Here is an 88,694-nt window from a genome sequence, read left to right as displayed (position 1 = left end):
CCGGAAGCTCCCCCTTCGACATGCTCAGGGCAAGAGCTTCCTGAGACCGACACAACCTCCGCACATTCTCAATCAACCCCGACTCGCTCGTTCAATCTTTCTTGATTGTCGGGAAGCTAGAGCTTCCTGAACAGGTTACCCAAGCTGGAGCTTGGGTAACAGCATATTTTAGTTTTTGCGACTACGACTGGCCCCTGCTCGGACACTTGGCTTCGGCAAGCTGAAGCATCTTGCTAATCAGGAATGGTTAAGAGTTGGTTGGAAAGTCACATTCCGACTTTCGATAGAGGCTATGCTGCCGTTTTGAGTTAATTGATGAAAAAATGAATTGAGGATTTTTCAACAAAGAGTCGGCATCTTTTCCAAGGTTTTCGGTACGGTTGAGGTTTAAATTGACGGTTGAGGTCACTGTCGATGAAGACTGTTAGCCCGAAATGGATTGTGAAAATGAAGACCATTGAAGCCCGTGAAGGAGGAGTCACGGGCTTTTTTGTGTGCGTTAGTTTTAAGGCATTGGCAAAGCACTTCTGGCTTACCGTCGCATCATGGGTTAAAATTCTCGTTTTTTAAAATAGCTATTATAAAAACAGGGAAATTAGTGAATGTTGATTTGCTTTGAACCCCGGCTAAGAGTAGCTGATCAGCGAGAGAAACTTTTTCTCTATTTCATTGACCTAGGATAGGGTGCTTGCCGTTAGAAAGCCAAACTGAACAAGTCTTGATTTTAAAACAGACTGGCGCTGATGTCGTTACTAAAAATTTATCAATTGCATACAAGAGTTTCTAACTACCACCGGGAGGCTGCTCCGTGAAGAAAACCAAGCAACTATTCGCAAGCCTGTTCTTGATGTCCTTGGGACTAGGGACTGCGCAGGCCGAATATACTCTGAATCTGAGGCATGGCGTAACCCAGATCAGTCAAGAAGTCTACGATTTGCATATGTTGATTTTATGGATATGCGTGTTTATCGGTATTGCTGTGTTCGGCACAATGTTTTACTCGATTTATCACCATCGCAAATCGAAAGGGCATGTCGCATCTCAATTTCATGAGAGCACCAAAGTCGAAATTATCTGGACGATTATTCCGACTTTGATTCTGGTCGGTATGGCGATTCCGGCCACAAAAACGATGCTCGATTTGGACGATGTTCAAGATGCGGATATGTCGATCAAAGTCACCGGCTGGCAATGGAAATGGGAATATGAATACCTGGATAACGGCATTCACTTTTTCAGCAGCCTGGACGAAGCCAGTAATAGGGCTCGCCAACTCGGTTCCGGTATCGATCCAAGATCGGTGCCTCATTACTTGCTTAATGTCGATCATCCGTTGGTTGTTCCTACCAACACCAAAATCCGCTTTTTATTTACCGCGGCCGATGTACTGCATTCCTGGTGGGTACCTGATCTAGGTTGGAAAAAAGATACGGTTCCCGGCTTTATAAATGAAGCCTGGACTTATGTCGAAAAACCCGGAACCTACCGCGGACAATGCGCCGAACTTTGCGGAAAGGATCATGGTTTCATGCCGATCGTCGTGATCGCAATGGAGCAAGACGACTACGATGCATGGGTTGAATCTCAGAAGGCAGGGGCCGAAGTCGAAAAACAACAGGCGGATAAGGAATGGACCACAGACGAGTTGATGGCCAAGGGCGAAACCGTTTATGTCAATAACTGCGCTTCCTGTCATATGGCCGACGGCGCAGGCATGGAAGGCACATTCCCGGCTTTGACTGGCAGCTCTGTCGTCACGGGCGATATCGATGCTCAAATCGAGTTAATGTATAACGGAAAAGGAATGATGCCTGCATTCGGACAAATGCTGAGCGAAACCGAATTTGCCGCAGTCGTCACCTATACCCGCAATGCATTAGGTAACTCGGTGGGCGATTCGGTTCAACCCGCTGCGATTAAGTCATTGAAATCATCCGTACCGACGGATGAAGAGGAAGATGAGGATGAGGATGATGATGAAGAGTAATGTTTAACTTTATTCAAATTCTAATCTTTTTAAAATTTATAGAGGTAACAATATGTCTGCGGTAGTAGCTGAACATGATGATCATCACGATCATCACGACCATGGTCCGGAAAAGGGGCTGTTAAGATGGATCATTACCACCAATCATAAGGATATCGGTACACTGTATTTGCTGTTTTCGTTAGCAATGTTTTTTCTAGGCGGCGCGATGGCTTTGGTTATCCGCGCGGAGTTGTTCGAACCGGGCTTGCAATTCGTTGAGCCTCAGTTCTTCAATTCAATGACGACAATGCATGCGTTGATCATGGTATTCGGCGCGGTTATGCCGGCATTTGTTGGATTAGCCAACTGGATGATTCCATTAATGATCGGTGCGCCTGATATGGCGTTGCCGCGTATGAACAACATGAGTTTCTGGCTGTTAGTTGCCGGTGCGTTGTTATTGGCAAGTACCTTGTTCATGGAAGGTGGTGCTCCGGCTTCCGGCTGGACGCTCTATCCGCCATTGGTGCTGCAAACCGGCGCTGCTTTGCCGTTCGCGATCTTCTCAGTTCATTTGCTCGGTATTTCATCGATAATGGGTGCGATTAACATCATTGCGACGATCTTCAACATGCGCGCACCTGGCATGACGTTGATGAAAATGCCGTTGTTCGTCTGGACTTGGTTGATCACTGCGTTTTTATTGATCGCGATCATGCCGGTTTTTGCCGGTGCGGTAACTATGTTATTGACCGACCGCTTCTTCGATACTAGTTTCTTCGATGCAGCCGGCGGCGGCGATCCTGTCCTTTATCAGCACATTTTTTGGTTCTTCGGTCATCCTGAAGTTTATGTGATGATTCTGCCGACTTTCGGCGTGGCTTCGACGATCATTCCGGTCTTCGCACGTAAACCGTTGTTCGGTTACAGCTCGATGGTCTATGCGACCGCTTCGATCGCGTTTTTGTCGTTCATCGTTTGGGCTCACCACATGTTCACGGTCGGCATGCCGGTAGCCGGAGAGCTCTACTTCATGTATGCGACGATGCTGATTGCGATTCCAACCGGCGTCAAGGTTTTCAACTGGACCGCGACCATGTGGAAAGGCTCGATGACCTTCGAAACGCCGATGTTGTTTTCGATCGCGTTCGTCGTGCTGTTCACGATGGGCGGTTTCACCGGATTGATGATGTCGGTCGCGCCTTCGGATTTCCAATATCACGACACCTATTTCATTGTCGCGCATTTTCATTACACGCTGGTACCTGCGTCTATCTTCATTTTGATGGCGGCGGGTTATTTCTGGCTGCCGAAATGGACCGGCAATATGTATGACGAAAAATTGGGACAACTGCATTTCTGGTTGTCGGCGATTTCGGTCAACGTATTGTTCTTCCCTCAGCATTTCTTAGGCTTGGCAGGCATGCCGCGTCGTATCCCTGACTATGCCGTGCAATTCGCCGATTGGAACATGGTATCGAGTATCGGTGCATTCGTATTCGGCTTTAGCCAGTTATTGTTCCTGTATATCGTGATCAAAACGATCAGAGGCGGAACCGGCGAAGAAGTGACCGGCGAAGTCTGGGAAGATGCGTCTAAACACAGCTTGGAATGGACTTTACCTTCCCCGCTTCCTTACCATACGTTCACGACGCCGCCGAAAGAAATTCCAACCGAACATTTCTAATCGGACAGCGCTGTAATCGTTTTTGTACAAGGATTGACTTTTCTCAGAAACTTTACCCGTCTGACGGCGGGTAAAGTGGTGATGTTATGAATACGAAAACAAAGAATATTTTCACAGCTGTGGTGCTGGTCGCTGTCGCGATTGCGATATACGTATTTGCGGTTTTAAGAGCTATTTCGCAATGAATGATGATACAAAGCAAAAAAACAGAAAGCTGGTCCGCAATTTAGTATTGATTGCGGTGGGCATGTTCGGTTTCGGATATGTGCTTGTACCGATTTACGATGTATTTTGTGACATAACGGGGCTGAACGGCAAAACGGCCTCGGTTGCGGTCGCAGAAACGGCACGCGACGTCGATGAAAGCCGTGAAGTAACCGTTGAGTTTGTCACTTCGTTGAACCAAGCCGCGCCGATGACGTTTCGTGCCGAGACATACAAAATGAAGGTGCATCCCGGACAATACTATACGGTCAATTTTTATGCCGAAAACCTCACCGATAAGCTGATGATTGCCCGGGCGATCCCTAGTATTGCGCCGGGTCAGGCTGCGGAATTTTTCACCAAGACGCAATGTTTTTGTTTTGACGAACAAAGTTTCGAAGCGCATGAAGCTAAAACGATGCCGGTTCGTTTCGTGGTAGATCCGAAACTGCCTGAAAAGTACAAAACAATTACGCTTGCATACACATTTTTCGATAACACTGAATTAACAGCAAAAAAGCAAAAATAGGGGAAGGTTATGTCTACAAACGCTTATTACATTCCTCATAAGGCGACCTGGCCGATTATCGGTACGGTTGGTCTTATGATGACTCTGGCAGGATTTGCCAATGTGTTAAACGGCTCCTCGATCGGCCCGGCGATGATGATTATGGGCTTCGTCGTATTTATTATCATGCTTGCCGGCTGGTTTACGCTTCAGTCCGTGGAAAGCGAATCGGGAATGTACAGTACTCAAGTCGGTATTTCCTATCGCATGGGGATGATGTGGTTCATTTTTTCGGAAGTCATGTTCTTTGCGGTATTCTTCGGTACCTTATGGTATACGCGAAATCTTTCAGTACCTTGGCTTGGCGGTTTCGGCGACGGTCCCGGGCGTGCGACTCATGAAACCTTGTGGCCGGCATTCGAAGCCATGTGGCCGACTAACGGACCGGGTGAAATCGGCGGCGAATACGAACCGATGGGGGCTTGGGGCTTACCGTTTTTAAACACATTAATTCTGTTGACCAGTGGTGTCACATGTACTTGGGCGCATCATGGTTTGTTGGCAAAAAACCGCGATCAGCTCATTAAAGGCTTAATCGCGACGGTTGCGTTAGGTTTTCTGTTCGTCGGCTTTCAAGCGATAGAATATCACGAAGCTTATACCGAAATGGGCTTGACCTTAGGTTCAGGAATTTACGGATCGACATTCTTTATGTTAACAGGCTTCCATGGTTTCCACGTTTGTGTCGGTGCGATTATTCTTTCTGTGGTATTGTTCCGCACCTGGAAAGGGCATTTTAAACCGGAGAATCATTTCGCATTCGAAGCGGCCGCCTGGTATTGGCATTTTGTCGATGTCGTTTGGTTAGGGTTATTTATCTTCGTTTACATGATGTAAGTCGATAACAGGGCATCAAATTAAAGCGCTGTCTGCCAGGTAGCGCTTTTTTTTTGTCGTTCGATTTAAGAAAGGTGAAAGGGGCAAGATGAAAGGGGCAAGATGAAAGGGGCAAGATGAAAGAGGATCTGTGCGGGACGGGTTAAATAACCCGTCCCGCAGAAGTGGCTACGACTGGCCACTGCTCGGACAGTTGACTTCGGCAAGCTGAAGCATCTTGCTAATCAGGTAACTTAATGGCAGTGACGTTGGAGCGTGGGAACGGGGTATGAATAATTACTTTCTAAATGGTTTTATTTCGTTCGAAACGCTCAGGACGGGCTTGCAAACCCCGTCCTGCTTGAGAGAGGGGTTTATCGGCTTTGTTCCGCTTGAGGCGGTTTTTTTGCATGAATGACCGAGCCGATGCCGTGAGGTTTCAATAAGCCGAAGGCCATCGCCAGGAATAATAAAACGAATAACACGATTGACAATGAAATTCGGACTGTTAATGCTTTGACGGCTTTATCCGACCGGTCTTCCGGTTTGCGGACAACGATATGATAAAGCGCGGAGCCCAGGCTGATAAGGATTGCAGCAAACGCAATAATGAAGATAGTTTTAATTAGCATAAAAAAGTCTAAAAGCGATCGATGATAATCGGGTATTCTCAACGATTAATCGACGCTTGCCAATAGGACAACCCAAAAACCATGACGATTAAAATCGGTCTTTGTAAGCTTAGACTCACATTAATTCCATCAATCGCCTATGTGTTGTTGATGGTACTACTGATTTCGCTAGGAAATTGGCAATTATCCAGATCTTCGGAAAAAGCCGCCTATCTGGCCGAACAGGAGAAACAAAGCCAATTACCGCCGTTGTCGTTAACATCGGAGTTGCCGGCCGATGCCGCGAGTATTCGTTATCGAGCTGTCGAATTAACCGGGCGTTACGATACCAAGCGTCAGTTTTTGCTGGATAATCAAATTAGACACGGAAAGGCCGGTTATTTCGTGATGACGCCGCTGTTGCCGAAAAACTCCAATACGGCAGTCTTGGTTAATCGAGGTTGGATTGAGGCGGGGACTGATCGACAAACGTTGCCTGATATTACCTTGCAAAAAAGTAATGTTACCGTCAAAGGACGAATCAATACTTTTCCTGATGTCGGTTATCATCTGGAAGGCTCGGAAATTCCGACCGATACTTGGCCGTCTCTCGTGCAACTGATCGACAGCAACGTTGTTGCTGAGAAACTGGGTTATCCGTTGGCCGATTATCAAATTGAACTACACCAAGCCGGAGGTGAAGGTTATTTGCGGGAATGGCGTATCGCGACTGTCATACCTCCTGAAAAGCATGTGGCTTATGCGGTGCAATGGTATGGCTTGGCTTTAACTTTAACGGCTTTATTTATATGGTACGCGTGCAAAACAAAACATGAATAATCAACAGAAAAAAAATCGCAACCTAATTCTGATTATTTTCGGAATGTCGATCATCCCATTTCTTTTTGCGTGGTATTTAAAAGAACATCCCAATCTACTTAAAGGTGCGACCAATCATGGCGAATTGATTATTCCGCCGTTATTGACCGAGCGGCCCGATCTAATTGGTATCGATTCGTTCTCGGCTGAAAATATCGACGAATTAAAAGGCCGCTGGGTTTTAATCAATGTGGTGCCTGATGCGGATTGCGATCAAACCTGCCTTGATGCCGTTTATAAGTCCAAACAACTCTTATTGATGATGGGCAAAGAGTTAACCCGTATTCGTCGAACTGTGATGTTGCTGAATCCCGATGCCGAACGGTATATGAACACATGGTGGCAAGACGACGATCGACTGCTAAAGACTCGCCCTAGTGCGGATTTGTTGAAGCAACTGTCAAAGCTCAACGGACCCGGGATCGTGAACGGTATGCTGTTGATCATGGATCCATTGGGCAATATCATGATGCGTTATCAGCCCGGATTTGACCCTTATGATGTTAAGAGCGATCTCAGAAAATTGCTGAGTGTTTCGCAAATCGGATAAATCATGTTTCGTAAATCGGATAGACCATGTTTAGAAAAATAACTTTTGTTTCCGCCTTTTTGGCTTTACTGCTTATCGTAGCCGGTTCCGTCGTCAAGTTGACCGGAGCGGATTTGGCATGCCCGGACTGGCCTGAATGTTACGGTCAATGGTTTATCGCCGATAATGCCGAGTTTAAAACTTCGGCCGAACAGCTTTATCCGGGAAAAGCTGTCGATGTAAGTAAAGCTTGGCAAGAAATGGCGCGACGCTATGTATTCGGCTTATCGATGTTGACCGTCTTGCTGTTGGCATTGATCGCATGGCGCCAGCAATTTCACCGGTCCGTGGCGACAACTGGAGCGGTGGCGTTACTTATCCTGGCGGCTGCGCAAGTTTGCACGGCCGTTAAAGCGGTCGAATTGAATGCGATGCCGATTATAGTTACTGCTCAGGCATTGCTTGGATTTATCCAGTTTTGGCTATTGAGTTGGCTATTTGTACGATTAAATCCTGCCTTAAATAAGCTAAATCGAATAAGCGGTCCCATCTGGCTTGCCGGGTTCGCCGGCTTGTTGGTGTTGGTGCAAACCCTATCCGGTTTATGGGTTAGCGCCAATCATGCGGGACAAGTCTGCAGCGGTTTTCCGCAGTGTAACGGGCAATGGTGGCCGGAAGCCGATTACCGTGCCGCGTTGAATATATTCAATGGTCTGGTTACCGGTTATCAAGGGATTTTATCCTACGATGCACAGGTGGCGGCCCATTGGTTGCATAGAGTCTTTGCCCTGCCGATTTTTGTTGTCTTAACTTGGCTGGTGCTGCGAGCTACCTCGGCTAATTGCGCCAAACCGGTCAGAAAAGCCGGCATGATGCTGAGTATTTTATTATTCGTGCAAATCGGCTTTAGCGTAATTGCCGCCAAATACGGACTATCGGCATGGTCGGCCATTGTGCATAATTTTGTTTCGGCAATATTGATGCTGCCGTTGCTCGCGATCGCCGTTTATAGCCGTTACGGATATGCGGGCGAAGTGTTGGCCGGCGAAACGGTCGAGCGTCCTGTCGCCGAGTTTGAAGCTGCCGAAGCAGTAATCGAAGTCGGCTATGTCGAGCCGGAACCGGAATCGCTGACGCGCCGTCTCAAGTCGCAGCTGCAAAAAACCCGGTCCGGCCTTAGCGGATTGATGGCAACGATTCCTATTGGTCAAAAAGCCATCGACGACGATTTACTGGAGGAAATCGAAGCCAGATTATTGATGGCCGATATCGGTATCGAAGCAACGACAGCAATCATTCGGCGACTGACCGATAGTCTCGAACGGCATCAATTAAACGACGGGGAAGCATTGGAAAATGCGCTAAAACAAGAATTATTGGCTATTCTTAAACCTTGTGATGATCCCTTACAGATTCCCAAACAAGATAAACCGTTCGTGATTTTGGTAGTCGGCGTCAACGGTGCCGGCAAAACTACGACGATCGGTAAAATGGCCAAGCGCTTTCAATCTCAAGGCCATAGCGTGATGCTGGCAGCGGGCGACACCTTCAGGGCGGCGGCAGTCGAACAGTTGCAAACCTGGGGCGAGCGTAACAACATTCATGTCGTCGCGCAGCACACAGGCGCCGACTCGGCCTCGGTGATTTATGACGGTGTTCAATCGGCACAGGCCAAAGGTGTCGACGTGTTGATTGCCGATACCGCAGGACGTTTACACACCAAATCCAATCTGATGGACGAACTGAAAAAGGTTAAGCGCATTATCGGAAAGCTCGATGAAACCGCGCCGCACGAGGTTTTGTTGGTTTTAGACGCGGGAACCGGTCAGAACGCGTTGTCTCAGGCGAAACAATTTAACGAAACTGTGGCATTGACCGGTATCGCATTAACCAAGTTGGACGGCACAGCGAAGGGCGGGGTTATTTTTGCATTAGCCAAGCAATTCAGCGTGCCGATTCGTTTTATCGGTATCGGTGAAGGAATCGACGATTTGCAAGATTTCGATGCGAAACAGTTTGTCGACGCCTTATTTGTTAAAGATCAATAGGTTTATGCTCAAATTCGATCATGTCAGTAAACGTTATCCCGATGCCGGCGATGCATTGCTGGATGTCACATTTCATCTACAGCGCGGCGAATTCGCTTTTTTGACCGGCCATTCCGGAGCCGGTAAAAGCACTTTGTTGAAATTGATCGCGGTCATGGAAAGATGTTCGCGCGGTCAAGTTTTGTTGGACGGGCAAAATCTGAACAAGGCGTCCGATCGACAAATACCCTATATACGAAGGAAGCTGGGCTTAATATTTCAGGATTATAAATTGCTGCAAGATAGAACCGTTTTCGACAATGTCGCATTGCCGTTGGTGGTGGCGGGTTACAGTCATTTTGATATCGGTCGGCGCGTTCGAGCAGCGCTCGATAAGGTCGGCTTGCTGGGTAAGGAAAAAAAACTTCCGCAGACTTTGTCCGGCGGCGAACAGCAGCGCGTCGGCATTGCCCGCGCCGTTATAAACAAACCGCCGTTGATTCTCGCCGACGAGCCGACCGGTAACTTGGATCCGGAATTGTCGTCCGAGATTATGAAATTATTTGAGGATTTTCAACAAGTCGGCGTAACGGTGTTGATTGCCACACATGATATCGCTTTGGTTGAGCGAATGGGACATCGTGTATTGCAATTGGATCATGGCCGCTTGGTCGCAAGTTAACAGATGAAAAAGCCGAATATCAACCACAGAAGACCGCAACCCCGACAGAAAAAGGAAGTCCGACGAAAAGTTGTTTCCGGTAGGCTAAGCGCTATGCTACAGACTTACCTGGATATTCATGCGCAAGCCTTGTTTTCCAGTTTAGGTCGTTTGGCGCGCGCACCTGTGACATCGCTGATGACCGTCAGCGTATTATCCATTGCAATTTCGTTGGCCGCAGGATTCTATCTGTTGGTCGCCAATATTCAACAATTAACCGGCGGACTCGAAGATAGCAATCAAATTTCGTTGTTTTTAAAAGATCACGTCACCGATGATGCCGGCGTAAATTTAGCCGAGAAAATTAAAAAATTCGATCATATACAGGAAGTCAAGGTTATTACGAAAACCCAAGGGCTCGCTGAATTTCGTGAATATAGCGGTTTCGGCGATGCACTGAAGGCGTTGGATAAAAACCCCTTGCCGACAGTCATTCAGGTTATGCCGGAACATAGCCTCGAAGAAGGACCGCAACTTGACGAATTGTTTACAAAATTAACGGATTTACAAGAAGTCGATTTTGCACAATTGGATATGCAATGGATCAAACGCTTGTATTCGATCATGGAACTGGCGGATCGTGGTGTTACGCTGCTCAGTTTTATATTGGCCCTAGCCGTATTATTCATTACCGGCAATACGATAAGACTGGAATTACACAACCGGCGTGATGAAGTCATCATCGCTAAACTGGTGGGCGCGACCCATCGTTTTATTCAAAGGCCGTTTTTGTATACCGGTTTTTGGTTGGGTTTTTGTTCGGGCATTTTGGCTTGGATTACTGTGACGGTCATGCTGTTTATTCTGCAGCAACCGATCGATCGATTGTCCGGTCTTTATGACGGCGTATTTTCGATGCGTTATTTGAGTTTCGGCGAAATGATGTCATTAATTGCGATTTCTTCACTGCTTGGAGTAGTTGCTGCCTGGGCGGTGCTTTGCTATCAATTAAGACTGACCAAGCCCGAATAAACCGAAAGTCAGTTTAAGTCCTTGACTCCAATAAGGTATTTATAGCGATATCCCCAGTGAATCAGAATCGCCCCGAGCCCTATCGATTATGAATTCACTCACAAAATAATGCGGAACTTATAAAAATTTTAGCACTCATACCACGAGAGTGCTAAAATCGGGCAAATTTAAAAATAAGGGGAAATCATGAGTAACGCATTAGCCTTTGCCTTACCAACTAATCTTTCCGTAGGAACATTCGACGCTTATTTGAATGCGGTCGCGCAAATGCCGACTTTGTCTCACGAACATGAGCGCAAACTAGCGCTTCGCTATCGCGATGAAGGCGACTTGGAAGCAGCGAAGGAGCTAGTTATGTCGAATCTTCGTTTTGTTGTTCATGTCGCGCGTGGATACAGCGGTTACGGACTGCCATTGCCCGACATCATTCAAGAAGGCAACGTCGGCCTCATGAAAGCCGTCAAACGCTTCGATCCCGATGTCGGGGTTCGCTTAGTGACCTTTGCCGTGCATTGGATCAGAGCGGAAATACATGAATACGTCATCAAAAACTGGCGTATCGTCAAAATCGCTACAACCAAAGCTCAGCGTAAACTGTTTTTTAATTTACGCAAATCGAAAAACAACCTAGGCTGGTTGTCGCACGACGAGGCGAAAGCTGTCGCCAACGATTTAGGCGTTGATCTCAAAACCGTTTATGAAATGGAAAAACGTATGGACGGTTCGGATATGGCTTTCGACATGCCGCATGACGAGCCTTCCGACGAAAGCACTTACGCCTCGCCAGTCAGTTACTTAGAACAACATAACTCGGACCCTGCGGATTTGCTGGAAAACGAGCAATGGCAAGGTTATGAAGAAAACATGCTAAGCGAAGCAATGGCGGAGCTTGATGAGCGTAGTCTCGATATTCTCAATAGCCGCTGGCTAAGCGAAGAAAAAGCGACTTTGCATGATTTGGCCGAACGCTACAATGTTTCAGCCGAGCGCATCCGGCAGTTGGAAAAAAACGCCATGAACAAGCTGAAAGCCGCATTCGTGCTGGAAGCATAATAAGTCGAACACTTCACGCGGGGCGGGTTATTTAAGCCGCCCCGAACGTTCTCCGGTTCCCATAGTCCTCCGTGAGAATCCATAAGAGTTAAGAAATAATCACTTCCTAGTAACCGGAAAGTATATCAATCCGAAATCCGCGCAATCTCCCCATAACGAAAACAATCGACAGTATGATCGTTGATCATGCCGACCGCCTGCATGAACGCATAACAAATCGTCGAACCGACGAATTTAAAACCTCGTCTTTTCAATTCTTTACTGAGCCGATCCGATAAAGGCGTATTCGCCGGCAACTCGGCGTGCGTCCGCCACGCGTTCTGGACTGGCTGGCCGTCGACAAAATCCCATAGAAACGCATCGAAACTCCCGGCTTCTTCTATGACGTTCAAAAAAGCGCGTGCATTGGTCACAGCGGCATTCACTTTGAGCCGGTTGCGAATGATGCCCGGATTCTCCAGCAACTCCGCGATTTTTGCGTCATCATAGCCGGCCACCGATACCGGATCGAAATTGTCGAACGCTGCCCTGAAATTGTCCCGCTTTTTCAAAATCGTCGACCAACTCAAGCCCGCCTGAGCGCCCTCCAAAACCAAAAACTCGAACAACAGGCGGTCGTCATGCACCGGCACACCCCACTCGCGATCGTGATAGTCCTCTTCAAGCGGGCTGGACAAAGCCCATCGGCATTTTTTGTTCATGTCAATTGAAAGATATGATTAGGAACGAGCATGAAATAACTTCGACAACTTCTGGGAAGGGGTTCGGTGGCTCGATTGACAGGCGTCGGCGGCAGGGCAGATTTTTGCTCCTGCAAAATCTGCATTCATGCCATCCATGGCAATCAGATTCCGCCGTCGAGCCTACATGGATGTATTCACCCAGCACCTAAATTCCATAGTCCATTGACTATGTTTAACTATCTTGGATAATTTAGGTGTTGGGTTCACGGCGTCCTGTCAAGCGAGTCACCGAATCGCCGCAAAGCCTACTGACTGTAGCAGTTATTTTGTGCATATTACTTAGATTTCTAGGAAGGATACCGTGCGTTAAAAAAAGATAAAGTCCTTGATCTCATCGCGATTCAAAAGCACGATTTGCTGCTCCATCGCTTCCCGATGCAGATCGTCCTTGCCGATTCGCATACTCAAAAGAAAATACGACAACAAGGCAGCCCGAATTTGAGTGACGCATTTACCGTCGACCATTCCGAAATCGCGCTCGATCACGCTTTTTTGCGCTTCGTTCAATCCCGGATGCGGACCGATTTCGATAGTCAACCACTTGTTCCACAAGGTGTCGGTAAAAGGCGCCTCGTCAGCCTTACCCAAAATAGAGACGCTATGAATACGTGCAAGAACGAAATCGCGGTAGTCGTTGTGAGTTACGCTGAAAGATCGAACGTGCCAACGCAAACCGTCGAACACCAAAGTATGAGGGTTGATTTGCAAAGTCTTAGGCTCAGGACTAGACAACGATTGATACGAAATCTCCAGCCCGAATTTAAAACGCACCGCCTGCACAACGCCGCGCAAAACTCGCGTATCGATTTGCCGTACCAAAGGATTGACGATTTCAACGGTTGGAAGGTTACCGACTAATGCGATCAAGGTTTCGTAACCGTTTTGTTGCTGTAATTTTAAAACCTGTAACAGCTCGCCGGTCGTTCCATCCATGAAGCCCGGTTTAAACGAATCGTCGACCACATACCGTTTCAAATGCTTATCGTAACGAATATTTCCCGGACACAGCGATTGATAAAGCGTCAAATCCTTCGAAGCCTGTACCCGACTGATGCCGAAATAATTAATCAACGTACCGGTCGAAATTTCGCCGCTCCAAAACACCGTCGCTTCCAGCAAAGTTAATCGATGACGCTGTTCCCATTTTAAATTCGGTTGCAAGAGACTACTCATGGTGTTAGAGTTATGAAAATAAAATTTATATATTTCTTAATTGAATGGTCAAGAATTCTATCAGTAGCTTAGCAGTAAACAAACTTTAGAGAGGAGAAGAGATAAAAAATTTCTTTTCGAATACAAGTAATGGTTATTAACAATGATACTCGATAGGCGATCGCATGTTTATAGATACGAATTTGATTGGCATAGCAGGTACTTAACAATGGAACAACTCACCGATCTTAAAGCGATATTACATTCCAAACGCGCCAACATCTACTATCTGGAAAAATGCCGGGTGATGCAAAAGGATGGTCGCGTACTCTATCTGACAGAAGCCAAGGAAGAAAAACAGTACTGGAATATACCGATTGCCAATACCACGGTGATTCTGCTCGGTACCGGTACCTCGATCACGCAAGCGGCAGCCAGAATGTTGGCATCGGCCGGCGTGTTAATCGGATTTTGCGGAGGCGGAGGTACGCCGTTGTTGATGGGCAACGAAATCGAATGGCTAACGCCGCAAAGCGAATACCGACCCACGGAATATATCCAAGGTTGGTTGTCGTTTTGGTTCGATGCACAAAAAAGGTTACAAGTCGCAAAGCAGTTTCAACACGGACGCATCGACTATTTAAGCCGCATCTGGGCCAATGATAAGGATCTCAAAACCGAAGGGTTTGACAGCAACGACGAAGACATAGCAGGCGCGTTAGCCAATTGCGCCGCGAAAATCGACAATGCCAAAAACGTCACCGAATTATTGGTAGGTGAGGCGCAACTGACCAAAAGCCTGTATAAAGCCGCCGTCAAACGAACTAAGCACAGTGATTTTAGCCGTAATGCCGAAAGTGTCGATGACGCCAATATTTTTCTCAATCACGGCAACTATCTGGCCTACGGCTTGGGTGCCACGACGCTGTGGGTACTCGGCATCCCGCACGGTTTCGCGGTCATGCACGGTAAAACGAGACGCGGGGCATTGGTATTTGATGTCGCCGACCTAGTCAAAGATACGTTGATATTGCCGTGGGCCTTCATCTGCGCCAAGGAAAAAACGACCGAACAGGAATTCCGTCAACAAATTCTGCAAAAATTTACCGAACATAAAGCGCTGGAATTTATGTTTGACACTGTTAAGGATATCGCCTTGCAGGGAGATAAGGCATGAGTTTAGCGGGTCGAATCATTCCTACGCGTCCGCGTGAAAACGCTCATAGCTTAAAATCACTCAACCCAATTTTCAAGCCGCAAGCCATCAATACGTCTAAAATTCCTTGTGTTATTAGTGACCAATGTCAAATCCAAAGCAACTGCGTGAGCGGCAATCCAAAGGTCATTGCCCCCAATCAGACAACCTTTTTTTTCCAAGTCACTGCGAATAGAGGCATAAACCTCCGCAACCTCAACCAGCATAGGTTGCACCGGCAAACGAGCAGCCAGCAGTTGGACATTCATGATGGCCGCTTCTTTTTCTCGGCTTTTCAATGCCCCCGAAAACAATTCACCATAGGTAATCATCGAAATCACAACTTCACCATGCCGCAATTGCCTAAACCTTTCTGCAATGCAAGCCGGACGGCGTTTTTTAAGATAAATACAAATATCCGTATCCAGCATGTACAGAGCTTGCATCAGTCAAAATCCCGATGCTGCGGCGGAGGGTCAATCCGTTCTTCCGCCATAAAATCATCTGAGAAGCTGGCGAAAATGTCCATCACATCCGCAAGATTATCCGGTTTTTTGCGTAACACCACCTCATCGCCGCGTCGAAAAATCTCCACCTCATCCGCATCAAACTGGAACTCTTTGGGAATTCGCACCGCTTGCGAATTACCGCTTTTAAAAACGCGCGTTGTCGTCATAAAACACCTCGTGTATATATCGTATGTGTTTACATTAGCACTAATCCAGAATGAGAACAATAAACTGGAGTTCCTAACATGATGGTCACCTTCGTGTCCGAATGCGAGAAAAAAGCGCTAAACCGCACCCGCCGCGTCCTCGACGCCTTCGCCAACCGCATTGGCAGCCGCACCTGGCAAACCGTGATCACTGAGGAAGGCTTACAAGCGGTAAAAAAGCTGCTGAGAAAAACCGCGACCAAGAACACCGCCGTGAGTTGTCATTGGATACGGAGTCGAAGCCGGAGCGAGTTGGTTTGGGTCGTGGGGAATCGGAGCAAGTTTAATCGGGAGGGGGTTGTGCCGGTGAATTATACCGAAACGGAAATTACTCAATTTGCCGATAACAGCCAGTGGAAAACTATCGAGATTATAAAATACGCCGCCACTATTGCCGGTTTGTTCCACGACTATGGCAAGGCCAATCAATTATTTCAGGATAAGATTGATCCAAATAAGAAAACATCTGTATTCGAACCCTACCGACATGAGTGGGTGTCGCTTCGTTTGTTCCAAGCATTTATTGGCGACAAGAGTGATATTCAGTGGCTTGATGCTTTAACCCAAATAGATCAAGATGGATTTTCTAATTGTTTCAGAGATGGCTTGGATGGGCATGTTACTGAAAATCATCCGATAACTGACCTACCGCCATTTGCAAGATTGGTTGCTTGGCTAATTCTAACGCATCATAGATTACCGATTTGTCCAGCATGGAAAGGTGTTTCTGTACCTCCTATGGAGTCTGTTGATCAATGGATCAACACCAATTTTGAAGCGATATGGAATTCCCCTAATTGTAAAGACAAAGACCAAGCTGAGCGGATAGAAGCTAATTGGCATTTTGAGAAAGGATTGCCCGTTCAAAGTATGCAATGGCGTTCTAAAGCCTGCCTGATTGCTTCGGAAACCATAACCAAATTATCAAGAGTACTTAGTGACGAATGCAATTGGTTGGATGAGCAGCTTTTCAGTTCTCATCTTGCCCGGTTGTGTCTGATGTTGTCAGATCATTACTATTCGTCACAAAACGCGACACCAGAATGGCAAAATCCACACTATCAAGCGTTTGCCAATACCGATAAAAAAACCAAACAGTTTAAACAGCAGTTGGATGAGCATCTCATTGGGGTGGCGCATCATGCGCAAAAAATTGTTCGATCATTACCTCGATTTAATGCAACGCTCAGACAACTTGAAAAAAACGCTTTTCTTGAAGCAAATGTCCGTAAAGCGTTCAAAGAGGAGTTCGGCTGGCAAGACCAGGCAAAGAAACTGGCGCAGGATTTAAGCAAAGAGAGTGTCAATCACGGCTTTTTCGGCATTAACATGGCGTCGACTGGCAAAGGAAAAACATTGGCCAATGCAAAAATCATGTATGCGCTTGGTAGCGAAACGGGGCGAATTCGCTTCAATGTGGCACTGGGTCTACGCACCTTAACACTGCAAACCGGAAAAGAGTTCCGGGAAATGCTAGAGCTGACCGATGAAGAATTGGCCATTATGGTTGGTGGCATAGCCGCTAAAGAATTGTTTGAAAATGAACAAAGTAAATCAAGTGGTGAACAAAAGCAAAGTGGCATAAATGAGTCCAGTCAATATGAGGGTTCTGGCAGCGAATCGGAAGAAGCGCTGGATGCCGATCTCTTTGTTGATTATACCGGCGATATCTACGATCACAGTCTGAGCAGCTGGACGAAAAAAAACGACAAACTGGAAAAACTGATTCAAGCGCCGGTGCTGGTTAGCACTATTGACCACTTGATACCGGCGACCGAAGGCACGAAAGGTGGCAAGCAGATCGGCCCTATGTTGCGCTTATTAAGTTCAGACCTGGTATTGGATGAGCCGGATGATTTTGGTTTGAATGACCTGCCGGCATTATGCAGGCTGGTGAATTGGGCAGGCATTTTGGGCAGTCGCGTCTTGCTTTCCACCGCAACTATGCCGCCGGCGTTGGTTTACGCGCTCTATCAGTCCTACTACTCAGGGTGGAAGCAATATGCCCAGGCAAATATCGAAAATTGGGATGCACATATTAACTGTGCCTGGTTCGATGAATTCAATACGCCGCAGGCCGAACCAGTTAAGGAATTTGACGCATTTAAAGCGTTGCATAAAAAATTCATCAAAGACCGAATCAAAAAGCTGAAGGAAAACACCTTGCCTCAACGTAAAGGTCGCATTATCTCTATCAGTGATTCTTGTACAGACAGCATTGGTCGGTTGGCTGACACTGTTCAACAAAATATACTCAATCTGCATAAACACCATAATCAAAGTAAAGACGGACAAACTATCTCCATTGGATTGGTGCGTATGGCGAATATTGATCCTTTGGTAGCCGTTGCTAAGGCCTTATTGAAACGAGAGGTAACCCAAGCCAATACCTGCATACACTATTGCGTCTATCACAGTCACTATCCAATCGGCATACGCTCATATCTGGAAGCCCGCCTGGACAAAGTGCTGAAGCGGAAAAAGCCGGAAGAGATTTGGTGGCATGATTCGGTAAAACAGGCGCTTGATAAACATCCGCAACAACATCATGTCTTCGTAGTCCTGGCCTCGCCGGTTGCGGAGGTTGGCCGGGATCATGATTACGACTGGGCGATTGTGGAACCCAGTTCCATGCGTTCCATCATTCAATTAGCCGGTCGAGTTCTTAGACACCGCGATCATGTTCCAGAAACGGCCAATATTCTATTGTTAAACGAAAACTACAGAGCCTTGGTTTATAAATCGGTTTGTTTTGAAAAGCCGGGGTTTGAATCAGCGGAACGGCAACTGGCAGAAAAAGATTTAAATAGCCTTTTAGATACTGACCAATATCAGACTATCAATGCCGTACCGAGGATAACCTTACCTTCAGAATATCGAAAAAAGGGTAATAGCTATTTAAACCTGGTTGAACTGGAACATAAAGCCCTTGCCGCCCAATTATTTGGAGATAGAACAGGGGCAAAAATTTGGTGGAGAAACAATCCCCACTGGTGCGGTGAAATTCAACGGCAGCAACGCTTCCGTGCATCGCCACAGGATGAAGCTTATTACCTATGGCTGGAAGACAGTTATTCCGAGCCAAGATGGAAATGGAAAAACGAGCATGTTTATCCTGCGAAATTTGCCGATCATGGTTCTATTGTCATTTCAAGCGGCAAAGACCTGGAAATAGGCGAAAGGAATAATGTCTGGTTTAACCTCGATCCACTAACAATTTATTCCGAACTCGCCAATGATTTTGCCATTGAATTAGTGGAAGTGAGCCGACGATTTGGCGAAGTTCGTCTGATCGATTACGAAAGCAACAGACAGCAAGAATACCTCTACCATCCTAATTTGGGACTGTATAAAGAAATAGGAAATAGCAATGACTAATGATGCTAACAAGCTTAGTACTTGGGAAGAAGTGATTAAAGAATATATTGATGGATTAGATGAACATAGCAAAAAGGAAGAATACTTAAACGAATTAATTTCAAAGTTCTATTTTGAAAAATGCATACAGGCGGAAACTGCTGATGATGTAGATAGAAAAATTTTAGAAAATGATTTAAAAAAAATCAGAACGACTCCGGTCACGCAAAAAAACAAGCCTAAATTAGAGAAGTATTATGATTCTTTTATTCAACGGGGCTGGCTTGAGAGTCATGACCAGGAATTGAAGAAGTTAAAAGGAAAAAACTGTTTTTATAACATCTGGATTTGTAGAGCATTGATGCTAGGGAATGGTGTTCAGCCAGCCACTCATGTTGCCAAGCTGACCCATTCAAGCAGTGGTGGATCTTCAATGTTAGATGACAACCATGCAATAGATCATAGTTACGTCACTACAAGTTCCCTTACGAATAAAAATTACGACGGTGCGTATCCTGATGCCAAGTTTTCTAAAATTGTTAAATTTTTGATGCTGAAAAATGGCAACATGCTCAGTGAAGAAATTAAACGTGGAAATCTCCAGCCGTTGAGCAAATTTGCGGATAAAGAAGGAGAGCTTGATCGATGGATGAATGGCTTTCAAAGAAATTTAGCACCATCTCTTAAAAGCGATTGTTTAGCTAAGCAAATTTATTTTCCAGTTGAAAATGACTATCATCTTTTAACAGTCATGAAATCATCTTCTCTCGCACATTCCTTATTTCTTAAAAACTTTGAAAAGTCCGCTAAAAAGCAACAAGAAAAATTAAAAAAAAGCAAAAGCCAACAACGCTATCATCAACAACCCTATCTGCGTTCAATAAATGTTGCCAAAATTTCTACTACTTTGAGTCAACCACAAAACGTTTCTGTGTTAAACGGAGCGCGAGGTGGCAGGTTATATTTATTTTCCAGTCAACCTCCCACTTGGCAAAGCCAACTAAAGCCGCCTGCCAATCACTCATCACTGTTCTACGCTATCTTCTTAAATACAAATACGCGTATATCGATTGATTATTTGCGTGATTTTTTATTACGTTATCAAAATATAGATCTAAGTATTCGAGATCCTAAACGCCGCAAATGGATAGATAAATGGGTGAATGACATCATTGATGAGGTTTTATCGTACGCGGCTGATATTCAGAATCAGCAAGCTAGTTGGACGGCTGGAGACGGTATAAAACTTAAACCCGCTCATCAATATTTTCTTGATCCTTATCGGGATGATGATGCATTCCAGAAGGCAAGAAAAGCCAATGATTGGCAAGCGGAAATTTGTAATGATTTTGCCCGTTGGTTGAATTATAAGCTGATCGGCAAAGACAAGAAATTTACACCACAAAAAGCACATTCTCGTATCTGGGCGGAACTATTAGCACAACCACTCAGAGAAAATAACCAAATGATTGAAGCCGATATGCCAATCAGGGAGGAGGCGTGAGTCAGTATATTCTTATTAATCGCATTCAAGTACAAAACGCCAATGCAATTGCTGGCTTTACTTGGGGCTTTCCGGCTGTAACCCATTTTTTGGGTTTTACTCATAACTTGCTGCGCAAGCTTCATGAAACCGAAAATTTAAACGATATTGGTTTAAATGGATGCGCTGTCGTATCGCATAAACAACAAGTGCATACCTACAAGCCTTATGACTACCAATTTACCCAGAGCAGGAATCCCCCTTTTTTGAAGTCACACGATAAAGCTGCTAATCCGCCCGTTATCGAAGAAGGCAAAATGAACATGACAGTCTCTTTGCTGATTGGGTGCGAGGGTAATATCGGCAACCGCCAGGATGCCTTTATCGAATGGCTGGAAAATGCTTGTATGCGTCAACGTTTGGCTGGCGGAACGATCTTAAAAATTGGCCGTATCGAGATATTCGATACGCAGAATAAAGCGACATTACGAACCATAAAACGCAGATTATTGCCGGGCTTTCTGCTGACAGATCGTTCGGAATATCTTGAAAACCACCATCAAACACTGCAACAAAATAATCCTGAAACGGAATTGATCGATGCCTGGTTCGATTTTATCGCCGTCAAACAACAAGCCCGTCCCAAATCTAATCTGATTACTGAACATTTGGCTAATTTGGTTAAAACGGAGCCGGAAAGCGAAGACTATCGGCAACTGATCGATTCTTGGACTAACCATCGTCAAAGACCTTATCAAGAATCTGAATTGCCGGAGTGCTTGAAAAGCTATTTTGCTCAGCTTCAACCGACTAAATCCAACAAAAAGCTCTTAAGTCAATGGCAAGATTATTGTACTCCGACAGAAAAAACCGAGGCTGACTGGGAGTATATTGCCAAACCGGAGGCGGGATATCTGGTGCCCATCATGACGGGTTATAAAGCTATTTCTGAAGTATATGACAATGAAGAGGTCGCCAATACCCGCGATCATGAAACGCCGGTGTGTTTCGTCGAATCGGTGCACAGCGTAGGCGAATGGTTGAGTGTACATCGTTTGCAAACAGCCGAAGAACTACAAAAATCTTTATGGCATTACCATCACGAAAAACACTGGTATTTGTGCAAGCAATATCAGACCGGACAAGAGAATAATGTAACAGACGAAACATCTTATTCAGAAAATCCTGAAGATGATCTTAGCTAATTATCTAATCGATAATTCATTTTGAAACCAAGGAGTTAAAAGTGACTGAAATTAAATTACCCAGCCTATTGTCGTTTGAACGAAAATTGGAGCCCTCAGATGCGTTAATGTTTGCAGGTTGCTGGAACGAGCCCATCGAAAATGATGAACCAAAACAAGGTAAAAAAGATCATTGGCAACCGATCCGAATTACGAAACGGCTGAATCGTTCTACACAGAGTGCGCACGGTACAAAACCTGATGACATGTCCAAACCGAACCCCGTGGCTTCGGATAATGACGATGCCAACTTACCTCATGATAAGGATACGTTGAAAGTCAGCTTTACCCTGCGTATTGTTGGTAATATCGGAAAACCCTATGCCTGCAATGATCCAGCCTTTGAAAAGCTGATCTTAGAAAAAGTAAAGGCCTTTCGAGAAGCAAGCAATGACTTTTCGGCGCTGGCATTCCGCTATGCCTACAATATCGCCAATGGACGTTTCTTGTGGCGGAACAGGGTCTGTGCCGAGCAAATCATTGTTAACGCCAGTTTCAAAGGGCTGGAGAAACCTATAACCTTTAACGCTTATGATTATTCATTAAACGATTTCGACAAAAACAAAGATTGCGAAAAGCTGCAAACACTCTCGAATAAGATCAAGGAAGGGTTTGGGAATAACGGTAACTTTGTGCTGCTAGAAATAGATGCCTATGTAAAACTCGGTAACGGACAGCATGTATTTCCTTCCCAGGAAATGAACATGGGAGAAAAGAAAAAAGTTTTATTTCAACTTGAAGATACTGCCGCCATTCATAACGTAAAAATCGGCAATGCTTTGCGCACGGTCGATGACTGGTACGAAAATGCCGAATTTCCTATCGCGGCAGAGCCTTTTGGGGCTGTCACTCAAAGAGGAGAGGCACATAGAAAAAGCAAAATTGATTTATATACCTTAATGCTGGATTGGTTAAATAAAGACTCAATTGAAGAAAATCAAAAAAATTATGTGGTTGCCAATCTTATACGTGGAGGAGTCTTCAGCAGAGAAAGTGAAAAGGGCTCGTGATGAAATACTATCTCGACATAACTTTAATACCCAATGATGAAGTCCCGCTTTACTTCATCTGGGAAAAGCTCTATCAACAACTTCATTTGGCTCTGGTGGAACGATTGGAAGACGGCAAATCCAAAGTTGGAGTTTCTTTTCCAAAATATAATCAGGAAGGCCGGAGCTTGTGCAACAAACTCCGTTTGTTGGCTTTTGATAAGTCCGACTTGGAAACTTTGAATCTGGATAAGTATTTCGATCGACTGAGCGACTATGCTCATCGAACCAGCATCAAAGAAGTGCCTGCCGATAAAATCACCGGCTACGCCTTTTTCAAACGAGAACAAGTCAAAAGTAATCACGAACGCTTAGCGAGACGAAGGGCTAACAAAATGGACATTTCCGGTGAGCAGGCTCTGGCTTTTTTTGCTGAAAAAGAGGAGCGCAGAAGCCAATTGCCTTTCATCTTCCTCAATAGTCAAACCAACGGCAATCGTTATCCATTATTTATCGCTATGGAAGAAACTGACGAAGCCCCCAGCTCGGTCGCATTCAGTTCTTACGGTTTGAGCAGTAATTGTCCCGTACCGCTTTTTTGAGGAATTAACGCGTAAACTATTTGGGTCAATTGTAGCAAATAGCTACAATTGACCTGTTTAATTTACTTAATGAGGTGAATAATGGCTAAAGCAGCATCGCCGATTCGTTTGCAAAAGGAATTGATGAGCGCGGCGGAATTAACAGGAAAACGTTTTCATCGGAGCACCGCCGAACAAATCGAATATTGGGCGGAAATGGGGCGCACTGTTTCGGCGTTGTTGGACCCGGACGATTTGGCGGCCATCGCGGCAGGCGTGGCAAAACTCGAATTGGTACCAATATACGGTAAACCGGTCGATCCGGCTTCGGTCTTTCAAACGCTAGAGGATGAGCGCGCGGCGGGAAGCTTGGCTCAGCGCGTTACATCCAGTCCGGTAAGCTATCAAGCGTCCATCGAATACCCCGGCTGTTTGGAACAAATCGACCGCAAGGGTCAAGTCAGGATCGGCCAGTTTATTGACGGCGAATTTGTCGAAATTACTGAACCCCTGTCTGAATGATCAAGAAACAGCTTTGGTTGCTCGCGGGCGGCAATGGTGCCGGAAAGAGCACGTTTTATCAAACTCAGCTAACAAAGCACGGCATTCCATTCGTTAATGCCGATATTTTGGCTAAACACCTCTATCCCCTTGCACCGGAAGCGCACAGCTATGACGCGGCGATGATTGCCGCGCAACTGCGCTCGCAATTATTGTCGGAAGGACGCAGTTTTTGTTTTGAAACCGTATTCTCACACCCCTCGAAGATCGATTTTGTTGCCCAAGCAAAAACATTGGGCTATGAAATTATTTTGGTCTTTATTCATTTGGGCAGCGTATCGCTGAATCAAGCGCGAATTTCTCAGCGGGTTAGCGAAGGCGGGCATTCCGTTCCCGACGAAAAAGTACGAAGCCGATTGCCAAGGTTGTTAAAGCTTATCAAGCAAACCTTACCGCTATGCGATCAAGTCTATCTGTTAGATAATTCTCGTGCGGACAATCCGTTTAAACAAGTTGCGATGATTCGCAAAGGGAAAACCGAGTTGATGCAGGACACGATTCCGGAATGGGCGAGGGAGTTGTTGGCTGATTATTTGCTTGATACTGAAAATTAAACGATTAGACCCAAAAAAATTAGGCTCTTTAACAATATAGAAAAATCAAATAGTTATAAAACAACGAAAAATAATGGTTAAAACGGTTATATGCGAATAAGTAACTGTTGCCATTATTTTTTTGCGCTTTATACTACAGTTCACTGCCGCACAGGCAGCTTAGAAGTGATATCCGTTTCGCGTTTCGGATTTGTAAATGTTCACTGCCGCACAGGCAGCTTAGAAGTCAAGCGCTTTACGAGCTGATGGGCTCAGACCGTTCACTGCCGCACAGGCAGCTTAGAAGACGAAGGCGACGCGCTGATCAATCTGGTACATGTTCACTGCCGCACAGGCAGCTTAGAAGTGCATTACAAAAACCTGGAATGCGTATCGCGTGTTCACTGCCGCACAGGCAGCTTAGAAGCGAGCAAAAGCAACTGCCGGACATGCTGAAATGTTCACTGCCGCACAGGCAGCTTAGAAGCATTAGCTGCGCGTTGTCGTCGATCATAACGAGTTCACTGCCGCACAGGCAGCTTAGAAGTATTGGCTACGCCAAAAGCACCGGCGCATCAAGTTCACTGCCGCACAGGCAGCTTAGAAGTAAGGAGTCAATGATTGAACGTATCAACAAGTGTTCACTGCCGCACAGGCAGCTTAGAAGGATGCTCATGTTGTTTGAGCCCTGCGCTCGCGGTTCACTGCCGCACAGGCAGCTTAGAAGGTTCGATTGAAGAAGGTTTGATGATTCAGGCGGTTCACTGCCGCACAGGCAGCTTAGAAGGCAACGACCCGGCCTTGTTGCGTGAAACCAACGTTCACTGCCGCACAGGCAGCTTAGAAGTCAAGCAAGCGAACATCAATCCGAACCCGAAAGTTCACTGCCGCACAGGCAGCTTAGAAGGCCGGTGCCTTCAGAAAAGGCGGAGTCTTGATGTTCACTGCCGCACAGGCAGCTTAGAAGTTACTCGAAAGTAATGATATTAAATCAGTGCTGTTCACTGCCGCACAGGCAGCTTAGAAGACCAGAAAAAACTAACAACAGAACAGTTGAACGTTCACTGCCGCACAGGCAGCTTAGAAGAACGATAAAAAAGAGCAGGCAATGGTTAAAATGTTCACTGCCGCACAGGCAGCTTAGAAGTGCTTGTCGGTCTGAAAGGCATGCTCGATCAGGTTCACTGCCGCACAGGCAGCTTAGAAGCGAAATTTATACGTTGTATCAATCGCATACTAGTTCACTGCCGCACAGGCAGCTTAGAAGTGACATCGTGTTTGTAACGCAAAATCTGGGTGGTTCACTGCCGCACAGGCAGCTTAGAAGATTCCAATTGTTTACGACCAACAGAAGTTAATGTTCACTGCCGCACAGGCAGCTTAGAAGAGCGACCGACCGGAATGGCCGCTTTGGTGAAAGTTCACTGCCGCACAGGCAGCTTAGAAGGGTTTCGGTATCAACAGACATAATCGATGTGAGTTCACTGCCGCACAGGCAGCTTAGAAGAGGAGCATTTAGACCGCCTGGAGGGTCAGAACGTTCACTGCCGCACAGGCAGCTTAGAAGTATCGGAAAACATATTATCGCGTCTTTACAGCGTTCACTGCCGCACAGGCAGCTTAGAAGAACAGGCTCAACACGATCACGCAACGAGTTAAGTTCACTGCCGCACAGGCAGCTTAGAAGAACAGGCTCAACACGATCACGCAACGAGTTAAGTTCACTGCCGCACAGGCAGCTTAGAAGGACTACAGCACAGCTAAAAGTTGTCACGTGGCGTTCACTGCCGCACAGGCAGCTTAGAAGCGGAATAAACGTGGCTCGATCGATGCCGCAATGTTCACTGCCGCACAGGCAGCTTAGAAGGCCGCGATCAAACAGCGCGATGAACAAGCGACGTTCACTGCCGCACAGGCAGCTTAGAAGAGCGGCACCAGCACCGGCAGCACCGGCAGCACGTTCACTGCCGCACAGGCAGCTTAGAAGGGATGCCAGCGCATCATTGCAAAAGACGACGTGTTCACTGCCGCACAGGCAGCTTAGAAGGTCAGCGCACCTTCGGCCACTTCCCATACCGCGTTCACTGCCGCACAGGCAGCTTAGAAGCTCACCGATAGACGATCTATCGCCGGAACAGCGTTCACTGCCGCACAGGCAGCTTAGAAGTTGCCGAAAGGGCAGCGCTATTTGGGTGTGCAGTTCACTGCCGCACAGGCAGCTTAGAAGATTATCGGTTGTTCAACATCACGCCAACTGTGGTTCACTGCCGCACAGGCAGCTTAGAAGATCAGATGATGTAGCTCATTGTTCTGATGGTTGTTCACTGCCGCACAGGCAGCTTAGAAGATCGCCTGTACTCATCCGCGGATACATCTCACCGTTCACTGCCGCACAGGCAGCTTAGAAGTTGACGCAAAGCGCTTTCGATATTAAGTTCATGTTCACTGCCGCACAGGCAGCTTAGAAGAGAGTAAGAACATGGAGCCGGATCATTAAACGGTTCACTGCCGCACAGGCAGCTTAGAAGTCAAATTGCGGTCAACTGACGGAAAGCTATATGTTCACTGCCGCACAGGCAGCTTAGAAGCGATCACCCGATCGATCATTCGCTGATACCTAGGTTCACTGCCGCACAGGCAGCTTAGAAGGCTGCGTAGCGCTGCCGGCGATCCGGGCGGCTGTTCACTGCCGCACAGGCAGCTTAGAAGGTTTGGATTTTACGACTCAAAAGTGAATAATTGTTCACTGCCGCACAGGCAGCTTAGAAGTGATAGTCATTTGTTTCATCAACTTGTACAGAGTTCACTGCCGCACAGGCAGCTTAGAAGAAGTTAATGATGTTCGTTCGTTAATCGCGTCCGTTCACTGCCGCACAGGCAGCTTAGAAGGTCTGGTCGTGTCCTGTTTGCGCTGCGAAAATGTTCACTGCCGCACAGGCAGCTTAGAAGGTTGTTATTTAAGAGGTTTTGAAAATGAAAAAGTTCACTGCCGCACAGGCAGCTTAGAAGGTTCGATCTTTTACGCGATGCGCATGATGGCGGTTCACTGCCGCACAGGCAGCTTAGAAGGGGCGAGATGCCACAGGAAAGGTGCGTGACACGTTCACTGCCGCACAGGCAGCTTAGAAGAAACGCAGAGAAACCATACTAACCGTAATTTCGTTCACTGCCGCACAGGCAGCTTAGAAGGCCAGTGTCCCGGTATCGGTTTGTCGTCGTGCGTTCACTGCCGCACAGGCAGCTTAGAAGTTAGCAATTGGTTTGAATACGATCGTTAATTCGTTCACTGCCGCACAGGCAGCTTAGAAGACAAACGATTTAAGCACGGCACTGATTACGGCGTTCACTGCCGCACAGGCAGCTTAGAAGGCGTAGACTTCCTCCAAATTAAGAGGCCCGCAGTTCACTGCCGCACAGGCAGCTTAGAAGAAACCCGACGAGGAAATCGCATGGCTTCATCTGTTCACTGCCGCACAGGCAGCTTAGAAGAAGCACTGGGATGAGCGGTTTTCGACGATCGAGTTCACTGCCGCACAGGCAGCTTAGAAGTGAATGTGTAGCATCAATCTAGGGATGGCGGTGTTCACTGCCGCACAGGCAGCTTAGAAGAACGGCTGCGGGTACGGTGAATGACGGCACAGGTTCACTGCCGCACAGGCAGCTTAGAAGGATGCGACTAGGCGCGACACATGACACTACCCGTTCACTGCCGCACAGGCAGCTTAGAAGCAGAGCAGGATTTTCGGCACCCCGTGCGAAAGGTTCACTGCCGCACAGGCAGCTTAGAAGAAATTACAAATTGAGCAAATACCTCAGCCGCAGTTCACTGCCGCACAGGCAGCTTAGAAGGATAATGAACGGCGTTTTATCAAGCGTCGGCAGTTCACTGCCGCACAGGCAGCTTAGAAGAATGGAAATAGTCGCCGGCCATAAAGTGCCGTGTTCACTGCCGCACAGGCAGCTTAGAAGACCATCAACACTAATCAATGGCTGTCCTGACCGTTCACTGCCGCACAGGCAGCTTAGAAGCTTAGGCGGTTTTCGCTTGTGATGCTGTTCCCGTTCACTGCCGCACAGGCAGCTTAGAAGAAAGGCGTTGTCCAATGCAAGTCACAATACGTGTTCACTGCCGCACAGGCAGCTTAGAAGTAACCGCTTGATCGATGTAGTTCCATTCTTCCGTTCACTGCCGCACAGGCAGCTTAGAAGTCGATGCGCAACAACTGATATCAGAAATTCCCGTTAACTGCCGCACAGGCAGCTTAGAAGATACTTGTCGTCGAACGGCATGCCATATCTGAGTTCACTGCCGCACAGGCAGCTTAGAAGTCCCGACGAAAAAGTACGAAGCCGATTGCCAAGTTCACTGCCGCACAGGCAGCTTAGAAGCACGGGATACGAACTGAAGTGGTTAATCAACGGTTCACTGCCGCACAGGCAGCTTAGAAGTCCCACTTAAACTCGACATCATACTTGACTTCGTTCACTGCCGCACAGGCAGCTTAGAAGATGACCGCTCCGGAGCGCTTCATGTCGAATTCGTTCACTGCCGCACAGGCAGCTTAGAAGGGCAATATGTGCAGCCAATAGATATTTGCATCGTTCACTGCCGCACAGGCAGCTTAGAAGGGTATTAAAAGCCGCGGCGGTAATACCGACAGGTTCACTGCCGCACAGGCAGCTTAGAAGATTTGTTCTTGCGAATAATATTGTTTAATACCGTTCACTGCCGCACAGGCAGCTTAGAAGAATTGCTAACCGTGGCCTCGGTTATGGCCGTAGTTCACTGCCGCACAGGCAGCTTAGAAGACGCGGTAAAAGTGCTTGAAAGGATGAAGAAAGTTCACTGCCGCACAGGCAGCTTAGAAGTGCAATTCTTTCAGCTCTTCTTCTGCTTCATAGTTCACTGCCGCACAGGCAGCTTAGAAGTTCTCGCATTGGGGTTGGCTCAGTGGGTTAATGTTCACTGCCGCACAGGCAGCTTAGAAGGACCAGCGGATTTATACAACAACTTGGCATCGGTTCACTGCCGCACAGGCAGCTTAGAAGAACTCGAAGAGCTGGCTTTATAACCACGCGGTGTTCACTGCCGCACAGGCAGCTTAGAAGCGACGCGGCATATTATTGCGGCATGGGACAAAGTTCACTGCCGCACAGGCAGCTTAGAAGCGGGAAATGGAATCGGTTGTCGATCACGGCGGGTTCACTGCCGCACAGGCAGCTTAGAAGGATTACGGTTTAGACTCGAATCGGGTAAAAGTGTTCACTGCCGCACAGGCAGCTTAGAAGGCGCCCATCATCGATAAGCGGATATCGTCCGCGTTCACTGCCGCACAGGCAGCTTAGAAGACGCCAAGCGGGATGATGCCGCAAAATCTTCGGTTCACTGCCGCACAGGCAGCTTAGAAGCGCCGCGCGGTCAGCCTCCGGCACCGCACAATGTTCACTGCCGCACAGGCAGCTTAGAAGTGAAGGTTCCGGCAATATCGAATCCGGCTATTGTTCACTGCCGCACAGGCAGCTTAGAAGTAAGTTTGGAGCGTATTCGGCATTGCTTTCATGTTCACTGCCGCACAGGCAGCTTAGAAGCGTCGAGAAATATAATCATGCAGCCCTGGGACGGTTCACTGCCGCACAGGCAGCTTAGAAGTGGCGTCGACACGTCGAGTATCCATTTCAATGGTTCACTGCCGCACAGGCAGCTTAGAAGATTGCAATAGCTGCCAGGATAAGTTCATGTCCGTTCACTGCCGCACAGGCAGCTTAGAAGATCGCGAGTATCGGCTCGGAGTTTCCGTTGAGGTTCACTGCCGCACAGGCAGCTTAGAAGTTTCATAACATGGACTAAACAGATTTTTCCCGGTTCACTGCCGCACAGGCAGCTTAGAAGGTAAAGGTAGCATCGGCGTCGGCAAGGGAGCCGTTCACTGCCGCACAGGCAGCTTAGAAGGGACGATTTTTACCGCATCGCTACGGAATATGGTTCACTGCCGCACAGGCAGCTTAGAAGTCCGCGCCATCGCCGCGCGGCCGCCAATTGATGTTCACTGCCGCACAGGCAGCTTAGAAGTATCACGCGGCGATCGGCGAATTGCTGCGATTGTTCACTGCCGCACAGGCAGCTTAGAAGCCTTGATCGAGGTCAGCCACTGCCCAGGCACCGTTCACTGCCGCACAGGCAGCTTAGAAGAGTTCTATATCTTGGTTTATGCTTTTGAGCGCGTTCACTGCCGCACAGGCAGCTTAGAAGGTTTAAATTTTCGCCGTTCCGTAAAATTCAGGGTTCACTGCCGCACAGGCAGCTTAGAAGGTTTGTCGCGGGAGCGGTAGACCGCATAGAGCGTTCACTGCCGCACAGGCAGCTTAGAAGGATGCCGGCGTGCCGGATAGCACGAAGTTCAGGTTCACTGCCGCACAGGCAGCTTAGAAGAATACCGGCGTTCCTTGGCGGTCAAACCATTTGTTCACTGCCGCACAGGCAGCTTAGAAGGATTCGGCATTGACGACGCTATTCAGCGCCGGGTTCACTGCCGCACAGGCAGCTTAGAAGTGGGCGTTGACGCGCAAACAGAACCCGCGCGAGTTCACTGCCGCACAGGCAGCTTAGAAGGTCTAGGCAGTTTGCGTGGTAGATGATTAGGGGTTCACTGCCGCACAGGCAGCTTAGAAGAGTAGTCCCACGGGCATTGCAATCGGTTGCGCGTTCACTGCCGCACAGGCAGCTTAGAAGGCTGGCTGGCAACGCATCTTGATAACAAAATGGTTCACTGCCGCACAGGCAGCTTAGAAGCTATGGACTGAAATGGATAATGTGTAGAACAAGTTCACTGCCGCACAGGCAGCTTAGAAGCGCATCCTATCCGCCTTTTCCCGAAGTCTCTTGTTCACTGCCGCACAGGCAGCTTAGAAGATTGCCGCGAGATGTTCCGGTAGTTCGTCAATGTTCACTGCCGCACAGGCAGCTTAGAAGATACGGCATTGTAGGCCGGTTTCTCACTCCACGTTCACTGCCGCACAGGCAGCTTAGAAGTCGGCGGTTTCGCTGCTGAGTCGTTTTTTCGGGTTCACTGCCGCACAGGCAGCTTAGAAGTTCACACGTTCTCGCCTGTCATCGTTCGCGAAGTTCACTGCCGCACAGGCAGCTTAGAAGCCGCCCCCCCGCTTTTAATCTTTTTCGATATGTTCACTGCCGCACAGGCAGCTTAGAAACGGCCGACGATGCCATTGCGCCTCAACCGGTTGTTCACTGCCGCACAGGCAGCTTAGAAACAGGGTTCTGCGTAAACTTTCCCTGGTGTGAAGTTCACTGCCGCACAGGCAGCTTAGAAAAACCCCTATTAATTGATTAGAATCATTTATGAGTTCACTGCCGCACAGGCAGCTTAGAAAACCCGAAAGCCTGGCGGTTTTTTTATGCCTACGTTCACTGCCGCACAGGCAGCTTAGAAAAAGCGGAGGGCGATCAACGCCCGCCGGCGTCCGTTCACTGCCGCACAGGCAGCTTAGAAATTGAGTTTGCAGTATTTGAGACAATCGATAAAGTTCACTGCCGCACAGGCAGCTTAGAAATAGCCCAATTGCTGTCGAGCGCCTGGCGATAGGTTCACTGCCGCACAGGCAGCTTAGAAATCAAAGTTTCTAATATCATCAGGCGTTGTTTCGTTCACTGCCGCACAGGCAGCTTAGAAATTTGAGCGCCCGATACATCATGCTTTTGGTAAGTTCACTGCCGCACAGGCAGCTTAGAAAGGGTTGGTGGATTTAGTCTCATTTCCTGAGCTGTTCACTGCCGCACAGGCAGCTTAGAAACTCGCGGAGTGCCTGTTACATATTGCATCATACGTTCACTGCCGCACAGGCAGCTTAGAAATAGCAAATAGATTTCACGATGCAGTGTCGCATGTTCACTGCCGCACAGGCAGCTTAGAAAAAACAAAAAACCGTTTTGCATATAGGCAAGCTGTTCACTGCCGCACAGGCAGCTTAGAAAAGATATCGTGTTTGGCGGTGAATTCCTCCGCCGTTCACTGCCGCACAGGCAGCTTAGAAATGGATCGTTTGCCGGAGTGAAGGGAATGTGTGGTTCACTGCCGCACAGGCAGCTTAGAAAGCCGCTTGGCCTCGTTGGGCCGCTGAATCATCGTTCACTGCCGCACAGGCAGCTTAGAAAGAACCGCAAAGCCGATCGGCGGACATGGCAAGGTTCACTGCCGCACAGGCAGCTTAGAAATATGGCGAGCCAATACCTCTGCCCTGGCGTTTGTTCACTGCCGCACAGGCAGCTTAGAAACTGGGGCTTGACGGCACGGACATTCGAACCAAGTTCACTGCCGCACAGGCAGCTTAGAAATACCGGCCAAAGACAAGGCCAACCGCAGAAGAGTTCACTGCCGCACAGGCAGCTTAGAAAATCATCCGTGCGGTTTTAATGCGGCCGGTGATGTTCACTGCCGCACAGGCAGCTTAGAAAAAGCGCCTGTGCGATAAACATGGCAACGATGCGTTCACTGCCGCACAGGCAGCTTAGAAATTGCCCAATGGCTCACGATGTAACTTTTTAGGGTTCACTGCCGCACAGGCAGCTTAGAAATATGGCCGCTAAACAACTGCTCGACTATTACGGTTCACTGCCGCACAGGCAGCTTAGAAACAAGAGATGTGTTTGAAAAAGCTTATCGTAAAGTTCACTGCCGCACAGGCAGCTTAGAAAAAAAAGGTGTATCAATCGAAATCTCGGTAAACGTTCACTGCCGCACAGGCAGCTTAGAAAGGAAAGCATGCCGACGATCAATCCGCCTGCGTGTTCACTGCCGCACAGGCAGCTTAGAAATGGACGAGCGCCCCGATGCCGCCGCGCAAACCGTTCACTGCCGCACAGGCAGCTTAGAAAAGAGATTCAAAACCCTGGCGGTCAATAATTTGGTTCACTGCCGCACAGGCAGCTTAGAAAAACTGGGTGTAGACATGACGATTTTCCTGATTGTTCACTGCCGCACAGGCAGCTTAGAAAGAAACAGATGAAAAACGGGCGTTTTTGTTCAGGTTCACTGCCGCACAGGCAGCTTAGAAAAAAAGGATGTCCCCTGCGCGATATCGCCGAACGTTCACTGCCGCACAGGCAGCTTAGAAAAGCAATTACACGACCCCGATTTGCTGAAAGTTGTTCACTGCCGCACAGGCAGCTTAGAAAGTTTTTATAAACGAGTCTGGAATGTACTAGTTGTTCACTGCCGCACAGGCAGCTTAGAAAAAAGACAAAGTCATCGAAATCAAAGAAAAAGCGTTCACTGCCGCACAGGCAGCTTAGAAATGTCGGGTCGTCAATGCCCAACGATTTCCGCGGTTCACTGCCGCACAGGCAGCTTAGAAATGGCGGTTTTATGTTCAACGCGGCGCAGGTCAGTTCACTGCCGCACAGGCAGCTTAGAAAAATCGACAAACGCACCGCAGGCTACATTAAAGGTTCACTGCCGCACAGGCAGCTTAGAAAGCCTCTTTTGTTTCTGAGTTCAGCAGTCAATTGTTCACTGCCGCACAGGCAGCTTAGAAAGGGACTACCATTCGCGTCGGTACCGAGTCGAAGTTCACTGCCGCACAGGCAGCTTAGAAAGAAGCGCTGGACTCTATTAATACTGAAGAAGTGTTCACTGCCGCACAGGCAGCTTAGAAACGCCGCGTCCGGGCTTAGGCTCGATCAGGTGCGTTCACTGCCGCACAGGCAGCTTAGAAAGAGAGCGTAACATGGCCGCCCGCGCGCTCAGCGTTCACTGCCGCACAGGCAGCTTAGAAAGGCAGCGGCAATGTTGCCGTGATCGAGCTTGAGTTCACTGCCGCACAGGCAGCTTAGAAAAGATACTCCCGGTAATCACTCATAACTTACCTGTTCACTGCCGCACAGGCAGCTTAGAAAGTGAGTTGGGGTAATGTTTCGGCATTGCCCTTGTTCACTGCCGCACAGGCAGCTTAGAAAGATGGCGATTCGAATACCGGCAAAATTTCTGTGTTCACTGCCGCACAGGCAGCTTAGAAAATCCCGGCTTTTTCTACGCGGGAACACTCGATGTTCACTGCCGCACAGGCAGCTTAGAAAAATGCGATCGACGGCAATCAACGTCGACCCGGGTTCACTGCCGCACAGGCAGCTTAGAAAATCCCGGCTTTTTCTACGCGGGAACACTCGATGTTCACTGCCGCACAGGCAGCTTAGAAAATTTTACCGACCGTTTCGATACTGATATTTCCGTTCACTGCCGCACAGGCAGCTTAGAAAGTTGTTGGCGGAATTATTCAGGATGGGTCATTGTTCACTGCCGCACAGGCAGCTTAGAAAGTCGAACTGAGGATGCTCGTTGATGATCCGCGGTTCACTGCCGCACAGGCAGCTTAGAAAAACTGCTTACGTCCTACAGAAGTAACCTTAATGTTCACTGCCGCACAGGCAGCTTAGAAAGATTTAATTAATCTTTGGTATAGTCACCACGGGTTCACTGCCGCACAGGCAGCTTAGAAATGAACGAGAAGTATCAAATCCCAGTGTTGCTTCGTTCACTGCCGCACAGGCAGCTTAGAAAGAATGGTTCTCGTGGAAAGCGAATAATCAAGCGTTCACTGCCGCACAGGCAGCTTAGAAATGAACGAGAAGTATCAAATCCCAGTGTTGCTTGTTCACTGCCGCACAGGCAGCTTAGAAAATTCATGTACTTTTGACTCGGAATAATCGAAAGTTCACTGCCGCACAGGCAGCTTAGAAAATCCGGCACATTATAATTAATTTCAACCGGATAGTTCACTGCCGCACAGGCAGCTTAGAAATTCTTCTGTATTTGATCAGTATAAGTCATCTGGTTCACTGCCGCACAGGCAGCTTAGAAAAGGTTCAATGCTTGTGGTTGATGAGTGCCAGCGTTCACTGCCGCACAGGCAGCTTAGAAAGGGACTTTCGGTGCTTTGCAAGCGTGTGAAATGTTCACTGCCGCACAGGCAGCTTAGAAAATCAGGACAAACATGAGGCGGCTGGGGACAAAGTTCACTGCCGCACAGGCAGCTTAGAAAAGATTGGTTTGCCAATTCCTGCCACTTGTATTGTTCACTGCCGCACAGGCAGCTTAGAAAAGGAAATCGGCGAAATAGTCAAAAAATCACAGTTCACTGCCGCACAGGCAGCTTAGAAATGGAACACTAGAACCATCGGGGCAAACATGAGGCGTTCACTGCCGCACAGGCAGCTTAGAAAACCGACGATTGATACTGGTGTGTGGCAGTAACGTTCACTGCCGCACAGGCAGCTTAGAAAGATGGCGTGGATAATTTCCAGGGCGTAAGCGTGTTCACTGCCGCACAGGCAGCTTAGAAATTTCTGATATGCGCGTTGATTCTCTCGCCCAAGTTCACTGCCGCACAGGCAGCTTAGAAAACACGAGTCGTATAAGCCCCAAGAAATATAGAGTTCACTGCCGCACAGGCAGCTTAGAAACAGTATTTCGTCGATCTTATAAACTGGGCGTTGTTCACTGCCGCACAGGCAGCTTAGAAAGATCACAAAAATACCCGCCCCGACGATTAGGAGTTCACTGCCGCACAGGCAGCTTAGAAATCTAATAAATATTTAATATGTGTTTCGATATTGTTCACTGCCGCACAGGCAGCTTAGAAAACTCAATTAAGTCGTGATAAACAAAAGCCACCGTTCACTGCCGCACAGGCAGCTTAGAAAACGGGTTCAAATTGTATTGCTGGGCGATAATCGTTCACTGCCGCACAGGCAGCTTAGAAAAACAACCGGGACAATGCCGCCCTTATCAGGATGTTCACTGCCGCACAGGCAGCTTAGAAAAGAGCCGCCGGGGTCGGGGGCTGGTGGCTCGGGTTCACTGCCGCACAGGCAGCTTAGAAATTAAAAAATTTCGATTCGGTATTGTATAAGTGGTTCACTGCCGCACAGGCAGCTTAGAAAGCAAGTCTGCAAACCGCCAAAATGCGCCGTTTGTTCACTGCCGCACAGGCAGCTTAGAAAACGAACGCTACGAAAGCGGCGATTGATGCGGGGTTCACTGCCGCACAGGCAGCTTAGAAAGGCCTGGCCCGGTGTTTAAATTTTATCCCGAAGTTCACTGCCGCACAGGCAGCTTAGAAAAGGCGTCGGGGTAAAGCTTTGAAGCGGTATTCGTTCACTGCCGCACAGGCAGCTTAGAAATGCCCCATTACACGACACCCAAAGCGGCGAGAGTTCACTGCCGCACAGGCAGCTTAGAAATCCAGTAATGAATTGTGGGCCGCCTTACTCGGGTTCACTGCCGCACAGGCAGCTTAGAAAGCGAACCATTTGTTTAATGTCAAACGGTCAATGTTCACTGCCGCACAGGCAGCTTAGAAAAGTTCCGCCGGGGTCGGGAGCGGTTGGCTCGGGTTCACTGCCGCACAGGCAGCTTAGAAAAGTCGTGAGGCTCAAGCCACATTGAAGAATAAGTTCACTGCCGCACAGGCAGCTTAGAAATTACCCTTGTCTTAGTATTACTTTTTCTTTTTGTTCACTGCCGCACAGGCAGCTTAGAAAGCCAAAGCATTGAATAATCGGAACATCGAGAGGTTCACTGCCGCACAGGCAGCTTAGAAAGTGCGTAACTTCTAACGCGCGGATTGTTCCAAGTTCACTGCCGCACAGGCAGCTTAGAAAAGCCAGGAACCACGCGGCCTAGAGGGGTGTTCGTTCACTGCCGCACAGGCAGCTTAGAAATCCACGACTCGCACGGATGCCGTGCCGCAATGGTTCACTGCCGCACAGGCAGCTTAGAAATTCAATACCAACGTGCTTTTTATCCCACAAATGTTCACTGCCGCACAGGCAGCTTAGAAATCCTGATCTTATTATCGAAATTGCCGCTCTACGTTCACTGCCGCACAGGCAGCTTAGAAAATCCACTTTGACCTCGTTAGGCTCGCCGTTGTGTTCACTGCCGCACAGGCAGCTTAGAAAAGTACGTTGTCAGCGGCACAGATTCGGTCAGGGTTCACTGCCGCACAGGCAGCTTAGAAACGGCCGCGCCTTTCAGTGTGACCGGAATCGTCGTTCACTGCCGCACAGGCAGCTTAGAAAGATTGGTTGAGCCGTTCCGAGCTGGCCGGTCTGTTCACTGCCGCACAGGCAGCTTAGAAAGATTGGTTGAGCCGTTCCGAGCTGGCCGGTCTGTTCACTGCCGCACAGGCAGCTTAGAAAGCATGGAAGTGCCGGAGGCGGTGCTTCAAGACGTTCACTGCCGCACAGGCAGCTTAGAAATTTCAGGGCTTTTTTTGAGAAAAAAGTTTACAGTTCACTGCTGCACAGGCAGCTTAGAAATTTGAATGCTGTCGCTTTCAAAACCTGGATCAGTTCACTGCCGCACAGGCAGCTTAGAAAATAGGCCGTATTCTTCAAAAGCATTGCTTATTGTTCACTGCCGCACAGGCAGCTTAGAAAGACCGGAAAAATGCCGCTTTGGTGAAATTGCAGTTCACTGCCGCACAGGCAGCTTAGAAATAGTTGGGAATTAGGCGAGATTAAAGGAGTGCGTTCACTGCCGCACAGGCAGCTTAGAAAAGCCCGGCCGGCGCGCTGACGCCGGTAAATGTGTTCACTGCCGCACAGGCAGCTTAGAAAACGCCGTCATCGATCGGCGGGTCGGATTGCATGTTCACTGCCGCACAGGCAGCTTAGAAAACGAAATAGAGCGTCGGCTTCTTACGGCGTAAGTTCACTGCCGCACAGGCAGCTTAGAAATAAGCGAACGCCAACAGCGGCGGCGCAGTTCGGTTCACTGCCGCACAGGCAGCTTAGAAAGAGCAAACATGGAATCCGACAACGGGATGTACGTTCACTGCCGCACAGGCAGCTTAGAAAGACCGACTTGATTGCCTGAAGATCGCCTACGCGTTCACTGCCGCACAGGCAGCTTAGAAAGTTTTTTTGTCCCAGTAGAGCCCTGGGAATCGTTCACTGCCGCACAGGCAGCTTAGAAATAAAGATTTAGTAGATAGTTATTTAAGAAATAGTTCACTGCCGCACAGGCAGCTTAAAAACTTGGATATAGCTGAAGAAGCGGGCATCTATCGTTCACTGCCGCACAGACAACTTAGAAATGCAATCAAAAAAAGAGCGGCAAAGTCCATACCAGTTCACTCCCCTACGCAGCCAAGTAAATGCTCTTCAATGAATTGTCGAAAGTAGTCGATTCCACATAAAAAATGGAAGAAAATAGTGCGAATCTAGTTGAAATAAAATGATTATTTGAATCCTTTGGTAGAATACGCGCCGATCGTCTTTGCGCCGTAATTGTTTTTGAGTTTGATAGGCTGTTTGCGTTTTAAAACAGGTTCATTTAAAGCGTTCTGTGTAATGATTGAGTTATTTCGCTGGGTGCTTAATTCGGCAATTTTGTAGATATACTTTGTAAGCTTTCAGCCCCACGGCCATTCTCGGTCCCATGCTCTGCGCTCATCGTTATACATAAGTCTTGAATTACACTTTTGCAATCTTAACCAATGAGGCCTCGATACCATTGATTGTCGCTTAACACACTAGGCTTCGAAATCGCGATCTGGGGATCGCTCCCACAGAGCATCCGACCCTTTGTGGGAGCGACGCCTTCGTCGCGATTTTCGAAGTCATTGACTTTCAATATCCATTGATTTTTCAAACAGTACCGTTCCCAGGTATTCGATAAACTCTGTTCAGCACCTTTACCGGTACTTGTGTATAACGGCGAGCTCCGGAGCGTAGGAACGATAGCCGGTAGTAATAGCGACTACGCGATACGCCGGTTAACGCGCACTGACAACTCAATGAGGGTTCCGGGACCGGTTCCAGCCACTGGCGCCGTTCGCTTACAGGGACAGCCCGGACTTTTTTTAAGCCAGTCCAACTCGACTTTAAACCGCCCGGTTTGGCTATACAGCGCTTCCTGGTCGGCTTCATGTTGCCGGTTCTTTTGGCCTCGTTTAACGGTAAAGCACTCGACCAGCCCGGCTTGCGCTTCTTTTTTCCAGTTCGACACCTGTTTCGGTGTGGACCTGGTGCGCGCCGGCGATCTCATTGATGGTCTTATCGCCTTTTAAGGCTTCTAGCGCCACTTTTTGGCTTTAAATTCGGCACTGTGTTTCTTTCTCTGCATGGTTTTCCTCTACACTTTTCGGGTTTATACATGCAGGTTACTACCTTAATTAGTTGTTCAGTTTTTGGGGGCCATTATAATGTTGGACACTGACTACAACGGCATGAGCTTTTGTGCGCGTCAGGTGTTTTTTCCGAAAACTTCTGCGTGGGACAATCTGCAAAAATCCCTGAAAGGTCGGTATAACGATTCGGTATGGGAGCATTTGGCCGGGGTGGAAAGCGAACCCTTCGTATTGGGTCCGCATAAACGCATTGCCGTGAAAGTAATCGATGAACGCGGCAACGAGTTGATGGTCATCAGGGATGTGGCATGATAAGAAACCTAATTAACATTATGCGAGGTGAGCGATGAGCATTTCAGTATCAATAGATTTTACCCAACTTAAAAATGCCATTGAGCAGTGCGATGTCAGCGAAAAAATGGAGCTATTTCGGCTGTTGGAAAATGAAACTTTTCCTAACCGTTTTAAGCAGTTTTTAGCGCGGGTCAAAACCGATGAATTAACCTTGGATGAGATAACTGCCGAAGTGGAAGCCGTTAGACAAGCAAATTTCGATGCGCGTAATAATTGATACCAATTTGTGGATCAGCTTTTTAATTGGCAAATCACTGGCTGGTCTGACGGATGCACTCATTTCCAACAGTATCACGATATTGTTTAGCGAGCAGCTGTTTGCTGAACTAATTGGGGTATTGCGCCGGCCTAAATTCAAAAAGTATTTCTCGGACGCTGCCATCGAAGAACTGATTGCCTTGCTTTATGATCGCGTGGAGTGGGTTGAAATCAGTAGACGTTTTGACGATTGCCGGGATAAGAAAGATAATTTTCTGCTGGATTTGGCGGTTTCAGGCCGTGCCGATTATTTAGTGACCGGGGACGAGGATTTGCTTATTCTTAATCCGTTTCATGGCACCCAAATCATCGCTTATCGCCCCTTTCAAGAAGCTGTTTTAGCCTCGTCGCATTGATATATTAATGACCATGACCAACGAAGTCCAAAGCCCGATCATCAATTCGCCATTTACCGAACCTAAGCAGCATTGGTTTATTGAGCATGGCAAATAGCCTTCAAAAGCCCAGGGCCGCCGACCTGCTAGTTATTATGATCGCGTGCCGGAAAGTTCAGGTCGGGGTAAAAAAACAAGAAACAGATGAGCCTACAGGGCGACTTGGCTGTAGGCGAGCAGGAAGATTTATCCATTGTGAATTGGTTGCGCAAGCGTATAACGGAATGGCGTAGCGGAGCCATAACCGGCATTCCGTATGATGGTGCATCGGCAGTGACCAAAGAGTTATTGGCGTTTTATCTGTTATGCCTGCAAAATGGCGACAGGAACCGGGAAAACGACTGTCATGGGGATGTTTCTGCATGGTTGATTTTGAACCGAGTGGCATCACCGACGGATGACCGGTTCTCCTACCGAAAAAACGGTGTGCCATCGACTTATATTTCGGATTTTATAGTTGAGTTGGATATTGGCCTAACCTTGATTATTGAAACTAAAGGCCAATACAATGACAACGCTGATATTAAGGCCAAGGTCGCTGAGCGTTGGGTTGATGCAGTCAATCAATCCGGTAATTTTGGGCTTTGGCAATATGCTGTGGTGAAAGATCCAGCCGAATTGCCCGCAATCTTGAATGATGTTTGTGTTTCTAAATGGGATACGCCCAATTTAGAGTTTGGAAATTAGGGTTTTAACGCCAAAATCATTTCTGTAAATGACCCCGGCAATATAGACGGGTAGGATAGACAATATTGGTTCGCGAATCTAGTTGAAATAAAATGATTTTTTTGAATCCTTTGATAGAATACGCGCCGATCCTCTTTGCGCCGTTATCGTTTTGAGTTAGATAGGCCGTTTGCGTTTTAATACAGATTTATTTAAAGCGTTCGGTGTAATGATTGAGTTATTTCGCCGGGTGCTTAATTCGGCAATTTTGTAGATATACTTTTGCTGTTGAGATAGTGAATTTGATGAATACGCGCGTATTATTCGCTTTGTTGGTTGTGGGGTTCTTGGGCAGTGCTCATGCTGTAACTTATTCTTGGCCGGAAGATCCTAACGATAATGTGGTTACCGAGCATGCCGACGATTTTCCTTTTACTCGCGCTAACCAGGATGAGACTTTATTAGATATAGCGCGGCGCTTTTCGTTGGGTCAGGTGGAAATTGTGCGCCTAAATCAAGATGTGGATCGTTGGTCGGTCAAACAAGATGAGGTTGTGCGTTTGCCTAATCGTCGTGTGCTACCCGATACGCCGCATGAAGGTATTGTACTGAATATTGCCGAATATCGCATGTATTATTATCCGCCGGCTCAAGCAGGTATGCCGCGTACGGTAATGTCGTTTGCGCATGGCGTCGGGCGTCAGGATTGGCAGACGCCGTTGGGTTTAACCAAAGTCGTCAAAAAAGTTAAAGATCCGTCTTGGTATCCTCCGGAGTCGATTCGCCGGGAACATGCGGCGATGGGCGATCCGCTGCCGACCGTGGTGCCTCCGGGGCCGCATAATCCTTTGGGTGCTTATGCCTTGCATTTGGCTTTAAAGGGGGAGTATCGGATTCACGGTACCGATATCGATAAGATTTACGGTATCGGCATGCAAATTACTCATGGTTGTGTTCGCATGTATCCCGAAGATATCGAACAGTTATATCATTCGGTTTCAGTCGGTACGCCCGTTCGAATCGTGCAACAACAGATTAAAACGGGTTGGCTCGATAATCATCTTTATATTGAGGCGCATCCGGATTTAGAGGGTGTTGAAACGACTTTCGAACAGCGCCTCGATACAGCAATGCAGCTCATTGCCAAAGCGAATAATGGGGTGATTCCTGAGTTGAATGAAACGGTTTTGATAAAAGCGCTTACCGATCTCGATGGCGATCCTGTGCCGATTTTTGAACGTTTGCCGGATATGCCTGATTTTGAGGAGGAAATCGGTTTACGAGAAGCGGCGGTCGAATCAACTTATCGCTTGCAGTGATTTTTTGTTTTAGGTCTACAATACATGCCGTTTGTCTTTTTAGGGTTATAGATCTTGTTTAACATCTTCTTTTAAGTTGGGCCAATGACAGAAAGCAAAAACCCATATCATGAAGATGTTAACGATCGGGACCAATAAACATAAAACCCAAGCTTTGTGTAGTCCGGCTTTGTCCATGATTTTCGTGCCTAGCCACATAACCAAGAGCACCATTAGCGTGATTAGAAAAACTTCCATCATGAGCTCCTATCATTTGTTTTTTGATTAGGCCATGGCAATAAGGCTAATTGTAAAAAAATCAGCAGTAAGCCGAATCCCGGTAAAAAAACCAGTAATGCCCAGGCAGGATGAAAGCCGGCTTTTCGGTAAATCAACATCACGGGAATGACAATCATTAGCGCGACAATAATGATGCGACCCATTTCAGGAAATACGTACATAAGCGTCTCCTTTTCGATATATCCGCGATAGTACACCGACTTTTCGGTTAATGAAAGCCACTCGATTTACCCGATTGTAAGAATTCTTCACCAAACCTGTGAAAGTGTTGTAGAACCTTAATGCTTCGACTTGGCTCAGCACGAACGGTCTACAATACACTCCAACTGTTCTTTTTCGGATAATGAAAGTGCTCTGGGTGTTTAGCATTACGCCGAATGGTGTACAGTAAGGCAAAGCAGGCGTACATGTAGCCCGGATTGCGCTACGCTCCATCCGGGCTACGCTGTTTAGGATCGCCGGAGGTTGGTAGTGCAAGTGGTCGGATACATCACAGGGAAAAGTGCGATATCGAAGGCAATGGATCTGATGATAATGGTGAGTTTTAATAAAACCACAAACGTTTAACAACGGCAGCCCTTGGAGCTGCTAACAACCGTCAAGCCCTCCGCTTTGCGGGAGCGATATGACTTGTTTTAAATACAGGGCTGAACAATTACCATGGCGGCGTTTGCGTTAAGTATCGGCAGTCGTCGGGAGTCTTTTGAGAGCATTTATATATAAATCAGCCTCTATCGCGCGGACTCTTTGACCGAGCGATTCGACCGTGTCGCCGGATAGCACAGGGACTTCTTTTTGTAGAAGCAACGGCCCTTCGTCATAGGCGTCGGTGACGAAATGTACTGTGGCGCCTGAGACGGTTTCACCCGCTTCGAGAACGGCGGCGTGCACAAAATCGCCATACATGCCACGGCCTCCGAATTTCGGCAGGAGAGACGGGTGAATGTTTAGTATTTTACCGGAATAGGCCGATAACGTTTGCGGCCCGATTTTTTTCATGTAGCCGGATAATACGATCAATTCGGTGCCGGCGGACTGTAAGGCTTTTTTGATGGCTTGGTCTTCGTTGTCGGAGTGCGTTTTACTGCTGATATGGAAAACTTCGATGCCGTGAGTCAAGCACCAGTCATAAATTGCCGAATCTTTGTTGTTCGTGATTAATATGCCTATTTCAAACCCGGGCAATCCCCCGTGTTCGATCGTTTCGATGATTTTCCGTGCGGAACTGCCGCCGTGTGAAGCTAAAAAGCTTATTTTCATAGATATGATGATTTAACTAATGATTCGTAGGGCACGCACCAAAAAGGTGGCGCTTGGAATCCGCGTATCCTTAAAATAGGGAAGTTATTTACGGCCAAATCCTAAGCCCTCTGAGTGATTTTCAAGGGACATGCGTGATTGGATTCCGGTCGGCGGACCCAATCACGACTTCTTTTTAGGTATCAACGTTTTTTGCCGAGATACAGGTCTGTGATCGTGCCGGCGACGACTTCGGATGCAAAAGCAAACGTTTCCGATAAAGTCGGGTGCGGGTGAATCGTTAATGCGACGTCTTCGGCTTCGGCCCCCATTTCCAACGCCAATACGGCTTCGGCAATCAAATCGCCGGCATGCGGACCGACGATGCCGGCACCGAGGATGCGTCCGGTTTCCTTGTCGCAAATGACTTTGGTCATGCCTTCGCTGCGGCCCATGCTCAACGAGCGTCCGCTCGCGGCCCATGGGAATACGCCTTTGTCGATCTCGATGCCTTGTTCCTTCGCTTGATTTTCGGTCAGTCCCATCCAGGCGATTTCAGGGTCGGTATAGGCAACCGATGGAATCGTCAGTGCATCGAATGCGGCTTTGTGACCGGCGATGACTTCGGCGGCAATTTTACCTTCATAAGCGGCTTTATGCGCCAGCATCGGATTGCCGACGATGTCGCCGATCGCGAAGATGTGCGGAATGTTCGTACGCTGTTGTTTGTCGACTTCGATAAAGCCTTGTTCGGTGACTTGAATGCCGGCATTCTCCGCGCCGATTTTGTTGCCATTGGGACGGCGACCCACGGCAACCAATACCGCATCGAAAACGGCGGATTCGGGAGCTTTATCGCCTTCGAACGAGACCTTGAGGCCTTCTTCGAGAGCTTCGATCTCGGTCACGCGGGTTTCTGTCCAGATGGCCTCATATTGCTTTTTAATGCGGTTGTGTAATGGCCGAACCAGGTCTTTGTCGCAACCGGGAATAATCTGATCCATTAATTCGACCACGCTGATTTTGGAGCCCAGGGCATGATAGACCGTTGCCATTTCCAGACCGATGATGCCGCCCCCGACTATCAGCAGTTTTTTCGGAATTTCGCGTAATTGGAGCGCTCCGGTCGAATCCCACAGGCGCGGGTCGTCATTCGGGAAAACCGGGATTTTCGTCGGCTCGGACCCGGCCGCGATAATGGCTTGATCGAAGCTAATCAATTGGGTGCCGTTATCATTATCGACTTGCAATTGATTGGCCGATACGAACGATCCGTTTCCTTGTATACGCGTGATTTTGCGTTGTTTTACCAGGCCGTCCAACCCTTTGTTCAGGCCTCCGGTAACGCTTTCTTTCCAGCTCCTGATTTTATCCAGGTCAAATTTCGGTGCGCCGAAATCGACGCCATGGCTTGCGAACTCCTGCGCTTCATGAACGATTTGGGCCATGTGCAGCAGCGCTTTGGAAGGAATGCAGCCGACATTTAGGCATACGCCGCCCAATACCGGGTAGCGTTCGACGATGACGACTTGTTTGCCCAGGTCGGCCGCACGGAATGCGGCTGTATAACCGCCTGGGCCACCGCCGAGGACCAGGACTTCGGCATGGAGATTGGATTCGTTTGCAGCAGCATTTGCAGTCATGAGTATTCCTTATCAAGTATGCGTTTTGACGCCGAGCATCATTTCGCCAATCGGTATGTATTCGGCGAACGTTGCTCGACGTTTGAGTCTAGGCGCTTTTTTAAAGTATCAACCGTCGGATATCGGTCAAAAAATCTGTTAGTTTGACCATAAAACGCGCCGCTTCGGCACCATCGATGACTCGATGGTCATAGGTCATGTCTAGCGGTAACATCAAACGCGGTTGGAATTCCTTGCCGTCCCATACCGGCTGCATTTTGGCGCGCGTGACACCGAGTATCGCGACTTCCGGCGCGTTAACGATCGGTGTGAATGCGGTGCCCCCAATGCCGCCGAGACTGGAGATCGTCATCGAACCGCCTTGCATTTCGTTCGGCATTAGTTTGCCGGCACGAGCTTTATCGCTCAATGTTGCCAGTTCCCCCGATAATTCATAAATGCTTTTTTGGTCGACGTCGCGTAGTACCGGTACGACAAGGCCGTTAGGCGTGTCGACGGCGATGCCGATGTGGCAGTATTTTTTCAGGATCAGGCTTGCACCGTCCGGCGATAACGAAGCATTAAAATTCGGAAACTGCTTCAACGCGTTTGCCAATGCCTTGATGATGAAGATCAAGCCGGTGACCTTACCGTTTTGACTGTTTTCGGCATTGATCTGTTTGCGAAAGGCTTCCAATTCTGTGATATCGGCTTCGTCATGATGGGTCACCATTGGCAGATTCAGCCAAACCCGGGTCATGTTTTGTCCGGTCAGACGTTTGATTTTACTCAATGGTAAGACTTCGGTTTCGCCGAATTGCGAGAAATCCACGGCAGGGATCGCCGGGATGCCTGCTCCGGAAGATTTGACGCCTTCGCTGAGTGTTTGCTTGACATAGGCTATGACGTCTTCTTTTAGAATTCGTCCCTTTCGGCCGCTGCCTTGTCTAATAAGACTCAGGTCGACGCCCAATTCACGGGCGAATAATCGAATGGCCGGCGTTGCATGCGGAAGGTGTTGGCCGCTAAGTTCGGTATCGATCGTGGCGGCCGGCGTCGGAGCAGGGAAGGCGGCTGGTGCCGAAGCGGCACTTGCCGCCGGTTTTTCCTCGATCGGCTTGTCTTGCTTGTCTGTGGCTTCGGTTGCCGGTTTCGGTTCTGAAACCGGAGCTTCTTTGGGTTCGGTGGACTCGCTAGCTTCAACGGTCGCGATGGTAATCCCTTGGGATACTTTGTCGCCGACTTTAATTTTGAGTTCCCGAACCGTGCCGGCAATCGTCGATGGCATATCCATTGTAGCTTTGTCGCTTTCCAAGACGACTAATGGCTGTTCGATTTCTATCGTATCGCCGGGTTGAACAAGGATTTCGACCACGTCGACTTCGCTGGAGCCGCCGAGGTCGGGTACTTTAATCTCAATCAATTCACTCATGTGCCAATTCCTTTAATTAAAGCCGCCACGGGGCAACGGTTTCCGGGTTAATGCCGTATTTGGCAATGGCCGTTTCGACTTTTGCGGGTTCGAATTCGCCGATATCCGCAAGGCTTTTCAGTGCCGCGATAGCGATATGATAACGGTTGACTTCGAAGAATCGGCGCAAGGCTTCGCGAGTATCCGAACGACCAAAACCGTCGGTGCCCAAGACGGTATAAGGCGCCGATAGGTAAGGACGAATTTGTTCGGCATAGAGGCGAACGTAGTCGGTTGCGGCGATGATAGGCCCTTTGGCATTTTCAAGGCATTCGGTGACATGAGGCTTTTTAGGAGTTTCGGTCGGATGCAGCCGATTCCATCGCTCGCAACTGTGTCCGTCGCGTGCCAATTCGGTAAAGCTTGTGCAGCTCCAGAGATCGGCTGTTACGTTCCAGTCGTTTTGCAAAAGTTCGGCTGCGGCGATGGCTTCACGGAAAATCGTGCCGGAACCCAGCAATTGCACGCGTGTTTTAGCGCGGCCGTCGCCTTTCTTGAACGAGTACATACCTTTAAGGATCGACTCCTCGATACCTTTCGGCATTGCCGGATGTTCGTAATTCTCGTTCATTACGGTGATGTAATAGAAAATGTCTTCTTGATCGACGTACATTCGACGCAAACCGTCTTGAATGATCACCGCGAGCTCGTACGAAAAGGTCGGGTCGTAGGAAATGCAGTTCGGGACGGTTCCGGCAAAAATATGGCTGTGTCCGTCTTCGTGCTGTAAGCCCTCGCCGTTGAGCGTCGTTCTTCCGGCCGTTCCGCCAAGCAAGAATCCGCGTGTGCGTTGGTCAGCAGCCGCCCAAATCAAATCGGCGACGCGTTGGAAGCCGAACATCGAGTAGAAGATGAAAAACGGAATCATCGGCACGTTATGGGTCGAATAGGATGTGCCGGCCGCTATCCAATCGCACATGCCGCCCGCTTCGTTGATGCCTTCCTGCAAGACTTGGCCGTTTTTGTCTTCTTTGTAAAACATTAATTGGTCCGCATCCTGCGGTGTATAGAGCTGTCCGACTTGCGACCAAATGCCTAATTGGCGGAACATGCCTTCCATGCCGAAAGTACGCGACTCGTCCGGCACGATCGGTACGATGCGTTTACCGATGTTTTTGTCCTTGACCAAAATATTCAGCATTTTGACGAAAGCCATCGTCGTCGAAATTTCGCGTCCTTCGCCGGTTGCTTGCAATAGGGATTTGAAGTCCGATAGAACGGGAACATTCAAAGCGTAGGATTTCGCTCTTCTGTTCGGTAGATAACCGCCCAATTCGGCTCGGCGCTCTTTCATGTAGGCCAGTTCTTTCGAGTCCTCGGGGAACTTCAGATAAGGCATTTCGTGTAACTGCTCGTTGGTTACCGGCAGTTCGTAACGGTCTCTGAATCGTGTCAGAGAGGTGACGCTCATTTTCTTTTGTTGGTGCGAGATATTCTGGCCTTCGCCCGACTCGCCCATCGAATAGCCTTTGATCGTTTTGGCCAGAACCACGGTCGGTTGCCCTTTGTGGTTGACTGCGGCATGGAAGGCTGCATAAATTTTTGCAGGGTCGTGGCCGCCTCTATTGAGTAACCAAATGTCCAAATCGGACAAATCGGCAACCATCGCTTTCAATTCCGGCGTGTTGAAGAAATGCTCTCGGACATAAGCGCCGTCTTTGGCTTTGAACGTTTGATAGTCGCCGTCCACGCATTCCGTCATGCGTTTGACGAGTAGGCCTTGATGGTCTCTGGCCAACAGTTTATCCCAATGGCGGCCCCAAACCAGTTTAATGACATTCCAGCCGGCGCCTCGGAAGGTGCCTTCCAATTCTTGTATGATTTTGCCGTTGCCGCGAACCGGTCCGTCCAATCGTTGTAGGTTGCAATTGACCACAAAAATCAGGTTGTCCAGTTTTTCGCGGCCTGCCATGCCGATTTCGCCGAGCGATTCCGGTTCGTCGGTCTCGCCGTCGCCAAGGAAACACCAGACTTTACGATTGGAGGTGTCGGCTAAGCTTCGATCTTGCAAATAGCGCATGAAGCGGGCTTGATAGATGGCCATAATGGGACCAAGGCCCATTGATACGGTCGGGAATTGCCAGAATTGAGGCATCAGCCATGGGTGCGGATAAGATGAAAGTCCGTTACCGTCGACTTCTTGGCGAAAATTGTCCATCTGTTCTTCGGTCAGTCGGCCGAGTAAAAAGGCCCGGGCATAATCGCCAGGTGCCGAATGGCCTTGCACGAACAATAGGTCGCCGTCGTGTTGCTCTGACGTAGCGCGCCAGAAATGATTTTGACCGACATCGTAGAGCGTGGCCGCCGAAGCGAAACTAGCGATATGGCCGCCGACATTGGTGTCTCTGTTGGCGCGAAGCACCATCATCATGGCGTTCCAACGGACATAGGACCGTATTTTTTGCTCGATAGTGGTGTTGCCGGGGAATTGAATTTGCTGATCGACGGGTATCGTATTGATGTAGTCGGTGGTCGCGCTAAACGGTATGTCGGAACCCGATTGTCTGGCTACGGCGACCAGTTTTTCAATGAGAAACTGAGCACGGGTTTCGCCCTCGATTTCCATCACTGCTTTCAGTGCATCGATCCATTCCTGGGTTTCGGTAGGATCGACATCTTCCTGTTCGACAACCGCAGGACTTTTATTGTTTTTCATTTATAACTCCACTAATCAGGTAGGTTTTTCTACCTGAGAATCGCTGTTAGTTTGTTGATCATTTGTCGTTAGTAACGATTAGAACGCGAATTTTATAACGGTCAAGGGTCGCTTGTCTTGTTATTCGCATGTTTGTCTAAGTTGTTAGGGATCGACCGGTGATGTTTTTGGTATTCATTATACCGATTGCTAACAAAATTTCGGCACCGTTGTGCATCTAAACTTTGGCTTATCCTGGGGTATATACAGATTTTAGATGGTTTCGTTGAGTTCGAAGCATAAAAAGGTGCGCGATGCGCACCTTCTTGGGCGGTAAATGTCAACGTAGTTGTCGCATAAGTTAAAAAGAACGGACGTGTCGGTATTTTTCACCGCATTATCGGTCTGTTTCTCAGGGTTAAAACAAAATCCCGCCAGCCAATCTCAGCTTCGGGTGTTATGACACCAGCGCTCCGGTTTTTTGAGTCTTAGCGGCGGAGGATGTGGCAGAGAAACGGAAGCCCGTCGCATTGTTTGAGCGCAGGTAGAGTTGTGGTAACGCAGCCATTAACTAAATCCGCGAATTATTACAATGGCGATCGTGCCGTTAAATGATTAGCAAGTTTCTTCAGCTAAAGCCCAAAGATCAGCATATCTCTAGCCGGACGGGGTTCGCAAGCCATGCTCGTCAAGCTAAAACGGCCAACCCACATCACGCTCTTTCCCAAGCTCCAGTTCTCATCGTTATACATAAGTCAGAAATTACCGTTTTGCAATCTTAGCTAATGAGGCCTCGATACAATTTATTGTCAGTTAACACTCTCGGATCTCCCTCATCTAACGCTAGGTGACCCTCGTAGGGTACGCTGTGCGTACCATGGTAACCCCGCGATGTTCATGTGCCAACCGAGCCGCCAGGGCACGGCTTTGGTACGCGCAGCGTACCCTACAATTTATGTATCACGATGAGAGCTGGAGCTTGGGTAACAGCATAACTTGCTTTAAATGCAGGAGTCTGAATAGCTACTTCCATGATGGGTTTCGTTCCTCTCTACCCATCCTACATTAACGCGCGCTGATTGAAACAACATCGCGCTGTGTGTGACCTTTGTATAGTTGGCGCGGACGCCCGATTTTTTGTTCGTCGTCGGAAATCATTTCATCCCAGTGAGCAATCCAGCCGATTGAGCGCGCCATCGCGAAAATGGCCGTGAACATTACTGTCGGGATGCCCAGTGCTCTCATTACGATGCCGGAATAAAAATCGACATTCGGATAGAGTTTTTTCTCGATGAAGTATTCGTCTTCCAAAGCGATACGTTCCAGTTCCAATGCCAACTTGAATAATGGATCGTCATGGAGTCCGAGTTCGTTAAGCACTTCATGGCAGGTTTCGCGCATGAGCTTGGCGCGCGGGTCGTAGTTTTTATAAACCCGATGCCCGAAGCCCATTAATCTAAACGGATCGTTTTTATCTTTGGCTTTGTCGATGAATTCGCCGATTCTCGAAACATCGCCGATTTCGAGCAGCATTCTGAGTACCGCCTCGTTAGCGCCTCCGTGAGCGGCTCCCCACAGACAAGCAATGCCGGAGGTGATGCACGCATAAGGATTGGCGCCGGAAGAGCCGGCTAGTCTGACCGTGGAGGTTGATGCATTTTGTTCATGATCGGCGTGCAGAATCAAAATTCTGTCCATTGCTCTGACTAAAACGGGGTTTTGTACATAGTCTTCGCAAGGTGTCGCATGCATCATATACATGAAGTTTTCGACATAACCCAGTTTGTTTTGCGGGTACATGAACGGCATGCCGCTACTATATTTGTGGCTCATCGCAACGATCGTCGGCATTTTGGCGATGAGGCGGATGGCGGACAAGTTTCGGTCTATCGGACATCGAATGTCCAGTTCATGGTGATAAAACGCGGATAGCGCGCCGACAACGGCCACAATGGTCGCCATCGGATGGGCGTCGCGGCGGAATCCCTTATAAAAGTCGGTCAGTTGATCATGTACCATTGTGTGATAAGTGATGTCATTGACAAACTCTTGCATTTGCCGTCCATTCGGCAATTCATCATGCAATAATAAGTAGCAAACCTCCATGAAATCGCATTTTTCGGCGAGTTGTTCGATAGGGTAGCCTCGATAAAGAAGAATTCCCTTGTCGCCGTCGATGAATGTGATTTTAGAGCTGCAACTAGCGGTGGATGTGAAGCCCGGGTCGTATGTGAATACGCCGGTATCTCGGTAGAGCGTTCGGATATCGATCACGTCGGGACCGATAGTACCTTGTAGAACAGGTAGTTCGCATGAAATCCGATCGTCCTCATTTCGTATCGTTACTTGGTTGTGGTTTGTCATGGTATTACCTTTCTGTTAAGTATTCGTGATATCACGGCCTGTTAAATTTATAGCCATTAACGCGCGGGAGTGCAGTTGTCAACAATTATAATGCAATGGCACAAACGTAAGACCCTACGTATTTCTTTATTAATGTCGGAAATCAAAATACCGATTATAAAGAAAGTTTCCATAAACTATTTCGTGGTTGTGCAATCGTAGCTATTCAGTCCCCCGGCAATTAGCGTTCCAACGCTCTGCGTCACTGCCATTAAGTTAAGGATTTTTCCGTTCGCCCTGAGCCTGTCGAAGGGTGAATGGAAAAATCCTGGGTCGATAAGTTAAGCCGTCCATGGTTCGACAGGCTCACCACGAACGGCTTAACTTAATGGCAGTGACGCTCTGCGTGGGAACGCCTGAGTACCGCTCCAGCGGTACGAGACGCTAGAGCGTCTCGGTCTTCATTCCCACGCCGGAGCGTGGGAACGATAGGGGGTGTGAATAATTACGTGCAATCAGTTATCGTATTCCGCCAAGCTGCATGTTCAAAAAATAAATAGGCCTTGCAGTGCATTATTTTTTTACGGCATTCTCGATTGCGGTTTTAGCTAATTCGGTAATTCTGGGCCAGTCTTTGGCTGCGACGGCATCATCCGGTGCTAACCAGGATCCGCCAACACAGGCAACATTCGGTAAGCTTAGAAACTCATTATAGTTACTCGCCGATATTCCTCCGGTTGGGCAGAATGTTACTGAAGGAATGGGGCCGGCAATGCCTTTCAACATGCTGACGCCTCCTGCGGCGGCGGCAGGGAAGAATTTAAAGTGATCCAGGCCGTATTCCATGCCTAGCATTAGTTCGGAAATGGTCGATATGCCGGGAATCAATGCGATTCCGCTTTGTGTGGTGGCTTTCAGCAATGTCGGTGTGAGCCCTGGGCTGATCGCAAATACCGCGCCGGCATCTTCGGCTGCCCGCAATTGTTCCGGATTTGTCACTGTGCCTACGCCAACGATGGCATCCTTGACTTGTTCGCTGATGAGCCTGATGGCATCGAGCGCAATCGGTGTGCGTAACGTGATTTCAAGAACATTGATGCCGCCCTCGGTCAATGCTTTCGCCAGAGGCACGGCGTCCTCGAGATTTTTGATGACCATGACGGGCATGACGGGACCCGCATTCAGCACTGCGGAGGGTTGAAGTTTCCAATTGTTCTGTGTCATTTAAATTGAGTTTCCGATAAATTTATTGTGTGTTGTCAATCGATTGACAAAGCGGTTAGTCGTTGAGAAACACGTTGGTTGCCCCGGTTTCTGCCGAAGAGGCATTCAAGCGGAAGCCTGCAAACAATTCACGGCCCATGCCGTGATGGTGGTCTTTGGCGTGGTTTGCCGCCGGGCGGCGCGCATTGAACTCGGCATTGTCGACCAATACATTGATTTCGCCGGTTTGTGCATTTAAACGAATCATATCACCATTACGAACTTTTGCTAGCGGGCCGCCGTCCTCGCATTCCGGACACATATGAATCGCCGAGGGAACTTTGCCTGAGGCACCGGACATGCGTCCGTCTGTCACCAGAGCTACTTTGAACCCTTTGTCTTGTAATAAACCCAGTGGCGGAGTCAGTTTATGCAGTTCCGGCATGCCGTTGGATTTCGGTCCTTGGAATCGTATGACCGCAATAAAATCCTTTTCCAGTTCGCCGCGCTTGAAGGCATCCATTAGGTCATCTTGATCATCGAAGACAATGGCCGGTGCTTCGACGATTTGATGTTCTTCTTTCACTGCGGAAACTTTTGAAATGCCGCGTCCTAGATTACCGTGCATGACATGTAAGCCACCGCTCTTGGCAAAAGGTTTTTCCACGGTAGACAATACTTCGGGATCAAGGGAGGCAGCCGGGGAAGGCTCCCAAGTTAATTGGCCGTCGATGAGTTTGGGCTCCTGAGTATAATGTTGCATACCCCGTTCGTCGGCGACAGTGATGATGTCTTCGTGCAACAAGCCGTTGCGTAATAGCTCGCCGATCAACACACCCATACCGCCGGCTGCTTGGAAATGATTCACATCGGCAGGGCCGTTCGGATAGATTTTGGCGATTAACGGCACTACTTTCGATAGATTATCGAAATCGTCCCAATTGATCACGATGCCCGCCGAGCGTGCGATGGCTACTAAATGCATCGTGTGGTTAGTAGAACCGCCGGTGGCGAGCAGGCCGACGATGGCATTGACGATGGCTTTTTCGTCGATGACATGGCCGATGGGGCGGAAATCGTTGCCCAGTGCCGTGAATTTCAGTGCCTGCTTAGTAGCCGCTTTAGTCAGTTCGTCACGTAGCGGCGTGTAAGGATTAATGAATGAACTTCCGGGAAGATGCAGGCCCATGATTTCAACCATCATTTGGTTGCTGTTCGCGGTACCGTAAAAAGTGCAAGTGCCGGGGCCGTGGTAGGCTTTCGATTCGGATTCAAGCAGTTCCTTGCGCCCGATTTTGCCTTCGGCGTATTTTTGGCGGGTGCGTGCTTTTTCTTTGTTGGTAATGCCGCTGGTCATCGGGCCGGCCGGCACGAATACGGCAGGCAGATGACCGAAGCTCAATGCGCCTATTAATAAGCCGGGTACGATTTTATCGCAAACGCCCAAATATAGGGCGGCGTCGAACATGTTGTGGCTTAAGCTAATTGCGGTCGACATCGCTATGACGTCACGGCTGAACAATGAAAGCTCCATGCCGGGTTGGCCTTGCGTGACGCCGTCGCACATTGCAGGAACGCCTCCGGCAAATTGCGCGACGCCGCCGGCTTCTTTCGCTGCATCTTTGATTAGAGTAGGAAAATCTTTATAAGGCTCGTGGGCCGATAGCATGTCGTTATATGCGGATACGATTGCGATATTGGCTTTTTGGTCGCCGGCTAGGTCTGCTTTTTCCGTAGCGGCACAAGCGGCGAAGCCATGCGCGAGATTGCCGCAGCCAAGCACCGAGCGATGAGGGCCTTTTTTGACCGCCGAATCAATTCTAGCTAAATATAAGGCGCGGCTTTCACGGCTGCGTTCGATAATCTCTTCGGTAACTGAATTAAGAATAGGATGCATTTTATCTTCCTGCTGTTGGAGGTCGCGTATGAATCGCCAATTATCTCAACGATGATAAAGTGTCTTTATCACTTCGCTCGAAAGGTGACTGCCGTTAAGTTATCGTGTCTTGGGAATGGCGTCGGTTCGGCCTGGGAGGTATCGGTAACTTTGCCGGATAAGACTAAGTCGCGTTGTTTTAAAGTTTTTTGCGATTGCATAGGCGATAAGGTAAAAGTGTTATTTAGCAGAAGGCGATTGAGTTATTGTTCTATCACTTTAAGCAAATATTGGGCCGGTAGAATTATTTTGTAAGCCTTTGTTTTTCATGTGTTCTTGTTTTGCGCTCGCTTGTGTCCAAATCATTGGGAGGGCGAATTTAGGCTGCAATTATACATCTAAACCGGTGCTTGCACCAAAATAGCCAAAAATCGTCCAGTCGTGCGTATCGGATGGTGTAGGTAGGGAACCAGGAATTGGGTTAGCATCAATGACAGATTTTAAACTTTATCGATGTCGGGTACAATTGCCGGCCTTTGTTGATCCGGTATCGGAAATGGTGCTTAGAGGAAATCATAAATGACTGTTTTAGTTGGAATCATTATGGGGTCGACTTCCGATTGGGAGACGATGCAATTTGCGGCCGAGAAGCTGGAGCAATTCGGTATTGCTCATGAAGTTGAAGTCGTCTCCGCGCATCGAACGCCGGATAAATTATTTGCTTATGCCGATGCTGCGGAAAGCAGAGGTTTAGAAGTGATCATTGCCGGCGCCGGCGGGGCAGCTCATTTGCCGGGCATGGTCGCGGCAAAGACGGCGGTTCCAGTATTGGGCGTGCCGATTCAATCCAAAGCGCTCAACGGCATGGATTCTTTATTGTCGATTGTGCAAATGCCGGCCGGTATTCCGGTCGGAACATTGGCGATCGGTAAGGCGGGAGCGATCAATGCGGCGTTGCTGGCGGCGGCAATAGTCGGTAATAAATATCCCGAATACCGGGAAGCTGTGCACCATTTTAGGCAGAAACAGACTGATGCAGTGCTGGCAAATGCCAATCCAAGGAGTGTCGAATAATGATGATTGGTATCTTGGGTGGTGGACAGTTGGCAAGAATGCTGGCTTTGGCGGGAAAACCCTTAGGCTTGCAATTCATGTTTTTGGATCCGGCGGACGAGGCTTGTGCAGGCGAATTAGGCGAGCATTTGCAAGGTGACTATACGGATCGCACTCTATTGACGCAAATGGCCGAACGTTGCGATGTAGTGACTTACGAATTCGAAAACGTTCCGGTCGATATTATCGATTTTATTGCTGAAAAAACGCCTGTTTACCCATCGGCTAAGGCCTTGGCGGTAGGCCAGGACCGCTTGACCGAAAAGAATTTTTTTCGAGAGCTGGGTATTGCGGCCGCACCTTATTATGCTGTCGATAGTTTTGAGCGCTTGCAAGAAGTTATGCCGGAAATTGGTTGGCCGGCGATTTTGAAGACTCGAAGATTTGGCTATGACGGGAAAGGTCAAGCCATTTCCCGTTCCTCGGCCGATTTACAGGAAGCTTGGCGGGAACTGGAAGGTTCGCCGGTCATTGTCGAAGGTTTCGTGCCGTTTCGCCGAGAGGTTTCTATCATCGCCGCGCGCAATGTTTCAGGAGCTATCGTTTATTATCCATTATCGGAAAATCAGCATCGAGGCGGTATTCTTCGTTTGGCCAAGAGTTGCGATAACGATCCGTTGCAATCCCAAGCGGAGTCGATGATAGCAAGATTGTTGGAAGCCTTGAATTATGTTGGCGTACTGGCGCTAGAATTGTTCGATCTCGACGGGCATCTAGTCGCTAACGAATTTGCACCGCGCGTACATAATTCGGGTCATTGGACGATCGAAGGCTCCGAAACCAGCCAATTTGAAAATCATTTGAGAGCGATACTCGATCAGCCCTTGGGAAGCACCAAGACACGCGGTTTTGCCGCAATGCAAAATTTTATCGGCGGCGTGCCGAATCTGAAAGAGGTGTTGGCCTTGTCTGAAGTTCACATGCATTTGTATAACAAGACGCCAAGAAAAGGCCGTAAAGTCGCTCATGCCACAATCAGATCGGATACTCCGGAAGCTTTATCCGGGCGGATAGCGGCGTTGGCAAAGCTGGCCGAGCAGACCGACGATTCTTGAATGCAGGCTTCCGGTATCCGTTTCTGGACCCCGTCCTTATTTATAGGATAGACTGACCGGATTATTTTTTCAGATCTTGATTATGACTTACTGTATCGCCGCTTCACTCAATGAAGGTCTCGTTTTGGTGTCCGATTCAAGGACCAATGCCGGGATCGATAATGTCAGCACTTATGGGAAAATGCATGCGTTCGATACGAATGCCGATCGCAAAATCGTTTTGTTGAGCGCGGGCAATTTAGCCACGACGCAAGCTGTTTTAGAACAGTTGAAGCGCGATAAGCTCAAGGATGCGAAGCTTAATATCAATTCGGTGGACTATTTGTCGGATGCGGCCAATTACCTCGGTCAAGTCAGTCTCGATAAACAAAAACAGCATCTCGATACCGAAGGGCAATCGGCGTTCAATCCGTCCGCAACGTTTATCATTGCCGGTCAAATCGGTCATGAGCCGCCAGGGGCTTATATGGTCTATGCCGAGGGCAACAGTATCACGACTTCTCCGCATACTCCATTCCTGCAAATCGGCGAAATTAAATACGGTAAGCCGGTGTTGGATCGTTTTTTGAAGCTCGAGACACCATTGGACGAAGCCGCGCGCTGCTGCTTGGTTTCGATGGATTCGACGATACGCAGTAATGCTAGTGTCGGACCCCCGGTCGAAATGTTGATTTATCGTAAGGATAGTTTCCGTCTGGATGAGTATTATTGTTTCGAGGCTGAAAACCCTTATATGGTTAATCTAAGAAAAAGCTGGGAAAGCACGTTGCGTGATGCCTTTGCGAAGTTGCCGCCCTTAATGCCGCAGTACGCTAAGCCATTGGAGCCCGATCTTTAAGTCGTAATTATTCATGCCTCTATCGTTCTCATCCTCCAGAGCTCGCCGTTATACACAAGTAACGTCATGCGTATTGGTAAACGCTTATCGTAATTTCGGTGAGCTCTGTTGTTTAATAAGCTACAGAACAGTGCACATACGGGCTTCGATAAAAAACCATGGTTATCAGCATTAATGGCTCCGATAGTCGCGACGAAGGCGTCGCTCCCACAGAGAGCGGCAGACGCTATGTGGGAGCGATCCCCTGATCGTCCCTCACCTAACGCTAGGTGATGGAAAGTCGAGAGTGTTAAGTGACAATAAATGGTATCGAGGTCTCATTGACTAAGTTTGCAAAAGGGTAATTTTTGACTTATACCTTTCGTATTTCAAATTTCGGCGATGCATCCATGGCACTGGATTCCGTCAATTCCTGGCGGAATTGCGGGTTTTTCTGCGGGAAAGGTTGTTTAACCAGTCCCTAACGTTTTTATTCTTAGACTGTTTTTCGATCAAAAAAGAGTAGTGCCAGGTTGCAAACCGTTTTGCCACGGGCGCTTATCGCCACCGTCGTCCTAAGGGTCTTGCTACTGCCGCTTCCCACCAATTTAATTCGCGTACGATCGAATTTTGACAGTTTTCATAACCGCTGTATTCGATGCCTTTAAATATCTCTTTTTGTAACCAAGCATAGGCTTCCGGTGATTCGCTTTTCAATCGCTGCGGAATCAAAATATACTGACTAAGTAGTTCTGCAAGTTTTTCATTGATTTTGCCGTTATAACGGCCGTCATTGACTTCCCATAGAAATTCAAAGGCGTCGAACCAGCGCGATGGCCATAACGCCAAATCAGCATCCTTGATCATATGCATATAGACGATATCGGTCGAGAGTTTGCGATACCAAAAGAAAAAATATAGCGATTCATGTCCGTCCCAAAAATGAAAGTTGTCGATCACATGAGCCAGTTCATGCACGATCAGCGGAATTCTGAAATCTACTAGATATTTCAGCCCGATATCCTTATAAAACTGACCCTCTTTGGCTTTATCGAAATTCTTGATCGTGAAAACAATGCGATTAGTGCCGCTGTACACCTGAGCGACGACTTGGTTAATAAAACCGACGCCTGGAATGATAGTTAGGGGGTGTGTGTCGTCGGCCCAAACTTGGCTTTCGGTGTCGTCCGGAAATGCATCAAGGATCAATCGCTGCGTTTTTTCCGGGATTTTAGCGTTAATGAATACGTTATCGAGATCCCTGATCGGCTTAGCTTTGACGATAAAGTCGCGCATGAACGGCGGAATCTTTCTTAGGCCTTTTTCAAATGCATATAAATGATCGGCTTCAAAACGCGGCAGGCGGTAATGGTTGCTATGCTTGATCGCGGTTTTGGTGTCGTAAAACAGCGCTAAAACGCGAAGCGCATTTTCTTTATCATCCCAATAACCTTCGAGAATACATAACTCGTCCTGGTTTTGATTGCGGCAATGTTTCTTGATTTGCTTTAGGTCGTCGAGGTGATCGGGGTGGGTGTGGCGGGTTAGGAAAGCGACTGCGGCTTGCCGGAGTCCTGGATTATTGTTTTCGTAATGATGAATGATTTCATTAAGTCGCTCGATAGGTAAATAGCCGGATTCGCTTGTGGTGCATAATAATTCGGAGTCTTGGGAAAGCGTGAAGAAGCGGTTTTGGAAAAGGCCGCTAAAAAATTGCTCTTGCGCCGATGCCTGTAGGTGCATGGCGGTCAGCAGAATGAGCCCCATAATTCTTAAATTCGGCAGTTTAATCATGAGGCACTTGAGGTCTTTCAATCGCTTGTCCTAAAGTTTTGAATAACTTTTTAGGGGAAAAAAATGATTTGCATACGCAGAACAAGCCATTGGATTAACTTTTTATTCTTCATGGTTGTTATGGTGAAATGCCTTTTCAAGGTTGATGTTTCAGAGCTCGTAATAGCAATGCTTTGATAAAATCATGGAGAGGTTTGTTCCTTAATCTTAATCAAAATATTCACGCGTCGATTCTTTTCCCTGCCTTCAGGTGTATCGTTGTCGGCAATCGGTTGCGTGTCTGCGTAAGTCACTGCGCGCATTCGAGTGCTCTCAAGGCCTTGTGTTGTCAAGTAGTGCAAAACACTTGTGGCTCTAGCGGCACCTAATTCCCAGTTTGACGGAAATTGAACGGTTTTGATCGGACGATTATCGGTATGACCTTCAATGAAAATCAATCCGACAGCCTGTTGTAACAGAGGTACTAGATCGTCTAGTAAATGTTTGCCCGGGTCGGTCAAGTTGGCTTGCGACGACTCGAATAAAATGTTGTCTTGGATTTCCAGTTGTGCATAATCCTCCGTTACCTTGATCGCTACCGACTTATCCAATCCCATTTGTTCGAGTTTTTCCGATAATTTTGATTCTAGTGTTTCCTGTGGCGTTGTTTCCGGACCGGGTATTAAAAAAGTTTCTTCCAGTTCAATATCGGGCGTTATTTTGTCGCTAACAATCGGTTCCTCAGGTTTTTCAATTGGGGGTATGGGAGGCCCTATAAATGGTGCGGCAGTCGGCTCGGGCTTCGTTTCGATAGCCGGAGGCGGTTTTTTGATAATCCGTTCGGCTTTGGGTAAGGCCGGTTTTGTTTTTTTAACCGGTTGCGGAGTGGCAATCAATGCCTTGGGTTCTGTTTCGACAGAAAAATCGCTAAGCGCTATGAGCGTAATGATGAACATTAGAATCAATACGAATACGTCGAGATAGCTGATGAGCCAGTTTTGATTTCCCGGCTTATGGCTGTCTTCCATCAATTCCTCAAATGTTTGCGAAGACTGCAGTTTGAAAAAAGGGTCTTTATTCATCGATTTTCAGTTCATTATCATAATGAGCAATAAATGATTTGAGCGTTTCCCTTACAAAAGAAGGGCTGCGATTGTCGGCGATTAAAGTGATGCCCTCCATGACCATGCTCATAATCATGACGCGATGTTCGGTGCGTCTTTCTAGTTTGATTGCGATCGGGGTAAAAACCAGATTGGCTAGTATCAAACCGTAAAATGTCGTGATTAGAGAAACCCCCATGTTGAAGGTAATAGCGCCAATATCCCTCATGTCGATGATTTGCAGCATATTAATCAAGCCGATCAACGTGCCCAGCATGCCGAAGGCCGGTGCAAAGGTTGCCATGCTGTGAAAAATATTGGCTTCCGCTTTTTCCTTGGCTTTCAGTCGAGCGATTCGCCATTTCAATAACGACAAAATATCATCGACAGGCGTTTGATCGACAACCAATTGAAAGCCGGTTTTCAGATAAGGGTTATTGATCGTATCGATAATGTTTTCAATGGCCGTGAAGTTTCGAGTGAACCACATTTTCGAAACATTAATGATCTCATCGGCTTCATGTTGAGGGTTTAGGCTTTCGTAAAGAAAAATCAGTTTGACCGATTTTAATCCATTAATGATATCTCTTAAGGGGTAGCTCAACAGTACCGAAGCAATCGTGCCGACAACGACAATAAAGAGTCCAGTCCAATTCATGAATGATTTGGAATCATTGGCAGCATAAAGACCGATAAATAAGCACAACACTATGCCGCATAAAAAGCCTAGAGCAGTCGAGTAATTTAATTTCTTTTTAGTATTCTGAAAAGTGTGGTTTAGCAAGTTGCTTTTTTTCATCGGCTTATTTTAGGCAATGCTATGCAAATGGTTTAAGGAAAAAAGGGACTTTGCGGAATGTTGAATTAAACATTCGAAGCTATTTAACGTCTCTGGTCGGTTTGGCTTCAGTATTGATTATAAATCAACGCCCTCCATAAGTTAGGGAAGTTATTTGCGAACAAGTGCTTATGCTGAATAATGACAAACATTCGCTCATTGTAACTATTCAGTCCCCTGGCAATAATCGTTCCCACGCTCTGCGCTCATCGTTATACATAAGTCAAAAATTACCCTTTTGCCATCTTAACCAATGAGACCTCGATACCATTTATTGTCACTTAACATTAGCGGATCACCTAACGCTAGACGAACCGCGTAGGGTACGCTGTGCGTACCATGGTAACCCCGCGATATTCATGTGCCAACCGAACCGCCAGGGCACGGCTTTGGTACGCGCAGCGTACCCTACAATTTATGTATAACGATGAGCGCTCGGCGTGGGAATGCTTGAGTACCGCTCATTAGGTTATGAAATTTTGGCAGCGCTTGGTTAGGAAATATTCCTTTAGATAGGGAGGTGAATTATCTAAGCAATCAGTAAAGACAATTGTCATGTGAATTGAAATATAATATCGATTTTGGCACACTAGAGTAAAAAATAAATCGGGTAATTATTTTTTACATGTCTATCGAACGAGCCAAGGTAAAATCAGGGGTTCGATCCTATTGATTTTATATTGCTTTTAACGTAAGTATTCAGCCCCCCTGAATTTCCCTTTTTCAAAGAGGGGAGCAAAGTTCTAGTTTTTTTTAATGCAGGGGCTGAATAATTACCTTTTAACGAATTATTAATATGATAAAAGTTTTGCTTGTTGATGATCATGAAATTGTTCGTTCCGGTGTTGAAGCGCTTTTAAATAAAGCCGGTGATATTCAGGTTGTGGCGGTGGCAAAAACCGGTGAGGAGAGCGTCGAGGCGGTGACAGAGTTGCACCCCGATGTGGTGGTCATGGATATCAGCATGCCGGGCATTGGCGGCGTTGAAGCTTGTCGGCGAATTCTGCAAGATAATCCGGATATGAAGATTATTGTGCTGTCTGTTTGTAACGACGGGCCGATACCTCTGCAGCTTTTGAAAATGGGGGTGTTAGGCTTTATTTCCAAAAGTTCGCCGGTCGATGAAATGGTCGCCGCGATTCGAAAAATTATGGCCGGGCAGCGCTATTTGTGCGCGGAGGTAGCCAACAATTTAGCATTCATGAAGTTGCCCGGTAATGATTCTCCTTTCTCAAAGCTTTCCCAAAGGGAGTCGGAAGTGGTTTCGTTAATCCTACAAGGCAAAACGATAAAAGAAATGTCGGGTATGCTGACGCTTAGCGATAAAACGATTAACACTTATCGATATCGGCTTTACGATAAATTAAAAGTGAAGAACGATGTCGAATTAACGCGGCTTGCCATCAAATTCGATTATATCGATTCCGCATCGATTTAAGCGATACGGAATCATGGGGTAAGAGGAAGGTTATTTATAAAATTTCCCTGGCTTTGGCAAAGGCATTTCTAAAGTCTAAAAATAAAGGTTTATCGGTAGTCAGCATTGATGCTAACAACAGGTGTTGTAACTGATATTTAACATTACCGACTGCTAGTGCGCCGACGCCGCTTGCGTTAGGTGCGTACTCCATGGGTTTGCCAAAATCATTTAGTTTTATGCCTTCGATACCGGTCGGTGGGACTGCATTGACATCGCCGGCTACCTTGAGTGCTTTGGCGTGGCTCAGTATTTTCCTGCTGATGACTTGTATGCCGGCTTTCGCGGTACAGAAAATGATGTCGGCATCGGCGATTAGTTCCACTTTCTGTTCATACGAAGAAGCGCAGGCGCCTTTTAGGTTGGATTTGAAGCGTCTGTTATATTCTTTAGCTAAATCATTGGCGGTTTCGGCTGAAAGATGATCGACCAATACTGTATCCGCGCCTTCTAGCGAAGCTATGACCCCGGTGGCAATGCCGACCGGTCCGGTACCGCCGAACACCAATGCTTTGGCGTCTTTCAAGTCAAGGTTATGCTTGGTCTTCAGTTCTTTTTCAACGCAACCCACTAGTGCCGCAGCGGTTGTGAATGCACCGCTGGGATCGGCGAATACTGAAATTTCAAAAGGCGGAACCATCGCTTGTTCTGCGGCGCTCAGCATGTCTATTGCCAGACCGATATCCCGTCCTCCGATAAATAGACCGGTGCGCTTCACACCGTTTGGCCCCCTGGAAAAAATGGCATCTTGCGTCAATCCGTGAACGCCGTCCAGTTTGACATTGCTGTAAGGTATTAAAACATCGAATCCCGCGTCCAAAGCCATATTGACATCGAAAGGGCTATTATTGGGCATCGGGTCCAGCATATGCAGGATGCTGCGCTTCTCCATAGGATTTCCTCTTTATTTAAAATCGTTAGGCTTTGGTTTTGATGAAGTCCCGAGCAACTTCGAATGCATGGGTAAAATGCAAGTAGACAGGTTTTTCGGCATCAAGCATGATCTTCAGCAGTTTGTTTTGCGCTTGGTATTTGACATTGCCGATAGCCAATGCGCCAATGCCGACTGCGCCGCTTTTCGATCCGGGCAGAGGCGTGCCGTTATGGAAGGCGTCGAGTCCGGCGATTCCTGATGGCGGAACGGCGTTGACATCGGCCGCGACTTTTAATTGCGGTGCCGAAGCGATTAGCTCGGCGCTTAAGAGTTCGATTCCGGCGGCTCCGGTAGCGAAGACTATATCGGCGGTTTTCATAAATTCGGCTTTGTCCGCATCCGCGCCGGCCATGATTTGGATAGCGCCTTCACCGAATTCGTTGCTGCAAAGATCGGCAATACGCTGGGCTTTTTCGAGTTGGCGTCCGACGATTCTTACGTTTGCACCGGCCTGAGCGGCTATAACCGCTGCTGCTTGACCTACCGGCCCGGTACCTCCCAAGGCGAGCACGTTTTTGCCTTCAAGAGTGGTGTTGAAATTTTTTTGCAACTCGTTTTCAACCGCTGCGACCATGCCGGCTGCCGTCGTAAATGCACCGCTCGGGTCGGCGAAAACGGAGACTTCAAAAGGCGGGACCATCGAGTTTTTGGCGGTTTTAAGCATATCGAGCGCTTGTTTGGTATCCCTGCCGCCGATAAAAATGCCGGTTTTTTTCAAGCTTTTAGGGCTGCGTGAAAAAATAGCATCTTGCACTAGGCCGCGTACTTCGCTGGGTTCTACATTGATGTAAGGTATTGCCGAAACCCAGCCCGCGTCGAGCGCCATATTGACGTCGAACGGACTTAGGTTTTTAGCGGTTGTGAGCATATGTAAAATAAATGGTTTTTCCACGGGTTCCCCCCTCCTTAAAATTTAGCATGTCAGTATAAAAGAAAATAAAGTATTTTAAAAATGGCTAGCGCTATTTGTGAGCGGTGAATGGCGAGCGGGTATTTAGACTTGGTGTGCTTTTGTTCATTTATGGTTTGCCATGATCGGGGTAAAAATGGCGGTGCCCCTTAAGGGTGCAGCCGGTATAATTGGCCTTAAATCGAAAATCAATTTGATGAACCATGATGCACATTGATAAAGCTCAACAGCGGCGAAAGGCTTATGATGCCCGGAACGCTCAGCGCGATAAGGATGCGGTTAGCCGGGAGATAGTCGATAAATTCCTAGGGCATGCCGCTTATCAGCAGGCCAAGACGGTTATGTTTTATCTACATTGCCGCTCCGAAGTTAGGACTCGCGATAAGGTTCGCGAACAGTTATCGGGCGATAAGCAGGTGATTGTTCCTTATTGCACCAAGGACGCCGATGGTCAAAACCGATTGGGTCTTTGGAAGCTCGAGGGCTTGCAAGAATTGCAGCCTGGAACGTGGGGCATACTCGAGCCGCCGAAGGAGCGGTGGGGCGAGTCCGGGAAGGAAATAGCGCCCGAAGCTTTGGACTTAGTCATGGTTCCGGGTGTTGCTTTCGATAGAAGCGGAGGGCGCTTAGGTAATGGCGCCGGTTATTACGATCGTCTGTTGAAAAGTGTCGGAAAAGATACGGTGCTAATCGGGGTCTGTTTCGAAACGCAGATAATGCCTGAAATTGTTATGGAGGCGCATGATATTTATATGGATTATGTAATAACAGAAACTGCAATCTATAAGGGTAGGGGAAGATTTTGACGATGTCATGGACGCAATTAAAGGAACAGCTAGCAGAAACGCCTGCCTTTGTTTACGACCTTGATGCGATTGAATCAACATTGCAGACCTTGAGCAATCTTCGCGATCGTTCGGGATGTAAGGTTTTATATTCTGTTAAATCCCTGCCTCTTTTGCCGATTTTGCATATGATGCGGCCTTATCTCGATGGTTTTTCGGTGAGCTCTTTGTTCGAAGCAAGGTTGGCTTCTGAAGTATTGGCCGGAAATGGATCGGTGCATTTGACTACGCCCGGCATACGAGCGGACGAAGTCGAAGAGCTGACGCGGATTTGCTCGCATGTCAGTTGCAATTCCTATCGTCAGCTGGATTTGTTTACAAAGTATTGGGAACAAGGCGCTTCGGTCGGTTTACGTTTGAATCCTAAGCTCTCGTTCTTGGATGATCGGCGCTACGATCCATGTCGGCCTTATTCGAAACTCGGCATCGATTTGGAGGGGTTAGATATGAATGCCCTGAGCGGTCGGATTAAAGGATTGCATTTCCATAACATCTTTTCGGCATCGGACTTCGACCCGCTCGTTCAAACCTTGACGGCGATAAGAAATCGGCTCGGCAACGTATTTTCTAGGTTGGAATGGTTGAATCTCGGCGGAGGTTATTTATACGATCAAATCGGGCAGTTCGATATTTTTATCGATTCGGTCAAGCAATTGCGCAAGGAATTCGGACTCGAAGTATTGATTGAGCCGGGCAAGGCCTTGGTTGGAAGGGCCGGCTATTTGGCGACTTCGGTCGTCGATTGTTTCGTCAGCGACGGCAAATCCATCGCGGTATTGGATACCTCGGTCAATCATCATCCCGAAGTCTTCGAATACCAATGGCATCCGCCGTTGCTTGAGCATTGCCCTAATGGGCGGTATTCGGCGATTTTGGCGGGATCGACATGTCTGGCCGGAGACATTTTCGGAGAATATCGTTTCGATCGACCGTTGCAAGAGGGAGATCGATTGGTGTTTTCGGATGCCGGCGCCTATGCCTTGGTCAAAGCGCATCGTTTCAACGGCTATAATCTACCGGACATATACGGCATGACTTCGGGAAATGTATTCTTGCTGAAGCGTCATACCTATCAACATTACTACGATCAGTGGTCGGGGCTTGCGCCGACTTGAACTATGCGAAGTATATCGACAGGAGAAAAACACATGAAGGCAGTTTTAATGACCGGAGCCGGCGGCCCCGAGATGTTGCAATTGGCGGATATCGCGGAGCCGAATATCGTTAAACCGACCGAATTGAAAGTCAGGCTCAAGGCGGCCGGTATTAATCCGATCGATACCAAGGTTAGAAGTAACGGTTTGTTTTATCCGGACGCTCTGCCGGCAGTACTAGGTTGCGACGGTGCCGGCGTTGTTGTCGAAGTGGGCGCCGAGGTACAAAATTTCAAGCCCGGCGATGAAGTTTGGTTTTGTAATGGAGGGTTGGGGCGGGAGCCTGGCAATTATGCCGAATATACCGTGCTCGATAGCCGTTGGGTCGCGCTTAAGCCTAAGTCTTTGTCATTCGTCGAGGCGGCGGCTTTGCCATTGGTGTTGATTACTGCGTGGGGCGCGTTATTCGATCGCGGCGGTTTGCAGGACGGCCAAACCGTCCTGGTTCATGCCGGGGCAGGCGGCGTCGGTCATGTCGCGATACAATTGGCTAAATTAGAAGGAGCCGAGGTTCTAACGACGGTAAGTTCTGAATCGAAAGCTGATTTTGTCTTAAGCCTAGGCGTGGATCAAGCAATCGATTATCGTCAATGCAACTTCGCCGAAAGAGTTAATGAATTAACCGGCGGGCGAGGGGCCGATGTCGTTTTGGATACGGTCGGACCTGAAGTGTTCAAAGACAGCATCGAAGCCACTGCGCATTTCGGAAGCTTGGTCACGCTTCTCGACCCCGGAGCCTTGAATTGGTCGGAAGCGCGGATGCGCAATCTCAAAATCGGTTTCGAACTGATGTTGACGCCGATGTTGCGAGATCTAGATGCGGCGCGCGATAAGCATGTCGAAATCCTTAATCGTTGCGCCGAATTTATCGAATTCGGAAATTTGCGAGGGGTTGTCGGGCATTGCTTATCGTTAAACCAAGCCGCCGAAGCGCATCGCTTGATCGGTGAAGGCCATACTCAAGGCAAGATAGTATTAGAAATAATTTAACCGGCGGAATGACGCGTTATCGGTGCGGGTAAAATATGTTGAAAATCTCCTCGAATTGATCGTGGACTTTGTCGATGATATCGCTTAGTTGCTCGTCGGAAATGCCGATTTCCGATAGGTCTGTTTCAGTATCGAAAAAGGCCATTTTAGCTATCCGGTTGGCCGATCTGACAATAGCACCTGCGGTTTGATAGCGTCCGGTGCTGTCGGGGTGGGCATGCAAGGCAATCGTTTCGCTAATGATTTCAGGCAGCTTCCATAATCTAGCGAGTTCCGCCCCGGTTTCATAATGATCGAAACCGATTATGTTTCGTTCGGTTTTTATTTCATCGGCATCGGTCGATTCGACTAGTAATCCGACTTCTCGGGCTAATTCGGGAATGCGGCGATAAAATACCAGTTTGCCGATTTCATGGAGTAAGCCGCAAATAAAAATAGCTTCGTCGTTTTCGTCAGTGTCCCAATGGGCTGCTAATTCTCTAGCGGTTAATGCGCTTCTTAGGCTCATCGCCCAAAAGTCATGCATGGACAGCATACCGTTCGGTAGCATCGAGAACCGATCTATGATCAATGTGCTCAACACTAAGTTTTGAAGTTCTTGCGTGCCGATCAGCGTGATGGCATGGCTGATCGTGACGATGCGTGATGGGAAACCGAAAAAAGCGCTATTGACCAATTTCAATAAGCGTATCGATAAAGCCGGGTCCTTTTCGATAATTTTGCCGGCATCGACGATCGATTTATACGGATCTTCAAGCGTTTTTTTTAGCTCGAAATAAATTGCCGGCGGCGATGTTAATTGAAGATCGCCTTTCAATAAATCGGCTGCGGTTAAATTGGACGAGTCGGAATGCGGCATTGGCAAAACGGATTTCTTCATTATACTTGTTAAAGTTTTGACATTTTATAGTGTATTGCAGTCAAGCTTAGGTGAGGCTTGCGATAAATCAAGGGCTTCATCGAGAAATAGTCCGAATCGGAAGCCGTCAAGCATTTAACACATCAACCAGTGAATACGATGTTAAGTAACTCTCAGCGACAAAGTAAAATCATCATTGCCGGAATGGATCGGAAAACTGTCGCACAAATTGAAACGATTTTGATAGATAAAGGGTTTTCTAATTTTGCGATTGCCGCTGAATGCGGCGATATTTATCGCATCATTCGACCCTATGTAGACAACGCCGAAGAGTTAGGCTTGATTATTGTCGATGAAGATTTGCCCGGCGGGCACGTTAGAGATATGTGTTATTCACTTTCGGGTGAACAAGCGGGCGTTTTTTTACCTTTTATCATTCTTAAAAACGAACGCCCAAGTCAAGTGTCCGATGCTTCCGTTTCGTCGTCGCTGATCTACGAGCTATGTAAGCCGCTTCGTGGGCCTGAACTCGTTATTTTAGTAGAAATGTTGTTGCTACTTAAAATCGAGCGTTCTATGCGTTACCAGCAACAGGAAAGGTTGATCAACGAGTTGGCGACGCGAAAATTGCTCGATGCGAAATTAAAATATTTGGTCGCTCATGATGAATTGACCGGCCTTATGAATAGAACGCAATTAGAAAACTATATTCGATTGAGTTTGACGCGGAACCAAAAGTTGCAGCAAAACGGCGCATTGTTGTTGATAGACTTGGATCGGTTCGGTTTGATTAACGATTTGGAAGGCTTCGATATGGCCGATAAATTGATTATCGATGTTGTGACAACGATTCGAAAGCTGGTGAGACTAGATGCTTGGTTTGCTCGCATCGACTCGGACGAGTTTTGTCTATATTTCGATAATATATCCGGCCTTAAGGCGCGTGAAGTTGCCGAAGATATCCGTAAAGGGCTCAATGAAAGCCGATTTCAAACCGGCAATGTTTGCTACAGTATTACCGCGTCAATCGGCATCGCTACGTTGCAATCGGCGAAAGTTATTCAGCATCCCGAGGAATTAATATCTAGAGCGCACCAAGCTTGTTGCTTGGCGAAACAAAACGGCCGAAATATGGTCTGGTTTTATAACGAAGAAGATAAAGCCATCAAAGAACGGCATCGCGATGTTTATTGGGTCCCTTTGATTAGGGATGCTTTGTTAATGCGAAATTTCTTTTTGATGTTTCAACCGGTAGTGAATCTTAGAACCGGCGAGGTCTCGCATTATGAGGTACTGATTCGAATGCGGGGGCATGAAAACAAGGTCATTAGCCCTTCCGAGTTTATTCCGGTTGCCGAACGAATGGGTTTAATACATAGCATCGACTTATGGGTGGTTGAGAATGCGATTGATTTTTTAGCGGCGCTTCCCCCCGAATTGTCCAATGTATCGTTGTCGATTAATTTATCCGGAGTCGCTTTCCAGGACGATGCTTTATTGCCGACCATCAAAAGAAAACTGGAATTGTCTTGGGTCAATGCCGAGCGGATCACCTTTGAGATTACCGAGACCTCGGCGGTCGATAACTTCGAGCAAACTCGGCATATGATTAATCAAATTAGAGCTTTGGGTTGTCATTTTGCGTTGGACGATTTTGGCGCGGGTTTTTGTTCGTTCAATTATTTAAAGAAGTTTCCGGTCGATTTTGTAAAAATCGATGGACAATTTATTCGAAATTTAGTTAATGACGATACCGATCAAGTTTTGGTCCGATCAATGAGCGAAATTGCCAAGCAACTCGGTAAAAAAACGATTGCCGAATTTATCGAGTGCCCGCGGCTGATTAAAATTTTGGTTGATCTAGGTATCGATTATGGACAAGGTTATATTTTCGGTAAGCCAAGCCAGTTATTGATCGAGCATGGTTATATTCCGCTGCAGCAACTATTAATAGAAGGCGATAAAAGCACGCGTTTTCTATATAATTAGTGTTCTTCTAAGTTCAAATAATACCTCGTCGTGTCATATCAAGGTTCGGCAGAGGCTCCAGCCCAGCCTTAAGAAATGTAGTGTTTATGGCCTAAGGTATTGAAAATTATGGGGTCACCCAGCTTTTAAAAATTATTCAATACTTTATGGTCGGAAAATGTTAAAGCTGGGCTAGGATAACGCTTCTTTAAGCAATCATCGCTACTATAGTCATAATACTCGCGTCTTCCGGATTGTCGATAGTTTCCTCTTTTCAAAAAAGACTGGTAAGTCATGGGCTTACTATTCGTGTGGACGCATATTTAAATGACTTCTTGGTAATTAAAACCGCAACATCATGGCAAGACAACCCAAAAAATCCGTAACGCCCAAGAAAACGACCAGAAAGCCGCGTAGGCGCGCAACTCGCAATAAAAAGCGCCCGGAAACTCATCGCCGTTTCGGGTGGTTTAAAAAAATCCTGTTATTAGGCTTTGTATTTGCCGTATTTATATTATCCAGTTACATCGGTTATTTGGATTATAACGTTCGTAGGCAATTCGAAGGCAAGCGTTGGGCGATTCCGGCGCGTGTCTATGCTAATCCGGAAGAGCTTTATGCCGGATATAGAATGAACATCGCCGATTTCGAAAAGCTTCTGCAGCAATTGAGATATCGTCAAGATTCTCAGTTATCTTCCGAAGGGACCTATTATCGGTCGGGATTGTTTATCAATGTAAAAACCCGTGCGTTCGATTTCTGGGACCAATCTCAGGATAGTCGTGCATTACAGATTCGATTTTCACCGGGTGAAATTTCCGATATCTCCGATTTATCGGGCAGGGGGGCGGTTGCTGTTGCTCGTTTGGACCCCATTCAGATAGGCAGCTTTTATCCGACTCGTAAGGAGGACCGGGTTTTGATTAAACTATCGGAAACTCCGGATACCTTGATTCAAGGCTTGCTCGCGACAGAAGATCGTGATTTTTATAATCATTACGGTATTTCGATCAAAGCGATACTGCGGGCTATGTTGGCGAATGTCAGAGCGGGCGGCATTGTGCAAGGCGGCAGCACGATCACCCAACAATTGATCAAGAATTTTTATTTGACGTCCGAGCGTAGTTTTTGGCGTAAGATTAACGAAGTATTTATGTCGTTGATCATCGAGTATCGTTACGGTAAAGACGAAATTCTTGAAGCCTATCTCAATGAAGTTTATTTAGGGCAGGATGGAGCTAGTGCCGTCCATGGTTTCGGCTTGGCGAGCGAATTCTATTTCGGCAGAACCCTTAAAGACTTACCTTTGGCGCAGATGGCGACCCTGGTCGCATTGGTCAGAGGTCCCTCTTATTACGATCCGCGTCGGCACACAGAACGAGCATTAAAAAGGCGGGAGTTAGTGCTCGATAAAATGCATGAGCAAGGTTTTATCACGTTAAAACAGGCTGATGAAGCGAAAAAACAGCCGCTGGAAGTGATGCCGCAAACCCATCGTGCGGTCAATCGATATCCGGCTTTTATGGACTTGGTCAAGCGTCAATTGCAGCAAGAATACAAAGACGACGACCTGACTTCCGAAGGCTTGAGAATATTTACCACATTGGAGCCTCGAGTGCAAAACGCCGTGGAAAGATCATTGGCGGTAAAAATGCGCGAACTTGAAAAGAATCCTCGCGCGAATGAATTGGAATCGGCTGTTATCGTGACGCGTCGGGAAGGCGCGGAAATTGTTGCGATGGCGGGAGGCAGGGATAAAACCTCGGCCGGTTTCAATCGGGCACTAGATGCGGTGCGCCCGATAGGGTCGTTGATAAAACCGGTGGTATATCTGACCGCGCTGGAATATCCGGCTAAATATACGATAACGACTCCGGTCAGCGACACTCGGATTACCGTAAAAAGTGGCAAAGGTAATTGGACGCCAAAAAATTATGATAATACTGAACATGGTGAAGTGCCGCTGCATAAGGCCTTGACGAATTCTTACAATCTCGCGACCGTTCGAATCGGCATGGATGTCGGTATCGCGAGAGTGGCAAAAACCTTAAAGGATATGGGCGTGAATCGGTCTGTCGATTTATATCCTTCTCTGTTATTGGGGGCCTCGCCGCTGTCGCCTTTAGACGTCACGCAAATGTATCAAACCCTAGCTGGAGACGGTTTCGTCACGCCGCTTAGAGCTATACGCGGCGTGGTCGACGGCAACGGCAAGCGCTTACAAAGTTACCCGTTTAACGTGCGACAATCGGTCGATCCGGCGGCGACTTATATTACCAATACCATTTTGCAGGAAGTGATGACAGACGGTACCGGCAGATCGGCCTATAATTATTTGCCGAGAGACTTCGGGTTGGCCGGCAAAACCGGAACGACCAATGAATTGCGAGATAGCTGGTTCGCCGGTTTTAGCGGTGATTATCTGTCGGTCGTATGGGTAGGGCGAGACGATAATAAACCTTCGGGATTAACCGGGTCGACCGGTGCATTAAAGATTTGGTCCGACGTGATGCAGCAGATTTCCAGTATTCCGGTCGTTTTGACGCCGCCGGATAATGTCGACACGGTTTGGATCGACCCGTACACAGGGTTATTGGCTAATCAGGACTGTGAAAATGTGAGGCAATTTCCATTCATTCGCGGATCGGCGCCAAAGACCAGTTCACCTTGTGTTCAAACCGATGTTGAAAAAGCGAAGGATTGGTTTCAGGATTTTTTTAAGTTTTAGCGAAGAATATATTCTTTTCATGGTTCAAAATTCGGCGCCAAAATTTGACCTGATTAGCAAGATGCTTCCGCTTGCCGAAGCCAAGTGTCCGAGCAGGGGCCAGTCGTAGTCGCAAAAACTACAATATGCTGTTACCCAAGCTCTCCAGCTTGGGTAACCTGTTCAGGAAGCTCTAGCTTCCCCAATCAAGAAAGATTGAACGAGCGAGTCAGGGAATGTGCGGAGGTTGTGTCGGTCTCAGGAAGCTCTTGCCCTGAGCATGTCGAAGGGGGGCTTCTAGGGTGTCTTTCCCAAGCTGGAGCTTGGTAAAGAGCGTGATGCGGGTTGGCCATTTTTAGCTTGAAGCGTATGGGTTTGTCACCCCTTCCGAGACGTGTTGGAAACGGGTTAAATAACTTGTCCCGCAGGAAGAGGTTTATTCATCTCTCAATGGAATAGAAAAACACTCTTATTGATGATGAATCGGTAAATAGTAGGCAATTTTCATTACCCCAGTTCCCGACCGAGTGGCTCAAGGAAGCATACTCATTATATTTCCGCTAAAACCGAAAATTTCCAATATGATTCAATTAGGTATCGACTGCTATGAATAAAATCCCATTGGGCATCAGTGGTTGTTTGCTTGACCAACCCGGAGAAAAAGAAGTGGCTAATCGCGATAGTTTGATTAGCGAAGTGATCGAGAGTTTTTTTGAATGGAAGCCGTTTTCGGCCGAAGAAGAAAAGTCCTTGCTTATTCAGGAAGCTTCGGCAATTTCCGATTCCGGCACGGATAAGATGGCTGGAATCTGCGGTTATATTATGAAAAGACCGGAGCAAGCAGTTACAAAAACGGGGGGTGCTATTGAGGGTTTGGCGATCGAAACATTGAGAATCATGCATCGATTTCCGTTGGTACCTATCGAAGAATCTATCCGGCTACAAGATCCTTGTTTACGCGATCTTTTTTTCAAGCGGGTTTATGTTATGTATCGCTGGCAAAGGTTGTTGAAAGAAGGTCTTAGCGCCCGTGCCTTGATAGATTTTCATGCGAGGCATAAATTAATCATCATGAGTCACGGCGACTATCGGGATCTTGGGCAATTATTGGCTGGGCTGAACAAAGATAATTTAACCGAGATTGCCTATCAATATATTTTACAGCTGATGAGCATGTTGTTGACGATGCCGACCCGAGCTAATCACGTCAATGTTTTGCAACATATTCAAGGACATTTAAAAAAAGACATCAGCCGCGACGATAAAGCCGAACTGTGCGAATTGATCGACAGTTACCGGAACTACGAAGTACCTCTCATTGCTCCAATAATCTTGTTGAAGCATCATTTTCGAAAATCGCCGGATCCCTATATTCAATCGTCGTATTATTTTTCCCCTTATCCGAGCGCATTGGGTTCTGTTAATCCTTAAAAATAGCTATGTTCGCGTTAATAGTTGAAATTAATACTACACCAATCTTGAAATTTGAAGACTGTAGGGTACGCTGTGCGTACCACAGCAATCCTACCCGTAGTTTAACGTGCTCTCAAGTGTAGCTCTGCGTCGATATAGTAAGTATTCAGACCCCGTTGGCAAATTACCGCAATTCAGGCGTAATTGTTGGCCTCCCCCTTTGAAAAAGGGGGATTCAGGGGGACTGAATACTTACCCGATATAAGGTAGGCGTAGCATCCCTACGATGCTGCAGAATTTAGGTTTGTCGATTTTGTAATCAATACCTGTATGATATCGATACGGTTTTCTCAATTGTCTTTCGACCATTCCTCCGCTTTGAATTCGTCATCGAGCGGTGTGTCCATAACATGATTAGCGTAATTACTGAGCGTTTTCATCGTAACACCGAGAATGACTTCCAAAATATGCCTGTTCGAATAACCCGCGGCGGTAAAAGCGCTCAGGGCTTGTTCGTCGATAAACCCGCGATTTTCGACCACGCTCCGGGTAAACTCTGCCAATGTTTGCAGTTTGTCATCGGGGATGGGATCTTGTTCGCGTAAAGCATTGATGATTCGAGCGTCGGCCTTGATCATATTCTTGGCCATGATCGAGTGCGCGGCGACGCAATAGGTGCAGTCATTTTCGATACTGGCGGCGATCAAGACGATCTGGCGTTCCACAGGGCTTAGCGAAGTTTTGTCGAAGATCGAATTCAGCGTTAGATAGGCTTCTAGCGTTGCCGGCGCTTCCGCCAATTCGCCCAATAAATTCGGAACGAAGCCGAATTTTTGGTGCGCGCCGGTCAATAAGGGCCGGGATTCGGCTGGCGCTTGTTCGATTGTGTGGATTTTGAATAAAGACATTAGGGATCTCCGGATTAAAATGATTAACAAACCAGGCCGCTGGCGTACCGTCTGCCGGATAGCAATACGGTTAATGCCTGGCGGCCGATTTCGGTATGGCACGGCAATACCGATGCCTAGAGAATAAGCAATCGCCACCGCGTATGCCATGCCCGGAATTCCGGTGTTTTTGTTCGATCGTTCGGGAGGCTTTTATGGATGTGTTGACTTCGCTCGTCAACGGCTTGAATTTACATGCAAAATTGATTTATTCCGGCGGCGTGTGCGGGCGTTGGCTAATGGATCACAATTCGGATCGATCCGTTTTTTTTCATATGCTCAGCAAGGGCGAGGGTTGGGTTTACACTTCGAAATGGGACGCGCCGCTGTTATTGGAAAAAGGCGACCTTATTTTATTTTTACCGCATTCGGACGAACATTTTTTGTCCTACAGCAAGGAACACTTGCCGGACACGATGAGTAATACGCAACTTACGCCTTGGTCGGACGGGGAGGCGGGATTCGTGTGCGGCGAGATCGAATTGGGAATGCCCGAATCCTTGATATGGCGCGCCTTACCGCCGGAAATCGTGATCAAACGAAGCCAGGCCGGCGACGTGTTGACCAGACTGATCGAGCTGATCAATATGGAAGCTTCCGTACCGCGATTCGGCAGCGGCTCTGTCGTCGAACGTTTATGCGACAGCATATTCATCTTGGCAATACGGCATTGCATCGAGAACGAGCTCGTCGATCGAGGCGTGTTTTCGGCAATGCAAGACCGAAGATTAGCTACCGTCCTGAACCTGATTCACGAACAACCTTGGGAGCCTTGGACCCTCGCCGAGTTCTCCCGCCGCGCCGGGATGTCGAAGACCGTGTTTTCAGAGAAATTTGCGGCGTCCATCGGTGCATCGCCGATCGAATATCTCGGTCAATGGCGCATGCAGATTGCGTCGCATTGGCTAAGGGAGCCGGGCATGACCATCGAACGCGTGGCCGAACGTTGCGGTTACGAATCGGTGCCGGCTTTCAGCAAGGCATTCAAACGGACCTTCGGGAAAACGCCGGGGGCCTATCGGCGAGAGGGTCCTGGTGAGTAAGATATAGTAGTGGGTCTGATCGATCTCTAAGTGGCCGGCGTCAAGCCGTTCCGCATTTTTTCTGTAAGGAAATCGCTGTTACAACCGACTGAAGCATAGACACACTCGCCATTGAGGTTCAAACCATGAAAACGACAAGGAAAACACGATGAAAGCCCCGAAGCTGATATTGATTGCAGTGATCACGATGCTGATCGGCGCCTTTTTTTATTTCGGATATTCCGATTTTTTGACCCTACATGAGCTGAAAGCGCATCAGGCCGCGATTGAAGCCCGCATCGCCGCGCAACCAGTCGCCACGGCCATTGTTTATGCGCTGATTTATGTTCTGGTCACGGCCCTTTCTTTGCCCGGCGCGGCGGTGATGACCTTGGCCGGAGGCGCGCTATTCGGCTTACTGTGGGGCACCGTGATCGTATCGTTTGCTTCGACGATCGGCGCGACGCTGGCTTTTCTGGCCGCGCGCTTTTTGTTTCGCGATATCGTCAAAGACCGCTTCGGTTCGGCGATACGAACGATCGATGCCGGAATCGAACGGGACGGTCCGTTTTATCTGTTCACGCTACGCTTGATTCCGTTGTTTCCGTTTTTCATGATCAATCTGGCGATGGGTTTGACCGCCATTCGCCTATCGACATTTTACTGGGTCAGTCAAGTCGGCATGCTGGCCGGCACGTTGGTCTACGTCAACGCCGGCACTCAGCTTGCGGGGATCGAATCGTTGTCGGATATTTTGTCGCCGGGCTTGCTCGGTTCGTTCGCGTTATTGGGCCTTTTTCCGTTATTGACCAAGAAAATCGTCGAGCAGATACAAGCCCGGAAAGTCTTCGCCGATTGGCCGAAGCCGGCGCATTTCGATAACAATATCGTCGTGATCGGCGCCGGCTCGGGCGGCTTGGTGACCGCTTATATCGCTGCAGCGGTCAAGGCCAAGGTCACGTTGGTCGAAAAGGACAAAATGGGCGGCGATTGCCTGAATACCGGCTGCGTCCCGTCAAAAGCGCTGATTCGCTCGGCAAAATGGCTGGCCCAGCACCGGCGCGCCGAAGAGTTCGGCATCAGACAGAGCAGCGCCGATTTCGATTTCGCCGATGTGATGGCGCGCGTGAAATCGGTCATCGAAAAGGTCGAACCGCACGATTCGATCGAACGCTATACTGAACTTGGCGTCGAGGTCGTGACCGGCGAGGCGAAAATCATCTCGCCTTGGGAAGTGCGGGTCGAAACGCCGGAAGGCGGTAAAACGCTGACGACGCGAGCGATCGTCATAGCCGCGGGCGCCCGACCTTTCGTGCCGCCGATACCCGGCATAGACAGCATCGAACCGCTGACGTCCGACAACTTGTGGAGCTTGCGGGAATTACCGAAACGCTTATTGGTACTCGGCGGCGGACCGATCGGCTGCGAATTGGCGCAATGCTTCGCCCGTCTCGGAAGCCGGGTGACGCTAGTGGAAATGGCGCCGCGCCTATTAGTCCGCGAAGATCCGGAAGCGTCGGAAGCGGTGATGGCAAGTTTTAGACAGGATGGCGTCGATTTGAGATTGGAACATACCGCGAAGGAATTTATCGTCGACAACGGCGAAAAAATCCTGATCGCCGAATACGACGGAAAAACGGTCCGCATTCCGTTCGATCAAGTGCTGGTCGCGATCGGACGGGCCGCGAATATCGAAGGCTACGGTGTCGAGGCACTGGGCATTGCCCTGTCGCCGCGCAAGACCATTGCGACCGACCCGTTCCAAGCTACCAACTATCCGAATATCTATGCGGTCGGCGACGTCGCGGGGCCTTATCAATTCACGCATACCGCCGCGCATCAGGCTTGGTATGCCGCCGTCAATGCCCTGTTCGGAACGTTCAAGAAATTCCGCACCGATTATTCGGTGATTCCGTGGTCAACCTTCACGGACCCCGAAGTCGCGCGGGTCGGCCTAAACGAGCAAGAAGCCGAGCAGCAAAACATTCCCTATGAAGTCGTGACTTACGGTATCGACGAACTGGACCGAGCGATCGCCGACGGCGAGGCGCATGGCTTCGTTAAAGTGCTGACCGAGCCCGGCAAGGACAAAATTCTGGGCGTGATGATAGTCGGCGAGCATGCGGGCGATTTGATCGCCGAATTCGTTTTGGCGATGAAACACGGCATCGGCCTGAACAAAATTCTCGGCACGATCCATATCTACCCGACCCTAGCCGAAGCCAACAAATACGCGGCCGGCGTTTGGAAGCGCGCGCATGCGCCGGAAAAACTGCTGCGCTGGCTGAGCTTTTATCATGCATGGCGTCGAAAATAGCGAATTTAATGGCTATATTGCGTTAATAGTTGGCGTTGCCCCGGCAGAGTTACCGGGGCCTAGAAGCCATGGATGGCGAGGAGATTTCACGTCCTTGTGGCCTGGATGCCGGCAATCCCTGCCGGGATGACGCTTTCGATGTCTTTTCAACTACCAACGCGAAAATAGCGAACTCAATCGGGATTCATTGCCATGACGATTCCTACTTTAAAAAGGAAAGCCGATGATTACGATATTGTTTGTTTCGGTGTGTTTTCTCGCGTATGCGAACGGGGCCAACGATAATTTCAAGGGCGTTGCTTCGCTTTACGGTAGCGGCACGGCAAGTTACCGGGCGGCGTTGCTTTGGGCCACAATTACCACGTTATTGGGCTCGTTCTGCGCGCTCTATTTGGCAAAGCACTTGATCATCAAATTTTCCGGCAAAGGTCTCGTCGATGATGCATTGGTCCAGTCGGTGCCTTTTATCACGGCGGTGGCCTCCGGAGCCGGAGCGACGGTTATTTTGGCCACGCGTATCGGCTTTCCGATATCGACGACTCATGCCTTGCTGGGGGCGATGGCAGGCAGCGGTTGGCTTGCGGCTGGAAACAACATGAACCTGGCTGCGCTAGTAGAAAATTTCGTTTTGCCGCTGTTGTTGAGTCCGTTGTTGGCGGTATTGCTGGCGATTATGGCTTATTCGTTATTTCTACGAGCCGGCCGGCAAATCGACACCGCTAACGATGTTTGTTTGTGCGTCGAAGAGCGCGCCTCATTCGTTCCTGTCGAAGCCATTGCCGTGGAGCTTAAAAGACCTGGTTTAGACCTGATTATGGCTCGGAAGACGGACTGCGCGGAATCGGCGCATACTCATTTGTTCGGGTTCAATCTTGAGAGGCTATTCGACAGGTTGCACATTTTGAGTGCAGGTACGGTCTGCTTCGCGCGAGGATTGAACGATACGCCGAAAATAGCCGCCTTGTTGTTGCTTGCTCCCGGGTTGTCGATAGCAATGATCATTTTGCTGGTATCGCTGATGATGGCAGTTGGCGGCCTGCTCAATGCGAGGAATGTTGCCGAGACCATGAGCCATAAAATCACCGAAATCGATCATCGGCAAGGTTTTGCGGCGAACACGACAACGGCATTGATGGTTATTATCGCCAGCCAACTCGGTATGCCGGTATCCACGACACATGTGACGGTCGGTGCGTTATTCGGAATCGGAGTATCGAGCGGCAAGGCGCGCTGGAACACGATTGCCGCCATCGTGTCATCTTGGATGATCACGCTGCCTTGTGCCGCATTCGTTTCGGCAGCGGCTTATCTTATGATTTCACGTCTCGGCTAAAGGTATTCGTGAATTCAACTCATGAAATCACGGGGAGTTTTAAATGATGCATCAATTGTCAAAGCCGGAGCAATGGCTTGACTTGTATGGCGATATTCTTTACCGATACGGCTATGCGCGGCTCCGCAATCCGGATGCTGCCGAAGACTTGGTCCAGGAAACATTGCTGGCTGCCCTCAGGGCAAGAGATCGTTACGCCGGACAGGCTTCCGAGCAAACTTGGCTGATCGGAATTTTAAAACACAAAATCATCGATCATTTTCGCAAAATTTCTAAAGAGTCGAGTCAGGACTATGACAACGGTGCGGCAATCGAAGGGGAGGACGAATTTTTCGACGAAAAGGGTAATTGGCAACACGATGTTTCGTCCTGGTCCAAACCGGATAAATCGCTCGAGCAATCGCAATTTTTCGACGTTTTGCAACGCTGTATCGAGCGTTTGCCGCCTAAATCGGCGCAGTTGTTCGTACTGCGTGAGATCGACGGGGTCGACGCCGAAGAAATTTGCGTAGCGATGTCGATTACCTCGAATAACTTTTGGGTGATGATGTCTCGGACCAGAGTGCGGCTGCGCCACTGTCTGGACTTGAATTGGTTTAATGCGTAAAGGCTGGGATTATGTTGACGTGTAAAGAAGCCAGTGTTCTGGCAACAAAAGCGATGGACGGCAAATTGACTTTTCGGGAAGGGGTCGGTTTACGGCTTCATGTCGCGATGTGCGGCTTGTGTCGGCGCTATGTTCGGGATATGAAAAGATTACGTGAAACGGTACGAAGCGCAAGCCAGATTGAGTTTAAGTTGCTGCCCGAATCGGTAACACTTTCCCGAAGCTCGCGCGAACGAATCAAACAAGCGTTGAATAATGCATTACGGCATAGAGATTAAATTCGTTCGACCCGACTTAACCAATGGTAATTATTCAGCGAATGAGGTCGGTTTGGCGTCGGCATTGATTTCTAATTAATACCCGGTACCTTGTTATGCATAACTTATGCTGAATAATTAAAATAAACGCAGTGTATAAGGTTTATGTTATTGAACTAGAAAGATTAAAAATTTCAGTGCATTTAGCCGGATTTGATGGAGTTCATTCCGTTCTCTTAAAACAGAGTCGCCAAAAAATTAATTCGAGTGTAAGGTTTATCCCGGTTTTTTTACAGATTGATAAACGCCATTCTTGGCGATCGGATTCCGTCGTTAAGCTTACATGAATGCATTCACCCGGCACTTAAGGATTTCGTGATAAATAACGTCCTGGAACTACGAGCTTTGTTGAGGGTTCGGTAACTCGCTTGACAGGACGCCGTGAATACGTCCGTGTAGGCTTGACGGCGGCTTTCCCTGCCGCCGACACCTGCCAATCGAGTTACCGAACCCTCTGTAAAATAGGGAAGTTATTTACGGTTAAATCCTAAATTCCATAGTCCATTGGCGATGCCTAACTATCTTGGATAATTTAGGTGCCGGGTTTACAGCATTTTGTTTGGCGAGCAACCGCACCCTAAACAAACTTAAGCAATATCATCCCGGAGAAATGAAATGTAATGAAATTTTCTTCATGATCTCGTTAGGATTAAAAAAGGACCGTGACAGACTCAAGTATTTGTCACGAACACACAAAAACGCTAACACTCGAAACCGCCATGAACGAAACCGCGATAACCGATTCGATAAAAAACTATTACGGCAAAGTGCTCAATTCGAGCCAGGATTTGAAAACCAGTGCTTGTTGCACGGCCGATGCTTTTCCAAAGCATTTGCGATCTTTACTCAAGGATGTCCATCCCGAAGTCGTCGAGCGATTTTACGGCTGCGGTTCGCCGCTGCCGCCGGCGCTAGAAGGCCGCACGGTCTTGGATTTGGGATGCGGGACCGGGCGCGACTGTTATTTGTTGTCCCGTTTGGTCGGCGAAAACGGGCAGGTTATCGGCGTCGATATGACCGATGAACAGCTCGGTATCGCGCGAACATATCGTGATTGGCATGCCGAACGTTACGGTTATGCACGTTCGAATGTCGAATTCAGACAGGGTTATATCGAGGATTTGGCCTCGCTCGGTATCGCCGATAATTCGATCGACGTGGTCGTGTCGAATTGCGTCGTCAACTTGTCGCCGGACAAGAGGCGCGTGCTGTCGGAAATTTTCCGCGTACTCAAACCCGGCGGCGAATTGTATTTTTCCGATGTTTATGCCGACCGGCGCATCCCCGAACAACTCAAGTTGGAACCGGTATTGCTCGGCGAGTGTCTGGCCGGGGCGTTTTATTGGGAGGATTTTCGCCGCGCCTTGCAGGATCTGGGATGTCCCGATGTGCGAATCGTCAGCGAAAGCCCGATCGACATCGATGATGACGAGGTGCATGCCAAAATCGGCATGATCGGTTTTCGTTCGGTCACGATACGGGCATTCAAACTGCGGCTCGAAGACCGCTGCGAAGATTTCGGGCAAGTCGCGACTTACCGAGGCACGATCGCAGGCCATCCGCACTTTTTCGATCTTGACGATCATCACCATTTCGAAACCGGAAGGCCGTTGCGCGTGTGCGGCAACACTGCCGACATGCTCGACGGCAGCCGCTACGGCCGTCATTTCGAGCTCTTGGGCGACAAAAGCGTGCATTTCGGTCTGTTCGACTGCGCACCGCCGAACAGCAGTTCCAATCTAACTTCCGGCGCGGCGTGTTGCTGATGGCCGCACGCGGTGCGATTGCCTTATTCGTCAAAACTCCGGGGCTATCGCCGATCAAAACACGCTTGGCGGTCAAACTGGGAACCGACAGGGCAGAGCAATTTCATTGGCAGGCGGCTCGGTCAACGGTTGCCGTCATCAAGCAGGCGGAACAATCATGCGAGCTTCAAGGCTATTATGCCGTGGCCGAAGAAATCGCGGCGACGAACGGAATTTGGCGGGGCATGCCGTGTCTCTGGCAAGGCGAGGGCGGTTTGGGCGAGCGCATGCGTCATGTTTATGAGCATTTAATAGAAAATCATGATTTTGTTATGTTGGTAGGGGCCGATATTCCGCAAATGACCGTTACCGATTTGCAGCAAGCTTCAAGTTGGCTTGAGCACGAAGAGCAAGCTCGGTTTGCGTACGGGCCGAGTCTCGACGGCGGCTTTTGGCTGTTCGGCGGCAATTGTTCACTGCTGGGGCCTTGGTGGACCGATGTCGAATATAGCACCGCCGATACCGGCGCGCAGTTTTTCAATGCCGTCAAACAATGGGGCGAGGTGCAAACGCTACGAGTGCTGCAAGATGTTGACGAATCGTCCGATTTACTTGTCTTACATAAAGCACTGCAAGCACTGGCTTCGCCGGTACCGGAACAGGTTCAACTGATGCGTTTTTTGTATGGGTTGACGCCTGAGTTGACGACACTCGATGAGGGGCCTTATGTATAACAGCAAGCCGTTATTGCTCAAAAGCGAATTTCCCGCTTTGCGCAGAGCGCAGTTGACGACGCTGCAGATGAACCTGGGCTATCTCTGTAATCTGAGCTGCGTCCACTGTCATGTCAACGCGGGGCCGAAGCGTACCGAACTGATGACGCGCGAAGTCATGGCAAATGCGTTGAAATTCGCCGAAAAACAAAGCATACAGATCTTGGATCTGACCGGCGGTTCGCCGGAAATGAACCCGGATTTTCGCTGGCTGGTTGAGACTGCGAGGCGGCAAGGTCTGCACGTCATCGACCGCTGCAATCCGACCATTTTGGTCGAGCCGGGTTACGAATGGGCCGCCGAATTCCTGGCCGAACAGCAGGTCGAAATTATCGCGTCCTTGCCTTGCTATATCGGCGATAACGTCGATGCGCAGCGCGGCAAAGGAGTGTTTTCGTCCTCGATTGCCGCGCTCAAGCGACTCAATGAACTCGGTTACGGACGCCCGGACAGCGGCTTGGAGCTGAATTTGGTATTTAACCCTCAGGGCCCGGTGCTCCCGCCGCCGCAGCAAGCGCTAGAACAGCAATATCGCGACCATTTGGGCAGCGAATTCGGTATTGTATTCAACCGCTTATTGGCCATTACCAACATGCCGATACAACGTTTCGGTGCGGTACTGATGGCGGGCGGAAAGCATGAAACCGATAGCCGACAAGTCTTTGACGACTATCTGCGATTGCTCAAGGACGCCTATCGACCGGAAAACCTGAGCAAGGTCATGTGCAAAAGCTTGTTGAGCATCGATTGGCAAGGTTTCGTCTATGACTGCGATTTCAATCAAATGTTGGATTTGCCGCTGGGCGGCAAAAATCCGGTTCATATCGGCGATTTGTTGTCTGAAGACCTGGGTTCGGCGCCGATACAAGTGGCCGATCATTGTTTCGGCTGTACCGCGGGCCAAGGTTCGAGTTGCGGCGGTGCGCTCTAACCCAAGCTGTAAGGATTCAGTCATAAATAACTTCCCTATCTTATATAGGGCTTGATTGCTCAATTGACAGGTGTCGGCGGCAACAAACGCACATGAAATTTCGGCGGTCACGCGCGGCCGGTGAGCGCTTTCTTCTTGAAGATCTGAACAGCGTATAAGATAGTCCGTACGATCCAGTGTGACGATGTTAGAATGACGACCCGGTTTGAAGGCCTACCGCTAGCGGCAGGCTGTGCCCATCGTGGTTGAAAAAGCCGGTTCATTTTTGACAGTCCGTTAAAAAACCGGCAATTCGGTGAGATAGCATTTTTTGTGCGTGCCGGAAATAGTGAACGGCATTCGACCGACATCGAGCGATTAAGAAAAATAACGATCTAATGGATAGTATTAAAACCAGCGACAGCACGACCCTTTCCAACTTCATCTGGAAAATAGTCGATGACCTGGGGTCCACTTTAATCCATCCGACGATCGTTTCTCAGAAAGTGGAGTTCATCATCGATCATTTCACCCGGAATATTGCGGGGCTTTTGAACGGCGAGGCAAAAGCCATGGTGGTCACCGGCGGGCGAGCGCAGGCGGTCAAATATAAATTGGCTTTCGATCGATACATCAAACAACACAATCTCCAGCATATCAAAGCCTTGGTCGCATTCTCCGGCAAGGTGGAAAGCCAATCGTTCGGCAAAGACGACGAGAAGGATTTCCTCGGTATCGATATCGAAAAAGAATACACCGAATACAATCTCAATCCCGATGCCACGGGAGACTTGCGTCAGGAATTCGAGCCTTCCGAATATCGGGTGATGATCGTCGCCAATAAATATCAGACCGGTTTTAATCAGCCGAAGCTGGTGGTTATGTATTTGGGTAAGAAAGTCAGCGGCGTCGAAGCGGTGCAAACGCTGAATCGCCTCAACTGGACCTATCCGGGCAAGGACGTGACTTATATCATCGATTTCGTCAACGACCCGTAAACCATTCTGGACGCCTTCAAGCAATACGACGACGGCGCGGAATTGGAGTCCGTTCAAGATTGCAATGTCGTCTATGACGCGAAGGCGCTATTGGACAATGCGGGCATTTACCAATTCGAAGACCTTGAAGTTTTCAAAAAGGCCAGAGGCAAAGCGGTTCCGGGCAGGGAAACGGACGAAAGCCTGCATAAAAAGCTCTATAGCGCGACCCAGCGGCCCACGGACGTCTTCAACAGCAAATTGAAAATATTGTCGGACGCCATCGAAAAATGGGATGCCGCGATCGACAAGGCGGTAGCGGAAGGCGATAAAAAAGCGCGGGAATACGCGGAATCTCAGCGCAGCGAATTCGCCATAGAGCGGGAAGGCTTGATGCGTTTCAAAACCGATCTGGGGCGCTTGGTGCGAATCTACAACTACATTGTCGACGATGCGGAACTGGAAAATTTCGCCGCGTTCGCGAAGATTTACAGTAAACGCCTGGCGGGCATCGCCCCCGAACAGATCGATCTGACCGGGCTGGTCCTGGCAAACTATCAAATCCGTGCCGAACAAAAAGTCGATGAGGAAGGCGAAAAATATCTGCTAAAACCGATCAAGCCGAATGAAGCGGGGCCGAGCGACAGGGAAAAAGAGTTTATCAGTCAAATCATTGCTCGGATGAATGAGTTGTTCGGCGATATTTCCGGCGATGTGGGGCAACGGCACTTTACCTCCCAGATTGTCGATATTGCGATGAGAAATAATCGCGTGACGGAGCAGGTGGAAAACAACACCAAAGAGCAGGCATTGCAAGGCGATTTGCCTCGGGTTGTTCGGGCGGCAACGGTTGACGCGATGAAATCGCATAATGATTTGGCCAGGGTGCTGTTGAAAGATAAGCAAACCATGGGCGCATTTTTCGATATCGTTTACGACATCATGAAGCGTGGAGACGCCAAGGATCTGATTGATCGGCCTTGATTTGCAGGCGCTATTTTTTCTTTAACCCCAATTATTTTTTCCATTCATTGTCATGCCCCGGAGATTGCCATGGAAACCAAACCGCCTTCACCGCCATCTAACGAAGAAGCAACCCGAGAAAAGATGCAAATAGTTCTTTAGTTTTTTGGAAATGCGGATACGGCGGCATGACAACTACAAGCCTTCATCGAGCCATTGCCGCACCAGTTCGGGCAATTTAACCGCGGCCTTATCCTTGAACCAGGTGACGCCTTTCGGCACCGCTTCCAGTTCCGGCGCGATGACGATAACTGGGGTGTCCGGTCTGACATATTCGACTAAAGAGGCCGCAGGATAGACGGCCAGCGACGTGCCGACGACCAGCAGCAGATCGGCCTTTTCGGTGATCTTCGCGGCCTTCTCGAATTCCGGGACATCCTCGTAAAACCAGACGACGTGAGGCCTCAATTGGCTGCCCTTGGCGCACTCGTCGCCGAGCTCGATGTCCCTGCCTTCGAGGTCATAGATTAGCTTGGGATCGACCGTGCTCCGGGCTTTCATTATTTCGCCGTGCAGATGCAGCACATCAGTCGAACCGGCCCGTTCGTGCAGATCGTCGATGTTCTGCGTGATGATGCTGACTCTGAACCGCTTCGCCAAATTCGCTAGCGCATAATGAGCGGCATTGGGTTCGGCGTGCCGGACCTGGTGCCGCCTTTCGTTATAAAATTTCAGGACCTTGCCCGGATCGACGCGCCAGGCCCAAGGCGTTGCGACTTCTTCGACAGAATGCTGCTCCCATAGACCGCCGGTGTCGCGAAAGGTGCTCAAACCGCTTTCTGCGCTGATTCCGGCTCCGGTTAAAACCACGATATGTTTGTCTTTCGATTTTGGATTCATTGATTTCAAATGTCTTAGAATAAAGAGGTATTAACGAGCCGTTGCCGTTGAAACGAAAGCGTACAATGTTTTCGCCCAAGGGGCGTCAATACTGCTAGAATCGACACAGCTAGCATAGTCATAAACCAAGGAGTCAGCGATGAAAAGTCATAATGAACAATTAGCCCAAAAAGTCGTCGAGGCATTCAAGCAACATATCTCCGCCGAGGCGCGTGCGCATATCACAGAAATGGAATACCAGGAACTTTCCCAAATCGTACAAGAAGCCCTTTCTCTGGAAATGGCCGAAGCTGTCGAAATGGTCGACGAACTGGAAAGACGCTTGAAACAAAGAGCCGAGCGCAGGGAGTTGGAATTATAAAGAGAGCATGATGGTTAAAAGCTTCCCAAACGGGGTTTGGGAAGCGGCGGGTGGAGTCTGAATGACGAAAATAGATGAATAAGTAGTTGATGATCCATCCGTTTCGATGTCGGTATCCAAAAATTTCAGATCACCGGAGTTATCCGAATCTGTTTATCTTTAAAATAATC

Annotated in this window: 68 protein-coding genes and 1 CRISPR repeat array; of the genes, 44 read left to right on the top strand and 24 right to left on the bottom strand. The window is 48.4% G+C overall.

The features are described from left to right. The first annotated feature begins 808 nt into the window (after positions 1-808). The 4 genes from coxB to ACRJJO_RS03115 all read left to right on the top strand — a co-directional run bounded on the left by coxB (position 809) and on the right by ACRJJO_RS03115 (position 5,265). The gene (gene coxB, locus ACRJJO_RS03130) at positions 809-1,987 is read left to right on the top strand and encodes a cytochrome c oxidase subunit II (RefSeq protein WP_431064475.1); all 1,179 of its coding nucleotides are present in this window, start codon (positions 809-811) and stop codon (positions 1,985-1,987) included. Positions 1,988-2,039: 52 nt separating this feature from the next. Beyond that, positions 2,040-3,656 (top strand): cytochrome c oxidase subunit I, encoded by a 1,617-nt coding sequence (gene ctaD / locus ACRJJO_RS03125; protein ID WP_404360662.1) that lies wholly within the window; start codon positions 2,040-2,042, stop codon positions 3,654-3,656. Between the two features lie 181 nt (positions 3,657-3,837). Next, positions 3,838-4,389: a cytochrome c oxidase assembly protein gene (locus ACRJJO_RS03120; RefSeq protein WP_431064474.1), complete on the top strand. Its 552-nt coding sequence runs from the start codon at positions 3,838-3,840 to the stop codon at positions 4,387-4,389. 9 nt (positions 4,390-4,398) lie between these two features. Beyond that, entirely contained in the window at positions 4,399-5,265 is an 867-nt protein-coding gene (locus tag ACRJJO_RS03115; protein WP_404360664.1) for a cytochrome c oxidase subunit 3, read from the top strand. A 353-nt stretch (positions 5,266-5,618) separates the two neighbouring features. Here the strand turns inward: ACRJJO_RS03115 and ACRJJO_RS03110 are convergent, their stop codons facing one another. Beyond that, positions 5,619-5,876 (bottom strand): twin transmembrane helix small protein, encoded by a 258-nt coding sequence (locus tag ACRJJO_RS03110; RefSeq protein ID WP_431064473.1) that lies wholly within the window; start codon positions 5,874-5,876, stop codon positions 5,619-5,621. Positions 5,877-5,957: 81 nt separating this feature from the next. Between ACRJJO_RS03110 and ACRJJO_RS03105 the strand changes: the two genes are divergently transcribed. The 6 genes from ACRJJO_RS03105 to rpoH all read left to right on the top strand — a co-directional run bounded on the left by ACRJJO_RS03105 (position 5,958) and on the right by rpoH (position 12,036). Next, complete coding sequence (locus ACRJJO_RS03105; RefSeq protein ID WP_431064472.1) at positions 5,958-6,695, top strand: SURF1 family protein; 738 nt, start codon at positions 5,958-5,960, stop codon at positions 6,693-6,695. Further along, entirely contained in the window at positions 6,688-7,284 is a 597-nt protein-coding gene (locus ACRJJO_RS03100) for a hypothetical protein (RefSeq protein WP_431064471.1), read from the top strand. Before ACRJJO_RS03105 ends, ACRJJO_RS03100 begins: the two co-directional genes overlap by 8 nt. A gap of 26 nt (positions 7,285-7,310) precedes the next feature. Further along, positions 7,311-9,311 carry a signal recognition particle-docking protein FtsY gene (gene ftsY, locus ACRJJO_RS03095; RefSeq protein ID WP_431064470.1) on the top strand — a complete coding sequence of 667 codons (2,001 nt, stop codon included), beginning with the start codon at positions 7,311-7,313 and terminating at the stop codon, positions 9,309-9,311. 4 nt (positions 9,312-9,315) lie between these two features. Next, complete coding sequence (ftsE, locus tag ACRJJO_RS03090; protein ID WP_046061116.1) at positions 9,316-9,972, top strand: cell division ATP-binding protein FtsE; 657 nt, start codon at positions 9,316-9,318, stop codon at positions 9,970-9,972. A 93-nt stretch (positions 9,973-10,065) separates the two neighbouring features. Further along, positions 10,066-10,983, top strand: coding sequence for a permease-like cell division protein FtsX (gene ftsX / locus ACRJJO_RS03085; RefSeq protein WP_431064469.1), 918 nt, complete (start codon positions 10,066-10,068; stop codon positions 10,981-10,983). 186 nt (positions 10,984-11,169) lie between these two features. Then, positions 11,170-12,036, top strand: a complete 867-nt coding sequence (rpoH, locus tag ACRJJO_RS03080; RefSeq protein WP_125218888.1) for an RNA polymerase sigma factor RpoH — start codon at positions 11,170-11,172, stop codon at positions 12,034-12,036. A gap of 125 nt (positions 12,037-12,161) precedes the next feature. Here the strand turns inward: rpoH and ACRJJO_RS03075 are convergent, their stop codons facing one another. Both ACRJJO_RS03075 and ACRJJO_RS03070 read right to left on the bottom strand, forming a co-directional pair. Next, positions 12,162-12,737 (bottom strand): DNA-3-methyladenine glycosylase I, encoded by a 576-nt coding sequence (locus tag ACRJJO_RS03075; protein ID WP_431064468.1) that lies wholly within the window; start codon positions 12,735-12,737, stop codon positions 12,162-12,164. A 348-nt stretch (positions 12,738-13,085) separates the two neighbouring features. Further along, a complete protein-coding gene (locus tag ACRJJO_RS03070) occupies positions 13,086-13,952 on the bottom strand; it encodes a WYL domain-containing protein (RefSeq protein ID WP_431064467.1) in 867 nt (288 codons plus the stop codon). A 208-nt stretch (positions 13,953-14,160) separates the two neighbouring features. On the opposite strand from ACRJJO_RS03070, the gene cas1f reads away from it, so the two are divergent. Beyond that, positions 14,161-15,108, top strand: coding sequence for a type I-F CRISPR-associated endonuclease Cas1f (gene cas1f, locus ACRJJO_RS03065; RefSeq protein ID WP_431064466.1), 948 nt, complete (start codon positions 14,161-14,163; stop codon positions 15,106-15,108). 56 nt (positions 15,109-15,164) lie between these two features. Here cas1f and ACRJJO_RS03060 read toward each other — a convergent pair whose 3' ends face one another. Then, positions 15,165-15,557: a type II toxin-antitoxin system VapC family toxin gene (locus tag ACRJJO_RS03060; RefSeq protein ID WP_431064465.1), complete on the bottom strand. Its 393-nt coding sequence runs from the start codon at positions 15,555-15,557 to the stop codon at positions 15,165-15,167. 14 nt (positions 15,558-15,571) lie between these two features. Beyond that, positions 15,572-15,802, bottom strand: a complete 231-nt coding sequence (locus ACRJJO_RS03055; protein ID WP_431064464.1) for an antitoxin — start codon at positions 15,800-15,802, stop codon at positions 15,572-15,574. 78 nt (positions 15,803-15,880) lie between these two features. On the opposite strand from ACRJJO_RS03055, the gene cas3f reads away from it, so the two are divergent. The 7 genes from cas3f to ACRJJO_RS03020 all read left to right on the top strand — a co-directional run bounded on the left by cas3f (position 15,881) and on the right by ACRJJO_RS03020 (position 24,610). After that, positions 15,881-19,219, top strand: a complete 3,339-nt coding sequence (gene cas3f / locus ACRJJO_RS03050) for a type I-F CRISPR-associated helicase Cas3f (RefSeq protein ID WP_431064463.1) — start codon at positions 15,881-15,883, stop codon at positions 19,217-19,219. Continuing rightward, positions 19,212-20,702, top strand: a complete 1,491-nt coding sequence (csy1, locus tag ACRJJO_RS03045) for a type I-F CRISPR-associated protein Csy1 (RefSeq protein WP_431064462.1) — start codon at positions 19,212-19,214, stop codon at positions 20,700-20,702. The genes cas3f and csy1 overlap by 8 nt, the downstream gene beginning before the upstream one ends. Further along, positions 20,699-21,886 carry a type I-F CRISPR-associated protein Csy2 gene (gene csy2 / locus ACRJJO_RS03040; RefSeq protein ID WP_431064461.1) on the top strand — a complete coding sequence of 396 codons (1,188 nt, stop codon included), beginning with the start codon at positions 20,699-20,701 and terminating at the stop codon, positions 21,884-21,886. The genes csy1 and csy2 overlap by 4 nt, the downstream gene beginning before the upstream one ends. 41 nt (positions 21,887-21,927) lie before the next feature. After that, positions 21,928-22,935, top strand: a complete 1,008-nt coding sequence (csy3, locus tag ACRJJO_RS03035; protein WP_431064460.1) for a type I-F CRISPR-associated protein Csy3 — start codon at positions 21,928-21,930, stop codon at positions 22,933-22,935. Beyond that, entirely contained in the window at positions 22,935-23,516 is a 582-nt protein-coding gene (gene cas6f, locus ACRJJO_RS03030; RefSeq protein ID WP_431064459.1) for a type I-F CRISPR-associated endoribonuclease Cas6/Csy4, read from the top strand. Before csy3 ends, cas6f begins: the two co-directional genes overlap by 1 nt. Positions 23,517-23,597: 81 nt before the next feature. Beyond that, complete coding sequence (locus ACRJJO_RS03025; protein ID WP_431064458.1) at positions 23,598-24,017, top strand: TA system antitoxin ParD family protein; 420 nt, start codon at positions 23,598-23,600, stop codon at positions 24,015-24,017. Then, positions 24,014-24,610, top strand: a complete 597-nt coding sequence (locus tag ACRJJO_RS03020) for an AAA family ATPase (RefSeq protein ID WP_431064457.1) — start codon at positions 24,014-24,016, stop codon at positions 24,608-24,610. The genes ACRJJO_RS03025 and ACRJJO_RS03020 overlap by 4 nt, the downstream gene beginning before the upstream one ends. 138 nt (positions 24,611-24,748) lie before the next feature. After that, positions 24,749-38,701: direct repeats of the CRISPR family, unit length 28 nt; unit sequence GTTCACTGCCGCACAGGCAGCTTAGAAA. 665 nt (positions 38,702-39,366) lie between these two features. On the opposite strand, the gene ACRJJO_RS03015 is transcribed toward ACRJJO_RS03020, so the two are convergent. Continuing rightward, positions 39,367-39,654, bottom strand: a complete 288-nt coding sequence (locus ACRJJO_RS03015; RefSeq protein ID WP_431064456.1) for a hypothetical protein — start codon at positions 39,652-39,654, stop codon at positions 39,367-39,369. A 157-nt stretch (positions 39,655-39,811) separates the two neighbouring features. On the opposite strand from ACRJJO_RS03015, the gene ACRJJO_RS03010 reads away from it, so the two are divergent. The 5 genes from ACRJJO_RS03010 to ACRJJO_RS02990 all read left to right on the top strand — a co-directional run bounded on the left by ACRJJO_RS03010 (position 39,812) and on the right by ACRJJO_RS02990 (position 42,728). Beyond that, complete coding sequence (locus tag ACRJJO_RS03010; RefSeq protein ID WP_431064455.1) at positions 39,812-40,048, top strand: hypothetical protein; 237 nt, start codon at positions 39,812-39,814, stop codon at positions 40,046-40,048. Positions 40,049-40,082: 34 nt separating this feature from the next. Next, positions 40,083-40,307 (top strand): type II toxin-antitoxin system VapB15 family antitoxin, encoded by a 225-nt coding sequence (gene vap15 / locus ACRJJO_RS03005; RefSeq protein WP_125218902.1) that lies wholly within the window; start codon positions 40,083-40,085, stop codon positions 40,305-40,307. A gap of 7 nt (positions 40,308-40,314) precedes the next feature. Beyond that, positions 40,315-40,704, top strand: a complete 390-nt coding sequence (locus tag ACRJJO_RS03000; RefSeq protein ID WP_216844489.1) for a putative toxin-antitoxin system toxin component, PIN family — start codon at positions 40,315-40,317, stop codon at positions 40,702-40,704. A 183-nt stretch (positions 40,705-40,887) separates the two neighbouring features. Beyond that, positions 40,888-41,430: a hypothetical protein gene (locus ACRJJO_RS02995; protein ID WP_431064454.1), complete on the top strand. Its 543-nt coding sequence runs from the start codon at positions 40,888-40,890 to the stop codon at positions 41,428-41,430. Between the two features lie 284 nt (positions 41,431-41,714). Further along, a complete protein-coding gene (locus tag ACRJJO_RS02990) occupies positions 41,715-42,728 on the top strand; it encodes a L,D-transpeptidase family protein (RefSeq protein WP_431064453.1) in 1,014 nt (337 codons plus the stop codon). 45 nt (positions 42,729-42,773) lie between these two features. On the opposite strand, the gene ACRJJO_RS02985 is transcribed toward ACRJJO_RS02990, so the two are convergent. The 10 genes from ACRJJO_RS02985 to ACRJJO_RS02940 form a co-directional block, all read right to left on the bottom strand. Then, complete coding sequence (locus ACRJJO_RS02985; RefSeq protein ID WP_046061028.1) at positions 42,774-42,965, bottom strand: hypothetical protein; 192 nt, start codon at positions 42,963-42,965, stop codon at positions 42,774-42,776. Further along, complete coding sequence (locus tag ACRJJO_RS02980; protein ID WP_017840345.1) at positions 42,965-43,168, bottom strand: hypothetical protein; 204 nt, start codon at positions 43,166-43,168, stop codon at positions 42,965-42,967. Before ACRJJO_RS02980 ends, ACRJJO_RS02985 begins: the two co-directional genes overlap by 1 nt. A 514-nt stretch (positions 43,169-43,682) precedes the next feature. Next, positions 43,683-44,267 (bottom strand): phosphoribosylglycinamide formyltransferase, encoded by a 585-nt coding sequence (locus tag ACRJJO_RS02975; RefSeq protein WP_431064452.1) that lies wholly within the window; start codon positions 44,265-44,267, stop codon positions 43,683-43,685. A 182-nt stretch (positions 44,268-44,449) separates the two neighbouring features. Next, the gene (lpdA, locus tag ACRJJO_RS02970) at positions 44,450-45,889 is read right to left on the bottom strand and encodes a dihydrolipoyl dehydrogenase (RefSeq protein ID WP_431064451.1); all 1,440 of its coding nucleotides are present in this window, start codon (positions 45,887-45,889) and stop codon (positions 44,450-44,452) included. 100 nt (positions 45,890-45,989) lie between these two features. Further along, complete coding sequence (gene aceF, locus ACRJJO_RS02965) at positions 45,990-47,300, bottom strand: dihydrolipoyllysine-residue acetyltransferase (protein ID WP_431064450.1); 1,311 nt, start codon at positions 47,298-47,300, stop codon at positions 45,990-45,992. Between the two features lie 16 nt (positions 47,301-47,316). Beyond that, complete coding sequence (aceE, locus tag ACRJJO_RS02960) at positions 47,317-49,995, bottom strand: pyruvate dehydrogenase (acetyl-transferring), homodimeric type (protein WP_431064449.1); 2,679 nt, start codon at positions 49,993-49,995, stop codon at positions 47,317-47,319. Between the two features lie 1,044 nt (positions 49,996-51,039). Then, positions 51,040-52,338 carry a citrate synthase gene (gene gltA / locus ACRJJO_RS02955; protein WP_404360705.1) on the bottom strand — a complete coding sequence of 433 codons (1,299 nt, stop codon included), beginning with the start codon at positions 52,336-52,338 and terminating at the stop codon, positions 51,040-51,042. Between the two features lie 552 nt (positions 52,339-52,890). Continuing rightward, on the bottom strand, positions 52,891-53,541 hold the full coding sequence (locus tag ACRJJO_RS02950; protein ID WP_431064448.1) for a bifunctional 4-hydroxy-2-oxoglutarate aldolase/2-dehydro-3-deoxy-phosphogluconate aldolase: 651 nt from the start codon (positions 53,539-53,541) through the stop codon (positions 52,891-52,893). A 55-nt stretch (positions 53,542-53,596) separates the two neighbouring features. After that, positions 53,597-55,417, bottom strand: coding sequence for a phosphogluconate dehydratase (gene edd, locus ACRJJO_RS02945; protein ID WP_431064447.1), 1,821 nt, complete (start codon positions 55,415-55,417; stop codon positions 53,597-53,599). 68 nt (positions 55,418-55,485) lie between these two features. After that, entirely contained in the window at positions 55,486-55,617 is a 132-nt protein-coding gene (locus ACRJJO_RS02940; RefSeq protein ID WP_431064446.1) for a hypothetical protein, read from the bottom strand. A gap of 358 nt (positions 55,618-55,975) precedes the next feature. On the opposite strand from ACRJJO_RS02940, the gene purE reads away from it, so the two are divergent. From purE to ACRJJO_RS02925, 3 genes are all read left to right on the top strand, one after another. Then, positions 55,976-56,470 (top strand): 5-(carboxyamino)imidazole ribonucleotide mutase, encoded by a 495-nt coding sequence (gene purE, locus ACRJJO_RS02935; protein WP_431064445.1) that lies wholly within the window; start codon positions 55,976-55,978, stop codon positions 56,468-56,470. Then, positions 56,470-57,564 (top strand): 5-(carboxyamino)imidazole ribonucleotide synthase, encoded by a 1,095-nt coding sequence (locus tag ACRJJO_RS02930; RefSeq protein ID WP_431064444.1) that lies wholly within the window; start codon positions 56,470-56,472, stop codon positions 57,562-57,564. The genes purE and ACRJJO_RS02930 overlap by 1 nt, the downstream gene beginning before the upstream one ends. A gap of 82 nt (positions 57,565-57,646) precedes the next feature. After that, positions 57,647-58,402, top strand: a complete 756-nt coding sequence (locus ACRJJO_RS02925) for a peptidase (protein ID WP_431064443.1) — start codon at positions 57,647-57,649, stop codon at positions 58,400-58,402. Positions 58,403-58,939: 537 nt separating this feature from the next. Here the strand turns inward: ACRJJO_RS02925 and ACRJJO_RS02920 are convergent. From ACRJJO_RS02920 to ACRJJO_RS02910, 3 genes are all read right to left on the bottom strand, one after another. Beyond that, on the bottom strand, positions 58,940-60,175 hold the full coding sequence (locus tag ACRJJO_RS02920; protein WP_431064442.1) for a hypothetical protein: 1,236 nt from the start codon (positions 60,173-60,175) through the stop codon (positions 58,940-58,942). 182 nt (positions 60,176-60,357) lie between these two features. Then, on the bottom strand, positions 60,358-61,236 hold the full coding sequence (locus ACRJJO_RS02915) for an OmpA/MotB family protein (RefSeq protein ID WP_431064441.1): 879 nt from the start codon (positions 61,234-61,236) through the stop codon (positions 60,358-60,360). Next, positions 61,229-62,056, bottom strand: a complete 828-nt coding sequence (locus ACRJJO_RS02910; protein ID WP_431064440.1) for a motility protein A — start codon at positions 62,054-62,056, stop codon at positions 61,229-61,231. The genes ACRJJO_RS02915 and ACRJJO_RS02910 overlap by 8 nt, the downstream gene beginning before the upstream one ends. A gap of 835 nt (positions 62,057-62,891) precedes the next feature. Between ACRJJO_RS02910 and ACRJJO_RS02905 the strand changes: the two genes are divergently transcribed. Further along, complete coding sequence (locus tag ACRJJO_RS02905) at positions 62,892-63,533, top strand: response regulator (RefSeq protein WP_341328509.1); 642 nt, start codon at positions 62,892-62,894, stop codon at positions 63,531-63,533. A gap of 34 nt (positions 63,534-63,567) precedes the next feature. Here the strand turns inward: ACRJJO_RS02905 and ACRJJO_RS02900 are convergent, their stop codons facing one another. Continuing rightward, a complete protein-coding gene (locus ACRJJO_RS02900) occupies positions 63,568-64,464 on the bottom strand; it encodes an NAD(P)-dependent methylenetetrahydromethanopterin dehydrogenase (RefSeq protein ID WP_431064439.1) in 897 nt (298 codons plus the stop codon). A 25-nt stretch (positions 64,465-64,489) separates the two neighbouring features. Next, the gene (locus tag ACRJJO_RS02895; protein ID WP_431064438.1) at positions 64,490-65,398 is read right to left on the bottom strand and encodes an NAD(P)-dependent methylenetetrahydromethanopterin dehydrogenase; all 909 of its coding nucleotides are present in this window, start codon (positions 65,396-65,398) and stop codon (positions 64,490-64,492) included. A 224-nt stretch (positions 65,399-65,622) separates the two neighbouring features. Between ACRJJO_RS02895 and ACRJJO_RS02890 the strand changes: the two genes are divergently transcribed. From ACRJJO_RS02890 to ACRJJO_RS02880, 3 genes are read left to right on the top strand one after another with little or no spacing between them, the layout of a single operon-like run. Then, complete coding sequence (locus tag ACRJJO_RS02890) at positions 65,623-66,222, top strand: 5-formyltetrahydrofolate cyclo-ligase (protein WP_431064437.1); 600 nt, start codon at positions 65,623-65,625, stop codon at positions 66,220-66,222. A 2-nt stretch (positions 66,223-66,224) separates the two neighbouring features. Next, positions 66,225-67,376 carry a carboxynorspermidine decarboxylase gene (locus ACRJJO_RS02885; protein WP_431064436.1) on the top strand — a complete coding sequence of 384 codons (1,152 nt, stop codon included), beginning with the start codon at positions 66,225-66,227 and terminating at the stop codon, positions 67,374-67,376. Positions 67,377-67,409: 33 nt separating this feature from the next. Next, a complete protein-coding gene (locus ACRJJO_RS02880) occupies positions 67,410-68,405 on the top strand; it encodes a zinc-dependent alcohol dehydrogenase family protein (RefSeq protein WP_431064435.1) in 996 nt (331 codons plus the stop codon). A gap of 16 nt (positions 68,406-68,421) precedes the next feature. On the opposite strand, the gene ACRJJO_RS02875 is transcribed toward ACRJJO_RS02880, so the two are convergent. Beyond that, on the bottom strand, positions 68,422-69,285 hold the full coding sequence (locus ACRJJO_RS02875) for an HDOD domain-containing protein (RefSeq protein ID WP_431064434.1): 864 nt from the start codon (positions 69,283-69,285) through the stop codon (positions 68,422-68,424). A gap of 138 nt (positions 69,286-69,423) precedes the next feature. Here ACRJJO_RS02875 and ACRJJO_RS02870 point away from each other — a divergent pair, with 138 nt between their 5' ends. The 3 genes from ACRJJO_RS02870 (at position 69,424) to ACRJJO_RS02860 (ending at position 75,370) form a co-directional block, all read left to right on the top strand. Next, positions 69,424-71,253 carry a putative bifunctional diguanylate cyclase/phosphodiesterase gene (locus ACRJJO_RS02870; protein ID WP_431064433.1) on the top strand — a complete coding sequence of 610 codons (1,830 nt, stop codon included), beginning with the start codon at positions 69,424-69,426 and terminating at the stop codon, positions 71,251-71,253. Positions 71,254-71,590: 337 nt separating this feature from the next. After that, entirely contained in the window at positions 71,591-73,960 is a 2,370-nt protein-coding gene (gene mrcB, locus ACRJJO_RS02865; protein WP_431064432.1) for a penicillin-binding protein 1B, read from the top strand. 585 nt (positions 73,961-74,545) lie between these two features. Then, positions 74,546-75,370, top strand: a complete 825-nt coding sequence (locus ACRJJO_RS02860) for a YbgA family protein (protein WP_431064431.1) — start codon at positions 74,546-74,548, stop codon at positions 75,368-75,370. 332 nt (positions 75,371-75,702) lie between these two features. On the opposite strand, the gene ACRJJO_RS02855 is transcribed toward ACRJJO_RS02860, so the two are convergent. Continuing rightward, positions 75,703-76,260 (bottom strand): carboxymuconolactone decarboxylase family protein, encoded by a 558-nt coding sequence (locus tag ACRJJO_RS02855; RefSeq protein WP_431064430.1) that lies wholly within the window; start codon positions 76,258-76,260, stop codon positions 75,703-75,705. Positions 76,261-76,454: 194 nt separating this feature from the next. Between ACRJJO_RS02855 and ACRJJO_RS02850 the strand changes: the two genes are divergently transcribed. The 10 genes from ACRJJO_RS02850 (at position 76,455) to ACRJJO_RS02805 (ending at position 87,284) form a co-directional block, all read left to right on the top strand. Next, positions 76,455-77,342, top strand: a complete 888-nt coding sequence (locus ACRJJO_RS02850) for an AraC family transcriptional regulator (RefSeq protein ID WP_431064429.1) — start codon at positions 76,455-76,457, stop codon at positions 77,340-77,342. A 148-nt stretch (positions 77,343-77,490) separates the two neighbouring features. Beyond that, positions 77,491-79,638 carry an FAD-dependent oxidoreductase gene (locus ACRJJO_RS02845; RefSeq protein WP_431064428.1) on the top strand — a complete coding sequence of 716 codons (2,148 nt, stop codon included), beginning with the start codon at positions 77,491-77,493 and terminating at the stop codon, positions 79,636-79,638. A 223-nt stretch (positions 79,639-79,861) separates the two neighbouring features. Beyond that, on the top strand, positions 79,862-80,971 hold the full coding sequence (locus ACRJJO_RS02840; protein ID WP_431064427.1) for an inorganic phosphate transporter: 1,110 nt from the start codon (positions 79,862-79,864) through the stop codon (positions 80,969-80,971). Positions 80,972-81,014: 43 nt separating this feature from the next. Further along, positions 81,015-81,578 (top strand): sigma-70 family RNA polymerase sigma factor, encoded by a 564-nt coding sequence (locus ACRJJO_RS02835; protein WP_431064426.1) that lies wholly within the window; start codon positions 81,015-81,017, stop codon positions 81,576-81,578. Positions 81,579-81,589: 11 nt separating this feature from the next. Beyond that, positions 81,590-81,856 (top strand): hypothetical protein, encoded by a 267-nt coding sequence (locus ACRJJO_RS02830; protein ID WP_431064425.1) that lies wholly within the window; start codon positions 81,590-81,592, stop codon positions 81,854-81,856. 758 nt (positions 81,857-82,614) lie between these two features. After that, positions 82,615-83,661 (top strand): methyltransferase domain-containing protein, encoded by a 1,047-nt coding sequence (locus ACRJJO_RS02825; protein WP_431064477.1) that lies wholly within the window; start codon positions 82,615-82,617, stop codon positions 83,659-83,661. Then, positions 83,661-84,374: a TIGR04282 family arsenosugar biosynthesis glycosyltransferase gene (locus ACRJJO_RS02820; protein ID WP_431064424.1), complete on the top strand. Its 714-nt coding sequence runs from the start codon at positions 83,661-83,663 to the stop codon at positions 84,372-84,374. The genes ACRJJO_RS02825 and ACRJJO_RS02820 overlap by 1 nt, the downstream gene beginning before the upstream one ends. After that, on the top strand, positions 84,367-85,344 hold the full coding sequence (gene arsS, locus ACRJJO_RS02815) for an arsenosugar biosynthesis radical SAM (seleno)protein ArsS (RefSeq protein WP_431064423.1): 978 nt from the start codon (positions 84,367-84,369) through the stop codon (positions 85,342-85,344). Before ACRJJO_RS02820 ends, arsS begins: the two co-directional genes overlap by 8 nt. A 377-nt stretch (positions 85,345-85,721) precedes the next feature. Then, entirely contained in the window at positions 85,722-86,321 is a 600-nt protein-coding gene (locus ACRJJO_RS02810; RefSeq protein ID WP_431064422.1) for a type I restriction enzyme subunit R domain-containing protein, read from the top strand. A gap of 42 nt (positions 86,322-86,363) precedes the next feature. Next, complete coding sequence (locus tag ACRJJO_RS02805) at positions 86,364-87,284, top strand: hypothetical protein (RefSeq protein ID WP_431064421.1); 921 nt, start codon at positions 86,364-86,366, stop codon at positions 87,282-87,284. A gap of 174 nt (positions 87,285-87,458) precedes the next feature. Here the strand turns inward: ACRJJO_RS02805 and ACRJJO_RS02800 are convergent, their stop codons facing one another. Next, the gene (locus ACRJJO_RS02800) at positions 87,459-88,163 is read right to left on the bottom strand and encodes an SIR2 family NAD-dependent protein deacylase (RefSeq protein WP_431064420.1); all 705 of its coding nucleotides are present in this window, start codon (positions 88,161-88,163) and stop codon (positions 87,459-87,461) included. Between the two features lie 139 nt (positions 88,164-88,302). Between ACRJJO_RS02800 and ACRJJO_RS02795 the strand changes: the two genes are divergently transcribed. Then, complete coding sequence (locus ACRJJO_RS02795) at positions 88,303-88,524, top strand: hypothetical protein (protein ID WP_431064419.1); 222 nt, start codon at positions 88,303-88,305, stop codon at positions 88,522-88,524. The last annotated feature ends 170 nt before the right edge of the window (positions 88,525-88,694 follow it).

This window comes from Methylotuvimicrobium sp., from assembly GCF_050611805.1.
Classification (GTDB): domain Bacteria; phylum Pseudomonadota; class Gammaproteobacteria; order Methylococcales; family Methylomonadaceae; genus Methylotuvimicrobium.
The sequence above is the reverse complement of the archived record's forward strand: the minus strand, read 5'-3'. Positions and strand labels throughout refer to the sequence as shown.

Excerpts from the sequence above, each read along its gene's own strand:
- ACRJJO_RS03055 (WP_431064464.1), bottom strand. The coding sequence starts at position 15,802 with ATGACGACAACGCGCGTTTTTAAAAGCGGTAATTCGCAAGCGGTGCGA.
- ACRJJO_RS02850 (WP_431064429.1), top strand. The coding sequence starts at position 76,455 with ATGGATGTGTTGACTTCGCTCGTCAACGGCTTGAATTTACATGCAAAA.
- purE (WP_431064445.1), top strand. The coding sequence starts at position 55,976 with ATGACTGTTTTAGTTGGAATCATTATGGGGTCGACTTCCGATTGGGAG.
- ftsY (WP_431064470.1), top strand. The coding sequence starts at position 7,311 with ATGTTTAGAAAAATAACTTTTGTTTCCGCCTTTTTGGCTTTACTGCTT.
- cas6f (WP_431064459.1), top strand. The coding sequence starts at position 22,935 with ATGAAATACTATCTCGACATAACTTTAATACCCAATGATGAAGTCCCG.
- edd (WP_431064447.1), bottom strand. The coding sequence starts at position 55,417 with ATGCATCCTATTCTTAATTCAGTTACCGAAGAGATTATCGAACGCAGC.
- csy1 (WP_431064462.1), top strand. The coding sequence starts at position 19,212 with ATGACTAATGATGCTAACAAGCTTAGTACTTGGGAAGAAGTGATTAAA.
- ACRJJO_RS02880 (WP_431064435.1), top strand. The coding sequence starts at position 67,410 with ATGAAGGCAGTTTTAATGACCGGAGCCGGCGGCCCCGAGATGTTGCAA.
- rpoH (WP_125218888.1), top strand. The coding sequence starts at position 11,170 with ATGAGTAACGCATTAGCCTTTGCCTTACCAACTAATCTTTCCGTAGGA.
- aceF (WP_431064450.1), bottom strand. The coding sequence starts at position 47,300 with ATGAGTGAATTGATTGAGATTAAAGTACCCGACCTCGGCGGCTCCAGC.
- aceE (WP_431064449.1), bottom strand. The coding sequence starts at position 49,995 with ATGAAAAACAATAAAAGTCCTGCGGTTGTCGAACAGGAAGATGTCGAT.
- ACRJJO_RS02925 (WP_431064443.1), top strand. The coding sequence starts at position 57,647 with ATGACTTACTGTATCGCCGCTTCACTCAATGAAGGTCTCGTTTTGGTG.
- ACRJJO_RS03075 (WP_431064468.1), bottom strand. The coding sequence starts at position 12,737 with ATGAACAAAAAATGCCGATGGGCTTTGTCCAGCCCGCTTGAAGAGGAC.
- ftsX (WP_431064469.1), top strand. The coding sequence starts at position 10,066 with ATGCTACAGACTTACCTGGATATTCATGCGCAAGCCTTGTTTTCCAGT.
- ACRJJO_RS02940 (WP_431064446.1), bottom strand. The coding sequence starts at position 55,617 with ATGCAATCGCAAAAAACTTTAAAACAACGCGACTTAGTCTTATCCGGC.
- cas1f (WP_431064466.1), top strand. The coding sequence starts at position 14,161 with ATGGAACAACTCACCGATCTTAAAGCGATATTACATTCCAAACGCGCC.
- ACRJJO_RS02825 (WP_431064477.1), top strand. The coding sequence starts at position 82,615 with ATGAACGAAACCGCGATAACCGATTCGATAAAAAACTATTACGGCAAA.
- ftsE (WP_046061116.1), top strand. The coding sequence starts at position 9,316 with ATGCTCAAATTCGATCATGTCAGTAAACGTTATCCCGATGCCGGCGAT.
- ctaD (WP_404360662.1), top strand. The coding sequence starts at position 2,040 with ATGTCTGCGGTAGTAGCTGAACATGATGATCATCACGATCATCACGAC.
- ACRJJO_RS02875 (WP_431064434.1), bottom strand. The coding sequence starts at position 69,285 with ATGAAGAAATCCGTTTTGCCAATGCCGCATTCCGACTCGTCCAATTTA.
- ACRJJO_RS02980 (WP_017840345.1), bottom strand. The coding sequence starts at position 43,168 with ATGTACGTATTTCCTGAAATGGGTCGCATCATTATTGTCGCGCTAATG.
- ACRJJO_RS03070 (WP_431064467.1), bottom strand. The coding sequence starts at position 13,952 with ATGAGTAGTCTCTTGCAACCGAATTTAAAATGGGAACAGCGTCATCGA.
- mrcB (WP_431064432.1), top strand. The coding sequence starts at position 71,591 with ATGGCAAGACAACCCAAAAAATCCGTAACGCCCAAGAAAACGACCAGA.
- ACRJJO_RS02885 (WP_431064436.1), top strand. The coding sequence starts at position 66,225 with ATGTCATGGACGCAATTAAAGGAACAGCTAGCAGAAACGCCTGCCTTT.
- ACRJJO_RS03105 (WP_431064472.1), top strand. The coding sequence starts at position 5,958 with ATGACGATTAAAATCGGTCTTTGTAAGCTTAGACTCACATTAATTCCA.
- ACRJJO_RS02870 (WP_431064433.1), top strand. The coding sequence starts at position 69,424 with ATGTTAAGTAACTCTCAGCGACAAAGTAAAATCATCATTGCCGGAATG.
- ACRJJO_RS03100 (WP_431064471.1), top strand. The coding sequence starts at position 6,688 with ATGAATAATCAACAGAAAAAAAATCGCAACCTAATTCTGATTATTTTC.
- arsS (WP_431064423.1), top strand. The coding sequence starts at position 84,367 with ATGTATAACAGCAAGCCGTTATTGCTCAAAAGCGAATTTCCCGCTTTG.
- ACRJJO_RS02900 (WP_431064439.1), bottom strand. The coding sequence starts at position 64,464 with ATGGAGAAGCGCAGCATCCTGCATATGCTGGACCCGATGCCCAATAAT.
- ACRJJO_RS02950 (WP_431064448.1), bottom strand. The coding sequence starts at position 53,541 with ATGACACAGAACAATTGGAAACTTCAACCCTCCGCAGTGCTGAATGCG.
- ACRJJO_RS03115 (WP_404360664.1), top strand. The coding sequence starts at position 4,399 with ATGTCTACAAACGCTTATTACATTCCTCATAAGGCGACCTGGCCGATT.
- gltA (WP_404360705.1), bottom strand. The coding sequence starts at position 52,338 with ATGACAAACCACAACCAAGTAACGATACGAAATGAGGACGATCGGATT.
- ACRJJO_RS02890 (WP_431064437.1), top strand. The coding sequence starts at position 65,623 with ATGCACATTGATAAAGCTCAACAGCGGCGAAAGGCTTATGATGCCCGG.
- ACRJJO_RS02845 (WP_431064428.1), top strand. The coding sequence starts at position 77,491 with ATGAAAGCCCCGAAGCTGATATTGATTGCAGTGATCACGATGCTGATC.
- ACRJJO_RS03020 (WP_431064457.1), top strand. The coding sequence starts at position 24,014 with ATGATCAAGAAACAGCTTTGGTTGCTCGCGGGCGGCAATGGTGCCGGA.
- ACRJJO_RS02985 (WP_046061028.1), bottom strand. The coding sequence starts at position 42,965 with ATGGAAGTTTTTCTAATCACGCTAATGGTGCTCTTGGTTATGTGGCTA.
- ACRJJO_RS02910 (WP_431064440.1), bottom strand. The coding sequence starts at position 62,056 with ATGAAAAAAAGCAACTTGCTAAACCACACTTTTCAGAATACTAAAAAG.
- ACRJJO_RS02840 (WP_431064427.1), top strand. The coding sequence starts at position 79,862 with ATGATTACGATATTGTTTGTTTCGGTGTGTTTTCTCGCGTATGCGAAC.
- ACRJJO_RS03120 (WP_431064474.1), top strand. The coding sequence starts at position 3,838 with ATGAATGATGATACAAAGCAAAAAAACAGAAAGCTGGTCCGCAATTTA.
- ACRJJO_RS03025 (WP_431064458.1), top strand. The coding sequence starts at position 23,598 with ATGGCTAAAGCAGCATCGCCGATTCGTTTGCAAAAGGAATTGATGAGC.
- ACRJJO_RS02810 (WP_431064422.1), top strand. The coding sequence starts at position 85,722 with ATGGATAGTATTAAAACCAGCGACAGCACGACCCTTTCCAACTTCATC.
- ACRJJO_RS03110 (WP_431064473.1), bottom strand. The coding sequence starts at position 5,876 with ATGCTAATTAAAACTATCTTCATTATTGCGTTTGCTGCAATCCTTATC.
- ACRJJO_RS02990 (WP_431064453.1), top strand. The coding sequence starts at position 41,715 with ATGAATACGCGCGTATTATTCGCTTTGTTGGTTGTGGGGTTCTTGGGC.
- cas3f (WP_431064463.1), top strand. The coding sequence starts at position 15,881 with ATGATGGTCACCTTCGTGTCCGAATGCGAGAAAAAAGCGCTAAACCGC.
- ACRJJO_RS02915 (WP_431064441.1), bottom strand. The coding sequence starts at position 61,236 with ATGAATAAAGACCCTTTTTTCAAACTGCAGTCTTCGCAAACATTTGAG.
- ACRJJO_RS02800 (WP_431064420.1), bottom strand. The coding sequence starts at position 88,163 with ATGAATCCAAAATCGAAAGACAAACATATCGTGGTTTTAACCGGAGCC.
- ACRJJO_RS03015 (WP_431064456.1), bottom strand. The coding sequence starts at position 39,654 with ATGAGATCGCCGGCGCGCACCAGGTCCACACCGAAACAGGTGTCGAAC.
- ACRJJO_RS02855 (WP_431064430.1), bottom strand. The coding sequence starts at position 76,260 with ATGTCTTTATTCAAAATCCACACAATCGAACAAGCGCCAGCCGAATCC.
- ACRJJO_RS02860 (WP_431064431.1), top strand. The coding sequence starts at position 74,546 with ATGAATAAAATCCCATTGGGCATCAGTGGTTGTTTGCTTGACCAACCC.
- ACRJJO_RS02975 (WP_431064452.1), bottom strand. The coding sequence starts at position 44,267 with ATGAAAATAAGCTTTTTAGCTTCACACGGCGGCAGTTCCGCACGGAAA.
- lpdA (WP_431064451.1), bottom strand. The coding sequence starts at position 45,889 with ATGACTGCAAATGCTGCTGCAAACGAATCCAATCTCCATGCCGAAGTC.
- ACRJJO_RS02830 (WP_431064425.1), top strand. The coding sequence starts at position 81,590 with ATGTTGACGTGTAAAGAAGCCAGTGTTCTGGCAACAAAAGCGATGGAC.
- ACRJJO_RS03010 (WP_431064455.1), top strand. The coding sequence starts at position 39,812 with ATGTTGGACACTGACTACAACGGCATGAGCTTTTGTGCGCGTCAGGTG.
- ACRJJO_RS02905 (WP_341328509.1), top strand. The coding sequence starts at position 62,892 with ATGATAAAAGTTTTGCTTGTTGATGATCATGAAATTGTTCGTTCCGGT.
- ACRJJO_RS02820 (WP_431064424.1), top strand. The coding sequence starts at position 83,661 with ATGGCCGCACGCGGTGCGATTGCCTTATTCGTCAAAACTCCGGGGCTA.
- ACRJJO_RS02995 (WP_431064454.1), top strand. The coding sequence starts at position 40,888 with ATGAGCCTACAGGGCGACTTGGCTGTAGGCGAGCAGGAAGATTTATCC.
- ACRJJO_RS03060 (WP_431064465.1), bottom strand. The coding sequence starts at position 15,557 with ATGCTGGATACGGATATTTGTATTTATCTTAAAAAACGCCGTCCGGCT.
- ACRJJO_RS02930 (WP_431064444.1), top strand. The coding sequence starts at position 56,470 with ATGATGATTGGTATCTTGGGTGGTGGACAGTTGGCAAGAATGCTGGCT.
- ACRJJO_RS02920 (WP_431064442.1), bottom strand. The coding sequence starts at position 60,175 with ATGATTAAACTGCCGAATTTAAGAATTATGGGGCTCATTCTGCTGACC.
- ACRJJO_RS02795 (WP_431064419.1), top strand. The coding sequence starts at position 88,303 with ATGAAAAGTCATAATGAACAATTAGCCCAAAAAGTCGTCGAGGCATTC.
- ACRJJO_RS02835 (WP_431064426.1), top strand. The coding sequence starts at position 81,015 with ATGATGCATCAATTGTCAAAGCCGGAGCAATGGCTTGACTTGTATGGC.
- vap15 (WP_125218902.1), top strand. The coding sequence starts at position 40,083 with ATGAGCATTTCAGTATCAATAGATTTTACCCAACTTAAAAATGCCATT.